This window comes from Paenibacillus sp. FSL E2-0201, assembly GCF_037963325.1.
GTDB lineage: Bacteria > Bacillota > Bacilli > Paenibacillales > Paenibacillaceae > Paenibacillus_AQ.
In genome coordinates, this window is sequence record NZ_CP150154.1 from 576,714 (window position 1) to 692,056 (window position 115,343).

Sequence of the window (115,343 nt, forward strand, 5' to 3'; positions counted from 1 at the left end):
ACGCTTCGTATGCTTCGATTTGCAGCTATGTTTTTTGCAGCAATCTTTGGATTATACGGAGTGGTACTATTTTTTCTTTTGCTTAGTAGTCATTTAATTAAGCTGAAGAGCTTTGGTGTTCCCTATCTTGGTCTGGCAGTTCCGAATAAGTCAGTCAATTGGAAAGATTTTATATTCCGTATGCCTTTGCAATTTCTAACTGGGCGGCCTACGTTGTTGAAACCAAAGGACCCTTTGCGTAAAGGGTAAAAAGTCTAGGTAAAGGAGGAAGAGAACATGAGCGCCGAGGTAAAGGACCGGATTACTGCTGTTCAAGCGACGATCATTCTAGCCAACTATACGATTGCGGCAGGGGTACTTACGCTTCCTCGGACAATTGTTGAAGCTAGTGGTGCACCAGATGTTTGGATAGCTGTTTTTTTAGGAGGAGTGGCCTCCTTTCTGTTTGGATTGATCATCGTAAAACTTAGTCAACGGTTCCCGGGCCAAACTTTCTTTCAGTATATCGGGAAGATCATCGGCAAGCCTCTCGGAACAGTTCTCTCATTAGGAGTCATTGGATATTTTCTCAGTATCGCCGGCTTTGAGATACGTTCGGTGCAAGAAGTGACCTCTTTTTTCCTACTGGAAGGTACACCTCCTTGGGCAATAGTGGCTGCTTTTATGTGGATTGCCTTCTATTTATGCAGAGGAGGCATTAATGCGATCACTAGTATGTGCAGACTTATAGTTCCGATAACCTGGACAGTGTTTTTAGGCGTTTGTCTGCTAAGTTTTGAAGTTTTCGACCTCAACAATCTTCTTTCAATACTTGGAGATGGATTAGATCCTGTGTGGAATGGCATTAAGCCAACCATCCTAACCTTTACAGCTGGTGAAGCGATGCTGTTTGTTGTTGCTTTTATGGATAAGCCCCAAAAAGCAGTAAAGGTAATTATAGCCGGAACCTGTATATCGACGATATTTTATGTCCTGGCTGTTGTAGCGACTATAGGTGCCTTTTCTATCGATGGGGTCCTCACAAGAACCTGGCCGTTTCTCGATCTTGTTCGAAGCTTTGAAGTGAACTATCTCATCTTTGAAAGGTTTGAGTCATTGTTGTTGGTGATCTGGATTATGCAGATCTTTTGTACTTTTTGTATTGCGATTTATGCGGCGGCGTTAGGGTTGTCTCAAATCATTCATAAAAACTTTAAAAGCTGTTTGTTGGCGTTACTTCCGGTTGTTTATGTAGTTTCTAGGATTCCTCCAAATGTGAATGCTCTGTTTACATTTGGAACAGGTATTGGGGATTGTATGCTTATTCTATTCGGATTGCTTCCGTTGCCACTATTAATCATTACATACTTCCGGAGGGCTGTTTCATGAAACAATGGAGGATGTGGATCGTTCTTTCTCTAGTATGTAGCCTCTTGTCCGGCTGCTGGAGCAGTTCACCTATAGAGGAATTAAACTTGGAGATTGGTGTTGCACTTGATAGTGTGGACGCGTCAGAAGATGAGGAGGCTGTTAAGTCAGGAGTTGAGAATCATTCGAAACATCCAAAAATAATAAGTACCTATCAATTTACGATTCCACAAGGGTCGGGTGGAGCCGTTATGAAGTCTTCTAGCAGTTCATCCTCCTCTTTTAAGAATTACTATAATATGAGTGAAACCAGCGATTCCATCTTTGAAGCGATGCGGCAGCTTTCACTGCGTACTAGACGCACTCCGATTGGTCATCACCTTAAGGTTATTGTGATTAGTGAGGAACTGGCGCGTTCCAATAACCTTACTAAACTCATAGATTTCTTTACACGGGATAATGATATTCGTCCAAGTGTCATGTTATTTGTCAGCAAAGGAAAAGCCAAAGATGTATTGGAAAATGCACTGCCGGGTCAGACCCCTGCATTTGTACTAGAAGGGATCTTCAATAACAGAGACCGGAATATGGGGATATGGGAGCCGGTAACACTGGCCAAAGTAGTTGGCCCGTTACAAGGAAAGAAAAGCTTCTTAGTGCAAAATGTTATCGCTATTGATCAGGAGACTAAGCTAGCAGGAGCAGGCGTATTCAAAGGGACAACGGGGAAGCTTATCGGCTTTTTGGACGAGTCGGAGCTGGAGGGGATGGCCTGGCTGACCGGAAAGGGATTAGGGGGAGTGCTTAAGACGTATGATCCGGATACTAATAATCTCATAACCTATGAAGTTAAATCCATGCATAGCAAGATCAAAGCTAATGTGAACAACGGGCAGATTTCTTTTTATGTGAAAATAAAATCTACAGGTAGATATGCCGAGGTTTTTGCCGAGAAACCGAAAAAATTACATGACGGAATTGTAAAGAAGGATAAAGCTTTGCTGCAGAAGCGTGTCCTAGAATTGGTGCAAACTACTGTAACAAAAATGCAAAAGGAACTGCATACCGAAGCTGCCGGTTTCGGCACCAGTCTGCATAATCAGCATCCAGCCGTATGGAGGAGCGTCAAGGATAACTGGGACGAAACCTTCAGCCAAATTCCGATTACCTATGAAATAAACCTGAATATTGAAGAGTACGGTGCATCAGATACAACCGCTGAATAGAGAGATTGTAAACGATTCAGAGCTACTTCGTCTGAAGTGTGACAGGTACGATATCATTTTGGTGTAACGCATCGAGTACTTCGGTTTTTAATTGTTCAGTAAAGGTATTCCATGTTTTTTTGCCGACATTGAGCTCTTCTCGCCCAATAGCATTTAGTGTCTCCAGCCAAAGGCGTTTATCGTTAATCAGCCCGAGCTGATCTTGGATCTGCTTATAGATTTCCTCATGGGCATGGAACTTCTGATTTAACGCAAAAGAGGCTGCACTAGCGGTATATCGCAATTCCTTAGCGGCCATCCTCAGCTCGTGCAATGAGTCGAAGGCTGCTTCTGATTCAGCATCTGGTCCACGAAATATAGCCTTGCAAGCTTTTTTCCTCTGCTCGTAAGCTACCTCAAGTTCGCGCATGACAACGTTGGCATCTTTTTTCGCTACCAGGGCCTCAAGCTGTTCACTTAGGAAGGCTTTCCACTTCTCATCCAGATCTTCATTGATCAGCTTAGGCAGTTCATCCGCCAGCTTTTTACGATAAGCTTTACGCTTGTCCTTTTGGTGCTCGATTACTGCCTTCAACAACTCTGTGGTCTTTGTATCGCCGTTTTCTTTAGCCTGTATGCGTTTAATTTTGAACGATTCAATGAGAACGTCTGCATCTCTGACCTTGCCTAATCTCTTTTGGGCTTTTTCAAAAAAGGGATACAGACCTAACGTATGCCCCGGATCAAGAATGGATAGCAGTGTCAACAGCTTGCGGCAGTTCACTCTTGCCCGGTGAATGTCCTCGTCATCGAATTTGCTAAGTGCATCATGGCAGTAGTCCCAAAAATCAATATACAGCAGGTTAAGTGCCTGTTCCCATTGTCTTGTCTTGGTTAACTGTCGTTCCTTCATCACTTCCACTGTCATGCGGCATCACTCCTTAACGTTGTGTATAGCATGAACCTAAGGCAACCCCCTATTCGAGCCGGGGCATGTTCGTATACTATAAGGATAGCGTTATCATAACCTCATTTCAATTCTGATTTCGCACTAGCGGGGCAGATAGGTTACAATATCACGGATAATACGAGAAAGAGGGGAATCGGTGGATACTCGTGAGTATGATGCAATGATCAATGGATCTATTAATAGAAGTAAGGAAGCCATCGGACTTCCTGCAGAAATGGGACTCTTCCAGCATTTGATCTTAAAGGATAATAGTAAAAAGGTAGAAGAAGCGGGGGCCGGGGAGCTGTTGATCCCGTTCGCCTTTGAAGAGACCCTTTGCAGGGATGTTGGAGCGGGTCTCGTTCCTCCTAGCCTGCACCTATGGAGCCATTCTGGAGGTGTTGCGCTTGGACTACGGGACAGCAAGCTTCCGTACGCTGCCCAAGCGATGACTAAGCTGGAGCAGCAAGGGATTCGTACAGCGGTAAGACATTCCGGCGGTGCTGCGGTGCCTCTGGATGATGGAATTGTTAATGTTTCGCTAGTTCTCCCCAAAGGACGCGGAAAGCTGGATTTTCATGATGACTTTAGGCTTCTGGCTTCTCTGATCACGGAGGCAGTTGCTATGAGTCATCCACAGGCTGCGGCTCAAATAAAGGCTGGTGAGATTGTTGGATCTTATTGCCCGGGGGACTTCGATTTGGCGATTAATGGGCGGAAATTTTGCGGCATTGCTCAGCGCAGACAAAATAATGCTTATTTCGTACATGCATTTGTAGTAGTTTCGGGTTCGGGACAGGAACGCGGTGAACTCATTCATAAATTCTATGAGCACGCCTCTGGAGGAGACTCGGCATTATCTTATCCGCGGGTTCGTCCAGAGACAATCGCTGGGCTTGGTGAACTAGGTGGGCCGATTACCACTGAAGTATTTGCCGCAGGGATTAGACAAGCATTAGCTGCCCGTGGAGTGTTGCTTAAATCCTCTGACAGGCTGCAGCAGGAGACAGGATATTTCTTGGACTATGAGGATCCGCGTGTTCTGGATGCTGCGCGAGTCCTGCGTGAACGTTATGCCCAAGGATAAATGGATATTGAGCATCGTAAAGAAGGACGTAACAGAATCTGGCGAGAGCCCGGCTTCTGTTACGTCCTTTTATTCATATAAATCCGGACGTCTGTCTGCAAAAATCGGGATTTGTGATCGGATTTCACGCACCTTATGTAATGCGATATCCCCCGTTAGGATTTCTTCCCCTTCAGAAGCCTCACCTAAAATATCTCCCCAAGGATCGATTATCATAGAATGCCCAGCAAAGGTATTGTTAGGATCATTTCCAGCACGGTTGCAGGCTATTACATAACATTGGTTCTCGATCGCTCGGCTGATCAGTAACGCACGCCAATGGGATAGCCTAGATAATGGCCACTCTGCACTGACAAACAAGATTTCTGCGCCTTGCGCGGTATGGGCACGAACCCATTCTGGAAATCGGATATCATAACAGATTAATCCGGCACATAAGGTACCCTCCATAGAGAAGAGTCCTTTGGCTTCTCCCGGCTGCAAATACAGATGCTCATCCATTAGCTGGAACAAATGCAGCTTACTGTATTCACCAACGAGTTCCCCAGCTCGATTAAATATAAACATCCGATTAGTTACCCCGGAGGCATTCCTACTAGCGACTGAACCAGCAACGATATTGATATTGTATTGTTTAGCTAAGCTGGAGATGAATTCTTTGGTTATTGCTCCGTCTAGATCGCCAATTTCTTCTAGCCGGGTTAGATCATAGCCGGTGGTCCAAAGCTCAGGGAGAATAAGACAGTCGGGCGATGCAGCAGCAGCTTCACTAATTTTATTTGCTACAGTAGCATAATTCATAGCAGGATTGCCAAATGCTATATCCGTCTGAATCAGGGAGATTCTCATAGGATTCCTCCTTTTTGTTCAAGACTATAGCACCTTAAGGGGATAAGCAATGTTGATTTTTAAAAAATGATTTGATATATTAGTTGACGGGTCAATGATTATCAGTTAATATAATTTTATGCAAAACAATTGTATACAATTAAATTTATAAAGGAGGTATATTTTGACGGAGCACTTTCCTGAGGAAGACCGCATATTTGAACTGCTGCAGGCATTAAACAAGGGAATCTGTCCGAAATTCGAACGATGTGCTGGGATCAGTCCCACACGGCTTCGCCTCCTGCATGAACTGTTCCAGGTAGATGAAGTCAGCCAAATTACTCTGCAAAAGGGCATGGATATAGATGCGGCCGCCGTTACTCGGCACTTAAAAGGGATGGAAGAGAGCGGTACGATCACTCGCCGCAACAACCCAGCAGATAACAGGGTTACATTGGTCTCATTAACGGATCAAGGGCGGGAAAGAATGATTCAATATAGCGAAGAGAAGAGACGATTTGTCGCTACTCTGCTTACTGGATTTAACGATCAGGAGCGAACAGTGCTCATAGATATGCTTAATCGTCTGCAATCTAATATCAATTTGTTATAACAACACCAAATACAAACTCAAAGGAGATATACACATATGAACGCTACACAAACACAAACCAATGATTTTAAAGAAATTATTACGGGTCGCCGCTCTATCCGCAAATATGATCCATCCGTTAAGATCAGCAAAGAAGAGATGACACAAATTCTTACGGAAGCGACCCTTGCACCTTCTTCAGTAAATATGCAGCCTTGGCGGTTTCTTGTTATTGAAAGTGACGAAGCTAAAGCTACTTTAGCTCCTCTTGCTCGCTTTAATGGCGTACAAGTTGAAACCTCTGCAGCTATGATTGCCATCTTCGGTGATTTGAACAATTTCGATTATGCTGAGGAGATTTATGGTACAGCTGTTGAACGTGGACTAATGCCTGCTGAAGTAAAAGAAAACCAATTGACTAGATTGTCCGCTCACTTTGCTACCTTGCCACGTGAAGTTAACAAAGACACTGTGCTTATCGACGGCGCTCTTGTTGCGATGCAGTTGATGCTGGTTGCCCGTGCACATGGTTACGATACAAACCCAATTGGTGGCTACGAGAAAGATCAAATCGCAGAAGCGTTTGGCATGGAAAAAGATCGTTATGTTCCTGTAATGTTACTTTCCATTGGTAAGGCTGTTGATGCAGGTTATGCATCGGTCCGTTTGCCTATCGATAAGATTGCTGAGTGGAAATAATAGGTTAGACCTTAGGAGGAAAATACAATGATCATTATTCATGCTGTGCTTAAAGTAAATCCGGAACGTCGCGAACAATTCTTGGCGGAGTCCAAAACACTACTCACTGCTACTCATGCTGAAGAGGGAAATCTCTCTTATGAACTGTATGAAAATGCCGGAGAAGCAAATTCATTTATTATGGTGGAGACATGGCGCGACGCTGAAGCCGTATCCAGCCACAATACAAGCCCACATTTTACCGCGTTCTCAGCTAAAGCAGCTGAATTCTTGGCTGCGCCGCTCGACGTTAAGGTATTTAGCGCAGAGCAAGTGAAATAAGTTATCTCGATTCTTAGTGAATCCTGGTTGATCTTAAACAGGGATGGTCCAAAGCCACATTGGCTGCGGGGCATCTCTGTTTTTTATGTTCCCCGTTTATAAGGAGGAGTTCAAGGGTATCTATCCTTACCTTGATACATGCCAATCACAATAAAGATAGGGGATCTTACATATGGAAATACAGAAAAATATGATCGATATCTTGAACTATTATTTATCAGGCGGTTCACTTGTCCGTATGTTTGGCAAAGCAGGAGAAGAGGCGGAGCGTTGGCTAAAGGAGATCAACTTGGAGGCAGCCAAAGCATACCGTCAGTCCATTGGCGGAGTCATCACGGAGAGTCAGCAGCTATTTCGGGTTCCTGGCTTTAGCCCAAGATTGCTGGGGCAACTTACTGAAGCATTAGGCAGATTAGATTCAGACAAGCTAAAAGTTCTGGCCCCACAAACCACATGGAATAATCGAGTAGATCCTTACGTGAACGGACCCGAATGCCTTGGAATGATATTGGAAGAAATGAAGAAGGCACAGCATTATATTCACCTGTCCGTGATGCTCTTTTTTAATGACCGTTCAGGCAATCTGGTTGCAGATGAATTATTTCATGCTCTGAAACGGGGGGTGAAGGTACGGATCATGGTCAATTACACGCTGACAGCTTTAGGATATGAGAATAATCTGGCGGTTGGTCAATTCTCTAAAATTTCTGAAAGGCTCGAGAATGCAGGAGCTAAGCTGCTGGATACCTTCAATTCGTATTATACAGCCGTAGAATGGCGTGTGAAGCGGAAGGTTCTGGAGCAGCAAGGCGTACCGGAAAGTATCCTGTTCTTACAGGATAAAGTGCAAGAGGATGTAGAGATCACAGGACTGAATGTCATTGATCATCGGAAGTTTATGGTCATTGATGGGGTGACCTCTATTATTGGCAGCCTGAATATTGGCGATCAGTACACATACGTGACACCTGTTCAGGTTTCATCTGCGGTCAGTATAGAAGGACACCTACAGGGAATTCCTAGTAAAAAAGAGGAGTGGCATGATGGATGCTTCCGGATTTGTGGCGCGGCGGCGCATACTCTGAATGTTATGTTTCATTCCCGTTGGCTGCTATTGGGCGGCGATCATTTTGACGTAGAGGATGCCTTCTACCATCCGGATGTGAATTATCATTTTGGAGAGGAAGAATGTACGCTGTTTGCAAGTTTTCCGGGCAATCCAGTTAACTTTATTCAGCAATATTACTTAGATTTAATTACCTATGCGACTGAGGAGACGGTGATTGTAAATCCTTATTTGATTGATCAAGAGTTTTGGGATCGGCTAGGGGAGCTGGGGCCAGACTGTTCCAGTCATCTGAGCATTTGCAATCCGCTGAAGGTTAATGATCATCCTACCAATTGTGCGGCGGTACGAGGCAATATGTATAAGCCGTTTATCAATGGGGTTTCCTTTTATGATTACAGCTTCACAGGTCGGTTTTCACATTGGAAAATAACCTATGACCATAGATCACAGGCTGTATTTCATGGCTCCTATAACATCAATGAGAGAAGCGCCTGCCATGATTTCGAGCTGGGAATGCTGGTGAAAGGAGAGGCTTTCGCAGAGCGGATAAAGTCTATGATTGATTATGATCTAGGCGTTTCACGAAAGATTACAAAGAAAAGTGAGTTCTTTAAGCATCCTTGGCTGCATCCTAGTACTTATCTGAACAAGGTTACTCAGAATTACACTTGATAATATCGGTTCGTTGTCATGTATAATGATCGTTATAAATGATCAAGGTGGAATAAAAGCTATGAAAATCAAAATTACAAAGAGTGGCTTGAAAAAGGATGAGGTATTTTTTCGCACAGAGTTTGGTGAGGGTAGGGGGATCTGGTGCGGTGCTCCTATGGGGCCAGATACGGAAACGGATGTGGAATTCGAGCTTTCGGAGCTGCTCATGAGATGGGTGGATATTCTACCTGTACCTGCTACTGAATTCGACATCAGATTAGAGGGAGATAAAGTTGTTTTTACCGGTGTGCTGGAGAATATTGAAGAGGACGGAACTGGATTTTTGCGATTAGGTGAAAGTCTAGTAATGTTCGAGTGTCTCGGTGAGCCTATGGCGCTTGGTGTCTTTGTAGAAGTGCAGGTCCGTGATGTGCGCATCTACCCCTTGAGTATTTGACGCTTATCAGGGACTAAGATAACATACAAAGATAACACTAGATTTAGAAGTAAGTTATGAGGAGTAGAAGTCTATGAACACCGAAATTCAGCAATTTAAGACCGAATTCTTCAAGGCGCTGGCTCATCCGATGCGTATTCGTATCCTGGAACTGCTCAGCGAAGGTGAGAAGAATGTGAATGAGCTGCAAGCGATTCTAGGATCAGAAGGCTCTGCTGTATCTCAGCAGTTAGCTGTTTTACGCGCCAAGAATGTAGTAGCCAGTGTAAAAGAAGGCACCACAGTGATTTATTCGCTACGTGATCCACTGATTAAAGATCTTCTGGTCGTAGCTAAACAAATATTTGATAACCATCTGGTGAATACCATTTCATTGCTTGAGGGTATGCGCGGAGAATAAATGAATAACATTATTTTGGCGTTGACAACAGTCGCGTCCTAGAGTAATGTTTTTCTTATATTCAAATAATCAGATATTTAAAGAAAAGAAGGTTTGATCATGACAGGGTGGGGCCGGTATAAAGGCTACAACATGAATGCTTTTCGCAAGGATTTGATTTCGGGGACAATCGTCGGTGTTATTGCCATTCCTTTGGGGATGGCATTTGCTATTGCTTCCGGTGTTAAACCGGAGTATGGCATTTACACGACGATCGTTGCCGGCATATGTATTTCATTGTTCGGAGGATCGAAATTTCAAATTGGCGGGCCGACAGGTGCTTTCATCCCTATCTTATTTGCCATTGCGATGGAGTATGGCTATGAGAACCTGCTTATCGCAGGGATGATGGCAGGGGTTATATTAGTCCTCATGGGATTATTAAAGCTGGGAGTACTGATTAAGTTTATTCCGAGGCCAGTAACGATTGGTTTCACAGCGGGAATAGCGGTCATTATCTTTACCGGACAGATTGCTAATTTCCTTGGATTAAGGGATATAGAACGGCATGAGCGCTTTGTAGATAACATGAAAGAAATAGGGCTTCATCTATCGACGGTGAATGGGTATAGTATTCTGACCGCTGTGATTTGTCTTGCCGTGGTCATCCTAGCAATTCGATTCGCTCCAAAGGTGCCTGGATCATTGGTAGGTCTTCTGTGCGCGACTGTGATTGCTGCGTTATTCTTTAGCGGCAAAGTGACTACGATTGGCTCTGCTTACGGGGACATTCCGAATACCTTACCGAGCTTTCGATTTCCGGACATTACTTGGGAACGGATTACCCTGCTAATTCGTCCGGCATTTATCATTGCAATGTTAGGCTCTATAGAGTCATTGTTATCCGCTGTTGTAGCGGATGGAATGACAGGCAGCCGCCATAATAGCAACCGTGAGCTAATCGGTCAGGGGATCGCGAATATTGCTGCTCCATTGTTCGGAGGCATACCGGCAACAGGAGCAATTGCTAGAACAGCGACGAACATCAAGAGTGGCGCTGTTTCTCCGATCTCAGGGATCGTTCACGGTGTGGTAGTGTTTCTAATTCTCCTGTTGTTCGCACCCTATGCTTCGAGTATTCCTTTAGCTGCGATGGCGCCTATCTTAATGGTAGTAGCTTGGAATATGAGTGAGCGCAAAGAGTTCCTTCATTTGCTTAAGATCAAGACCGGCGATTCCTTGGTATTATTCATCACTTTCTTGTTAACAATATTTGCAGATTTAACGTTGGCTGTAGAGGTGGGATTAATTCTTGCAGTCATTCTGTTTGTGAAACGAATGGGAGAGGTTCATTTGGTGGCCAAAGTACTGCCTGATCCGAATTCCGTTAAGGTAGAAGCACATATGGTCACGGAGAGTCATGATTGTCCGCAAATTGGTATTTACACGGTGGAGGGTCCGCTATTTTTTGGCGCAGCCTATCGATTCGATGATACTATGCCAAGTTATGGCTCAGATCAACCCAGAATTATATTAATGCGTATGGGGAAAGTACCATTCATGGATACCACAGGAGAATCCAATTTGGCAGAACTGGTGCGGCATTTACAAGCTGTTGGAGGGAAACTAATGATCTCCGGCATACAGCCGCAGCCGCTTGAGTTGCTCAAGAGAACTGGACTGTATGACACTATAGGTGAGGCGCAGTTTCATCAGCACACTGGGGAAGCGATTAATGATGCACTTAGCAGTATCGATTACAATAAGTGTATTGGATGTAGCCATGCCGCTTTTAGGGAGTGTACAGCGTTCTCCTGTATGGAAGAGGCTGGAAACCTGCGCGGTCTGAAAGGGCGTAAGAAACCTGTAATAGCACCTGAACTAAATGGTGGTCTCTGAGTTAAATAGATAAGGGTCAGCCCGGGCGTTTCTGCGTCCGGGTTTTTCTATTCAAATATAAGAATTTAAGTTTCACAGCATATATTATCCTTATATTTCTCGCATAAACGCTTATTGTCCTAATAAGGACGACAAAGGCATTTATGCTTGAGATTGGACTTGAGAATGCCAAATTTGTACAATTGGGTATAAGTTAAATGTAAACTATCTCGATAAGGAGAATATAAGCTCATGAAGGAATTGAATTATCCGAAGGTGTTTATGCTCTTGGCAGGTCTGTCTGTGGCGACATTGGCCGTATATCGTGTAGTGTCACTACAGACGGATTCGTTTTATGCATTTTTAATCTGGAATTTGTTCCTGGCTTGGATTCCGTTCCTGTTCTCTATGGCTGCTTATGAACTGGATAAAAGGAAGATAGGTGGATTGCTGCTTATACCGCTAGGCGTCGCTTGGCTGCTATTCTTTCCGAACGCGCCTTATCTCATGACGGATCTGGTGCATCTAACGATAAGAAAAAGCAGATATATCGTGGATGGCACCATTCAGAATCGGTATTGGTATGACTTGGTAACTCTCTTATTGTTCACTTGGAGCGGTTGGCTAACCGGGTTCTTCTCTTTATACCAGTTCCAGACGGTTGTTTATCGCAAAAGCAGCCTGCTGTTCTCTTGGATATTTGTACTCGCAGCATGTGTACTTGGGGGATATGGAGTTCTGCTTGGCCGAGTCTACAGGCTGAATAGCTGGGATGTACTGACGGACCGGCATCAGTTGTACCAACTGGTTATGGACAGTCTGAATCGACAATCGGTATTTTTCAGCTTGTTCATTGCGTTTGTATTGCTGGTTATCTACGCTACGATGTACTGTTTACTGAATGGTCTTGGAACCAGTGAAAGAGGAAGGGGTGCTAAGCGCATTCGTGGTTAATCCATAAATTCCGGATCAAATTGGTATTGTTTCAGATCTACCACTCCTTTTTCATTAAAAATAATCCCTTCCTCCTGCAAATAAAGCTTCTGGAGGGAGCTGGATTCATCTTCAGTCAAGGAGATCATTCCTTTGGCGTTGATGACCCGATGCCAGGGAAGCTTGTATTTTCTACTCATGGAATGAAGGATCCGAACGACCTGCCTCGCGCCTCTTGGGCTTCCTGCTGCACGTGCTATTCCTCCGTAAGTCATCACCTTACCTTCAGGTATGGATTGTATAATACGTAACACTTGTTCCGTAAATGGTGTCATAGGGAGCTCCTATTTCTTATTTTCATCAAATTATACCAGATGATCACTATAATCATAAAACATCAACAATGTCGCTGCTAAAGCGGCTTTTTTTATTTTCAAAGGATGAAGTTAACTTTCCCTCGCGTAGGAGTTGATCCCTTTTCAGTATAATTTTGGCGGATAGTATTTAGTGAGACGGGGGATAATTTCTAGGAAACCTATTGTGACAGGAGTGGCTACTGTGGAGAAACAGACGACAGAGAATAACCGCAAAGATTCTCAACAAAATAAGAAGTCTGGGCAGACTCTAAGTACGTCACTGGATGAAATGATGGACCTGTTTCGGCAAATATTCAAGGACGATGGAACCCTTAGAATCAGAGTGATAAATAATGAGGGCAGTGAAGCTCTTCGCTTCGGGTTAGTTTATGTTGACGGGATGGTTGACAGGGAAATGATCCAATACGGAGTGATTAAGCCCCTAATGAAATTTGATTTTACGGCAATGGATAGCGGGAATACAGCTGAACTGATGGAAAAAATTCGGACGATGGTTATTAACATTAGCGATGTAGTCTGCTCTACGAGTTTGGATGAGATGGTTAGCGGGGTCGTAGCTGGAAAAACATTATTTCTGATGGATGGCTTTGCGGGTGCGCTAAACATTAGTGCACAGGGGTGGGAGACGAAGGCTATCGCGGAGCCTTTGACGGAAAAAAGCGTCAAGGGTCCACGAGAAGGTTTTACAGAGTCGCTGCTTGTAAACTTGACTCTCATTCGCCGAAGGGTGCAAAGTCCGGACTTAAAGTTGATTTATGGCCAGGTCGGGGTTCGCTCCAAAACAGAAACATGTATTTGTTATATTGAAGGTTTGGCCTCACCGGATGTTGTGAAAGAGCTGCAGAACCGAATTCAGCAGGTGGACATAGATGTTGTATTGGATACGTCTATTCTTTCGGAGCTTATTCGAGATGAACCCTTTTCACCCTTTGAAATGACGGGAAGCACAGAACGTCCTGATTCTGTAGTAAGCAAAATGATGGAAGGTAGAGTTGCCTTATTAATGGAAGGCAGTCCTTATGCAATGACAGTGCCCTATTTGTTTGTGGAGAATTTTCAGGCTAGTGCTGATTATTATATTAACTATTACTTTGGTTCGTTTAACCGAATGATAAGGGTACTTGGGGCCTTTTTGTCTATTAGTATTCCTGCTTTGTACGTAGCGTTGGTTACCTATAGTCAGGAAATGCTGCCTACTATGTTGTTGCTCAGTATTTCAACGTCGAGAGTAGCCGTTCCTTTTCCAACTGTGGTGGAGGTCTTGTTCATGCTAACGATATTTGAAATTCTGCGAGAGGCAGGAGAACGAATACCGACCTACATTGGTCAGGCGATTAGCATCGTAGGTGCGCTTGTACTGGGTCAGGCGGCTGTGGAAGCGAGAATCGTCAGCGCTCCTATGATTATTGTAGTAGGTCTAACGGGAATTATGGCTTTACTTAACCCTAGATTGACGGGACCTCTAATCGTGGTAAGGTCACTTTTGCTGTTCGCAACCTTTTTCCTGGGATTGTACGGGTATTTTCTGGGTGTGATCGGACTAGTGATTCATTTGATGAGTTTACGTTCCTTTGGGGTCCAGTACATGCTTGGAATAGGCTCTATTCATCCGCAAGATATTAAGGATACAGCTATAAGGGCGCCGTGGTGGCATATGTATCTACGTCCGGCGATGATTGGGGCACGTAATCGAAAGAGAAAAGCGACAAATAAAGCAAGGAATCGATCATGAGGAAAATGAAAAGAGGATTGCTAGCTTGTATATCGCTATTATTTCTGATCAGTATCTTAGGCTGTTGGGATTACGCCGAGATTGAAGATAGGGCAGTTGTAGCAGGCATTGGTATCGATAAAGATTCTGACGGGAAGCTGTTAGCAACGGTCGAAATCGTGGATACGAAAGAGGGGATGAAATCTAGTCAAGCGGGTTATAAGATGGTTAGTCTTTCAGGTAAAACGATGTTTGATATTGTACGAAGCATGATTTCAATAACGGGAAAGAAACTATTTTGGAGCCATTCCAAGGCGATCATTCTCAGCGAGGAGGTAGCAAAGGAAGGGGCTGTAAAAGTGATTGATTGGTATAACAGAGATACAGAAACTCGGTCGGATGTTTACGTGTTTGTGTCCAAAGAGAAGACGGCTCAGGAAGTAATCAATTTAAACAGCTCAACAGAGACTATTATGTCTTATGGTCTTGCGCAGCAGATGGCGATTGAAAAAAATGTGAGTACGGCTCCGGTAGTGGAGATTTGGGACTTTATCGAAAAGCTGGAGACACCCGGGGATTGTGCTATAGCTCCTCTTGTATATATTCATGAAAAAAACGGTCAGAAGAATCCACGTGTTAGTGGAACAGCTATATTCAAAATGGACAGAATGATTGGCAAGCTAAGCGGTGATGAGACCAAGTACATGTTGTTTGTTAAAGATGATATTAAGGGAGGGGTGTTAACCGTGAATAATGAAGAGGGAACCCCCGACTTTACACTTGAGATTTTCTCTAATGAAACAAAGATAAAGCCTGTTTGGGTCAACGGTAAGCTCCAATTACAGATTCAAACGATCACACATACCGGGCTTGATGAGGTGATGACTACTGAAGGATTTACGAGTCTAAATAGTAAGAACGTTATAGAAAAGCGTGCTGCAAAGGAATTAGAGGAGAATATGCGCTCTGTAATTAAGAGGGTGCAGTCGGATTATCATACCGATATTTTTGGATTTGGGGAGAAAATCCATGAGAATATGCCTAAGACCTGGTCCGAGCTAGATAAAGATTGGGAACGGGAATTCTCTGATCTAGATGTGGTTGTAAATTCAACAATAATTATTGAGAGCAGTGCTCAAAACTCAAGATCTATCCAGATCCATCAAGAGTAGGTGATTAATTGGCTGTTATCGTTGTGCTGATCTACTTTTTTGTTGTACTGCTGGACCCTTACGGATTGTTAAAGCAAGGGATGAAACGTGATTTTTATGTGTGTAGTACACTGTGTCTGTTTTCATTCTGTATTGCTTTTGCATTGGCCATGAAATGGCAGCTTCCTAGTCCTTCGCCTTTAATTGTAAGCTGGATCAGCAAGTTATTCTAGTTACAAGCCAAGAGGAGATTTAAGCATGAAAAAAGAGATCATACCCACAGGGCATTCTATAAGTATTGTTGTTCTATTTATTATTGGGACCTCACTATTCATGGGACTGCCGGGAAAATCGGGCAACAGTAGCTGGATTGCTCTGCTTATGGCCATATCGCTAACGGTTCCCCTGCTGTTTATGTACGCCAGATTTCATGTGCTTTTTCCGGGTAAGGATCTATTTGATATATTGATCACGGTATTTGGGTCTATCTTCGGGAGAGTAGTTTCCTGTGCGTATATATGGTATGCGCTGCATATGGGGGCGCTCGTCCTAAGGAATTTTGGGGAATTTAGTAAAACGGTTGCCTTGACAGAGACGCCTATGATTGCACCCATGTTATGCATGGCACTGTTATGTATTTGGGTGGTTAAGGCAGGAATTGAGGTGATTGGGAGATGTGCTAAGCTATTTCTACTGCTTCTTTTGGCTGAGGTTTTTTTTATTGAAATCTTAGCGATCCCCAAGCTCAAGTATCACTATTTGAAGCCTTTTCTTGATACTGGATGGTCACCGGTATTTGCAGATGCATGGGGAACATTTACCTTTCCATTTGCTGAAATTGTTCTTTTTATGGGAGTATTCAGTCATTTGCCGGCAAAAGAATCAGCCAAAAAGATTCTGCTAAGCGGATTGTTGATTTCTGGTGGGGTGATTTTGCTCGTTTCTCTGCGGAATTTACTGATTCTCAATCCTGATATTGTTCAAAGCTTATACTTCCCCTCTTATGTAGCGGTTAGTCGGATTAATATAGGGGATTTTTTGACTCGAATGGAGGCATCCTCCGCAGTTGGATTTGTAATCACGATATTTATAAAGGCCAGCATATGTTTATATGTGGCTAGTGTTGGAGTTGCTAAGTTATTCAAATTGAAGAGTTACCGATCCGTTGTGCTTCAGCTGGGATTGATTGTGGTTTATTTCTCTCAATTTATCTTCAAGGATATTATGGAGATGCAACATTTTGCCTATACAATTTATCCCATATATGCACTTCCATTTCAGGTGATTATTCCACTGGTATTGTGGATTTGTGCTGAAATTATGGTTAGTAGAAATAAACATAAGCAGGTAGCTACACAGCAATAGAACTACGTTCGACCATTCCTGAACTCATGATGAGATTAGGAATTCTTTGATTTCTAAACTGTACCTAAGTTAGCTATAATGATAGATACATAGAATGGTTGTTTTAGAAGAGAGGGAACAGGTATGAACGTCAGCAACATCATTATGTCCTCTTATTGGGGTAGAGAGGTTAGACATAAATATATCACGCAAGGCTCAAAGACATTGGCTGTTATTTTTCCAGGTAAAAATTACTCGACTGAACGCCCTCTGCTAGATTATGCGGCCAAAGCAGCTCGGGAACATCATTGCGATGTCTTGCTGCTTGAGTATGGCTACCAGAGTGCGAGAGTAGGATTTAAGCGCGATGAAATGATTATTCTCATTCAGGAGTGTAAGGCGGCCATTGCATCGCTTCCTGACTACAAGAACTTTCTATTTATCAGCAAAAGTGTGGGGGCGGTCATCGCAGGGAGAATTGCAGAAGAGCTGGAAATACAGAAAAAGACGTCCCATCTATTTATAACACCATTACCTGAGGCGATTCCTCTGATTCAGCAAAGTCGCGGGACTGTAATTTATGGCGGAGGGGATCCTTTATTCAGTGAGCAGCATTCCGGTGAAATTAGTAGACTTCATCATTTAAAAGTGTATAGAATCGATGATGCTAATCATAGTCTTGAGGTAGATCAGGTCAACGAGTCACTGGCCATTCTGCTTGTTATTATTAATTTTTATCATGAATTTTTCCGCGATGCATTAAGTACATAATCTTGGGAGGATGCTGAACATGATTTTGGAAGCTGCGATGCTACAAGTGAAGCCTGGTTTGACTCCTGATTTTGAAAAGAGCTTCAAGGAGGCATCAAGCTTAATTTCTTCAATAGAAGGCTACATGGGGCATGAACTGCAACAGTGCTTGGAGGATGATCATAAGTATTTGCTTCTTGTGAAGTGGAGAACGCTTGAAGATCACACCATAGGATTCAGAGAATCGAGCCAGTATCAGGAATGGAAGGCGCTACTTCACCATTACTACGATCCATTTCCGGTAGTTGAACACTTTACCCGTATTAATCTGGACTAAATGGAGGAACTCGAGTGAAGGCGAAGCTTGTCGGGAAAGGTAGAACAGCTGAGATCTGGCAGCATGAGGATCAGAAGATTCTAAAGTTGTACCTAGAGGATGTTTCAGAGCAGAATATTAGCCGAGAATATAAGATCAGCCAGTTTGTGCACTCGCAGGGCGTCCGGACACCACAGCCATTTGAACTCATTTCTGAACAATCAAGACAAGGGATTGTATTTCAACAAATTAAAGGTCCCTCCCTGCTAAAGGTGATGGGTGAGAAGCCTTGGAAAGTTAGTATGTATGCCAGAATGATGGCTAGGCTTCACTATGATTTGCATAAGCTTGAAATTACTGAGGAGATCGGACAGCAGAAGGATATGTTGAAGTGGAATATCATGGGGGCTCCAATGCTTAGTGAAGATGAGAAGTCAATCATTCTGAGCTATCTGGAGAAGCTACCACAAGGAACTCATTTATGCCATGGTGATTTCCATCCTGACAATGTGCTTATGGACGATCAGCTCTGGGTAATCGACTGGATGACAGGAGTGGTGGGAGAACCGGCGGCCGATGCTGCTCGATCCGTAGTGATGTTCAGTATGGGAGCTATGCCCCCTGGTGCCTCTGCCTTATCGAGAATGATGATAGGTTTTATTAGAAAGAAATTAACCAAGGGATACATTCGGGAGTATCTCCGTTTATCAGGATGTACTTATGAGGACATAGACCGCTGGATTCTGCCTATCGCTGCCGCGCGTCTGGTGGAAGGACTTCCGCCACCGGAGAAGGAGCTAATAGTAAAAGAAGTTCGTAAACGTCTACAAGCCATAATCGAGGTCCCAAGCTGATCATGATAAGAAACGGAGTGTGCTCATGACTACCTATATTGCATTGCTGCGTGGCATTAATGTCGGCGGCAACAAAATCATTAAGATGCAGGATCTGAAGACAATGTTGCAATCCCTTAGCTTTCACAATGTACGGACGTATATTCAGAGCGGAAATGTAATATTTGAAAGTGATGAGGAATCGGAGAGCTTTCTTAGCGGAGTTATTGAACGTCAGATTCATGAGGTGTTTGGTTTTGAAGTCTCTGTTATAATTCGTACACTGGCTGAGATGGAGAAAGTACTCGCAAACAATCCTTTTCAGCTATCCGAGCCAGAGGCGTTCAAGAAATGGTATGTCTCCTTTTTACCGGCTGAGCCTTCAGTCGAGGCGCTTGATAAGCTGCGTATTTATGAGGATGGACCAGATAAAGTGCGTTTTGTCGGCAGAGAGATGTACATGTTATATGAGGTCAGTGTGAGCCAATCGCCGCTTTTCAAGGTTCCTTTTGACAAAATATTGGGTATGACGCTTACAGCACGTAATTGGAATACGGTGAATAAGCTCATTACTATGGGCAGGATGGAATAGTCTATTTCTGATTGCGATTTGAACAGAAAGGCGCCACAGTTGTGGGGCTTTTTTTTGCGTTCCGGGAGCTTTATTTATTCAGCAAACATTCAGCGTGCACTCATTGAGAGTTAAGGTAAGGGTGAAATAATACACCTACGGAAAGATTGAGCCGGGAACACAGAACTGCCGGTATATAGATGATCAAAGGATAGGAGTGGATGGAGATGAGTGGGGTCAAAAAAATCAGTTCGGATCTTATACTGTGGCTCATTTTATTACTTGCTGCTTTTTTGTACGGTTATGGGGTTTGGAATGACCATTATGTGAATACATACTACACCACCGCGGTGGGAAGTATGCTGCAGAATTTTCATAATTTCTTCTTCGCTTCACTGGACTCTGCGGGTTCAGTAACGGTGGATAAACCACCGGTTACCTTTTGGATTCAGACGCTTAGCGCACTCATTTTCGGGCTGCATGGCTGGAGTGTGATTCTGCCTCAAGCCCTTGGGGGCGTTGGTTCTGTATTACTAGTATATCTGCTAGTAAAGCCTACCTTCGGTAGAGCGGCAGCACGTATAGCAGCATTAGTCATGGCGACTACTCCGGTAGCAGCAGCTGTCAGCCGGACAAACAATATTGATGCATTGCTAGTGTTTACACTGCTGCTCGCGGCATGGTTTCTATTCAAAGGAACGAAGAGCAACAAGATGGGCAGTCTTCTCACCGCATTTGCATTAATCGGTGTTGGGTTTAATGAGAAGATGCTGCAGGCATACATGGTTCTACCGGCTTTTTATCTCTTCTATGTCTTGGCTGCCAAAGTGAACTGGAAGAGGAAGACGGGGGTGTTGGCGGCCTCCACAGCAATATTGCTTGTAGTCTCCTTATCCTGGGCAGTGATTGTGGATTCGATTCCCGCCAGCAAACGACCTTATATCGGCAGTAGCGGCACGAATTCAGTGTTGAATCTTGCCTTTGGTTATAATGGCGTTGCCCGATTGACGGGGGATCGCGGGACAGGCGGAGGCGGAGGCGGGATGCCTCCTATGAACGGTGGCGAGATGCCGAATATGAATGGTGAAATGCCAAACATGAATGGCGAGATGCCCGCCATGAATGGGGCAGGCGGTAATAATGGCACGGATGGTGGACGTGGAGCATTTTCGGGTCAGCAAGGCACAAATTCGCCTACGAATAGCCAGACTGGCGAGGATGATGGAGGCTCACCAGGTCAACCTCCTAGTGGATCAGACAATCAAGGTCGGCAATTCGGAGGCGACGACGGCGGCGGGCGAGGAGATCGCGGCGGCATGAGTGGCGGTGGAGGCGGGATGTTCAATACGGGTACAGCAGGCCCGCTGCGACTGTTCCAATCAGAGCTGTCAGGACAGGCTAGCTGGCTGCTACCTTTCGTATTGCTTGGTTGCATTGGATTATTTGCCAATCTGCGGAGAAGGAACTTTACCCAAGCTCATAAGGAAGTGATCTTCTGGTTAGCATGGCTGGTGCCCGTTATGGGATTTTTCAGTATCGCAGGTTTCTTCCATCAATATTATCTGGTGATGATGGCTCCGCCAATTGCTGCGCTAGTTGGTGCAGGATGGTCAAAGCTGTGGACGCTATATCGCGAGCACTCTGGTTGGCTGTCTTGGCTATTGCCCGCTGCAACACTGGTTACAGCAGGTTTCGAGTGGTACATTGTTCATCCTTATGACGATACAATTGGCAGTGGCTGGTCCATTGGTATTTTAGCTGCAGGCATAGTGGTTTCACTGGTGCTGTTAGTTCTTAAAGGCAAGAAGAAGTCCTTTATTTATGCGACAGGCATAACAGCCGTATTAGTATTGTTAATTGGGCCGCTCTACTGGGCAGCTACTCCAATTACCTATGGCTTGAACAGTCAAACCCCTGAGGCAGGCCCGAGCAGTAGTGAGGGTAAAGGGGGGATGGGCGGCAACTCAAGCAATTTTGGACGTAATAGCGCCACAAGTGCGAATGAGAGTCTGTTGTCCTATTTGGAGGAAAACAATACGGGTGAACCTTATCTTTTTGCTACCTTAGATTATGGTACAGCAGCTCCGTATATCGTTGATAAGGGTGCTTCAGTCGTAATTCTGAATGGATTTTCTAACTCAGACACCGTATATACCCAAGATAGCCTAAAGGCCTTTGTAGAGAGTGGAAAGGTAAAATACTTCCTGATCAATAGCGGTGGTATGGGTGGTGGACGCGGGGGTAACTCCGAGTTGACGACTTGGATCACGGAGAATGGTACAGAAGTTCCAACAGCTGATTGGGCAGGTAACGATGCAGGAAACAGCGGAACATTATACAAAGTCACTTTAAATTAGGCGAATGTTCATAATATGAGGCGTGTTATGAGATGAATCTAACACGCTTCATTATTCAAATTTAAGGAGGAGCTGCTCATGAGTACCAACGTGCGCTATTCCATTGTTATACCGATGTTTAACGAAGAGGCGGTTATTCAGGAGACTTATCGCCGGATCAAAAAAGTAATGGGTTTGACGGGTGAAGTGTATGAGCTGATCTTTGTGAATGACGGCAGCACAGACAATTGTGCCCAGATGATTGAGGAATACAGTTACTGGGATGAAAGTGTGAAGCTGATCGATTTATCGCGTAACTTCGGGCATCAGATCGCGATTACAGCTGGAATGGATTATGCCCTAGGGGATGCAGTCGTCATTATTGATGCCGATTTGCAAGATCCGCCGGAACTGATTCTGGACATGATTGCGGAATGGAAGCAGGGTTATGAAGTTGTATATGCCAAAAGGATCAAGCGAAATGGAGAATCCTTGTTCAAAAAGTGGACGGCCAGCCTCTTTTATAGAGTGCTTCGTTATTCAACTGACATTTCTATCCCTGTGGATACGGGGGATTTTCGTCTCATAGATCGTAAAGTATGTGAAGAGCTCAAACGTCTGCCAGAGAAGAATCGATTCGTTCGCGGCCTGGTCAGCTGGGTCGGTTTCCGTCAAAAAGCTATTGAATATGAGCGTGATGAACGTCTGGCTGGAGAGACTAAATATCCATTGAAGCGCATGATCAAGCTCTCTATGGATGGAATTACTTCCTTCTCTTATAAGCCGCTGAAGCTGGCAGGATATCTTGGCGCATTGCTATCGGCTTCTGGTTTTCTATACCTGATGTACGTGCTTTATCTGGTGATTTTTACGGACTCAGCCGTTAAGGGCTGGGCATCCATGATTGGGATTACACTAACCTTTAATGGGTTTGTACTCATTATGTTAGGGATTCTGGGTGAGTATGTCGGCCGGATTTATGATGAGACCAAGGGACGTCCGCTCTATATTGTCCAAGAGTTCTATGGGGGTAAGGAGCAGCAGAGCGTTCGCGAGCAGCAAGCCATTCATCGTTAATAACTGCAAGGGAGGGATTCATCGTGAAGATTAGAAAAGCGGTTATTCCCGCCGCGGGCTTAGGCACTCGATTCTTGCCTGCAACTAAGGCTCAGCCAAAGGAAATGCTGCCCATAGTGGATAAACCGGCGATACAATATATCGTAGAAGAAGCTGTTCGATCCGGCATTGAGAGCATCATTATCGTGACGGGCCGCAACAAAAAGTCGATTGAAGATCATTTCGATAAATCAGTGGAACTGGAACAGACGCTTTTGGAAAAAGGAAAAGAGGAGCTGCTTCGTGAAGTCCAAGCGATTAGCGAACTGGCCAGCATTCATTACATTCGGCAAAAAGAGCCGCTAGGACTAGGTCACGCTATCCTTTGTGCGGAACAGTTCGTTGGGGATGAGCCTTTCGCTGTTCTGCTCGGTGACGATATCATGGTCTCGGAGGACCCGGCGCTACTGCAAATGATGAGACTGTATGAACAAGAGGAGAAGACCATCGTCGGTGTTCAGCAGGTGCCTCGGCAGGAGGTTCATAAATACGGGATTATTTCATCTAGTGGTTCTTTACAAGGCGTTCACGAAGTAAAAGGCTTAGTAGAAAAACCCTCCCCAGAAACTGCACCTTCAGAGAATGCGATTATGGGGCGATATATTTTGGAGCCTTCGATATTTTCGGTGCTGGCTAAGCTTGAGCGTGGTGCAGGCGGCGAATATCAGCTGACAGATGCTTTGCACGAGGTATGTCGTAATGAAGGTCTGCTGGCGTTGGATTTGATCGGACAACGTTATGATATCGGCGATAAATTTGGCTATATTCAGGCTACGCTGGAGGTCGGTTTGATGCGTGAGGAGCTGCGTCCATTGCTAGTTCCGTATTTGCAGAAGCTGGCGGCTAGTCTGAGGGAAGGTGAAGAAGTGGGGGCGTTACCTTGGGGTACACGCTAGGGATTGAAGGGAACTGTTCCAAATGACCAGAACATCGTTATTCGGCGGTGAGATTAGGTTGGTTTGGGGCAGTTTTTTTGCGTGTCGCGTAGAGAGAGTGAGCGGATAAGTGTACTGTATACAATTAAAAAGTGTATCATTCGGCTACGTATCGACTTAGTTGCACTTGATACACTTATTTCTTCGTAATCCAACGGAAATACATTTTTCGACTGTCTTTAGTTGCACAAACTACACTTAAAAAAGTCATAGGGGAGCTAAAGTATGAAATAGCTGCACCAAGTGCAGTTATATTTTGTTATATAAAAAATCCGGAGGACAGATTCCTAAGAATCGTCTCCGGATCTATGTTTTAAGTCATTGGTTAAGCCTTTAGCACATCATGATCCACGTAACGTGCACCGTTCAGCTCACTTATCACATTGATCGCTACCTTCGCGCCATCACCTGCTGTAATAATGGCATGTACACTTACTCCGGCAACGGTACCTGCAGCCCAAATGCCTGGGATATTTGTTTTGCCTTCTGCATCAACAGCGACTACAGTTTTGATTCTAGGCTCTGTACCATCTTTTGTCTCCACGCCAGCTTTAGCGGCTAGATCCGTAAGGGCACCCGTTGCAAGAATGACATGCTTCGCTTCATAAATGATTCCGTCTTCGGTTTCAATGACGAATCCGTTGCCGCTGGATGTGAGGTTGATAGCTTGTTCTGAAACCAGCTCAGCGCCAAATTTAACGGCTTGCTTATGTCCGGTTTCTACGAGATCAGGACCACCTACTTCGGAAATTCCATAAAAGTTCTCGAACCATCCTCTGCGGGTCATGCCCTTATCATTGTCGATCAGCAGCGTTTTTTTGCCCGCCTTGGCGGCGAACAGGGCTGCGCTTGCACCGGCGGGGCCGGCTCCAATTACGGCGATTTCGTACATTTTTTTGACCTCCTCAAAGTTTTGCGGAGCGTGGCTCCTTAGAATGGACAACATAGCAAAACTGGCATCGTAAGCATACGCTTAAGTTTTGTGAAGCAAAACTCGCATCGTAGACATAGGCTTAAGTCTATCACCTATTATAACGGTTGTTACTCTCTCTTGGCTAATCCTTCCTCACAAGGAAGGGTCACCCTAAAGGTTGTTCCCTCACCGAGGGTGCTGCTTACACTAATCTTGCCGTGATGTGCCTCGACGATAGACTTGGTAATAGAAAGGCCGAGTCCGGATCCACCGTATTTACGTGTGCGAGAGGAATCGCTGCGGTAGAAGCGATCGAAGATATGCGGGATATGCTCCGCAGAGAGCCCGCAGCCGTTGTCCCGTACCGTTAGAACGGCCTCATGTTCTCTAGCATGTAAAGAGAGATGTATGGTGCCAGATTCGGCATCCGTATGCTGAACTGCATTGTGGAACAGATTCAGAATCACCTGCTTAATCTTATTGGGCTCATATTTACCACGGATGCCATAGGAGATATCAAAGGTAACCTTGCGCTGATCCGCCAACAAGAGCAGATGTGGCTTCATTTCGGAAATCACTTCTCCGAGGAGTAAGTCTGTCATCCGCAGTTGAGGGGCGCCATCCATTCGAGCGAGTAGAAGTAAATCCTCTACCAGCTTGTTGATTCGTTTCGATTCGCCATGCATGCTTCGCAATGAATTGTACAGCTGTTCTTTATTATCCGCGGCACCACGCAGTAAGACCTCCAGAAAGCCGTGGATCGAGGTCAGCGGCGTTCTCAGTTCGTGAGAAGCATCTGCAGCGAAGCGGCGCATCTGTTCCTTGGCTTCCCGTTCATTATGAAAGGATATTTCGAGACGCTCGAGCATACCATTGAATGAAAGAGCCAGCTTGTCGATTTCGGCCTGTCCTTGATTAATTGGAAACCGAATATCCAGATTGCCGGCATCAATGATCTGGGCGGACTCTCCCATGTTTGAAAGAGGGACCAGCGTCTTTCGAAGAGCAGGCAAGTATAGGAAGAAGCCGGCCATTAAAGCAATCACTGACAAGCCTGCGTAGATCAGCAGCTGCTGCATGATCACATCCGTCAATGGCCCCGTACTCACACTCATTTGTACCAGCAGTCTAGTATTTCCGGGTCTATAGAGATTCATGAATATCGCTAGATGCTCAGTGCCGTCTTCAGCTTGGATGAGCTTATAATTTCCTGTTGCGCTATCGGTGGTGTGAGTAAACAGAGCATCGTATTGTTCGTTTGTTAGTCTTGGTGCAGCTATATCCGAGAGGGTCATTTGCTGTAAATCCCGGAAGATACCCTCCGAGCTGTACATGGCGAGGGTCGTGTGGGCATCAAGCAGAAGCGGACGCCTATTCTCGCCAGTTCGAAGTTCGCTTGGCATTTTATTCATGCCTTCTCTTCCCAAAGGGAGATTGCTACTATGCTCGGTGTTTCCCTCATTCGGAGTTGTAACGTCCTCGTCATAGGAATTGAAAAAGTTGAAAAACATCTCACGAGGAACAGAACGTATTTGCGCTTCCATAGACTCCGCTCTATTGCTGTATATGAAATCTCTCATGAGTATATATTGTAGTACTCCGATTAGTAGTAGCAATCCTGATAGAATGAGCAGTGAAATGGCTAGCAGCTGCTTGCGCAGGGAACGTGGTGCAGGCAGCTTACGAAACCATTTAGAGATGCGCGTACTCATAGATCTACCCGGTAGCCCGCTCCCCGCAGGGTACGGATAATACGGTGCTCCTTATCCCCGAGCTTCTCGCGAAGCGAACGGATATAGACCTCAACGATATTTTCCTCACCGCCAAAATCATAGCCCCACACCTTATCAAGAATCATGGGCTTACTCAGTACAAGACCGTGATTAATAACGAGATACTGCAGTAACTCGTATTCCGTGGGGGAGAGTTCAAGCACTTCTTCCTTGAAACGAATTTCTTTTCGGCGGCTGTCAATGCGGAATGGACCGCAACGGACCTCCCCTAGCAGACCCGGAAACTGATTGCGAAGCCGCGCTTGAATTCGGGCAAGCAATTCATCGAAGCTAAAGGGCTTGACCATATAATCGTCAGCACCAATAGTGAGTCCCTTGACCCGATCGTCCACTTCATCCTTTGCAGTCAGCATAATGACGGCAATTTCCGTCTCTTCCGAGCGAAGGTAATGACATAACTCGAATCCATCCATGCCGGGCATCATGACATCTAGGATGGCTACATGTGGCTTGAATTCAGCAGCGACAGAGATAGCTGTGATCCCGTCGGGTGCGGTTCTGACTTCAAACCCTTCGTTAAGGAGACCTAGCTCCAGAAATTGTAGTATATGAGGCTCATCATCTACGAGCAGTAGTCGAACGCCTTGGGCTGCTTTCATTATAGGTACCTCCAAATCAGTGATAGATAGCTACATTATGACATATTCGGTTGAATGTTTGCTGAAGATCCGTCCCTATGCATTACGATTAAATGAGTCGTTTTTTCTTTTGTGCTGATTCAAAGGGGTTAATTTAGTTATAAGTAATATTAATGTGTTTAATAACAAACAAGGTTAAAAAATTCGGATTTTCGAAAATGTGATAAAAGGGTTTTGACGGCGGATATAGAACACTTTACAATAAGGATAATCTCCTGATTTTGGCGAAAGATTCCCATTTTAGGTTAGATCATCCGATCGTGTTATATTTCCTTCCACGTTTTATTCAACTTTGTCCATCTTCCTATCAAGGCTCATTTCTTTCAAGTGTATTTCCTATGATTTCACTTCTTTCTGGAACTTCTGTTCATTCAACCTGTGCTTGCTGAACTTCATATCACCCATAAGTCAAGGGAGGCTTTTCCATGAAGAAAAAGGAAATGGTAGCCATGCTATTGGCTGGAGGCCAAGGCAAAAGATTGAAAGGTTTAACCAAATCGCTTGCCAAGCCCGCTGTCTATTTTGGAGGGACCTATCGGATCATCGACTTCCCTCTAAGTAACTGCTCCAATTCAGGTATTGATACAGTTGGTGTGCTGACTCAATATGAGCCGCTTATCCTGCATTCTTACATCGGAGTAGGCAGTGATTGGGATTTGAACCGTAAGAACGGTGGGGTATTCGTATTGCCACCGCATGAACGCGAGAATGGAAGCAGTTGGTATCGGGGAACAGCCGATGCGATTTATCGGAATCTTAAGTTTGTGGATCAGTTCGATCCAGAGCATGTTCTTATTTTGTCCGGTGATCACATTTATAAAATGGATTATCACGCTATGCTTCAATACCACAAGGAAAGAAACGCCGATTGCACGATTTCTGTAATTGACGTTCCGCTGGAGGAAGCCAGCCGATTTGGAATTTTGAATACGGAGGACGATCTGAAGATTTACGAATTTGAGGAGAAACCCTCTCAGCCCAAAAGCACACTAGCTTCTATGGGAGTGTATATTTTCAAATGGGAGATTCTTCGTAAGCATCTACTGGAGGATGGGGAGAATGTAGGATCATCCCATGACTTCGGCAAGGATATCATTCCTTTAATGCTGGAGGACGGAAACTCCTTATTTGCCTACCCTTTTGAAGGATATTGGAGAGATGTAGGTACAGTAACCAGCTTATGGGAAGCGAATATGGATTTACTGAGCGATACCCCACCGCTTAATCTAAACGATCCCAGCTGGCGCATTTTTACACGTAATCCGAATCAACCTGCCCAATATGTCGCCCCTGGGGCGAAAGTGTCAGGCTGCATTATTAATGAAGGCTGCATTGTGCATGGCGAAGTGAATCACTCGGTCCTTTTTTATGGCGTAGAAGTGGGTGAGGGAAGTGTAATTACGGACTCTGTGATTATGCCTAAGGTTAAGATTGGCAAGAACGTACGCATTCATAAAGCGATTATAAGCGAGAATACGGTAATCGACGATTATATGGAAATAGGCATCGAACGGGAGAATGAGAATGAAATTCTGCTGATCGACAATAAAAGCAAGAAGCGAAAATCAGTTGTAGCCAAAACCATATAATCAAGCTAAAACGCCTTCGGCGTCCTTCTAAGGACGGTAAGCGTTTATGCGAGATTTATAAGGATAAAGTATATGGTGAAACTTATACTTTCTTATAAATTATAAGAGGACGGTGGATTCCGATGAAGCAACTCATGGGTGTAATTAATCTGGATCATGAACTCGATAAACTAAATGAACTCACTTATTTCCGCTGTGGCGCAGCCGTACCTTTTGCCAGTCGTTATCGGTTGATTGATTTCGTGCTTTCTAATATGATGCGTGCAGACTTAGAGAGCGTCGGTCTGTTCGTCCGCCGTAAATACCGTTCTCTAATGGACCATCTGGGTGATGGTAAATCCTGGGATATGAACCGCAAACATGGGGGCCTATTCATTTTGCCTCCGGACTGGAACGATCCAACGGATACTTCTCTCGGGGACTTACAGCATTATCATAACAATTTGGATCTTTTTAAACGGGGATCTGCTAAATATATCGTGTTTTCCGGCAGCCAGCATATCAATACGATCGACCTCCAAGACTTGTACAGCTACCATCTGGAGAAGGGCGCCGACGTTACAGTGGTGTATAAAAAGATTGAGGAACTGCAGCCAGAGCATGATCTATGCCAGCGTATTGAAGTAGACGAAGAAAATAAGGTAACCAATATCCATCATGAGAAGGACCATCCTAATTTATATCTGGATATCTTCATTATGGAGAAGAAACTGTTCTTGGAGCAGGTGGAGCATTGCATTGCGCATGGAGAGAGTTATTTTTTCCGTGATGTAATTCAGAAGAACCGACACAAATTTAATATTGCCGCATACGAATATCATGGCTATCATGCCGTAATTAATTCATTGGAGAGTTATTATAAGAACAGTTTGGAACTGCTCCAGCAGGAGAATTACTTCAGTTTGTTCAAAGAAAGTCCGGTACAGACGAAGATTAAATATGAGGCTCCAACCCGATACTTGGAGAGTGCTAATGTCAGCAATTCACTGGTGGCTAACGGCTGCATTATTGGTGGAACCGTGGAGAACAGCGTGATTTTCCGGGGGGTTCAAATACGTAAGGGCGCGAAAATCATCAACTCTGTAATTATGCAAAAGTGCGTCATTGAAGAGAATGCAGTCATTGAGAACGTGATTATGGATAAAGACGTACATTTGAGTAAGAATCGAATTCTTGTTGGAGATAGCAAACGTCCATTCGTCATCGCCAAGAGCAGCAAGATCTAACGACTGGATTAGATGAACTAAGCAGTATTAACCTATCTGATCTAATGGCACAGTCTACTGCACTTCTAAAAAAAGCATTTGTCAGGAGGACCTACTGTTGTTTAACGATAAAGAATCTTTCAAACAGGTATTCCGTGAGACCCTCATTGGTAAATTAGGTAAACCACTTGAGGAAGCCTCGAATGCCGATGTCTATAAAATACTAGGCAACATGATACGCGAGAACGCCGGGAAAAATTGGGCAGAAACCAACCAGAAATATAAGATCGATAAAGATAAGCAGGTTTACTATTTTTCAATGGAGTTCTTGATCGGTAGGCTTCTGGGGAACAATCTGCTGAATATGGGCGTACTGGAAGTAGTACGTGAAGGCTTAGCGGACCTTGGCTTCTGTTTGCAGGATATCGAGGAGGAGGAGGCGGATGCTGGGTTAGGGAATGGAGGTCTAGGTCGTCTGGCCGCTTGTTTCCTGGATTCACTCGCCTCTCTGCAATATGCAGGACATGGCTGCGGCATACGGTATAAATATGGCCTGTTCGAGCAGAAGATCGTCGATGGGTATCAGGTGGAACTGCCTGATTACTGGCTGCAGAATGATAATGTATGGGAAGTGCGCCGCGAAGACAAGCAGGTTGAAGTTAGGTTCTGGGGGGTTATTGAGACCCGCGAAGAGAACGGGCGGCTTATCTTTGAGCATAGTCAGTATGAGGCCGTTCGTGCAGTTCCATATGATGTTCCTATCATTGGGGCAGACCGCCGGCATGTGAATACACTGCGAAACTGGAGTGCGGAATCCATTACACAGCCTTCTAGAACCTTTGGTTCCTTTGCTGGGACGGATTATCATAAGTTTCTGGAGTATAAGCGTTCTGTAGAATCCATTTCGGAGTTCCTGTATCCAGATGACTCTCAATACGAAGGCAAGCTGCTTCGCCTGAAGCAGCAGTATTTCCTCTGCAGCGCGGGGCTGCAAAGTATATTGCGAACTTATGCCAAGCTTGGGCTCCCTATTGAATCGCTGCCAGACAAGGTAGCTCTCCATATTAATGATACACATCCAACGCTGGTGATTCCTGAATTGATGAGGATTCTGATGGATGTACATGGCTTAGGGTGGGATGAGGCATGGAGTATCACGACGCGTATGGTCTCTTATACCAATCACACTATTCTGAGTGAAGCGCTTGAGAAATGGCCTATTCAAATGGTTAGGGAGCTACTGCCACGTATTTTTCTAATTATTGAAGAGATCAATGCCCGTTTCTGTGGCGAGCTTATGAGTCGTTATCCGGGGGATCAGGATCGAATTGCGCAGATGGCGATTATTCATGATGATCAGGTCCGGATGGCTCATCTGGCGATTGTAGCGAGCCATAGTGTCAATGGAGTAGCGGCGCTGCATACAGAAATATTAATGAAGCGCGAGATGCGACTTTTTAATGAAATGTATCCACACCGTTTCAATAATAAGACGAACGGAATTACCCATCGGCGATGGTTACTGCATGCCAATCCGGACCTGGCTAATTTGATCAATCAATCGATAGGGACCCGTTGGGTGAGCCATCCTCAAGAAATGATTGGCTTGATTAAATATTGTGAGGATGCTTCCTTCCAGGAACAAGTAGCCAGTATTAAGCGCCAGAATAAGCTGCGTCTTGCAGAGTACATCTATAGTAAGCATTCGGTACATGTAGACCCCGATTCTATCTTTGATGTACAGGTGAAACGTCTGCATGCCTATAAACGCCAGTTGCTTAATATTTTGCATATTCTGCATTTGTATAATCAGATCAAAGATAATCCTTCGATGGATATGGTCCCGCGCACGTTTATATTCGGAGCAAAGGCAGCACCAAGCTATCATCTGGCGAAGCGGATTATCAAATTAATTAATACAGTTGCAGAGGTAGTCAACAAAGATCCGGATGTTAAAGGAAAGATTCGCATCTTTTTCCTTGAAAATTATTCGGTATCCCTAGCAGAAAAGATCATTCCTGCGGCGGATATCAGTGAGCAGATTTCTACCGCCAGCAAAGAAGCGTCAGGCACCGGGAATATGAAGTTTATGATGAATGGTGCATTGACGGTAGGTACGATGGATGGCGCTAATGTGGAAATGCATGAGATGGTGGGGGACAACAATATGTTCCTGTTCGGACTTCGTGCTGAGCAGGTCATGGATTACTACCAACATGGCGGTTATCATGCGCGTGACATTTACAATGGGGATAGTCGTGTGAAAGAAGTACTGGATCAGTTAATCAAACCAGGACCTATATGTTGTCATGCTACGGAGTTTGAGAGCATCTTCCATTCTCTTCTGGATAATAACGATGAATTCTTTGTGCTTAAAGATTTCGCTAGTTACGTTGAGACGCACGTTGAAATTGATCGGGCATATCGTAACCGACAGGAATGGCTAAAGAAGTCCATTATTAACATTGGTCATTCCGGTAAATTCTCCAGCGATAATACAATTAGTCGTTATGCGGCAGAGATTTGGAATATAAGCCCAGTTCGACTGTAGGCCATCGGAAAAAAGCTGTCTTATAAGTAGGTAACTCCTACAAATAAGACAGCTTTTTTAAAAATATAAGACATAAAGTATAAGTTTCACACCATACTTTATGTCTTATATTTCTCGCTTAAACGCTTACCGTCCTTATGAGGACGACGAAGGCGTTTAAGCTTGACCTATCAGAAAGTATATATTTGTGAGAGGATTTTTAGATAGCTTCCGATACTAATGCTGCGAACCGCTCCAGAAACCGGCGTTCTTCATCATCAAAGCGATCCTTGAGCGGACTATCGATATCCAGTACGCCAAGCAAGCGGTCATCCTTTATTAAAGGCACAACAATCTCGCTGTTAGAGGCTGCATCACAGGCAATATGACCTGGGAATGCATGTACATCTCCTACTACAAGCGTGCGTCGCTCTGCTGCTGCCGTTCCGCACACCCCGCGGGATAGTGGAATTCGAATGCATGCAGGGAGGCCTTGAAAGGGTCCGAGTACTAGCTCCTTACCGTCAAATAAATAAAATCCAGCCCAATTCGTATCCGGCATAGCGTGTTTAAGCAGTGCCGAAGCATTAGCTAGATTGGCTGTAGCACTTGGTTCGTCCTTCATCAATGCTTCGAGTTGGGTTAGAACGGCTTCAAACTGCTCGCTGCGCGTTCCATCATATGGCATAGCTTGAAACATGAAGCATCACCTTCCTGTACTTTAAAGTCAATATGAAACCATAACTGTAACTAACAACATAGTACAGCTATGTGGGGTACGTCAAGACACAACATTGTTTTGTAATATTTTGTAGTACGCTATGATCTGTATAAAGTGTTGAGCCCTTACGATGATGTTTCCAATGAACTGTCATAGGGTAATGCAAGAGTAAATACCGAAGGCTTTGTAGCCAGAAGGAGTGGAATATGCGCGCCGATGTACAGAACTTGTTCATAGGAATTCACATGCTTTATTGTGCACATGATAAAGATGTGACGATCTCGGAGATGCTGCTCGGACTGGAAGACATGGGGTATCGTGTAGGAGAACGCGAAGTGAAACAGGAATTGGAAAAGCTGACGCTGGACAACTTTCTGACTGCACATAGTGAAGGGTACAGTATCACTGGCACGGGTATTGAAGAGTTCAAGGATATTCGAGCCAAACTTCAGGTGTTGTGTAGTGAAGTCGTGAATTGACGGAATGGAATCATTAATCGGTAAGGTTATTAAAAAGCGTTTGGATCAAGTGGTGAGTGTGCCGCCTGATCCGGGCGCTTTTTACAATATAAGATGTTAAAAAATTAGAACTTTTAGCTTAAGGATATACTCTTGAATGATGTATAATTGATAAGTTGAAGGGGGGGCGGAGAATTGTATCTATGCAATGGAGTGACACCTACACTGTTTGGTAGAAGATTAAAATTATGTGCTATGACTACTGAGCATGCTTCAGCATTATTTCAGGTATGGTCTCATCCGGACGTTTCTCTCTGGCTGGGTGCACCGGCGTTATCTTCTATAGAAGAAACGAAACAGCTTATTGAACTACTATCACAGATGGCTCAGGAAGATGAGAGCTTACGTTGGAGTATTATTGGACCTGGGGAGGAAGTCATAGGTAGCTGTGGTTATAACCATTGGCAGCTTCAGGGAGCTTACCGTGGTGAAATAGGCTGTGATCTGTCACCTGCCTTTTGGGGACTTGGATATATGAAAGAAGCGCTTGAGCTTGTACTCGATTTTGGCTTCAATATTATGGGCTTGAATCGAATAGAAGCACTTTGTCATCCTGATAATATCCGTGCGGAGAAGCTGGTAAATGCGCTTGGATTTCAGAAGGAAGGCGTATTGCGTCAATATCGGCAGATTGATTCCGGCTTTCAGGATGCTGCTCTTCATGCTCTGCTGCGCGAGGAGTGGCAATTCACATAATACATAAAGAGAGGGTTTGGAACATTGAAGTCAACAGGGGATTTAGAACGCAAACTAATATTAACAGGGGTACTACTGGCTACGTTTCTGGCCGCTATTGAGGGGACTGTAACGGGGCCAGCGGGGCCGGCGATTGTTGGCGATTTTCAGGGAATGCAGTGGCTGAGCTGGATATTTACTTCATATTTATTGGCAATGGCTATTACAACACCTATTTTCGGCAAAATCAGTGATCTATTCGGACGCAAGCCTGTATTCATGTGGGGAGCGGCTGTTTTTTTATTAGGCTCATTATTATGCGGCATATCGCAAAGTATGGAACAGCTGATCCTGTTTCGCGCGATACAGGGGATCGGTGCGGGTGCACTTATTCCAATGACCTTTACGATTATCGGTGATATTTACAGCATTGAAGAAAGAGCAAAGACGCAAGGGTTGCTAAGCTCTGTTTGGGGGATTTCCTCTTTGGTAGGGCCGCTGCTTGGGGGCTATGTTGTCGATTACTTAAGCTGGCGCTGGGTATTTGTATTTAATCTGCCATTTGGTGTGTTGGCAATGATATTTATTGCGCGCTACCTGAAGGAAGAGAAGGTGCGTCGGAAGACACAAATCGACGTGGCAGGCGTTCTTCTTTTTGCAGCAGGGATGGGGGCTCTACTCTTTGGACTTTCTACGGGAGGGCAGAACCTGGCATGGACCTCTCCATTACTACTCGCAACACTGGGTGCAGCGGTTATCCTGCTAATCCTGTTTCTGTTTGTGGAGCGCCGTGCACCAGAGCCTATGCTTCCGCTGAACCTATTCTCAAATCGTAACATCGCGGTATCAACGGGTGCTAATCTGCTGGTAAGTACATTAATTATTGGACTTTCTACGTATATTCCCTTATGGGTGCAGGGCGTATCAGGAAAAAGCGCTGCGATCTCAGGCTTGCTGCTTGCTCCAATGTCCGTAGGTTGGATGTTTGGGTCAATCGCAGGTGGACGAATGATTCTGCGGGCAGGTTCTCGCCGAACTGCAATGCTTGGATTGATGATGATTGCTGCCGGAGCTATTGGTCTGGTTTTCTTGACCGGAGAGTCTTCGCAGCTAATCCTCTTATGCTTGATGCTGGTCTGTGGAGTAGGGTTCGGATACTCCTCTACGGTCTTCACGATTATCGCGCAGTCCTCGGTTGCGTATGATCAACGTGGCGCATCCACAGCGCTTAATGCATTTACAAGGTCACTGGGTCAGACCATTGGGGTGGCTATATTTGGTTCCTGGCTGAACTTGAATATTGATCAGCTGCTGCGAAAACAACCAGATTCAAACGTTACAGGTGATGACATTAATAAGTTGCTTGGCTCGCATACAGGAACTAATCTGTCTGGTGAAGTATCAAACAGTTTGCGTGGTGCACTTGAAGGGGGACTTCATTCGTTATTTATCATGATGGCAGTTTTCGCGGTGTTGTCGTTAGTAATATCTTGGGGTTTGCGCAAGGGTGTACCTTCCGTTGAGGACGCTACTTCGTCTTTGAAAAAGGCATAATTCATTCTCTAAATCACATAAAGAAGCCCGACCAGGCATTTGCCGGTCGGGCTTCTTCGTGTGAAAACAGCTTGTCTAACAAATATGAAGTGAAAAGCAGCCTAGACGCTAGTTCTACTTACGGGGAAGAGGGGAAAGCTTCTCAGCTTGCAGGCCCATCTTCTTGAGCAGAGTGATCATTTGTTCCTTCTCTTCATCATTCAGTCCACTGAATGCAAGATGAAGACGCTCTGAGTATTTCGGATACATCTCATTCATGAGACGTTCGCCTTCCGCTGTCAGTTCTGCGAAAATCACACGACGATCACTTGGACAAGGCTTGCGTTGCAAATAGCCACGTTCTTCGAGCTTGTCGATCACGTAAGTCACGTTACCGCTTTGTAGCAGCAGTTTAGCTCCAATTTGTTGAATGGGCTGTGGTCCCTTATAGTACAACACTTCCATGACGGCAAAGGCAGTAGGATTAAAACCTTCGATTTTGCTGCCGGTAACAGCATGCTCATTAATACTCTTGAATGATTTGGCAAATACCCGGTACAAATGTAGTGTTAATTGTGTATCACGTTCATAAGATTGTATCATGCTTCTCCACCCTCTATCGTTAATCATGTGAACTCGTCGCACGTCTGTAATCATATTAATTAGTGCACGGTTTACCTGTGCAACGAACTTTGAGATAACAATAGAATACGTGAAAGATTGAATGAAGAACATGTGATTTGTCACAATGAGCAACTTTTAATTATTAAAAATCAAACAATTTTTTGAAGATGTTGAAATTGAATGTTTTTTGACCTCAGTCTCTGATAGGATCTCAATTTCATCCCCCGGTTCAAGTACTATTTACGCCTCCAGACGGATGAATGATAATCTCCAATATTTTACTATTGTTTCATTGAGAAATAGTAACGGGGAGTGAAGTAAAGATGGAGGAACATCGAATTCATGATTTAAAAGAAAGTAAGCTAACCGCAAATAAGCCGTTCATGCTGCTTATCGCCGCACAGCTTGTATCGAATGTAGGAGACTGGTTACATATCCTAGCGCTACTGACAATGGTTGGGTTCAAATGGAATGCTACACCGTGGGAAATTACGGCTATATCTTTATGTATGGCTGTACCTCTGTTGTTAGGAGGCCCCTTTGCTGGTTATTTAAGTGATCGTTTCAACCGAAAGGCACTAATGATTGGTTCGGATATAGCACGTTCAGCGATTGTGATTTGCTTAGTATTTGCAGGCTCGCTGTGGCAAGTCTATGTGCTGCTACTGGCAAAGGGATGTATGGATGTGCTATTCTCACCAGCCAAAAGCGGAAAGATTAAGGAACTTGTTCCCGCGGCCCAGATGGATAAAGCGATGGCGCTTAGTTCATCTATAGAACAGATAACAAAAATTGTGGGCCCCGCTCTCGGGGGATTGTTGGTGGCAGCCTTCGGAATAGCTGCTTGTTACATGATTGACTCTGCTACTTTCATTTTATCGGCGATCATTTTGGTTGGATTACCGCGAATAGCTGCGGTGAAGAAGGAGAATGCAGAAGCAAGCACAGGGGAAACTGAGGTGCGTAAATCCTTCCGCCAAGAAATGTCCGCGGGTCTGCAGGTGATCGCAGGAATGCCTGTGGTGCTCTGTGGAATTGTTACGTTGATACTGGTACTGTTAATGCTGCAGATCGGTGACTCTCAGATTGTAACGTTATTCCGGGAAATTCCAGGTGTAAACGGTGATTTGCTGGGTTGGTGTGTAGCAGCGAGTGGCCTTGGAACCTTACTATCAGCGCTGTTTGTGAGCCGCGTAGGCAGTGGCAAGCATCCGCTCATCTTTATGGGATTAGGGGCTGTAATCATGGGAGCTGTCTTCTCGAGTGCAGGGATCGTAACTGCTCACGGTCAGGCAGGAATCTGGATGAACATTGCTTTGTTTGGGTCCTTCATGTTTGCCGGTGTGGGTGCAGGACTAGCGTTTATACCCTTTAATTCGATGCTCCAGCAACGGACACCTGCAGAATACACGGGACGTGTGTTTGGGACCATAGGCAGTCTGACAAGCGCGGCCGTCATTCTAGGACCCGTAGCCGGTGGAGCTTTAGTGACAGCATCAGGTCCAGTGTCTGCCTTTATTCTATCTGGTCTGCTTACAGGAGTGCTGGGGCTGGGGTTGTTAATGCTGCGTGGCAAAATTGAGCGCAGGGATGAGGCGGCTATCAAGAAGCTGGAGGGAGCAGCAGCGACGAATAACATGGATCTTGTAGGACAGACCTCCCTTTAATGGGAGGTTTCTTTTGTTCGCTATTGAGCAGGGCTTAAGTTATTATTGTGAAAAAAGCAGCTTGATTATTTTCAGGAAAAATATATAGTACGATTAGATAAGTTTCGATTGCCTCTGTTGACCATTCGAATATCATTCATATACGTTATAGAGAATGCAATCTATAATAGTATTTATTAGAAGTATCTAGGAGATGGAGAGTATGGAAAAAGAAGAAACAATAGTGGATACCGAGAGCTACGACGACATTGTACTCGATGTTGAGATCGATGAAGCTGGCTATGAGGCGGGAGATCCTTGCATATTCGATATTTCTTTTCAGGTGAAGCGAGGGCAGTTGCTCGGACTGATCGGACCTAATGGTGCTGGAAAGAGTACAACCATTAAGACCCTGCTTGGTTTGCTGAAGAATACCAAGGCTAAGGTGTCTTTTAGCGGAGTTAATAAATCTTACGCTTATGTACCGGAACAGCCTGTGTTTTATGGGGATTTGACGTTGTGGGAGCATTTGGATTTAGCAGCCGCTGCTTATGGACTGAAGTATGAACAGTTCGAAGAAACTGCAGAAGGGTTGCTGAAGCAGTTTGGTATGGGCCATGTACGCAATGATCTTCCAGCCGGGTTCTCAAAGGGCATGAAACAAAAAATGATGCTAATGCTTGGTTTTTTGGTACAGCCAGATGTTTATATTGTGGACGAGCCGTTTATCGGTCTAGATCCTCGCGCCACTAAAGATTTCTTGCGACTTCTGGAAGCAGAGCGGAAGCGAGGGGCAGGTGTATTAATGTCTACGCATGTACTGGATACTGCAGAGAAGATATGCGATGATTTCGTACTGATCTCTGGGGGAAGGGTTGCCGCCTCGGGAACACTCGAAGATATACGTGATTATGCTGGACTGCCGGAGGCGTCGTTGTTTGATTGCTTCGACGAACTGACATGAGTAAGCAGGGACAGCGGACGTTTGCTTTTTCTAACGCCAAACAACTATTCAGACGGCGGCTATTCTCTCATTGGCGTGAGCAATCCGCTATTATTCGTACAGCGGCTGATTGGACCGTTCTCTTATATATTCTTATTCCCGGGGGATTGCTGGGAGGGCGTTTGTATTATGGTTTCTGGAATGAGGCGCTACCGGCTTGGAGTGTGAATCTGCCGTTTATGTTCATTCCTTCATTATTAGTGCTCCTGATCTGCAATGGGGGATTGGTGCTATTATTGCAGGAAGGGGACCTATTATTTCTTAGACAACGGCAGCGATGGATTAATACGATCGTATTTCGCGGATTGCTCTACAGCCTGTTTGTAACCTCGCTTAAATTCTGTGTTGCTTTTGCACTGCTATTGCCCTTTCTGATTCGGGGATTTGAAATGACTTCATTTGAGGTATGGTCGCTCTTCGCTCTGACCTTGGCGTGCAGCTGGTGTGTTAAGCTACTTGGGCATCTTGTAAAAGTACAGAAGCAAGGTTGGCGGCGCTGGTTGTGGCTATTCCTGGCGATCTCCGTCCCAAACGCTATTTATTTCAGAGTAGCTAGCCTTTGGAATGATCGCCCGCTCTTCATATTGCTGAGTGCAGTTGTATTTACAGTCGTTGCGATTATCGCTTTCCGTTGGCGCTTATTGATGCGCGGGACATTTATGAACGATGTGCGAGAAGACTACAAGCAGCGGATGAAGATTGCAGCCATTCTGCTCCGCAATGTTCTGGATAAACCTCGTCCGACTCGCCATAAGCCGTGGATTTTCCGGAAGTCACAGCCTTTGCTTAAATCAAAGACTGCCGAGAGCCGTTTCTCTGCGGCAGCGATTAAGGCACTCGTACGGAATCCGGCCCATTTGAAGCTTTACTTAGCTTTTACAGCCGTGTCCGCCGTAGCGATTCTTATTATTCCATCGGGTTTCAAATGGCTGGGATTTGTAGTGTTAACATCACTCATGACTTTTTGGCTGTTCTCGTTCTGGTCGTTGTTTGTTGGTGATGATTATATTGGGATACTACCGTTTACGAAAGAACAAAAGGCTGAAGCGGGGATGCATGCGGTCCCTATTCTATTGCTTCCCTTTACAATGGTTTCCTCCGCACTAATCTGTCTCTCTTTGTATGGATGGTGGGGGATCATCCTGTTTGTTCCGGTTGGATACATGGTAGGACTCTTTATTAGCAGAATATTTGGTACGTTCCGTTTAGGGAAAGAATGATAGATAGACATAAAAACAGCGTGAATTGAGAAGCCTCTCAAATCACGCTGTTTTTAGTTGCATCGTTTTAGTTAAGTCTTAGATCTGCGGCATGTTTGCCTGCTGTATAACCGGTAGAGAAGGCGGCTGTTATATTGTAGCCACCGGTATAACCATGGATATCGAGCACCTCACCGCAGAAGAATAGCCCTTGCATAAGCTTAGATTCCATTCTTTTGGGATCGATCTCCTTCAGATTTACCCCGCCTCCGGTAACAAAGGCCTCGGACAGGGAACGGGTACCGTGAACATAGACGGGCATCCGTTTTAAGATACCTGCTAGAGCAAGCAATCCATTCTTGGATACATGATGGCCCGTTATATCTCCATCTAGGTCAGCTTTAGCTAATAAGAGAGGGATGAGACGTTCTGGCAGCAGCCCCTTCAACGAGTTGCGGATCGCTTTCTTCGGTTCCTGCTCCAGCTTGTCCTGCACCATAGCTTCTACTTCTTGTGCATTCAGATCAGGGAAGAGGTCGATGGACATCTCGACAGTGTCTGTGCCGGATTTACGTTGGACTTGTCTCAGAAATTGACTGCACCGCAGAGCAATTGGTCCCGATAATCCAAAATGAGTGAAAATCATATCTCCACGATGAGAGATAACCTTCTTTCCTTTAGGATTCCAAACAGTTAGTGCCACATCGCGCAGCGACAATCCTTGCAGCTCACCGGATTTAATCCACTCTTCCCGTGAAATAATCGGTACCTCTGTCGGGAACAGCTCAGTAATGGTGTGGCCTGCGGCTTCCGCCCAAGGATACCCATCTCCAGTAGAGCCGGTCTGAGGCACGGACTTCCCGCCGGTGGCGATGATGACAGCAGCAGTGGAGATCGTTTTACCCGAGCTCAGCTGAACGCCCTTAACAGCCCCTTCTGCATATATTACATGTGAGACAGGGCTGTCCGTCATAATCTGCACGCCCAGACTTCGTACTTTGTTAATTAAGGCGGAGACGACGCTGGATGCCTTATCGGAAACTGGAAACATCCGTCCGTTGTCTTCTTCCTTTAATGCAATGCCTAAGCCTTCAAAAAAGGCAATGATATCTTGATTATTAAAATGGTCGAAGGCGCTATACAAGAAACGCCCGTTTCCGGGAATATGGGAGATCAACTCATCTCTCTCCTTGACGTTCGTTACATTGCAGCGTCCACCACCAGATATCCCAAGCTTTCTTCCTAGCTTAGCTCCTTTATCAATCAGTAGTACGGATGCCCCGTGTTCTGCTGCAGCCACGCTTGCCATTAATCCTGAAGGGCCGCCACCTATGACGATCACATCGTAGTTGCTCATGAAATTTTACTCCTTTACATGTTAAGACACGGGTATTGCTCCGTGTTTTCCTAACGGAATCATACCATTCTGACTCTCATGTAACCAGTCTTCTCCTTCTGCTTAGTGATTATCGTTGTCAGGAGAGTAAACCTGTGCTTTAATCTAGACATGTAGGGGAATTTGTCCATTTTGGGGTGTGATTGTAATTATTGGCGCAATCAAGGATATATTTTTGCAAATATCGGCAGCATGCTCCTTTCTTTTTCTAATTCAATGGTGGGTAGACCAAGGGCTTGTGGCTCGAAAAAAAGGTAGTTTCCCGGATAATCAAACTTTTTTGGTTATGGCTTGTACATTAAGCCTTATTCTGTGCACTCTACTTTCGACGACTTTATTCGGTATTGCTTATTTGAATTTAGGGATGATCCCTGCTTATATCGGTATTTTATATGGAACTGTACGTTCAGGTATTTTGCTGTCCATCTTTTTGCTCGTCTGTAATATATTCATCGCAGAGCCGACAGGAATAAGTAATATGATATTAAATTCAGGAATATTATTATATCCGTTGCTGTTTGGGCTAGCTAAGCCTTTTAAGAAGGGCACAGTGGTAGAGAAGATAGGGATGTTATGGATGGTTCTTTGTCCAAATATGTTATTCATTGCACTTGTACCTATTATAGGCGGTAAAAATATATATGAGTCTAATTCTAGCGAGTCACTTTTGATTACTTTGTATCTGTTTTTCACCATCGCACTTGGTGGTATTTTTGTTTATTTTGTTGAAATGGCCTGGAGTAGGTGGCGGGCTAAGGTACATATGGAAACTAAAAGTGATAATTTTCAGTGGGAGTCTGAGAAGCTGCAGCAGATTACAAACGTAGTTCCTATAAGTATTATGTCTCTGGATGATTACGGAGTCGTGACCGAACTAAACGATTGTATGTTGGGAATGATAAGAACTCATTATCCTCATTTGAGAAGAGAGGATATCATTAACAAGCCAGTGAGGGCATTTTTTAATGGTTCGGTGGATGCTGAGGCGTATAAGCGTGTAGGGGATAACATCCGCGGAAAACGACGTTCCCATGAGCGAATGACTCATGAGTCGCGAGTTTATCAAATTTATTCAGCACCGCTAGTGAATACCAACACAGCATTATCTGGTGGGGTTGTACTCATTGCGCAGGACATTACGGATGAAGTGAAACTCCGCTCAGAGCTGGATCATGTAGAACGTCTAAGCTTAGTAGGACAGATGGCTGCTGGAATTACCCATGAGATTCGTAATCCTATGGCGGTAGTTCGTGGATTTTTGCAGCTGATGAGAGAAAAGAGTTCAGATGATCTGGATTCTTATTATCAGATCGTGTTAGAGGAGCTGGATCGGGCGAATAGTATTATTAACGATTTCTTATCGCTGGCGCAGAGCCGGATTTCAGATAAGGAGAAGGTGCTATTACACCGTATTATAGAAGAAGTCAGTCCGCTGCTGTGGGCGGATGCTAATCTTCGAGGTCAAAGTGTGGAGCTTAAGCTAAACGCATCCATTCAAGAATTGGAGTTAAATATTCGGGAAATAAAGCAGCTCATTCTTAATTTAGGACGCAACGGCATGGAGGCTATGGGACCCAAGGGGATTCTGACACTGGAAACACACAGTACTCAGGATAAAGTGGAGCTGATTGTAAGAGATAGAGGGATTGGCATGTCGGAAAGTCAACGAGAGAAGTTGTTCTCCCCCTTTTTTACAACGAAAAGGGAGGGCACGGGTCTAGGTTTATCCTTGTGTCTGAGTATTGTGGAGCGGCATAACGGTAAAATAAATGTAGAGTCTGTAGAAGGAGAGGGTACAGTGTTTACCATCTCATTCCCTTTAGTAAAGGAAGAATATAGCGGAGCCACCCTTACGGATTGAATCAGGTTACTGTAGCATCTCTTGCTTTCACAGAGTATGAATGTATAATAAAGTTAGTAAGTACTGCTGTAATGTTATCTGACAAAACAGTAATTAGTGAAGGAGAGTGCAGAGAAATGTCCATGTCTTTTAATCAATATATGAGAGATTCAATTCAGCCTATGCGTGATGACCTTACAAGCATTGGGTTTCAGGAGCTTATGACTCCAGAAGAGGTGGAAGCCACTCTTCCTACTGCAAAAGGTACGGCACTTGTAGTTGTGAATTCGGTCTGTGGTTGTGCCGCTGGACAATGTCGTCCTGGTGTAGCTGAGGCACTGCAAAATGAGATTACTCCGGATCACTTGTTCACAGTGTTTGCAGGTCAAGAGAAAGAAGCCACTGCTAAAGCACGTGAATATTTTGCTCCTTATCCACCGTCTTCCCCTTCCATCGCATTGATGAAGGATGGAGAGCTCGTTCATTTTATTGAACGTCATAGTGTTGAGAATCGTTCGGCTGCTGAAATTTCTGCTGAATTGAAAGAAGTCTTTGAACGTTTTTGCCAGTAAAAAAAGTTATTCCATTCAATCTCGCATCAGTCGGTAATTCGGCTGTTGCGGGATTTTTCAAAATATAAGAGCGATAATGGGATAGAATATACTTAGAAGCATAGTGCTTCACTTGGTATGGATATTTTGATGGATATGGAACCATTTCTGATGGAACGGGGTGTGGTTTGTGAGTTTACAGAAAGAAATTATTGCTGATCTTGGCGTGAAGCCAACGATTGATGTAGAAGCAGAGGTTCGTAAACGGGTTGATTTCTTAAAGTCGTACGTGCTGAAAGCAGGTGCCAAAGGATTATTGATCGCTATTAGCGGCGGGGTGGACAGCGCGGTAGCAGCAGGTCTATGTAAGCAGGCTACGGACGAGTTGTCAGCACAGGAAGGCACAGAGTATATTACGCTTGGCGTATTCCAGCCATATGGTGTTCAAGAGGATATCCAGCACAGTTACGATGTCGCTAAAGCTTTTAATCTGACCCATACAGTAGAGACTAATATTGAGGAAGCTGTAAATGAAATTGCGCTTGAGGTTGAACATGGTCTGAAGTCCTTGGGACAACATCGCCATATGACGCATCAAGGCAAGGGTAATGTTAAAGCGAGAACACGTATGGTTATGCAATATGCGCTCTCTTTTGAGAACAATCTGATTGTAGTAGGAACGGATCATGCTTCTGAGGCTATTACGGGTTTCTACACCAAGTGGGGGGATGGGGCAGTAGATATTACACCTCTATCCACGCTTAACAAACGTCAGGTTCGTCAATTAGCTGCTCATATCGGTGTACCTGCGGATATTGTCACTAAAGCACCTACGGCAGGCTTATGGCCGGGGCAGACGGATGAAACCGAGCTGGGGATTACTTATGATGATAATAGCGATTATCTGGAAGGCAAACAGGTTAACCCTGAGGTAGCGGAGAAACTCGAGAATTATTATCGGAGAACGGCGCATAAGCGCAATGTCATTCCTGGAATTTAAGAATAGGTTGAAATTGAAACCGCCACAGGGACTGCGTAGTTGCAGAACTCGTGGCGGTTTTTAACATATCAGAAAGAATATTTGGGGCCCCCTTGGGAGATTGGTAGACTATAAGAAGAATTAGTCGGCAAGCATCTGAGTGATAAAATTAATGGTTGCAGCAATGGCAAGCTCCAATTGTGGAGTGGTTCCAGCAAAAGGATGCACAGTGCAGAAGGTATGATTTCCCTCAGGAATCTGCACCCAGTTAATATCCGGTCGAATTATGGTGAGTTGTTCAGACCCTTGCAGGAGGTGTGCGCCATCCTGACTGCCTTGAATAAGGACTACCGGGAAGGTCGCTGTCTTCATGCGCTCATGGATGTTATAGCGTTCTTTATGGTTCTCCATATCTTCTAAAATAACAGCATCCAGCGGCATTTGTTGTCCAGTGCGTCCATTAAGGACATGGGTACGCCCAGTTTCCTTCATCTCCTGCTTCTGTTCTTCCGTCAACAAATCGAGCTTCGTAACCCCGTTCCAGGAGATGACCCCTCTAACTTCATCGGGATGGTCAAGCGTATAGACCAGACTAATTCCCCCTCCAAGACTATGCCCAAGAAGGAATAATGGCAGGCTGCCAAATTTCGGGTGCTGGCTAAGATAGGACAACAGTATTTCCATGTCCTTCAGCTCACGACGAAAAGTGTTGCGGGCGAATTTCTCAAGCTCAGTAAAATGTAGCAGATCCTCTCCAATTCCAGCATGAGAGAAATTGAAGGTGATCACTTCATGATCTTGGCTGAGAGCAGTGGCTATGTAAGGAAACATCCCCCAATCTTTGAAGCCCTTGTAACCGTGTGCAATAACGATAAGACTCTTAGGCACGCCTTGAGCAGGAAAATGCGAGCAGCGGATTACAGCGTCTTCACCAGCTGGTATTTCGAAATTACGATGCTGCATAGGGTAATCCCCTCTTTCTAATATATAAATGAAGTAAATCAGTAAGTCCATCACGAAGGCGCCTGAATGGACTTCCAAAGCATTTTCTTTTAAGATAGCAGAAAGAATCTTATAGCACTATAATTTAAAATTGAAATGAATGACCTGTATAATGATCATACCATTATTGAAGTAATATAGGATACACGTCCATAAGGAGCGTGAAATTTTGATTTACGGAATCGGACATGATGTGTTAGAAATTGAACGAATCTCAGAAGTAATACGTAGGGGACAGGGAAAAAAATTTAATCAGCGCATCCTAACGGAGCAAGAGTACCTACTTGCCGAGCAACGAGGCGGAAGGTTGGCCGAGTTCGTAGCGGGGCGCTTTGCTGCCAAGGAAGCCGTTGTGAAGGCTTTAGGCTGCGGCATCGGCAATATAGTTGGTTTTCACGATATTGAGATATTGCCTGACCCTAAAGGTAAGCCAGAAGTAATCTTATCATGTGAAGCCTGGGGTAGACTGGATCTACCTGAAGGACAGAAGTACACCATTCATCTTACGATAACACATGGCCGTGATTTGGCTTCAGCTTTTGCAGTAGTAGAGGGACTAGGTTCATGAATTGAACCATGATTATAGAAGGGCAAGGAGAATTACAATGAAACAACGAGAACGACAGGATTTACAGGAACGAGAAGAAGGACAAGAATTAAAAGAGAGACAAGAAAAACAAGACCAGTGTGAACGCAAAGATCAGATGGATTTAAAGGAAGGACAAGATAAACAAGATCAGGAGCTGCGGGAGGCCAAGCAATATTTCAGTTATCATTTGCTGGAGTGGTATCAAGGGCAGAAGCGGGATTTGCCATGGCGCAGGCATCGCAATCCTTATTATATTTGGATTTCCGAGATCATGCTGCAGCAGACAAGGGTAGATACGGTGATCCCTTATTTTAATCGTTTTATTGAACGCTTTCCGACGGTGGAGTCCCTCGCTGACGCCCCTGAGGAGGATGTACTTAAGTGCTGGGAAGGCTTGGGTTATTATTCTCGAGCACGTAATATACAGCATGCAGCCAAGCAGGTAAAAGAGCTTTATGGTGGGCAGGTGCCGAACGATCGCGAGGCGGTGTTCAGCTTAAAGGGAGTGGGACCTTACACTGCTGGGGCTATCCTCAGCATTGCGTTTAACAGGCCGGAGCCCGCGGTGGACGGTAATGTGATGCGGGTGCTGTCTCGATATTTCCTCATCGAGGATGATATCGCCAAGGGACCCACCCGCGTGAAAATGGAGCGCCTGGCGGCTGAGCTGATCCCGGAGGGAGAAGCTGCATCGTTTAATCAGGCGCTTATGGAGCTTGGGGCGCTCGTATGCACCCCGAAATCACCGAGCTGCTTAACCTGCCCGGTGATGGAGCATTGCGCTGCGCGCCTGGCGGGCTGCGAGACTTCGCTGCCCGTCAAGACCAAGGCCAAGCCGCCGCGCCCAGAGGAGCGGCTGGCGGCCTTAATCGAGGGCCGCGGTGCCCACGCGGGCCAAGTGCTCATCCGGCAGCGGCCACAAAGCGGGCTGTTAGCCCGCATGTGGGAGCTGCCGCATTGGCAGGCGCCGCCAGCAGAAGGCGGCGCTAAGAGCGCGCGCCTGCCGGAGGCCGCGGCGCTGGACCGGCTGCGCCGGTCACTGCGGCAGGCCGGGATCACCGCCCGGCCTGAGGAGCACTGGATGGCTGCTGAGCATATCTTCAGCCATATTGTGTGGACCCTGCAGGTGTATCGCTGCAGGGAGGAGGACGCCCTTCCGCTGCCGATGGCGGCAGAAGGACGAGCAGTGTATAACACGGATACGGGGCTGTTCCCAGAGATGGACAGCAGCATACCCGTAGAGAGATTCGAGGACGGTAACGCTAGTCCTGAGGACGGCGGAGCTGTACGCTGGATTAGCCGTGAGGATATGGCTAATTATGCGTTCCCTAATGTCTTCTTGAAGCTGCTGAATCTTTATTTCGATGAGCAGGAAGAGCAGGCGAAGTCGGGGAAGTAGAGATTGTTTGATGTAGAAGTATGGGATGTAAGCAAAGTATGGAATGTACTATGCTTACATCTATTTGGTTCTGTTGTTTTATGACTTCAAGAGTGATCAAAATTTGTTTTTAGGGAATTCTTCCCTGAAATCATGCCCTTTTCGCCTGTTTTTAATCATTTTAGGGAAAACCTCCCTAAAAATTCGGTGAATATCTTATTTATGCTCCAGAACCGCTGGTTTTTAGGGAGGTTTTCCCTTATTACTAGTGTTTATGGAGCATATCGCTGAATTTTAGGGAGTTATTCCCCAATTATAGTAAGACAGGGACTCTGCCCAGTAGAGCAACATAAAAAAAGGTATTCCACAGCCTATTCGGCTAGGGAATACCTTTTTTAATTAGGCTATTAAGCTATAAGCTCAAGCCAAATTTAATTCCTTATTTCGCGCTTTCGTAACGTTTGCCAACTTCTTCCCAGTTTACTACGTTCCAGAACGCTTTGATGTAATCAGGGCGTTTGTTTTGGTAGTTCAGGTAGTAAGCGTGCTCCCATACATCAAGTCCGAGGATTGGAGTAGCGCCTTCGCTGATTGGGTTGTCTTGGTTAGGTGTGCTTGTTACTGCCAGTTTGCCATCTTTAACAACTAGCCAAGCCCAGCCGCTGCCGAAACGAGTAGTTGCTGCTGCTGCGAAATCTTCTTTGAATTTTTCAAATCCGCCCAGCTCGCTATCAATAGCTGCTGCAAGAGCGCCAGTTGGTGCGCCACCGCCGTTTGGTCCGATAACTTCCCAGAAAAGGGTGTGGTTAGCGTGTCCGCCACCATTGTTACGAACAGCAGTGCGGATAGCTTCTGGTACAGCGTTCAGATCTGTAAGAAGTTCTTCGATGCTTTTGCCTTGCAATTCAGGTGCCTTTTCCAAAGCTGCGTTCAGATTAGTCACATATGTGTTATGGTGTCTGTCATGGTGAATTTCCATCGTTAGTGCGTCGATGTGTGGTTCAAGTGCGTTGTTTGCGTAAGGAAGTGCTGGTAATTGAAATGCCATGGAAAAATCCCTCCTGAGTATATTAGAATTTTGTATAGATAAAGAACTTCGGCGGTTTATCGTCAAAATTCTTTATTGTTGATATGTACTATAGGGTATCGCCCAATAGGATACTTTAATTAAACAGTATCTGGATCAATAATGCAACACTAAACAAACATAAATGTTTATAAAGTATGATTGGAATGTAAACAGAAATATCAATTGTATTTAAAATGTAAAAAGCATGAGTCTTCACCCTATAGACATAACTCTTTATAATTACCCTTATAATGAAACAATGAATCTGACTCAAAATGTAAACGCTTGATATTAAGCGCTTTCAAAAGAAAAGTGATGATATCGCGAGAAAAGTGTGCTTTAATAGATTTAAAAGCAGGTATTCCTCGGTATTTGATGCTTTTTTTTATTTTCTCAATGTTAAGGGAACCCCTTCTTTTTGTTAAATTCATAAGCCATAGACAAGGGAGATTTTAAAGAATGCACGTTCGTTCCTTTCAATTAAGCGACGTTAGCCCTGTGACTGATTTGCTGCAAACTGCATTATCGGAAGAATGTTTCGAGAACACTATCGAGCCTTTCTCCAGGCAGCTTTCATGGGATTCCGATCTCATTGTAGTTGCTGAAGATGAAGAAGAGATTGTTGGAGCACTGATTGGTACGATTGAGAAAAACCACGGTTGTTATTTCCGGATTGCTGTACATCCTGATTATCGCCGCAGAGGAGTCGGAAGAAGTCTGGTATCGGCTATGGAATCCAGGTTTCAAGCTCGTAAAGTTAGTGGTATCTTTGTAGCCGTCGATGAGCATAATTCTTTTGCATTGCCATTGTACGAAGCTATGGGATATAATGAGAATCAAATTTTTAAATCTGTCCGGAAGCTGAGCATTGTTGGGTAATTTTGATCATCCAGATGCGTAAGCGGAAACATTTACTAAATAAAGAACTATAGTTGATGATATAGTCTGTTTCATTCATACTCAAGCGTATTTTCCAGAAGTCCATTACTAATGGCTGGGAGATATGCTTTTTTATTGTTATAATATCTGCAAGTATAAACATCAATAATCGAGAATAAGAGGTGACATATTGAGCCAGGAGCCCCAAGTAGAGTTCATGCGTAATCGGAAGCAAAGACATAGATCCTCCAGATCAAAAAAGAGCTTTGGAGGTCGAGTGGTAGCGGAATTGAAGGATTGGTTGCTTACAGCGGTAATTGTTTTTGCGGTGATGTCGGTTCTTAATATTTTTGTATTTAATATATCAACGGTTAAAGGTCAGTCTATGCAGCCAACGCTTTTGGAAGGTGAGAGGCTTTTTATTAATAAGCTTTCATTGATATTTGTAAACCCGAAACACGGGGATGTCGTCATTCTTCATGATCCGAGCACGGGGCCCAGTCGTAAGGACTTTTTAGTGAAGCGAGTCATCGGTATACCTGGGGATATCATAGAAGTGAAGGATCACCAGTTATATGTGAATGGAAAAATAGTGAATGAGCCGTATATAGATACCGAAATTGAAGACCCTGATTTCGCGGCTTTAACTGTGGAGAGCGGAAGCTATTTTGTCATGGGAGATAACCGGCATGCTTCAGCAAGCAAGGACAGTCGTTATTTCGGATCTATCCCACAGGACATGATTGTAGGCAGAGCGGATTATATTTGGTGGCCGCTGTCTAAACTGAAAGGACTATAAGGAATTTATAGATTATTAGTAAAGGAGAAGGCGGAAATGAACGATACATCTCAGTCACCTTATGCTCCCCCGCCTTCCAAGTGGGCACAGCTTAAAGCGGAAATTCAGGAGGCTGCGTCATCACTCGGTATTGATGATATCGGGTTTACAACTGCGGAGCCTTTTTTATATTTAAAAAATATTCTGCAAGACCATCGTGACAAAGGTTACGAATCTGGTTTCGAGGAACCGGATTTGGATAAAAGGACGATCCCCGCACTAAGCTCTGGGGACAAGCCCTTGTCTATTATTTCGATTGCTGTGGCCTATCCCTCCAAAATGGTGGATCCTCCGAAATCTGAACCGGGTGCGCGTAGAGGCATTCTCGCCCGGGCATCATGGGGCAGGGATTATCATCATGTGCTCAGAGAGGCATTAAGTAAGCTAGAGGACTTTATTCATGAGCGTGTACCGGAGGCTGTGCTGGAAAGTATGGTGGATACCGGCGTACTGGTGGATAGAGCGGTCGCGGAAAGAGCGGGAATAGGCTTCAGTGGCAAAAACTGTTCTATCATCTCACCTAAATGGGGATCTTGGATTTATCTAGGGGAGATGGTTACGAATATTCCTTTTGCTCCGGACGAGCCTGTTGAAGAAGGCTGCGGGGATTGTACCAAGTGTATTGATGCCTGTCCGACCGGCGCGCTGGTGGGTCCGGGTCAATTGAATGCGCAGGCCTGTATTTCTTTTCTGACGCAGACTAAAGGGTTTCTGAGCGACGAATACATGACCAAGATTGGGAACCGTCTATACGGCTGTGACACCTGCCAGATTGTATGTCCTAAGAATAGGGGGAAGAACTGGAATCATCGCCCTCAGATGCAACCAGATCCTGAGATCGTGAAGCCATTGTTAATGCCGATCCTGGATCTTAGCAATCGTGAATTCAAAGAGAGATTCGGCAATAGCTCGGCTGCCTGGAGAGGCAAAAAGCCGATGCAACGAAATGCGATCATCGCCCTCGGCAATTTTAAGGAAGTGGGGGCTGTGCCAAAGCTAACAGATATTGTTCTGAAAGAGCCGCGCCCAGAGATGCGAGGCACTGCTGCTTGGGCGCTGGGACGTATCGGTGGTGAGCAGGCTCTAGCTGCTGTTGAATCGGCTTTAGAACGCGAGGAGCATGACACGGTAAGGCAAATGCTGAGCCGGGCACAGGATGTACTCCTAACTGCGAAGCAGGCACGAGAGGACAGTGAAGTTAATGAAGGAAAAAGATCATAGACAGGATGCATATTCCCAATTGCTGTACAGTTCTCGAAATGCTATGATAGATTCGCGCGCCATTTGGCGATGTAGACAATAGAGTGTAGAGGTGGGCTTTAGATGAATATCGCATTACCTATTATTACATTGGTCGTAGGTCTCATCGGTGGTTTTTTCATCGGTGTATATTATCTGCGCAGACAAATGACAACTATGCAGAATGATCCTGAAATGCTGCAAAAGGTTGCAAAACAAATGGGTTATAACCTGAATGGGAAACAAATGCAACGTGCCCAACAGATGATGAAGAATCAGAACCAGACAGGCGCCCGCCCAGGAGCAGCTAAAGGGAATAAACGTAGAAGTAAGTAACCGGGTCCGGATAGAATTTATACGGGTGCGGAAGGGGGAGACATCATGGGGAACATCAATGAATACGTGAACGGTAAAGTATCAGAGAACCGTGAGCAAATCGAGTATCACGTTGAGAAAATATTAGAATTAATCGGTGAAGATACCGGCCGCGAGGGACTGCTTGAAACACCAGCCCGCGTTACGCGGATGTACGAGGAGATATTCGGCGGTTATTCGATAGATCCCCGCGAGGCGCTCGGTGTTACTTTTGATGAGTCTCATGAAGAGCTAGTGATCGTGAAGGATATCGTTTATTACAGCCAATGTGAGCATCACATGGCTCCTTTCTTCGGTAAAGTGCATATTGGATACATTCCGAGCGGACGTATTGCTGGACTCAGCAAACTAGCTCGCCTTGTTGAAGCAGTGAGTCGGCGTTTGCAGGTGCAAGAACGTATTACGACTCAAATTGCGGATATTATGACGGAGGTATTAAGCCCTCACGGCGTTATGGTCGTTGTGGAAGGTGAACATCTTTGTATGTGTGCACGTGGAGTAAAGAAGCCGGGGAGCAAGACGGTAACCATGTCTACTAGAGGGGTCTTCCGGGAGGACGCCGCCGCTCGTGCGGAGTTTCTAAACTTGATTAAAGAATAGTATATAGAGGTGTTTATACCTCGAATTAGAAGGACCCATCATTCACTTTTTGTGAACGATGGGTCCTTTTGGGTCAGTAAATGGGAATAAACTTTATGTTCTCTACAAAGTGGAATAAGATCAATAAGGCTTCCATGCCAGTTTACTAGCGGCAGCATAACGTTCTGACACATATGGCCAGTTGACGACCTTCCACCAATCGTTAATATAATCCGCACGATTATTCTGATGCTTCAAATAGTAGGCGTGTTCCCATACATCCAAGGCTAAGAGTGGAACAACGTCCCATTGCGATAAATTTTGATGTTTTTCTGCAGTAAGAATCTCTAGTCTATGGCTGCGCGGGCTCCAGACGAGAATGGCCCATCCGCCACCTTCTACTTTATTCGCGGCCTCGGTGAACTGTTTCTTAAAGCTGTCATAACTTCCAAAGCTTTGATCTATAGCTTCTAGTAAAGCTCCTGTTGGGCGTCCGCCTCCTTGTGGAGACATCACGTTCCAAAAGATCGTGTGGAGATAATGGCCTGCACCATTAAAGGCTAACTCTCGCTCCCAATGCTTAACGAGATCGAAGTCCCCGTTCTTACGGGAATCCGCTAGTTTAACTTCTGCCTTGTTTAATCCGTCTACATAACTTTGATGGTGCTTATCGTGATGAATTCTCATCGTCTTTTCGTCAATATAAGGTTCTAGTGCATTATAGGCGTAAGGCAAGGGAGGTAGTGTATGGCCGCCAATGGGTACCGCGTCGTTTTTATCGCGGATATCAGGCACAGTGTCAGTAAAAGTAGTGAATCCATCATTCCGCAGGGTATTGTCTGTATCGATGTTTACGACATAATCCTCTGTGTAATCGCGCATGACTTGTGAAAGCTTTCCGGGCGAGCTGAGTGTCTGCAGTACGGCTAGGAAGTATTCTGATTCGCGAATAATATGCAGAATCACAGTAGTTGCAAGGGGGACGGCTTTGACCGCTGCGCTACTCTCCATGATGGCAAAGAGCTGCCGAACGAATTCTTGGGATTGAATGCAGGAGATATGTAGCAGTTTCTCAGTTTCTGCAGTGAGTTCCGCCTGTGGGGGTGGAGAAGCAGAGAGTGCGGCATTCAATAGCTGCTGTGCCGCCTGCTCAGTTGCACCGAAAACAACGGCCCATTCATCGAGGAGTTTCACATAAGGCTCCTCCAATTTAGGCACGATCGCTTTGATGACTTCAGTATGCTCTTTCTCTTGTGTCTTCCAAAATACGATTTCTTCCAAAATACGTACTGGCAGCATCGGCCCGTATACATATAGCATGCCAAGAAAACCTCCCGTGATATGTCTTCATCAGTCCATTATATGATCGGTCTTGGAAGGTTATGAAGAACATACATCTCGAGTGCTGTCGCTCCTCGGGCTTCTTCTATTCTGGAGACGAAAACAGCCTCTTCCTTGGGGGACACTTCTTTCTGTCCCTGGAAGAGGCTGTTCGATTGGTTATTATCGTTTAGTTAATTACTTGCCATCGCTGGCTGATCACCCTTAGTACTTTTAGCTAGATGAACATTCCCTAAGAAAGCGGAGACCCGCCGTAAATACTCACGGGGATGCTCGCGGAACAATAGCTCGTGATGACTACCTTCAATGATCCAAGAATCAGAGAAAGGATTGTTCTGGTTCGCTGCCAGTTCTTCGGCAATAGGATAAGGAGCTTTATCGTCTTTGGTTCCATGCATGAACAGGATAGGGAAAGGATAGTCTTTGGATTTAACCTTTGCATAAGGAATTTGATCTAATCCTGTACCGTTCAGTACCGGGAACAGCATTTCCATGATCGCCAGAGAAGGCTGGCGCGGTAGGTCGATATTCTGCTTAATATTATGATACAGCGTGTCTGGTTCTAGCAAAAAGGTACTGTCCAGAATCATCGCGTCGATATCCTCAGATACTAATCCTGCTTGCAGTGCTGTGCCAGCACCCATAGAGAAGCCCCAAACAACGAGCTCTTGTGCCCCGCGTTCCTTAGCGAAATCAATGGCGCCTAGAAGCTGCTGAGATTCTTTTTTGCCACCGGTTGCAATATCCTTGTTCCCTTGGGCAGCAAAGCCGTAATCAAACATTACGACATTGAAATTCAGACTGTGTGCATAGTGAGCGAGATCGTACATGGGTACCCAAGACTCTTCGCGGTTGGCACCATAGCCATGACTGAATATGATAGTTTTAGTGGCGTCCTTGGCTGGGATATACCAACCGCTCATCATGCGACTGCCGTCCTTAGCCGGAAAGGTAACATCCTCGTAGGCGAGACCCTTGGCAATCATAGGATTGGAGTACAGAGGAGCAACCGTTGGATTGGACAGCACCCAGGCGATGTAGCCATGAAGTGAGACAAAACAAAATACTAAAAAGAAAAATATAGATAATAACAATGCAACGATAATATGCTTAACACGTATCATCCGCAGCGAAAGTCGTGATGAACTGCCCTGTTTAGGTAGTTTAGGACGACGGGAGACTGACGTGCCGGTTTGGCTGGTTGTCAGATCCATAAGGTCCCCTCCTAAGTATGATGTGAGTACTAGTGCCTAGGATAATTTGTCGAAAATGATTCTAAAGCATCAGTAATATATTAATATGTTTATCGTATGTTTAAGCCCTTACAAAGTCAATGAATTGGACCCTTTTGTAATATAACTGTAAAGTGCGGGCCAGTCTTTTCCGGCTCAGTGAATATACTGGACTTTCCGTAGAGTTTTGCACTAAGATAGAATTAATAATAATGTAACCGCGTTTCATTTGATGAAACACGAGGGGGGATTACTGTGGAGGACCGAAAGCTAACGGTACGCGCGGTAGAACGTGCGCTCGACATATTACTTTGTTTTACGCAGGATAGTGATTTAGGGTTGACGGAGATCGCATCAAAGATTGATTTACATAAGAGTACAGTCCACAGATTGCTGGCAACACTCGAGGAAAAGGGGTTTCTCATTCGCAATCCGGCGACAGAAAAATATAGACTGGGTATACGAATTTGGGAGTTGTCCACACATCTGCCTGCTTTTGACGAGTCGGCAGCGGTATTACTACCATCTATGGAACGGCTGAGAGATCGACTCGGTGAGACGGTCAGTCTTTACTTACGGGATGGTATTGAACGCGTGCGTATTCAGGCGGTACAGAGCCAGCAGGCAATTCGTCGAGTCGCACAGATCGGTGCGAGGCTGCCATTATCTGTAGGAGCGTCGAGTAAAGTGCTGGCAGCGTATGCGCCACCTGAGGTGTTGAGAGAACTGCTGGAGAGCTCGGAGTGGCCGGATTACGTTGAGAAGGAAGTATATAAAGAGCAGCTTAATGAGATCATCCGGCTGGGGTATGCTACGAGTTTCGAAGAACGTGAGTCTGGTGCGGCCGCTGTGGCGGTACCTGTCACAGGCCGTAGTGGAAATGTGATAGCGGCGTTATCGCTGTCAGGGCCGGTCAGCCGTCTGTCTAGGGATACGTTAGTGGAGTATGCTGCCATCTTGAAGGAAGCAGCAAGTGAAATGGGTATGATGATTCCATAAGAAAAATATGCATGTATTATGAAGTAGAGCAGCGATCACTCCGTTACTGGAGGATCGCTGTTTGTTTTTTGGAAGGGCAGCTTGCTTTAGCTAATAACGGGTAAATGAAGACTAAGCGACTCAGTGCTACTTTTGGCAATCCTTGAGTAATTATGTTTGGATATATGGCAAAGCCTAACGTCAAAATGCCAGAGCCGGAATGTCTGTGACCCGTGCGGTTACTCACCCCTCCGCCGCTAAGTCACTTTGAAAGCAAGCTTCCAAAGTGACTCCGCTCGACTTGCATTATTAAGCATGAAACCTACAACGCCGGAGCCTTTCAGACTCAGAAGATCCTAATCACCCCCTTAGCCCACCAGACTCAGGAAAGGGCCTCACACAACAAAGAGGCCCCAGCAGCCAACAATCGGCTACTGGGGCACCCAAAAAAAGGACTGTCTCATGGTCATTCCTGACCATGAGACAGTCCTTTATTAAATCTATTCTACCGACACAGCCGAAGAATCTGTGGCATCTGCCAGCATTTGACGAAGCACAGTTTGTAGAATACCACCATTGCGATAGTAATCAATATCAACCGTACTGTCGAGACGTGCTGTGACAGGGAAATCGAACTGAGTACCGTCTTCACGGGTAGCGGTAACAGTTAGATCTTGGCTTGGCGTCACCTCGTTATCGAGACCGGTAATGTTGAAGGTCTCGCGTCCGGTCAGTCCCAAGCTGCTCCAGCCGTGTCCTTCCTGGAATTGCAGTGGAAGCACACCCATACCAACCAGATTGCTGCGGTGAATCCGCTCAAAGCTCTCAGCGATAACAGCTTTAACACCCAACAGAAGCGTGCCCTTGGCAGCCCAGTCACGTGAGCTTCCTGTGCCGTATTCTTTACCGGCGATAACGATGAGATTCTGTCCAGCGTCCTGATACAGCATGGAAGCGTCATAGATGGACATGACTTCATCGCTTGGCAGGAAGGTTGTAACTCCGCCTTCTGTACCTGGAGCTACTGCGTTACGAATCCGAATATTAGCGAATGTACCACGCATCATGACTTCATGATTTCCGCGGCGTGAGCCGTAGGAGTTGAAGTCTGCACGTTCTACACCATGATCGCGTAAATATTCGCCGGCAGGACCAGAGGTAGAGATATTACCTGCAGGTGAGATATGGTCGGTCGTTACGGAATCAGCAAGCAACGCCAGAACGCGTGCATCCTTGATATCCTTGATGTCTCCCAGACCGTCTGCCAGATGCTCAAAGAATGGCGGGTTCTGAATATACGTGGAGTTGTCATCCCACTCATACAGCTCGCCTTGCGGAACAGGGATCGAATTCCAGCGTTCGTTAGCAGTGAATACATTCTCGTATTTACGGCGGAACATCTCTGGGCTAAGGGAAAGACCAATCGCTTCACGAATTTCAGCAGTCGTAGGCCAAATATCTTTCAGGAATACTGGCTCACCTTGTGGATCAAATCCGAGCGGTTCAGTCTGCAAATCGATATTTACAGTACCAGCCAGTGCATAAGCAACTACGAGCGGTGGTGAAGCCAAGTAGTTGGCTTTGACCTGAGCATGTACACGGCCTTCAAAGTTACGGTTACCGGAGATTACAGCAGCCACGGTCATATCGTTATCAGTAATGGCTTGGCTAACCTCTTCAGGCAGTGGACCGGAGTTACCGATACAAGTAGCACAGCCATATCCCGCCAAGTAGAAGCCCAGTGCTTCAAGTGGCTTCAGCAGGTCTGCTTTTTCCAAATATTCAGTAACTACCAATGATCCTGGAGTCAAGCTGCTCTTAACGTATGCTGGTTTGGTCAGTCCACGTTCCACCGCTTTTTTCGCCAAAAGACCTGCTCCAAGCATAACGCTAGGGTTAGAAGTATTCGTACAGCTTGTAATCGCTGCGATCACGACCGCACCTGTGCTTAGCTTACTTTTGGTGCCATTTTTATGTTCTATTTCTACAACTTGGGCGATTTTCTCATCGCTGAGGCCATAACCGCCTTTGTCTACAGGTGTACGGATAATACCTTCGAAATTTTCTTTCATGTGGGTAAGCTCGATCCGGTCTTGCGGACGTTTTGGTCCAGCCAAGCTTGGAACGACAGAAGCTAGGTCAAGTTCAATTACATCGCTGAACTCAGGATCTGGTGTATCCGAAGTGCGGAACATCCCTTGTGCTTTGTAGTAAGATTCAACGAGCTCTACCAGATCATCCGGACGACCTGTGCTGCGCAGATAAGCAAGCGTCTCTTCATCTACAGGGAAGAAACCGATCGTTGCTCCGTATTCTGGCGCCATGTTAGCAACTGTTGCCCGGTCAGCAAGACTGATGTTAGCAAGACCAGGACCGTAGAATTCGACGAATTTGCCGACTACGCCTTTTTTACGCAACATTTCAGTAACTGTCAGTGCCAAGTCTGTTGCTGTAGCCCCTTCGATAAGGCTGCCTGTTAGCTTGAAGCCCACTACATCTGGTGTAACAAAATAGAGCGGTTGTCCGAGCATACCTGCTTCAGCTTCAATACCGCCAACACCCCAGCCTACAACACCAAGTCCGTTGATCATCGTAGTGTGGGAGTCCGTTCCAACAAGGGAATCTGGATAAACGACAGTTTCACCATCGATAGTTTTAGTAGTGGCTACGGAAGCCAAATACTCCAAATTCACCTGGTGCACGATACCGGTAGCTGGAGGAACTGCACGGAAGTTATTGAAAGCGGTCTGTGCCCAGCGAAGGAAACGGTAGCGTTCCTCGTTACGCTCAAACTCCACGTTCATATTGTATTCCAAAGCATCTGCCGTACCGAAAGCATCAACCATAACAGAGTGGTCAATTACAAGGTCAACGGGAACGAGCGGGTTGATCTGTTTAGGATCTCCTCCGGCTTTCTTTACGGTATCACGCATAGCTGCCAGATCTACGACTACCGGTACACCGGTAAAGTCCTGAAGTACGATACGAGCAGGGATAAACGGAATTTCTTTATTGCGGTCAATGTCACCTGACCAATCAGCCAATTGTTTCACGTGTTCTTCTGTAATTGCCCGTCCGTCAAACTGACGAACAGCTGCTTCAAGTAATACTTTGATTGAAAAAGGAAGGGAAGAGATAGAGCCCAATCCTTGTTCCTCAAGGGAGTTAAGATCATAATAGCGATAAGATTTGCCACCTGATTCTAGGGTACGGGCCAACGAGAAATGATCCTTGCTTGGCATATGTGCGCCTCCTTGTTTCATCTATTGAAACTCAATTTCACATTGCATGTTATTTAATTATAACGGTTACAAAGAGGGGAGTAAAGTTTTTTTTCCTATATATAAAGCCCTAATATCGCATCTCTAAAACCATTTAGAGTTACCCCAAAAACGAGAGCTATAAGCAAAGCGTATGCCTTGCCATGTAAATTGAAGCGATCTGTATAGCGGCCTGTTTCCTTTCATATACATAGAGCAGCAGTTAAAAGGGAATGAAGGGGTGCGAGTATAATGGAGCAACAATGGAAGCAAAGTCTATATGTATATGTAGATCAAGTGAATAAGGCCAGGGTGGAACCTAAGTCCTCATCGCAAACCGTTTCCGTGTCCGTTAAGGATCCACGCTTTTTGGTGGAGCAAGGGGAACGTTCACGCCGAATCGCTGAATGGTATAACGCTCGTGGGATCACTCCGCTACGGGGGGAAACAGGTGTAAAGACTTTACGGACCGTCCGGCAGACTCCGACTGAGGTGGTAGCAGAGGTTACGCTGCATAGTGCACTTTATTATGAAAAAGGAGGCGTTAACCACCGCGAGGATAGGGTTGAGCTGGAGCGGTTGACCTTTGTACGAGACGGAGGGGGCTGGGAAATCGCTGCTATAGAACGAACCATTCCCGAAAGAAATACGGTTCATAGAGCAGAGGTAGAGTTATCTGGCAGATTGTCCAAGTGGGGTGAAGCTTTACCAGCTCCGTTGCCATCACAGCCTCTTCTGAACCGGAATATTCTGGGGGAGATCCCGGGCTCAAGAGAGGTTCGCTACAACCGTGAAGAAGCGGTGGCTTATGCCGACCGTTGGTGGAAAGACGGTAATCCAGAGTTCGAAACATTTGAGGTGGATTGTACGAATTATGTCTCCCAATGCCTCTTTGCAGGGGGAGCACCTATCAACTATACTGGTAAAAGAGAAACGGGTTGGTGGTACAAAGGCTACCAAGGGAAACAAGAATGGTGGAGTTATAGCTGGGCTGTATCAGACAGTCTGCAGCGCTATTTGAGCGTTAGCCGGAGCAATGGCTTGCGTGCGGAAGTGATGGAGCGGCCGGAGCAATTGATGCTTGGCGATATCATTCAATATGACTGGGATGGCAACGGGCAATATCAGCACAGCACGATCGTCACAGCCTTTGATGCTGGTGGCATGCCGCTTGTGAATGCACGTACAGTTAGCAGCCGTCATCGCTTCTGGGACTATCGTGATTCCTACGCTTGGACGGATCAAACGAAATACCGTTTTTTTCATATTAACGACTATTTATAAGACAGAAAGAGGTAATAAAGGTATGGGGAATGCAAAACTAACCGTAGGGCTAGTGTACGGGGGCAAATCCGGAGAACATGAGGTATCGCTACAGACGGCTTTTGCCGTGATGAACTCATTTGATTACGATAAATATGAGATTATCCCTTTTTACATTTCAAAACAGGGTTTATGGAAAGTCGGAGAGACATTATCGGCACCTTATAGTGAGGTAGAGCAGCTCAAGCTTTCAGATGCAACTGAAGATATGGGCACAGCCCTGAATGTAGTATTTAGTGGACTGTCCGGTGCTGAAAAAACGGTGGACGTCATGTTCCCGCTGCTGCATGGCACGTATGGTGAGGACGGAACGATTCAAGGGTTGTTCGAAATGGCGAATATTCCTTACATCGGGGCTGGTGTTCTTGCCTCTTCGGCAGGTATGGATAAGGTTGTCATGAAGAAGCTGTTCGCTGATGCCGGTCTGGACCAGTGTGAATATTGTTATTTTAACATCAGCGCTTGGAAAAGAAAAAGTCATGAGTTGATTGTGGGTGTAGAGGATAAACTGGGGTATCCAGTATTCGTTAAGCCTGCAAATTTGGGCTCAAGTGTAGGTATTTCTAAGGCTTCTGATAAGGAAAGTCTTATAAAAGCTATAGATTTTGCCTTCCGTTATGACACCAAAGTCATTATTGAGGAATTCGTGGATGCTCGTGAGGTAGAGGTCGGGGTGCTCGGAAATGATGAGCCAGAGGCCTCTGTCCCGGGTGAAATCGTTTCTTCTGGAGAATATTATGACTACGCAGCTAAGTATACGGACGGCAAATCGCAAATGATGATTCCTGCGCCAGTAGATTCTGAAGTTGCCGATCGTCTGCGGGAGTCCGCGATAACCGCTTTTAGAGCCATTGAGGGTAGTGGTATTACTCGGGCGGACTTCTTCCTGCGGAGATCGGATGGTAAAATTCTAATAAACGAAGTGAACACTATGCCTGGCTTCACACCTTACAGCATGTATCCGCTATTGTGGCGTGAGACAGGTGTATCTTATAGAGCTCTGTTAGACCGTATGATTGAGTTAGCTTTAGAGCGCTATAATTTCAAACAAGGTCTTAAGTATGACAACGAGTAATTGAAGCTGCTAGCGGGTTCATCCCGACTGGAAAGGGGCGAAGAAATATGGGTTTTCAAACTGAATTCAATTCCGTCTGTAAGTTCAAGAATGAACAAGAGCTCTATGAGTTGCTGGAGTACGGTCGTACCAAAATGGTGAAGCAGGGCTTTCGCGTGTATCCGACGGGTCAGAAGGTGATTGCCTACACACCTGAGAATGTAGCTGTAGCGATTGTCAAAATCTCTGCCTCGATTGCAGAGATTAATTTTCAGGGGCATGAGGTTACAGCGGTCGAAATGGAACTCGTGCGTAAATTGAATGAAGAAGAGTCCAAAGTGCAGACTGCACTAGCAGATGAAATGTTTTTTGGAGCGCAGGGATGATTGTCCGTTTTGGATATGTAGCGATGTCCACCGTTATCAAAGACTGCTCACCATCCAAGACTATGACGATGGCCTCCTTCAAGAAGCTGGATGACCGTGAAGCGGCACTTCGGCGCTTGGAGAACCTCGCTCGGATGAATCTGCACAATACGCTGCGACTAATGAAGCATAATGTGGGTTCGGACATCTTTGTGTACCGTCTCACTTCCAAGTTAATTCCTCTGGCGACGCATCCTGATTTACAGGATTGGAATCCGTTTGCTGCGCTCGCAGAGGAATTCGCGGAAGTGGGGCAATATGTGAAAAAACATGGGATGCGGGTGTCCTTTCATCCAGATCACTTTACAGTGCTTAGTACACCCCGTCCTGAGGTGCTGATAAGTTCCATCCGGGATTTGCAGCACCATACGGACATGCTAAATGCCATGGGACTTCCTGCCATGGCGAAGAATAATATTCATATTGGCGGAGCCTATGGGGACAAGCCGGTGGCAGCCAAGCGGTTCGAGAAGCATTTCTGCGAGCTGCCAGCAGCGCTGCAGGAGCGTATTACGCTGGAGAATGATGATAAGACCTTCACAGCCCCGGAGACACTAGCGGTTTGTCAGAATGTAGGTCTGCCGATGGTGCTGGATATTCACCATCAATGGGTGAATAATGAAGGAGAGCTCCCTTGGGAGCTATGGCCTGACATTCAACAGACATGGCGGAGCGAGCTTTCACTGAAGGATGTTCCAGCGGGAGAGCTTTTGCCGCCTAAGATTCATGTCTCTAGTCCGCGCAGTCCGTCTGACCCACGCAGTCATGCAGACGGCGTAGAACCTGCGCCATTAGTAGCCTTTTTAAAGCGTATTGCCGCAGATACTCCTGCTGTCGATGTTATGATTGAGGCGAAACTAAAAGATGGTGCGTTATTTGGATTGATGGAAACAATGAAGGAGCTGGCTGATGCCGGTAACGGAATTTCCGTATTAAATGGGGCAAGTGTGAATATCGAACCTTAAACAATGAAAATAAGGCGATAGGTCCCGAATACGGGTCCTATCATGACTTGATATGTAACTTGAAATAGGGTACGTTGAATGAAACTTTATTACGAATAACATTCAAGGGATCATACAACCAATTGGGTATCCCTTATGGCGGAACTTTGAGAACGTTTTGGCGTATTGCACGGTATTGTGAATAGGATTGCTTTAAATTTCATGCCAATGGCGATTATGTTCAAGGAAGCGGAGTGAAGATATGAGTCCTTTAAAACCAGAGGGTAAGAACGAACGTGAACCCTATGTAGTATCGAGCAAGGGACATACGGCGGTAGCTATTAATGCTGCTGCCAAAGCAGGAGAATGGATAAAGAGCAGACAGGGCCTGGTGAAGGAACTTAATACGAAGACATCGGCACAGGATCTGGTTACGGAAGTAGATAAAGGCGTTGAACAGATGATCCGCAGGTTGATTCTGACGCATTTTCCAGATCATGCGATCCTCGGTGAAGAAGGTGTATCCCCGGGTGCAGCAGCAGCAACCGCTGCATTGGAAGAAGCCCGTGAGCATGAATATCTGTGGATTGTAGATCCTGTAGATGGTACGACTAATTTTGTACACGGATTTCCTTTTTACTGTGTTTCTATTGCTTTGGTGATTCGTGGAGAATTGACGGTTGGTGTAATTTACGATCCGATTCGTGATGAGATGTTCGTAGCTGAAAAAGGTAAGGGAGCCTATATGCATGGTGTTCCTACCGCAGTTTCTACGGAGAACGTTTTTGGAGACAGCTTGATTGCTATGGGCTTTCCACCGGACCGTGAATTTGCACAACCTGTGAATATGGCGGGACTGCAGAGCGTTCTTCCACAGATTCGTGGTATTCGTGCAGGAGGTTCGGCTGCTCTACATTTGGCTTATGTAGCAGCGGGCCGAGTAGATGGCTACTGGGAAGTAGGCTTAAGCCCTTGGGATTGTGCTGCAGGAGTGCTGCTAGTCCTTGAATCAGGGGGCAGAATCACGGATACGCTTGGTCGTCCATACGATATTGGCACTCGTCATTTAGTAGCAAGTAATGGTCATATTCACGAATATTTGGTTTCGTCACTGAAGAATGCTGAAGCAACAGGATATAAGCTTTAGGGAGGACGATGCATCATGAGCGAGAAGGATGATCTGGAACGCAAGCTAAGTGAAATGTTGGTAGATGGTGAGATGGAACAGGGTGACCGTACTGCTAAAGAAATCCGTGAAATCTCTCCGAAGTATGAAATTCGTATCCAGACCACAATGGATCCTATTGTGGAGGAGACGCTTCGTTATCGTAAGATTGGACATGAACTGGACGATCGTTATGATAAATATTTGGAGCGCGCCGGGAAGAATTTGAATTCACAAGAGAATTCAGATAAAGAATAATATAAAGGTTCCCAGTTGTGAATAGAATAGTGATTTGCAGGGCGGTTTCCCGAATATGGGAGGCCGCTCTTTTGCGTTGCTATCAGGGATGGTAGAATGAGAATTAGAACATTTTGGGAGGGATACGATGCTAAGCAAGTGGAGAAGAATTTTAGCAGCTGGCACAAGCGGTATGCTTTTGTTATCTGTGCTAATTGGTGTAGGTGCCGGATCGGCAAATGCGGCTGACACGTCTGCAACACAAAACGCAAGTCAGGATGTCTTTCGCATCGTAGCTCTTGGCGATTCGATTACTGCCGGATACGAGCCGGGAATGACGGATGTGAATACTAAGCCTTACGGCTATGCGGAGCGGCTACTGGAGCAGGGGTGGTATCATGGCAGAAGCGAGCTTACCAATTATGGTATTCTTGGACTGACCACTGCTGGACTACTTAATTACACAGGAGCCATCAAGGACGGCTCAGCGATTACCGCTGAAGGTATTCAGTCAGGTCTGCCAGATCCACGGATAGACCAGTTCGCCAAGTTAACCCCGCAGATCGCATCAGAGCTCAAGGAAGCCGATCTGATTACGATTACAATTGGGGGGAATGATGTAAGCCGTCTTTTCTTACAGGTTAAGGAACTGACAGATACAGATTTCGAATCTCAGCTGGAGCAGAAGCTAGCGGATTATAATACGAATGTGAAGGCGACTCTTGAGAATATTCGTGCGATAAATCCTCAAGCAACAATTATACTGGCTGACCAATATCAGCCTGCTCCTAAGATTGCTCTTGGTGCAATGTACACCAAATTGATGACCGCAGCAGCCCAATTTACGGATTCGGCAGATCGTGTGGCCGCAAGCGTAAATCAACCAGGAGCAAAGGTATTAGTAGCTCATGTGGCGGCAAAGTTTGCCGGCTCAGAAGGCTCACTCACACATATTATTGGGGCAGGACAAGCGGATTTTCACCCTACGCAGCTCGGATACGAGACCATTGCAAAAGTATTTGCTGAATTACAATGGGGGGAATACCGCATTCCTACTGTAGCAGCAATGGCTACGGATACTGTACCGATGTCGATTGTAGTAAAGGGTGTAGAGTTAAATACACCGAATAAACCTATCCTTAAGAATGGTCAGAACTTCTTGGCGCTTAAAGATATTCTGAATGCCGTAGGCGCTAACGGAAAGTGGGATAATAAGACCTCTAGCGCAACTATCGAATATGGTGGACGGACTGTCGTAATCACGATTGGCAGTAAATTCATTAAGGTGAATGGACAGAATGTAGCCATTGATACCCCTGCTTTTCTGCAAAAGGTAGGTAAAGAAGATAAAACTTATCTTCCCCTTGCCGCATTGGCGACCGGACTTGGATTCGATGTGAATTATAGTAGCAAACTGCGAACTGCTTTCATTAATCCATAAATCTGCATACTATATTATAAGTACTTAAATTAAGCCCGTAAGGCAAAGGTGGATGGAATATTGTCTAGTTCAAAATTCAGTGCTGAATATATCATCACTATGGATGATATTGTACGGGAAGGTCATCCCGTACTTCGTACCGTAGCTGGGCCAGTGGAGCTTCCTTTGCAGGAGGAGGATCGTGAGACTCTGCAGTGTATGCTTCAGTTTCTAAAGAACAGTCAGGACCCGGAAATTTCCGAAGAATACAATTTACGCTCTGGTGTAGGCCTGTCGGCGAATCAAATCGGACTTACGAAGCGTATGTTCGTGATGTATTCTACGGACGAGAGAGGAAAGATCGTAGAGCATGCTTGGGTTAACCCTAAAATCATCAGTCACTCACTAACCATGGTGTACTTACCGGAGAGTGAGGGATGTCTGTCCGTTGATCGACCAGTGCATGGATTTGTACCGAGATACGAATCTGTGAAGGTTAAGGGATATAATCTTGAGGGTAAGGAAGTGGTCCTTAAATTTAAGGGCTACCAAGCCATCATCATCCAGCATGAGATTGATCATCTCGATGGGATCATGTTCTATGATCGAATTAACAAGGAGAATCCATTCAAGCTTCCTCAGGGAGTGGAGATCCGTAACTTGTACGAGTAAGTAGGAGAATAATTTTGATTTAAAAAAGTGTGCGGTCTTACGGCTTATAGCTGAGGAACGCACGCTTTTTTGTCATCTGCAGGATTGTATGATTTCAATTATTTTACAAATTAATCCACGGAAGGTAACATTATAGCGAATAGATAAGAATTAAATTTAAGATCAGAAGGAGGTTATTGAATGGCTTGGGGGAGAATGCCAATAAGAGGCGTGGTCAACGAATATAATGATGAGGTTAAAAAGATTGATGAGCAGATTTTGACTCTGATTCAGGAACGTAAAGCTATAACAGGCAAAAAACGGTTTTCCCCAGAGAGTGAGCTTCTTGAGGAGTGGTCAACCAGATTCGAGATGGACACTTCTCAGATTGTACAGTATATACACAGTCTGAATGAGGCTGTACCCAGACGGAAATATTGGGAAGAGCCCGGCTTGCTACTTGGTGTACTTCCAATTGTGAAGCGGATAGTCTTCGAAGATTGCGAATATACACTTACACATGCTATGCAGTATGAAACGCTTAGTATAGTTACTGTGGAGATTAAGTATTTAAAAGAAACGGTGGAGCACATTCATCTTAGAGCCGCTTTAACATTGGAGATTATCAGTGAGGCAGTCTATGAAATCCAGCCGCATGGAGGTCACGGAGGGGGCGCTCATACACAAATGCAGTTTTTGGTCTCACCGCCGCTGCCAACAGATCTGGACACGGTCCAATTTTCCTTAATACCTGGAGTTGACCGAATGTTTGGACCTGCTATGACGGAAATTATATTGGACAAGCAAGTCGATTTCGAATAGTACCTATGCAAAAAACCTACCACCAGAATTTGGTGGTAGGTTTCTGTATGTTTTGTGGCCGTAAATTACTTCTTATTTCTCAGACGCCATAGCGGCGAATGACGCTTCAGCTGCAATCAGTGTAGCATCGATATCCGCATCGGTATGTGCTGTCGTTAGGAACCAAGCTTCATATTTCGAAGGGGCAAGGTTAATCCCACGGTTCAACATGTGACGGAAGAAGCTGGCGAACAATTCGCCATCTGTATCTTGTGCCTCATCGTAATTCGTAACCGGATGCTTACAGAAATGAGTGGAGAATGAACCACGGATGCGGTTGATTGTCAGTGGAATGCCATGACGGTCAGCAGATTCCTGAAGTCCATCGACAAGACGGATCGCAAGCCGCTCCATCTCATCGTATACGCCTTCTGCGCTCAGCACCTCCAGACAGGCGATCCCTGCGGAGATTGAAGCAGGATTACCCGCCATTGTTCCCGCTTGGTATGCCGGTCCTAGCGGTGCTACTTGTTCCATCACATGCTTACGACCGCCGTACGCGCCGATTGGTAGGCCGCCGCCGATGATTTTGCCGAGTGCTGTCAGGTCAGGAGTAATGTCTTCATGGTTATCCAGTCCTGCATAGGTCTGAGTGGAACCATAGTGGAAGCGGAAGGCAGTAATAACTTCGTCATAAATAACGAGTGAGCCGTTATCATGAGCCAGCTTGCAGAGCCCTTCGAGGAATCCAGGCTTCGGCATAACCATACCGAAATTACCGACGATCGGTTCAACCATTACAGCGGCGACATCCTCGCCCCATTTCTCCAGTGCCTCTTGCAGGCTATCTAGATCATTAAAAGGAACAGTGATTACTTCCTGTGCAATACTGCTTGGAACGCCGGCACTATCTGGAATACCAAGCGTAGAAGGCCCGGATCCTGCTGCAACAAGCACTAGATCAGAGTGGCCGTGATAACAGCCAGCGAATTTTACGATTTTGCTGCGCTTTGTATAAGCACGAGCGACACGAATGGTAGTCATAACCGCTTCTGTGCCGGAATTGACAAACCGGACTTTATCCATAGATGGAATAGCTTCTTTAAGCATTTTAGCAAGCTTAATTTCGAGCTCTGTTGGGGTTCCGTAAAGAACACCATTCTCAGCTGCAGTGGTAATTGCCTTCGTTATATGTGGGTGAGCATGGCCGGTAATGATCGGTCCATAGGCTTGAAGATAGTCGATATATTCATTGCCATCTACATCCCAGAAGTGAGATCCACTGGCACGCTTCATAAATACAGGTGCTCCGCCTCCAACAGCTTTAAAAGAGCGGGAAGGGCTATTTACACCTCCAACGATATGTTGAAGGGCTTCGTGATAAAGTTGCTCAGATGTGGAACGATTCATAATGTGATCATCCTTTCGATTGTTGGTGCTCATGGCAACGGGCGAACAACGGTGTTTCCGCTGTCCGCCCGTATTATACCATTGCCTGTAGTGTCTACTTGTGAACGTTGCTTGTCAGATCTTTATTGGGTTCCGCTAGTGTTACTACTTGAAGTAGTCCCTGGTGAAGTTGAAGGTGTAGGCGTTGGCTCAGGGCCATTTAAGGTATCCTGAACAAATTCCTTTAATTTCTTCTCACTGCGAATGCCTATAACCTGCGATCCGTCACTTGTAGTTTCCTCTTTGAGCAGATCCATTGGCGGAATTTGCTCACTACCGCCCATGGTACTATCATACCCGACGGTTGCAAGCTTCCACATATCATTTACTGTCAAATTGGTTTCGATATAAGGCGTAACTTGAGACAGGATATTCGGTAGCTTGATTATGGATGTGGTCTTGATCAGCTTGTCAGCCACAACCTTGAGAAATGCACGCTGGCGCTCGGTCCGAGTGAAGTCGGAGGTAGCGTCATGTCGGAAACGTACATATTGCAGAGCTTTATTACCGTCGAGATGCTGATATCCTTTTTTAAGATCAATGTCATACTCGGGACCATCTGCAATGGTCTTGTACACCATATCTTTCTCGACTTCATAATCTACACCACCAACGGCATCTACTAGCTTGATGAATCCTTGGAAGTCCGTGTAGACATAATATTGAATCGGGATGCCGAGCAGATCGCTTACAGTCTGCATCGCCGTGTTAGGTCCATAAATGATAGCTGAATTAATTCGTTTTTCACCGTGATCTGGAATCGGAACGTAAGTGTCTCTAAGAATTGAGAATACGCTGATTTTCTTCTTCACGGGATCAAGTGAGGCGACGAGCATTGTATCGGAACGAGGAATTTCCCCCTTCTTGACACCGCGGGCATCCACGCCCATTAGTAGTATATTAACAGGCTCTGTACCTTCCCACTTTGGAGGTTCTGGAGTGTCAACATCAACGGTTTCAGCATTCTTGAATGGTGAATTCTCGGTGTTCGACATGCTGCCAAGCTCATTGACAATGGAAGTGAAGTAATAAATGGTTCCACCGATAATAAGTAGGAGTATAATGGCCAGGGTCCAAAGCAGCGGTTTCTTTTTTGACTTATTAGTCTTTGCGTGCCTTTTCTTTCTAGGTGGCATTTCTCGTTCTTCCTTTCGCATTCACATTCTCTACATTATAATTTCTTTTGGGGATACGCGCAATTCATGCTCAATCCTCCAATATTAAGAAGGAGTGGATATAACTTGAACGTAGTAGCTATTGGACAAAAAGTACCGAATTTCACCCTTCCGTCCTCCAGTGGGCAAGAGGTTAATTTAAATGAGTACCTGGGCCGAAAGGTCATTTTATATTTTTATCCTAAAAATATGACACCAGCCTGTACGCAGGAGGCCTGCGAATTCCGTGACGCTCATGATCAGATTACTGCGCTTGGTGCGGTTGTTTTAGGCATCAGTCCAGATCCCTTGGCCTCGCATATAAGGTTTACGGAGAAGAATAGTCTACCCTTTCCACTGTTGTCTGATGAGGATCATAAGGTAAGTGAAATGTTCGGTGTATGGCAGCTCAAGAAGCTCTATGGAAGAGAATTCATGGGCATTGTACGTTCAACTTTTTTGATTGATGAGCAGGGGATCTTAGTCGAAGAATGGCGGAAAGTACGAGTGAAAGGGCATGTAGCATCTACCATAGCAGGGATTTCCAAATCATAAAGTTTGTTAATAACTTTTTGTAAAAGTCTGTTACATTTTTAACAGCTATCATAAGGTGTTGTCATGATATAGTTTCCTCATAATTGCTTCAAATTTGGAGCAAGACGAGGTGGTGTAGTGATAATGCTGCGTATTGGCCTTGATATCGGATCAACTACTGCTAAATTGGTTGTCATAGAACGTAATACTGTTGTTTATCAGGACTATGTTAGACATTATAGCGATATAAAAAAAGCAGCTCTCTCTCTTCTGTCTGATGTACAGATCAGATTTCCAGAGAGAGAAGCAACCCTTACTGTAAGCGGTTCCTCTGGCTTATCTTTATCCAAGCTGGGAGGGGTTCCGTTCGTTCAGGAGGTGATTGCCTGTACGAAGGCGATTGGCGAGCTAATTCCAGAATGTGATACGGCGATTGAACTCGGTGGCGAAGATGCCAAGATCATTTACCTTCGAGGTGGCATTGAGCAGCGTATGAATACGGCTTGCGCGGGTGGTACGGGAGCCTTTATCGATCAGATGGCATCGCTGCTGCAGACTGACCCGGCGGGCTTAAACGCATTGGCGGAAAAGCATGAGCGAATCTATCCCATAGCTTCACGCTGCGGGGTCTTTGCCAAAAGCGATGTACAGCCGCTACTGAACGAAGGGGCTCGTCGAGAGGATGTTGCGGCCTCGATCTTTCAGAGTATCGTCAATCAGACGATCAGTGGCCTCGCCTGTGGACGCCCGATTCGTGGACGGGTGGCTTTCCTTGGCGGCCCGCTAACCTTCTTGCCAGCCCTGCGTCAGCGTTTCGCGGAGACCCTTGAGCTTGCGCAATCGGATATTTTTTTCCCTGACCGGTCGCAGTATTTCGTAGCAATTGGCTCTGCTCTTTCCGAAGCGAATCGGACAGCTTTGCCGCTCTCAGGTTGGCTCGCGCGAATAGCTGCCGTGGATTTTTCAGCGGATCGGGCTATGGATGCAGAATTACCGCCGCTTTTTGAGAATCCTGATGAGCTTGCTGCGTTCCGTCTACGCCACGGTAAAGCCTCTGCTGCCCGATCAGACTTGGCGGTGTATCGCGGCCCTTGCTATTTGGGGATCGATGCTGGTTCAACAACAACCAAACTTGTATTGACCGGCTCCGCTGACGAAATTCTATATACCTTTTATGGAAGTAATAAAGGGAACCCCTTGTATTCTGTCAGTGAGGCACTGAAAGAAATGTATCGGATTCTGCCTAAAGGCTGTTATATTGCAGGCTCTTATGTGACAGGTTACGGAGAGGGTTTAATCAAAGCCGCTTTATGGACGGACGGTGGTGAAGTGGAGACGGTTGCTCATTACAAGGCCGCTTCTAAGTTCATGCCGGAGGTAGACTTTATTTTGGATATCGGCGGACAGGACATGAAATGCATCAAGATCCGCGGCGGCGCGATCGACAGTCTGATGCTCAATGAAGCCTGTTCGGCAGGCTGCGGCTCTTTTCTTGAGAGCTTTGCTTCTGCGCTAGGCTTAGGCATCGAGGCGTTCGCCAAGTCAGCTCTGGAAGCGACCAAACCGGTTAATTTGGGTTCGCGCTGTACAGTATTCATGAATTCTAAAGTGAAGCAGGTTCAGAAGGAAGGTGCTTCACTGGCGGATCTTTCGGCAGGTCTTGCCTATTCTGTGATTAAGAATGCATTGCAAAAAGTAATTAAAATTCGCAATCCTGAGGATCTCGGGCGAAATATTATTGTTCAGGGCGGCACCTTCTATAACGAAGCTGTATTGCGTGCTTTTGAGCGCCTAACGGGGAGAACCGTAGTTAGACCGGATATTGCTGGAGTGATGGGTGCGTACGGGTGTGCGCTGATTGCTCGTGAGCAAGCAGGGGCTGACGGAAAAAGTACGTTGCTTGGACCGGAGGAAATTGCAAACTTTAAGTACGAGGTATCTTCAGGCCGTTGTGGTCGCTGTGGGAATAACTGCGCTTTAACGATCAGTCGGTTCCCGGATAAGAGCTTCTACGTTACAGGTAATCGCTGCGAGCGTGGTGCAGGAGGCCGGAAAGAGAAGAATGTACTGCCAAATTTGATGCAATATAAGTATGAGCGCTTTTTCGACTATGAGGCATTACCGGAGGCAGACGCAGCACGGGGCACAGTCGGCATCCCACGTACGATGAATATGTTCGAGAATTACCCATTCTGGCACACATTTTTCACCAAACTTGGCTATCGGGTGCTTCTCTCTCCTAAATCAAGCAAGAAGCTTTATGAAAGTGGGATGGATACGATTCCTTCAGAATCGATCTGTTATCCAGCAAAGATGGCGCACGGACATGTGCAGAGCTTGATTGGTAAAAATGTCGATTTTATCTTTTATCCTGCGGTGGTGTATGAGAAGAAGGAGGATGAAGCAGCGGATAATCATTTTAATTGTCCGGTGGTCGCCTCTTATCCTGAGGTTATTCGCAACAATATGGATGGGCTTAGGGAGAAGGGTATTACGCTGGTCAGCCCGTTTCTGACCTTTGACGATAGAACTGCACTGACCAAGGGACTCGTGAAGACATTTACTGGGATTCCGAAAGAAGAGATTACGTCTGCTGTACAGGCAGGACTTGCAGAAGCTGATCGCGCTAAAAGTGATGTGCGTACCAAGGGTGAAGAGACACTTGCGTATCTCGCCAGCACTGGGAACAAGGGAATACTTCTCTGTGGTCATCCTTATCATGCGGATCCTGAAATTAATCACGGTATAGCGGATATGATTACCGGTATGGGACTCGCCGTGCTGACAGAAGATTCCGTCTGCCATTTGGACCGAAGTGAAGGGGAAGTGGCGGTTGTTAATCAGTGGACCTATCATGCTCGGATGTACCGCGCAGCCCGGCTTGCAGCAGTCCGAACCGATCTGGAGCTTGTTCAATTGACTTCCTTCGGTTGCGGGATTGATGCGATTACATGTGATGCCGTACAAGATATTATGGAAAGGCATAACAAAGTATATACGCTGATCAAAATCGATGAGATTAGCAATCTTGGCGCAGCTCGCATTCGACTACGTTCACTTCTGGCAGCGATGCGCGAGCGTGAAAAAGGCAAGGTGCTGCCACAGAAGGCACCTAAAGTACAGGCTAATGTAGCCTTTACGAAGGAAATGAAAGAAACGTATACGATCCTTGCGCCGCAAATGTCGCCCATTCATTTTGAATTGTTTGAGCAGGTTTTCCGGGATGCGGGATATCGTCTCAAGATCCTTGAGACTACTGGACCTGAAGAGACAGAAGAAGGTCTAAGATACGTCAACAATGATGCATGTTATCCCGCAATCGTAACAATAGGGCAAATTCTGTCAGCATTGAAGAGCGGGGACTATGATCCAAATCGTACCGCTGTAATCATGTCACAGACGGGCGGAGGCTGCCGCGCGACCAATTATATTTCTTTGCTCCGCAAAGCTTTAAAAGATTCAGACCTTGAACAAATTCCTGTGATTTCACTCAATGCTTCTGGAATGGAGAACCAGCCGGGATTCCGTATCAGTCTTAAGCTGGCAAATCGGTTGATAGCCGCAGCTTGCTATGGTGATCTTATGATGCGACTGCTAAATCACTTTAGACCGTATGAGGTTGTTCCAGGGAGTGCTGAACGTTTATTCCGCAAGGGGATGGAGCGCTGTAAGGTCAGCTTAGTCACCTTCTCGTTCCGAGAATACAAACGTCTGATTCGTGAAATCGTTGCAGACTTCTGTAAGCTGCCCGTTACAGGTGTTACTAAACCAAGAGTGGGTATTGTTGGTGAAATCCTGATTAAATTTCACCCGGATGCCAACAACCGCATCATTGAGATGATTGAGGCGGAGGGTGGAGAAGCGGTAATGCCGGACTTCTTGGACTTTATCTTTTACTGTGTGTACAATCCAATCTACAAAGCCGAGCAGTTCGGGAAAAGTAAACGGTTGGGATATATTAATCCGATGTTAATCTCCTATCTGGAGATTTATCGTAAGCCGATGAAGCATGCGCTTGAGGATGCGGGACTGGCTAAAGGACGAGAGAATATTTATGGTCTTGCTGAGAAGGCCAGCCGACTGGTATCTGTAGGAAATCAGATGGGTGAGGGATGGTTCCTGACCGCGGAAATGATGGATTTGATGGATAATGGCGTGAATAATATTGCTTGTATTCAGCCGTTTGCCTGCTTGCCCAACCATATTACTGGGCGCGGGATGATTAAGGGGCTTAAGGAGCTATATCCAGGTGCAAATATCATTGCCATTGATTATGATGCTGGAGTTAGCGTGGTTAACCAAGCGAATCGGATCAAGCTGATGATGTCGATTGCCAGCAGTCAGGAGGGGCAGGCTGTATCGGATTTAGAACAATCACTTAAACCGTTGCAGCAGAACCTGCTTGAAGGTTCATACAGTTTGTCCTGAGTATAAAAAGTCAAGGATATAGACGAACCGTATATAAAAAGCGGACCAAGAATTCACTTGGTCCGCTTTTTTGTATTGTAACAGCTTGACCTTATCTTTGCGTTCTTTCTGCAAGATAATAATGGTTTTTCAGAAAGTTACAGTAAATCGTTGACTGAAATTTAGTTAAGGCGTAAAATAGTACGCATACGAACTATTTGATACTTTAACTAATTATTTTATGGAGGTGGAGATTTGGAGGACAAGGAGCAACAATTAGATGATATATTCTCCTCTTTTCGCCGCATTAGTCATGCTTTTCAGCAGTTGCTTTGGAAAGATGCCGAAGAGCTGAATATTACGCCTACCCAGTTAATGGTTCTACGCAAAATATCCGAACATCCTGATATTGGAATCACTGATCTTGCGGAGTTATTGCATTTAGGGAATAGTGCAGCAAGCGGAGTTGTGGACCGGATGGTGAAAGCTGAGTTGATTACAAGACATCGTTCCGAGGTGGATCGACGTATATACAAATTGGCGATTACTGAGAAAGGGAATGAGATCAGAGAGAGAAGTAAACAATCACTTAGAAAGTATTTGCTTCCACTGTCAAATGTGCCTGCTGAGGATGCAGGAGAGTTACTTAGGATTCATAGCGAAATCATTCAGATATTAGAGCAAGGGAGAGACAACAAGAATTTATGAGTACTACTACTGCTAACGCTGCAGCAGCAACAAAGCATATTCGTAGAGGCCCAATCATTGCGGCGCTATTAATAGGTGCATTTGTAGCGCTGTTGAACCAAACGCTTCTTAATGTTGCGCTGCCAAGCATAATGGACGATCTAAAAATCGCCACCACTACGGCACAGTGGCTAACAACTGGATTTATGCTCGTAAACGGGGTGCTTATTCCGATCAGTGCATTTCTGGTGGAAAAGTTTACGACCCGCCAGTTATTCATTACCGCGATGTCACTTTTTTCTATAGGTACACTTGTGTGCGCAATTGGAACAGGCTTTGAAATGATCATGGTCGGCAGAGTCATTCAAGCTGTTGGTGCCGGGATTTTGATGCCGCTAATGAACATTGTATTCCTCCGGATCTTCCCAATTGAAGAGCGGGGCAAAGCGATGGGCCTGATGGCAGTCGCTATGATTTTTGCACCAGCTGTGGGTCCGACCTTATCGGGCTGGGTAGTTCAGAACTATTCCTGGCGTGTGCTGTTCTTTATTATTCTTCCACTTGCTGTATTATCGACCCTGCTAGGGATGAAGACGATGCAGAACGTAGGAGAAACAACCTCTCCAAAGCTGGATAAGCCTGGTGTCATACTATCTACGCTTGGTTTTGGGGGGTTATTGTACGGCTTTAGTGATGCTGGAACCGACGGTTGGGGAAGCACGACGGTTATTGTCTGCCTCATTTTAGGTGTGGTTGCTCTGGCTTTATTCGTATGGAGAGAGCTTACTACAGATACTCCACTGCTTGAATTCCGGATTTTCAGATACAATATGTATTCACTAACCACATTAATCAATATCATTATTACAATGGCATTATACGCAGGTATGATTCTGCTGCCGATTTATTTACAGACGATCCGTGGGTTTACGCCGATGGAGTCCGGACTTATGCTGCTGCCGGGGGCTATACTAATGGGAATTATGTCTCCGATCACAGGGATTATATTTGATAAAATAGGTGCGAAATGGCTGTCTGTAATAGGTCTTCTCATTACTGTCGTTACTACTTGGGAATTTAGTAGGCTTACGGACAGTACAACGTATACCCATATGATTATTAATTACACGGTACGGATGTTAGGAATGTCGATGTTATCTATGCCAATTGTAACTGCGGGACTTAACCAGCTTCCACAGCGTTTAAGCTCACATGGTACGGCCATGTCTAATACGTTGCGGACGGTTGGGGGGGGCATTAGGGATGGCGTTGTTCGTCAGTCTAATGACTAATAAGACCAAGAGCACAATTACGGATACCCTAATGAGCGGAGCTGTCTCGCAAAGTGATAAGGCTGCGATGCTTAAGCTCACACAAGAGGCAACAATTAGCGGGGTTACACATGCCTTTGCCGTTGCTACATGGATCACTGTGATTGCTTTGGTATTAGCCTTCTTTATCAAGAAGACTTCACCTGAGCCCGACTTCCTGAAGACGGAAGAAGAGAAGATACAGCAGGTAAATCAATAAACACTGAGCCCAAAAGAAAAAGGAGTGTCCATGAACCGTAAAGGTTCCCTTGGATGCTCCTTTTTGTGCTGGTTATTAGTTCGTTGTAGGAGCGCTGGCTGCGCCTCTCCACCGTTTCAGATGAGGCAGCTGTTCGGAGAGTAATTTACGGGCAACAGCCTCGTCCATTCCTTCTTGAACCAAGTAGCCTGTACAAATATCAGACATTTCTTGCAGCGTAACGTCAGGCTGTTTGAATGCACCATCCTCGTAGCAGTAAACACAATAATCTTCGATTTTTTGACCATTCTTGTTCGTTCCAAGTAAATCCTCCGTAGGCATAGGCATCCCACAGCTCTGACAAAATTTCGGCTCATCTTGCACTTGCCCTGCTTGTTCTTGTTCCATATACAGCACTCCTTTAAAAGTTTGCGAAGCTTATGAGCACTCGCTTTAAGTACATTATAGAACTGGGAATCTGACCACATACCGTCAGGTTTAAAGTAAGGCTGTATATTTTTTGGCAACCCCAAGAGCCAACTCCCCGAGCTTATGACGAATATGCTTCGGCTCTAAAACTTCTAAAGACGTTCCGAAGCTGAGCAAGAAGGAATAGAGCCATCCGTCCTCGGGATAATGGATAGTTACGTTATATCCACCGTGTCCGTCCGGCTGAAGCTCTGTGGAGTCAAAGCGATCTTCCGCGAGATGTTTACCTTCAGATGTAAAATGCAGAAGGATTGGCGACATTGCTGCTGCTGAAGTTACTCTCTGATAGTCAGTGCTCCAGGGTAGCTCACGCATATCCATATCTTTTCTTATGAATTCCTGATTCTCTTTAACAAGCCCCTTCATACGCAGGAGCTTAAATAATCTGAAATCCTGACGCTGCAGGCAATACCCATACAAGTACCACGCTTGTCCTTTTAAGACTAAAGTATAAGGCTCGACAGAACGCTGGCTGGCTTGCCCTTCGGCATTCACATAATCAAAGTCTACCGTCATGTTTTCTTCCAACGCTTCTTTCAGAATCGCAATTTTTTCTTCTAGGACAGACTGAAGTCCCCAAGGAGATAAATCGATGATAAGCTGGGTCGTCTTACTTCGGAAAGCGGCGGACTGTGAGGGCGGGATTACACTACTGATCTTCTCCATGAGCAGAGTATGTTCAGTTCCGCCATAAGAGGAGACGCTTTGCAGCGCCGTGAAAATATCAGCCAGCTCGCGGTCAGTCAATACATTGCGGTCTAACCGGTAGCCTTCCATAAGACCAATGCCACCACCTGCTCCCTGATAGGTAACGATAGGGATTCCAGCTCCATTAATACTTTCAATATCACGGTAAATGGTGCGTACGGACACTTCGAACATGTCGGCGAGCTCCTTTGCCTGAATAAGACGTCGGTTCATAAGCAGAATGACGATAGAGAGCAATCGATCGATTTTCAAAAGGTAGAGCCCTCCTTTTCGGATAATTCGTTATGTAATGATGTACTACATCTTAGCAAATCCTTGGGAATAAAGCATTGTTATAATATAATAATTAGATTATCATCTAATTAGATATTTATTTAAATAGATAAAGTGAGGTTTACAATGATGGGTAACCAATCAGCTATTGCGATTTTCAAAGGTCAAAAGGGATATTCGCGTCTATTCACAGCCGGATTAATCAATGGAATCGGTGATCGTTTTACTAGTGTTGCCGTGCTGGCGTTGGTTCTGCAGTTAACAGGATCAGGGATGGCGGTGGGGATATCGCTAGGTGTGCGGCTGCTTCCTTATTTGTTTCTGGCACCGCTTGGGGGTGTACTTGGCAGTAAATTTCCTCGTCAATACATCATGATCACTACAGACATATTAAGGGTTCCTGTTGCACTAGCTTTTTTGTGGGTGGATGGAGTGGATAAGCTATGGCTGCTATATTCGGCGAATTTTTTACTGGCGGCGGGAGAGGCGATCTACAGTCCTGTTCGTAAATCTACAATCCCTTTGATGGTGACCAAAGGTTCTTTGCTAACGGTTAACGGACTGGAGCAGCTTATGAGTGGCTGTGTACTTATTTTGGGTGCATTCAGTGGGGGTGTGGTTTCGATGTGGTTCGGGCCAGAGGCAGCATTCGTGATGAATGCTTTATCTTTTCTGGTCGCAGCGATCTTAATTTACGGCATCCATTTTCCGCAGAATACTAGTAGGGGAAATGATGATAAGAAAGAGCTAGATTATCCTAATGGATTTATAGCTAAAGCGGAGCGCTCGCAGAAGATAAGTCGAATGCGTGCGCTCGGGATTGTAATCGGTGGGAGTATCACGTTACAGGTTATTTTCGGGTATGAGTTGCTTGTTCCGATGCTGAATGGCCTAGATAATGTGCTGATTAGTATATATGCAGTTCAGGAATTTCACGCCGGAGATATGGGTGTGGGGGCTTTTTATGCGGCGCTGGGTATCGGGCTTAGTCTCAGTTTTTTTGCCGGACGATATGTAAAAAGAGGGCTGCTGATTGTCGCGATTGGCGGGCTCATGATTGAAGGATTACTGCTGATGAGCATCAGTAGTAGCAATCATTTCATGATCGCGTTTATATTATATATCCTGTTATCTTTTGCCGGAGGGACGGGGAATGCCTGCCTGGATACACTGGTTATGCGAGAAACGCCGTCCACTATGCAGCCATTAATGTTTGGACTGCTGTCAGCAGTAGGAAATACACTGATTGGATTATCTATGCTGCTCGCAGGGTGGTTATTAGAATGGGTGGAACCTCGGACGCTGGGCTTTGCTGGAGGAGCAGGGTTTTCTGGAATTGCTATATTGCTGGCAGGGTACGCATGGATACGCAGTAAAAAGAGCGGTGAATTCACCGCTCCTTGGAAGGTTTTTTAATCTGAGCTTGAATCCTAGTGGCAGCTTTGCTAGGGAAGAGGCGGGCATGAATGCTTTTACGGTAGCGATAAATAATCACAAGAGCTGCTATTATTGCACCACCAGTTATAATCCAAAGCGCATAGGTCTCGAACAAATGGAAGATGCCCATCCACTGTGGACCAAATACCTTTCCGATGCTAAGGAATATCAATACCCAGAATACGGCTCCACTATAAGCATATAGGGCGAATTTACGGAAGGGAAGCGCGATAATACCAGCAAAGTAGCCGGTAAAGTGCCGTACGCCTGGAATAAAATAACCGATAAAAATAAGAAAGCTGCCGTATCTCTCAAACCATTTCTGTGTTTTCTCTAGCTTAGTAGGGGAGAATAGAAACCATTTGCCATATCGCTGGATAAAGGGCATACCGGCTTTTAATCCGACAAAATAGGTAAGGGTCATCCCAACAGTAGTGCCTGCAAAAGCAACGACAATTAGCGTAAAGAAATCAAGCCTTCCGGTATAGGAAAGGAAACCGGCAAACGCCATAGTGGTTTCTCCTGGAAAGGGTAAGGCAACGAATTCGAGAAGTAATCCAAAGAATAATACGCTATATCCATATTTGGTGAATAATTCTTGTATAAAGCTCAGCATTTCCATTAGATTGTCACTCTCCAAGAGGCAGTTGCCTTATTCTATTTTACAGCTTGTCTTCATACAATCTACCAAATGGCTTTTTAGCCAATAGAATGCTGGAGGTAGAGAAGATGAAAGGTAATAAAAGCACACACAGCCGCCGAAAGTTGAAAAGCGGATTGCTCGTTATGGTTGTAATATTCATCGTAATGCTTGGATGGAGCATAGGGAAAAACTTGAATTCATGGGAGATCCGATCCTTGCAGCCCGCTAGCGCAGAGTCTATATCTGTTAAGAATAAGCTTACCGCAGCGGCGATGCAAGAACTGCCCTCGGCAACAGAACCACTCGCTTCTGCATCTCCGAAAGTTGATTCCTCTTCAAGTGCAGCTCTTACTGTGACTCCAAGCCCGCAACCAAGTGGGGTAGTGAAAATAGCCAAAGCTTCAACGACGAATTCTGCAATGACGGCTGTGAAAAAAGCTGAAAAGATGGTCTATATTACATTTGACGACGGACCTAGCGAGAACACCTTCAATGTTCTTGAAATTTTACGACAGGAAGATGTGAAGGCAACCTTTTTCGTGCTTGGTAATCAAGCGAAAAGTCACCCAGAACTTATCGATTCCATATGGGAACAAGGTCATGCTATTGGCAATCATACCTATAATCATAATTACCATGATTTATATAGTGGATTCACTGAATTTTGGAGTCAAATTAAACAGACTGAACAAATTGTTCAGGGGATTACAGGGGTTCGTCCGCAGCTCATTCGCGCCCCAGGAGGAACCTATGATCATTTTGATCATACCTACTTCAATTTATTGAAGCAAGCAGGTTATAGGGTGATGGATTGGACGGTGGATAGCGGCGATTCTAAACGAAAAGGTGTACCAGCCTCAGAAATTTTGAAGGAATCAACAATGGATATGAAGTCTTCGCAAGTTATTCTGCTGCTGCATGATGGGGGCGGTCACCAAGAGAGCGTCAAGGCGCTGCCTGACATTATTGCTCGTTATAAAGCGGCTGGATACGGCTTTGGCCTGTTGGATGATACGGTGGAGCCCGTACAATTCAGAGTCTCTTCAAAGGCCAGTAATTTGGGGAGATCAAAGCCATCAGAAGCTTGGATCGCATCAAACATCACGCCGAATGCAGAGCTGTTTTCACCGGGAAAGCCACTGGTTCTGGAGGTTGGAAAGCTGGAGACGAAGCTGAAACAAGGAGAATATTCCGTGCGAAATGGACAGTATGAGGTTCCGCTTCGTGCTGTAATTGAGCGGCTTGGAGGAAAAGTTACCTGGGATGGGAACAGTCGAAGTGGAGAAATAGATTGGAACGGGAAAGAGATCATTGCCGATGTGAAGAACAAGCAGTTGATTCTAAACCTTCCAGATAACGTACAACAGACCATTAACGCGAGGGTGGAAATGATTGGTGGATCGATCTGGGTATCGCTACGAGACCTGCTGGAGATAGCAGGTCAACCTCCGATTAATATAAGTGTGACTGAATTGGAACGCCGAGTAAAAACACTCTGAAAGAAGCGTGGAGGCTGTCTAGTAAAAAGAAAAAACCAATGTCTGGGCACCCTTTTTCATGGGAAGAATAGATAGTAATAAGTTCCTGATCTGGGAACAAGTCTATGACCAAAGGATGGGTGTTCCATTGTCCTCTTCATCATTAATTGATCAACAGAAGAAAGATGCCGGAAGTGTCAAAAGCTTCTCTTATCCCCGTAGCCGTAGTGCTTTGGTTGAATGGTTAAGGATGCTAACTGTGGCTGGAATTATAGGTGCTTTATATGCTTGGCGCGGAGGATCGTCCTTGCTGTTTCTCCTGATTGTTATTGGAGTTATTATGCTGGGTGGACTTATGCTTCAGCTCTCCGGTCCGCGGGCTATAAAGATAATTCGTACGATTGCTCCTGCAAGGCCGATGGCCGGAAATACACTTCAAGTGAAAGTGGAGCTGAGTTTTTCTTCTCGTTTGCCTCTTCCTTGGATGACTATAGCTGATTATTGGGGCGACAGCCATCATCAAAAGCTGCTATTTCCTGGATTCAAACGTTCTTTTGTATACACATACACCATTGAAAATATATCCCGCGGTAATCATCATTTGCTGGGCTGTAGAATAACTTGGGGGGACTTCCCAGGTTGGTTCACGGGGAGATCTGAACCGGGTGGGGGACAGAGCTTTAAGGTGCTGCCAGCTCCTTTATCCTTTGGTGGAACTGTGCCGGATAGCGGTTTTATGACAGGAGATACCATGTATTCCAGACGTGGAAGAAGCATCAGTGATGAGGCTTTGGAATCAAGAGATTATGAGCCCGGAGATCCGCTTAGCCGAATTCATTGGAAGAATAGCGCACGATTGGGAGCGCTGCAGAGCAAAGTTCCGGAGCGGGAAAAGGCAAAAATGACCTGTATCGTGTTGGCCAATGACCCGCTCAGCTATGAGGTTCCTACAGAGGCTCTTAAACCCCGTGGAAGCCGAGATGAATCGCCTCCGGCATTTGAGAAAGCGGTGTCTACAGCGATGGGGCTGATGCTCTCCGCTGAGCGTTCGGGCGCTTATGTTCAGTTGTTCAGCGGCGGTTGGCCGGAAGGTATGGCTAGGCATGAGGGACTGGGTAAAATCCCAGGGAGAGTGCTGGATGTTCTGACTGAAATTACTTCAGATGGAACTAGAAACCTGTCGAAGTTATTAGAGGATGCTTCCAAAGGTTGGATTCCGGGGATGAGTGTAGCCATCATTACAGGACGATTAGAAGAAGAATCGGCCAAGGTGATTGCCAAGTTCTTGATGCAGGGTGTGAAGGTTGAACTTTATTATGCCTGGGACCAGTCGGCACCGATGAATGGAGAAGCTAAAGGAGTGGAGATTAGACAGTCTGTGAGGGGGACTGTCGGGGATAGTTTGGCTCGGCTCGGAGCACGAATGTTTTGTCTGGATGATGCTATGCCAGCATTCAGGTTCAGGGAGGTAGAGTTCCATGAATCATCCGGAAAACCAACGCTACGGTAACGGAATACCAGGTGATACGGAACTGTCTATAAATAGCTTTCATTTCAATGTGGGGCAAATGGAGAACAGTTATGCCGGTAAGCAGAGAAAGGTACCTCTGTACTATCGTTTGCTGTTCTCTTTGGCTATTATGGGGCTATTTATTGAATGGTTACTCCCTTTATATAGGTCTGCTTTATTAGAAGATACCTCGAAGATGCTGCAAGTTCTAATGGTATTAGCGGCAGTACTGCTGCTATGGGGAATACTTCAGATTCCTGGGTGGCTACTGCTTAGTATCCAATTTCTTATCATTGCTTCAGCGTGGCTTTACTTATGCAGTGGAGGCGAAGGCATAGGATGGCTAGGGATTTATGCGGACGAAATTCCGAATGATCTCATGCTGCTTCTCTCTGGACATGTCTCTCAGCTAAGTGAAATTAGCAGGCTTTTAATATTGATTGTAGGTTGGGGGCTTTTGGTATCCTCAGTACAGCAGCTTGCACTCTTCCGAGGGAGTACGGCACTATTCACAGCGGTTACAATTATTTACTTGCTGGTCTTGGATATCGGCTTTGATGTGAATACCACGATGGATATTGTGATCTCGATGGGTTTAATTTTTTGGATGCATGCGATGAGTGGTTTGCTGCGTCTTCGAGAGCGTGAGGGGCCAACTTCATTGCCTTATGCACGTTGGGGAGCACTGACTTTGGCGGCAGCAATCGTCGTGATGACAACAGCATGGTTCGGTGGGCAATTATTGGGGGCGAGACCAACCAGCGAGCTTACGCTGCAATCGACATTTCAGAAGCTGCAGAATTGGGCTTCAGGGCATTTGCCAGAGGATAAGGCGTCTAATTCTTCAGGAACCACAGGGTATAGTACGAATGACGGTGAACTCGGGGCCCCGTTATCCCGCAGTACTGAACCTGTCTTTACGGCTATTACTAGCGAGCGTACTTACTGGAGAGGTGAAAGTATTGCTTACTATGATGGTCGCCGATGGATTAGGGGAGGCGAAGAGTTTATGCCGCTTAATCTGTCCGGCATTTCAAAGAAGCATTCATCGGAGCTAAGCATCGAAAAGAGGAAACGAACACTTCAACAGCGGATACAATTTGCCACCCCTTCTTCAGGAGGAATTCCTTTATTCAATGCGGGGATAATAACAGATGTTGAGTCGGTTGGACTCTTGGGCGGCAGTAAACTGGGATATATTCTGTCTAATATGGACAGAGATAGTTTTCGTCTGCCTGATTCGATAGGCTCTGCACGAATCACAGAATATACAGTGGAATCCTTACTTCCTGAGAGTGATCCGGTGCTGCTTCGTAGTTTAAGCAGTGACGATCCACAGGAAATCAAGGGCAAGTATTTGCAATTGCCAGATTTGTTACCCGTACGCGTTAGAGATCTGGCGGAGAAGCTTACAGATTCATCAGGTAACCGCTATGACTCCGTAACGGCCATTAAGGATTACTTACAACATGGATATTCCTATACGTTGAATACAACGGTTCCACCATCCGGATCTGATTTTGTCGATCAATTTTTATTTGAGACGAAACAAGGCTACTGTGTACATTTTGCAACAACAATGACCGTTTTGCTGCGCAGTGCTGGAATTCCTGCTCGTTATGTCCAAGGCTATGGACCAGGTACCTTGCAGGACGACACCATGCCGGCGAAGTATTTGGTCACCCAGGGCGATGCCCATGCTTGGGTGGAGGTCTATTTCGCCGGCGCCGGTTGGGTCCCGTTCGACCCAACGCCTGGCCCCGCACTTGCCGCCGGCTTCGCCGCGCCGGCGCTGCCTGCGGCAGCCTCGCTCGCGCCGCAAGCTGCGCGAAGCACGGGCCTGCCCGCCCTGCCGCTGGCGGGCGGGAACTCTCCAGCGCCGCTCGCTGCTGCGGCGCTGCTTCCCGTCGCCGCCGCTTGGCGCTGGCGGCGTAGCCTGGCTCTGCTGCTGGCAGCGCGCAGCGCCAGCAGCATGAGCCGCGAGAGGCAGCTGCGCGCTGCCTCTCTAGCTTGGCACGGGCTGGCGGAGCGGTTTGGACCGCCGCCGCCCGGTGTTACTGGCAGGGAGTATGTGGACTCCCTGCAGATTTACGATGCCGGACTAAGCGAAGCCGTCCGGCAGTTCGTACGCCAGTGGGAGACCCTGGCGTACGCGCCCGCGCCTTCAGCGTTCGTCGCGGCCTATCCCGCGAACGAAATCTCTACAATCTCTGCAATGTCTCCAATGCCTGCAGTCTCTGTAACTTCTGCGGCTCCAGCATCTTCCGCAGAGAACAGCGGGTGTACTACTCCTGATGCATCCGCATTTATACGCGAATGCCTGATCATCACCTTTCGGTTAACTTAATCGTTCAAAACAGTTGGTGCTGCTATACAATTCCTTCCATGGAAAGGAATGTTCTTCATGAAGTTTAGCTTGCTCCTATTATGAGAAGTGTGTTCTCCTTTCCTTGACGATGAGAATTAACCATGAGTATAATGAATCCAATAATCAAGGGAGGCTCGTAATGAATAAGCCAAATGAAATTATCGTCGTTCTCGATTTCGGGGGACAATACAACCAACTTATCGCGCGCAGAATTCGGGATCTAGGAGTATACAGCGAACTTTTGCCGTACAATACGCCAGTAGACAAGATCAAAGCACTTGCACCTAAAGGGATTGTCTTCTCTGGCGGTCCTAGCAGTGTATATGCTGAAGATGCTCCACATGTGGACCCAGCAATCTATGATTTAGGAGTACCAATTTTCGGTATTTGCTATGGTATGCAACTAATGGCTCACCAGCTTGACGGTAAAGTGGAACGCTCCGCTAAACGTGAATACGGTAAAGCTGACATTGACTTTGAAGAAGGTACTGCATTAGTGGCTGGGCTAGAGAGCCGCCAAACGGTATGGATGAGCCATGGTGACCATGTGGTTGAACTTCCAACAGGATTCAAGCTGGATGCAGGAACTGAAAGTGCTCCAATCGCGGCAATGAGTAATGATGAACGTAAATTGTTCGCCGTTCAATTCCATCCAGAAGTTCGCCACTCAGTTCATGGTAATGAGATGATTTCGAACTTCTTGTATCAAATTTGCGGTTGCGACGGCAAATGGACAATGGAATCGTTTATTGACGAAGCCATCCAAGATATCCGTAACCAAGTTGGAGACAAGAAAGTACTCTGCGCACTTAGCGGTGGCGTAGATTCTTCCGTAGTTGCAATGCTTATTCACCGTGCTATCGGTGACCAATTGACTTGTATGTTTATTGATCATGGTCTTTTGCGTAAAGGTGAAGCCGAAAGCGTTATGGAGACCTTCGTAGGCAAATTCGATATTCATGTCGTGAAAATCGATGCACGCGAACGCTTCATGAGCAAGCTTGCAGGTGTTGAAGATCCTGAACAAAAACGTAAAATCATCGGTAATGAGTTTATCTACTGCTTCGACGAAGAGTCTGCTAAGCTCGGAGATTTCGCATTCCTTGCACAAGGTACACTGTATACAGATATCGTTGAGAGCGGAACAGCTACGGCACAAACGATTAAATCCCACCACAATGTGGGCGGTTTGCCGGAAGACATGAAATTCAGCTTGATCGAGCCACTAAATACCTTGTTTAAGGATGAGGTTCGTAAACTAGGTGAAGAGCTGGGAATGCCACGTGCTATCGTTTGGCGCCAACCTTTCCCTGGTCCAGGTCTTGCAATTCGTGTCTTGGGTGAAGTAACAGAGGACAAGCTTACTATCGTTCGCGACTCTGACTACATTCTGCAAGAGGAAATTGCTAAAGCGGGATTAGACCGTGAAATTTGGCAATACTTCACTGCCCTGCCTAACATGAAGAGCGTGGGTGTTATGGGGGATGCTCGTACTTATTCCTATACAGTAGGCGTGCGTGCAGTAACTTCCATCGATGGTATGACTGCTGACTGGGCACGTATTCCTTGGGATATTCTTGAGAAAATCTCCGTACGTATCGTCAACGAAGTGGAGAACGTAAACCGCGTAGTGTATGACATTACTTCGAAACCACCTGCAACAATCGAGTGGGAATAGGACCGGTTCAACCATAGATTTCAGAAAAGCTCTCTTTTATTTGCGTTATTTAGCAAATAAAGGAGAGCTTTTTTTATTTATCAAGTAAAAGGTTGTTCTGGTGGCTCCATTTTTCACAAATCTGTAATGAATACGTTTTATTGAAAGGGCTTGCATCAGTCGAAAAGTTATGATAAATTGAACTTGTCTAAAAAATAGACAAGGTAAAAAAACGTATATTTTTCTACTAAAGGAGCAAATGATAATGATGACTACTACCAAAGAGACACCTCATATTAAACCGAACGGAGTAGAAATTGCTGAATCGATTCTGTTACCTGGAGACCCTTTAAGAGCTAAGTTTATTGCAGAAACCTTTTTAGAAGATTACCAGTGCTTTAACGAAGTAAGAGGAATGTTAGGATATACCGGTACTTACAAAGGCAAGAAGATCTCTGTAATGGGTACAGGAATGGGTCCAGCGAGCATGGGGATTTATTCTTGGGAATTAATTAATGTATTTGGAGTTAAGAATTTAATCAGAATCGGTACCTGTGGTGCAATGCAAGAAAACATTGAGCTATACGATGTTATTTTCGGTATGGGAGCTGCAACGGATTCCAATTACGGCCATCAATTTAATTTACCTGGACAATATCCACTAACGGCTTCTTTTGAACTCTTGGAGAAAGCTAAGAAAATTGCAGATGATAAAGGCCAAAAAGTTCATATTGGCAATATTTTATCCAGTGAAATATTTTATAATGCGGATCAGACAGCTAATAAAAAGTGGCAAGATGTAGGGATTTTGGGCGTTGAAATGGAATCTGTAGCCCTCTATTGGAACGCTATCCAAGCACGTGTAAATGCGCTATGCATTCTAACAGTGAGTGATCATCTTATTACGGGAGCAAAGACCACTCCGGAGGAACGTCAAACTGCCTTTACTAAAATGATGGAGATCGCATTAGAATTAGCGTAAATGACCTCCTTCTATGTGAAAGTAAAGGACAGAAAAGCTTCCTTCACTCACCATAGTTGTGAAGTGAAGGAAGCTTTCCATAGCTACGCAGATTGCAACTAATGTAAACGATATCATTCAACCTTTGTTTTTACAGCATGAGATATTGGAGGTATATTATGAATCATTCAGTGGGAAATAAACCGATCGTTAATTTAAGTAAAGTTGTTCCGGTTATATTGCTTTTAATGATTTTTTCAATTGTAATCGATAACTCTTTTAAGATCATCTCTCCAGATTTGGTAGAATATTTTGGGGTTTCAGCAAGTACGGTAAGCTGGCAAGTAACGCTTGCGGGCTTAGTGATTGGAATTGGTGCAGTTGTTTATTCATCTTTATCAGACTCAATCAGTATACGTAATTTATTAACGGTGGGTATTTTATTAATCTGTGTAGGATCTTTACTTGGTTATATTACACATACGAATTATTGGTTAATCGTTTTTTCGAGAATTATCCAAGCTGCCGGTTTAGGGGCAACGGAAACTCTGTATTTAGTATTCATTACTAAGTATGCAACCGAAGCAGAGCAGAAAAAGTATATGGGATTTAGTACAAGTAGCTTTCAGATCGCAACAGTTATTGGAACATTGACGGGTGGGTTTGTTGCTACTTATCTAGCCTGGCAGAACTTGTTTCTGATTCCTCTACTAAGTCTGTTGCTGTTACCGTTTATTCTTAAATATTTGCCCAAAGAAGAAACCAAGAAAAATAACGTAGATTTTCTAGGGCTCATCATCATCGCAGTGATAGCCACTTCAATCATGCTGTATATGTCTTCTTTCAATTGGATACTTTTTATACTCTTCGTGGTATCGGTCATTGTATTCTTACTCTACATCAGTAAAAATAAGAATGCTTTTATTACGATTGATTTCTTTAAAAACAAACAATTTCTATTTGCGTTAATGGTGGCCTTTATTCTTAACTCTCTATACGCTGCCTATGCACTGAACACATTGTCGTTCTTGTTAACCTCTGTCTATGATATCCATTTGGATACGGTTTCCTTACTGTTCATACCAGCATGTTTACTAGCGGCGGGTGTCGGGGCTTTATCAGGTAAAATAGGAAAATCGTTGAATTCTAAGCAATGTGTCTACTTAGCCATTAGTTTGATTATTGTCAGCTTACTACTAGGTGTCTTCTTTATCGAATTGTCCATTGCTGTATTTGTTGTATCTCTTATTATATTTTCTTGCAGCTTTGCACTTCTATATGCACCGCTTATCGATATTAGTCTTAGAGATGTGCCAACTGAAAAGTCGGGGACTGCATTAGGATTTTATAATCTATGTATCAATATCGCGATGTCCGTGGGATTCACTTATTCAGCCTTATTAATCGACAAGAAGGATTTGCAATTCGGATTTTTACGTTTTGTAACAGAAGAACCAACAGCATTGAATTATAGTAGTATCGTCGTCATTCTTGCAGCCATTGCAGGAATAGCAATCATTTTATTTGGGATTTTATTGGGTCGGAAATCAAAGGGGCATACTCAAATTACTAGATAAGGGATGAGAGTAGAATGAAGAAATTTAAACGTGTACATTTGATCGTCATGGATTCAGTAGGTATTGGAGAAGGAAAAGATGCGGATCAATTTAACGATGCTGGTTCCCATACTCTATTACACATTGCAGAACATATGAATGGATTAAATCTACCTAACCTAGCCAAATTGGGACTGTCCAATATTGAAGAAATCCTGGGTGTTCCGAAAGCAGAGAAACCACTTGCTTATTATACTAAATTACAAGAAAAGTCTGTCGGGAAAGATACAATGACAGGGCATTGGGAGATCATGGGTTTAAATATTGATCAACCCTTTAATGTGTATCCAAATGGATTCCCTGATGAACTGATTAAACAGATCGAGGATATAACTGGTCGAAAAGTAGTAGCGAATAAGCCTGCAAGTGGAACGGCTATTCTTGATGAATATGGCGAGCATCAAATGAAAACAGGGGATCTGATCGTTTATACCTCTGCTGACCCGGTTTTACAAATTGCTGCTCATGAAGAAATCATCCCATTAGAAGAGTTATATGATATCTGTGAAAAGGTTCGGGAAATCACGAAAGACCCTGCCTATTTAATTGGTCGTATTATCGCGAGACCTTATGTAGGTGAGCCTGGGAACTTTACGAGAACCTCCAATCGTCATGACTACGCCTTAAAACCATTTCAGAAAACCGTCATGAATAGCTTGCAAGACGGAGGCTATGATGTCATCGCTATTGGTAAAATCAATGATATTTTCGATGGTGAGGGAGTTACAGAATCCATTCGTACGAAAGATAATATGGATGGTATGGATAAACTGCTTGATGTCATTAAAAAAGATTTTACTGGAATGAGCTTCTTAAATTTAGTTGATTTCGATGCTTTATACGGTCATCGTCGTGACCCAGAAGGGTATGGAAGAGCATTAGAGGAATTCGATAAGCGACTAGACGAAGTACTAGATTCCATCCGTGAAGATGATTTGCTAATTATTACGGCTGATCATGGGAATGATCCAACCTTCCCTGGAACAGACCATACGCGTGAATTTATTCCTGTGCTAGTCTATTCCAAGCAGTTAAGCGACAGCGGTGCGCTACCTGAGCATGATACATTTGCTGATATTGGTGCGACGATAGCAGATAATTTTGATGTTCATATGCCAGACCACGGTGAGTCTTTCTTGCAATTTCTTAACTAATTGATATCACAGATAAACCTCCAAGAATCTTTTTTGGAGGTTTATACGTTGTTAATGAAGTAGAAGAGGGCATTCCTTGTCGCCTGAAAAATGATGTGTCATAATGAGGAGAAAAGGACACCTGATGAATGAATACACACAAACTAGATAATTTGAAACGGCCGCTTTATATCAATGTATATGATGAGCTTCTTCTTCAAATTTCGAAAGGAGAATACCTCGCAGGCAGCCAGCTTCCTTCAGAACCTGATTTAGCAAGAAAACTAGGGGTTAGTCGTGCGACTTTACGACAAGCTTTAGTTCTTTTACAAGATGATGGATTAGTAAGAAATGTACGCGGTAAGGGAAACTTTGTACTTGAATCCTCTTATAAACAAGAGGATATTCAATTAGAGAGACTAAGCAACCCTATGCATAAATGCCATATAAGTATTTTTGACCAAATCGATTTGCATTATCGGATAGACCCGCAAACGGAACATACCAAACATGTATTAAGAAGAGATTCATCTACCGTTGTAGCTTTAGAGCGTTTGTATAGAACGGAAGGCGAATTACTGGCTTATGCATTTACTTTTATACCTATGGAAACGGTAGAAAGTTTATCCTTGGATCTTGATAATAAAGAGAAAATGCTGAACTTTTTAGAGAACCAGGCCTATGTAGATGCTAACCATGGAAACATTGAAATAAAATTTACGCATACCGTTAATTTGGCGGATTCGAAGGAAAAATTAATAGGTCAGAACGAGTGCTTTTTACTACTAGAAACCCTTTACGACAAAACAGAACCAGATTATCCGTTAATGTATAATAAATTTTACATTCCGCAGCAGTTCTCGAATATTAAACTGAATATTACTAAGAGCTAATCAAGAGAAAAGTCGAAATCCTGTATTTCAGGATTTCGACTTTTTACGTAACTAGGCTGCAAAAACCAAATATCAACGAAATAATGATTGTGTAATTAATTCTATTTTTCATAACCTGGGAAAGGCTAGGTTTTTCTAAAAGTGCTCAAAATTCAGGTTGTCGATTGTAAGACCTGCGATAATATAGATTCCATAAATTTTGCTTGATGTGGTTGGTCGAATTGGTGTAGTACATCGATTGATGATTGAGCAAGTTTTGTTCCTTCTTCTTTTAATTGGAACATTGTTCAAGCTGTTATAGGTATCGGTATTGCTCGAATCGTGTTGTTATATCCGTACCTTAAGACTAAAAACATTTGGACATCGTTTATAGTGCATGTAATGAATGACTGGACACCCTTTGGTTTAGCATTTATTAGCTCAATGCATCATTAATTAGGACTAACAAAATCGCTTAAGATAAACCTCATAAATCACCTGCAACTCCTTATAACATAAGGGGTTGTAGTTTTTTTTATTTAAAATCATGTGATCGACACTATATAGCTGTTCTAAATGAATGTGATAAAATGGAAAAAAATATCATAGGGAGAAATTCGTATGGGATTCTCATTTCTCGGCACACTAATCGCATTAATCATACTTGCCCCTAGTTTTCTAATGATTAAGTTTCCGCCTGAAAATGTTCCAGCTGGTGTGCGAGATGCTGGACCAGTCTTTACCATTTTGGAGAGAGTAGGGCAATTGGGTTGTATCAGCATTCTTGTGATCTCAAAGGATAACTTTCAACAGGTAGACTTCGGCATTATAGCAGCTTTAATTGTTATGTTGATCGCTGCTTATTATGGTCTTTGGATTCGATATCTCGTTAAGGGGCGGCAGTTCAAAATATTATGGGACCCTTTAGGATTTATTCCGATCCCGATGGCAGTTCTCCCTGTATGTGCATTTGGATTAGCAGCGATTTGGGGGAGATCCATCTGGCTAAGTGTTGCAGTCGTTTGTTTAGCGATAGGACATTTAGCTAATTCTTGGCATAGTTATAAGCACACTGAAAATCAGTAACTAGAATTATAGGTAAATATAACCATATAAAACGTGATTGGATAGTTAATAAGCTGCACAACTAGAAGGGATTTGAGACTGGATAAAACCTTGGAAATGTATGATTTACGAACAATGGAAAAAATAAAGTCGAAAATGTTCGCTTTTTATCATTGACAACTTATATGATGTCCACCTAAAATGATAGAGCACAACAACATAATTCTTTCGTATATTTCCGGGAATTGGCCTGGAAGTTTCTACGAGGTCACCGTAATGACCTGGCTACGATTAAGAAGAGCAGAGCAATCCGCATCGTCCTGAATTTAGGACTATGGTCACGGGTGCTACTCTTTTTTTCGAGCCGGTGTCTATCAGATACCGGCTTTTTGTTGCTGTCAGACACAACATACCTTAGGGGGAGAACAATTTGAATCGGTTTTTCAAGTTGAAAGAGAACGGCACCACAGTTCGTACAGAAATCATGGCGGGCTTGACCACGTTCATGGCAATGGCTTACATCTTGTCGGTTAATCCGAGTACTTTAACAGCATTTGGCCGTATTGATATGGGCTGGTACTCTGTATTTCTAGCGACGGCGCTGGCAGCAGGTATTTTCACCATCGCAATGGGCGTGTTCATAAACTTTCCAGTGGCATTGGCACCGGGTATGGGACTTAACGCATATTTTGCTTCCGTAATTTTATCATCTGCCACATCAGAGCATCCATTCACTTGGCAAATGGGTCTGACAGCCGTATTTATTTCCGGTTTGATCTTTATCTTGCTAACGGTAACTCGAGTACGGCAGATCTTACTAACAGCAATTCCTGACAGCTTGAAGCACGCAATTACAGTAGGTATCGGGATGTTCATCACGATCCTTGGTCTAAAGAACAGTGGACTGATGACGATTGGTGTTGAAGCGGGTAAAGACATTCCTGCTAACACTTTCACCGACGTTCTTTCCTTTGAAACAATCATTCATATGGGTAGCCTAGAGAATTCCAATGTCCAATTGGTCATTATCGGACTTCTTCTAATCTCCATCTTGATGGTACTGAACGTTAAAGGTGCGATTTTGTTCGGTATCTTGGGAACAACTGTCGCTGGTATGTTGATGGGCGTAGTTGATTTCAGCGCATTGTCCAGTCCGGCAACACCTTGGGTTCCTGACTTCACACAATTGAACTTCTTCCAGTTTGACTGGGATGGTATCCTGCACACAGGTATCGTTTCGGCAATCGCAACTTTCACCTTTGTAGAGTTGTTTGATACATTTGGTACGCTTGTAGGTACGGCTCAACGCGCAGGTATTATGGATAACCCTGAAGAAGGTAATAGACGTGTAGGTAATGCAATGTTTGTTGATGCAGTTGCTGTAGCAGGTGGTGCCGCACTGGGTACTTCTACTACTACTGCATTTGTAGAAAGCGCAGCAGGTGTTGCTGAGGGTGGACGTACAGGTCTGACAGCCGTAACAACGGGTGTATGTTTCTTGCTTGCATTGTTCCTTGCACCAGTAGTTGCTCTTATCCCTGGATCTGCTACAGCTGCAGCACTGATCGTCGTAGGTGTGCTGATGGCACAATCCATCCGTCAAATTGATTTTCAAGATATGGTTGTTGCGATTCCAGCGTTCCTAACGCTTGTTATCATGCCATTCACTTATAATATTGCTAACGGTATTTCCTTTGGTATCGTAACTTATGTAATCCTTGCTTCTGTTGCTAACCTAGCAGGTAAGAAGAAATACGATATTCACTGGATGATGTGGGTGCTTGCGATCCTAATTATTCTCCGTTATGTATTCCTAGGTAGTGAAGGCTAGCATAAATATATAGCATTTCTGATATTCATCTAGAGCTCCTTCATTATTGAAGGGGCTGTTTTTTTTATTCTTTATTTGTTTTTTTACGGAAAAGGGTAGTCATTGTTCATGCCTTTTCATCATCTAAGATATAGATTATATTGTTGAAGAGGTGATGCATGTTGGCTAGTAGGTTAAATGGAGCATATTTATATATTAAAAAAAATCCATGGCCACTCTTGTTATTCTTATTAGGAGCGGTAATTCGTATTCTTTACATAGGTTCTATACCTCCAGGTTTAAATCAGGATGAGGCTTCAATAGGGTATGACGCTTATTCAATTCTTCATTATGGGATAGACCGGAACGGTGTTCATCTGCCGGTCCATTTGATTGCTTGGGGAAGCGGGCAAAATGCGCTCTACGCGTACTTATCCATGCCTTTTATTTGGTTGTTTGGGTTAACACCTATGTCTGTGAGGGCTGTCAGTCTAATTATGGGACTGCTTGGCATGATTGTGTTCTATCTTGTGGCTAAACAGTTATTTACTTTCAGAGCAGCAGGTAATGCAGCGATGTTCTTTATCGCGATTAATCCTTGGCATATTATGATGTCTAGATGGGCTCTAGAGTCCAATTTGTTTCCTACTCTGATCCTGTTTTCCGTTTATTTTTTATTGAAAACACTCAAAAACCCTAGATGGTCCTATGCCTATACTATTCTATTAGGGCTCTCACTTTATGCTTATGGAACGGCGTATTTTTTTGTTCCGGTGTTTGCTTTAGCCACTGCGATTCTTCTATTCTATATAAGAGCCCTGAAACTTCGGGCGATTCTATGGAACGGAATATTGTTTATAATTATAGCTCTGCCTATATTGCTATTTGTGATGATTAATCGCTTGAAGCTGCAGAGTATAGAAACTCCGTTGTTTACGATCCCTAGATTGACTACACCACGTATGGAGCAGGTATCATCCGTATTCAGCGGAGACTTATTTCATACCGCAGCAGGTCATTTTCGAGAATTTATTAAGCTTATGATTAGTGGAAATGATGGTCTGCTATGGAATTCGATCTCACCTTACGGATATGCGTATCCCATTGCGCTTCCTTTTGTCCTTATTGGTCTTGTTGTAATGCTAAAAGCACTACCCAAGCGCGAACATGAAGGACGGGGACAGGCTATCATTCTGATCTGGTTATTAGTTTCTGTGCTGATGGCTTGCGTGACGAATGTGAATATTAACCGTATTAACGTTATTTTTTACCCAATCATTTTACTGCTTGTTGCAGGATTTATGTGGGTAAGACAGAAGATTAAAGGGCTTGGGGTTGTTTCTATAGCAGGGTTCTGCTTGTGCTTTGTGTTATTTTGCAGCGCATACTTTAATGATTTTCCGGACAGAGTCGGACCAGCCTTCTATAATTCAATCGGCGAGGCCATACAGTATGCGTCGGAAGAGAGTGAAGGAAAGGTTTATATTACAGATAAGGTTAATATGCCCTATATTTATGCACTTTTTTATGAGAAAATCAATCCGAATGATTTCTTGGCAACGGTCAAGTATACTAATCCGGGAGCAGCCTTTCAGAAAGTATATACTTTTGGAAGATATGTGTTCGTGTTAGGGAGTCCGATGATAGTTCCGGGAGAGAATGCTGCTTATATTTATTGGAACGGTGATACTATTCCTGCTCTGAGTGAGAACTACAAGATTAAGAGATTTGCTAATTATACGGTAGTGATCACGGGCGGCGATTTATAGAGCAGTAAAGTCTGGACTAAGAATATAGGACGAGGTGAGGTTGGAACGATGATCAAGAGTACACGTACGGCCGCAATGACTGTATTGATGCTGTTATTGTTTTTGCTTCCTGTAACAAGCATTTATGCAGAGGGGAATCTATTGCAGAACCCTGGCTTTGAGGAGGGGGGAGAGGATGCTCCTTCTAACTGGACTAAGGATATGTGGATTTCAGGAGACAACTCCGGCATACTTTCCATCCAATCGGACGAGGTTCATTCCGGTAGTAAAGCAGCAGTCATTGAGAATATCGAACCCAATCATTTGAAATGGGTGCAGACGATTAAAGCAACACCGGATAGTTATTATAAAATCTCTGGATGGATCAAAGTAGTAAGTACCGCAGGCGAGGGAATGGGTGCCAATATACTTGCTGTTGGAGTAGGTGGGGGTTATCCCAGCGTAACGGATACGGCAGGGGAGTGGCAGTATCTTGAATACATAGGTCAGACAGGACCTAAGCAGAAGGAATTCGGCATAGGTGCAAGTTTGGGAGGCTACTCTAGCTTAATTCAAGGTAAGGCTTATTTTGATGATTTGTCTGTAGAGAAATTAGACGCTGCTCCCGAAGGAGCCAACGTCATTTCACTAGATAGTGCAGCTGTTAGCCAGGATGCTGGTGATAAAAAAGCAGACACCCCACATAAAGTATCTCCAACTAAGATGCTGCTGATTTCAGCGCTTTTCAGTGTGTTTTTTGCAGTGCTTTATACCAAGGTATTCCGCAGTGAGAAGCTTATGAAGCAACCTGAGAATGTCTATTCCAAATGGCTGAGCATTGCCATCGGGATTGCCTTTATACTAAGGGTTTGGATCGGTCTTACTGCTCAAGGCTACCAGAATGATATGAATACCTTTATAGCTTGGGGCCAGCGTATGGTTGATTTAGGTCCAGGTAAGTTTTATGAAGAAGGGTATTTTGCTGATTATCCACCTGGTTATTTGTACATTTTGTCCCTGCTTAGTCTTATTCGCGGTGTATTTGGCTTTGCGCATGGCTCGGGCGGAGAGAATTTGCTGTTCAAACTACCGGCGATTATTTCTGATTTGGTGCTGGGTTACTTCATATATCAAATGTCTCGCAAAAAACTTGGCACGGGGATCGCTTTTGGCTTAACGCTATTATTCCTATTTAATCCGGCGGTGCTTGTTAATTCAGCGGCGTGGGGACAAGCAGATTCGTTCTTTTTGATTTTCCTGTTGCTCAGTATTCATGGGGCTGCGAACAAAAAGTTTGTTCAATCCGCGATTATGTTTGCATTAGCAACTTTAATTAAACCACAAGCGTTAATCTTTACACCGGTATTGATGTTTGCTTTCTATCATCACCGCGCTTGGAAGCAGCTTGGATTTGGAGCTTTGTACGGATTAGGGATATTCGGATTGCTCGCGGCACCATTTTTCTGGAATAACGGTGGTTTAGTTGGCCTTATTAATCTGTATAAGAGTACTTTATCTTCCTATCCTTATTCTTCAGTGAATGCATTTAATTTATATGCACTGACTGACCCCATGTGGTCATCCCTTGACCTAACCTGGCTGGGCATCACTTACCGTGTATGGGGCTTCATATTTATTTTAGTGGCAGTGGCTGTAGCAGCGTTTTTCTCCTTTAAAAAGGATCGCTTAGATCTATCCAAATCCTATTTTATCGGTATGGCGCTCATTGTAGTGGTCTTTGTGCTTGGCACCAAAATGCATGAACGTTATATGTTCCCTGCTGTTATTCTCTGTATGTTCACTTATATAGCAAGTCGGGATCGCCGTTTTCTATCCTTATTCCTTGGATTCAGCTTAACGCAGTATATCAATGTAGCTTATACGTTGACCCATCTAAATGCAGGTGTAAACCCAGGTGCAGATGGAATCGTACTGGTCACGTCTATAGCTAACCTAACCTTACTTCTATACATGCTCTACATCGGTTACGATGTGTATGTTCGCGGGGGAGTACAACCTCTTCCAGCACCACCAACTCTTGAAGAAAAATACGAAGAAGATCTTAAAATCGTCAAGCAAATAAAACCGCAACAGAGAGGAGGGAGATTGAACGATGAAGTTTAAGCGTATAGATTGGATATGTATACTTGCTATTACTGCCGTTTACGCGGCGATTGCTTTATACAATCTTGGATCTACTAAATCTCCGGAAACATTGTGGGAGCCTGCTGCTAGCGGTGAAAGCTTCTATGTAGATCTAGGGCAGAGTAAACAATTAGAACGTGTGAATATATTCGGTGGCGTAGGTACCGGTAAGTTTAAGTTTGAGTTCAGTGAAACTCCTGATGTCTGGAGCAATCCTCTAGATGTAAATGAGGACGTTGGCAATGTCTTCATCTGGAAAAGCCAACCTTTGAACGTTGCAGCAAGATACGTGAAGTTTACCGTCACCTCTCCGGGCTTCACTTTAAATGAAATGGCATTTTATGAGCAGGGGGGAGAAAGAGTCCCTCTTCCCATTGCCGGTGTAACTCCGGATGCTAATGCAGTCGCTAAAAGAGGAGAGCCTGCCAATCTTTTTGATGAGCAGTCAATCATCCCAGAATATTCTAACTTTATGAACAGCACTTATTTTGACGAGATCTACCATGCGCGGACAGCTTATGAATATACACATGGGATTGTGCCTTACGAAAACACGCATCCACCACTCGGCAAACTGTTGATCGCAGTAGGGATGGAATTGTTCGGAGTCAATCCATTCGGTTGGCGTATTATTGGAACATTGTTCGGGATTGCCATGCTGCCTCTCATTTATGTGATGGCACTGCGTCTGTTTAAAAAGAGTAAATACGCAGCACTTGCGGCAGGATTGTTCGCACTGGACTTCATGCATTTCACGCAAACAAGAATCTCTACGATCGATGTATACGGAGTATTCTTCATCATGCTGATGTTTTATTTCATGCAGCGGTATTACACTATGAATTTCTTCAGGCAACCTTTAAGAAAAACTTTGATTCCGTTATTCTGGTCAGGTTTATTCTTCGGAATTGGTGTCGCCTCCAAGTGGATTGTACTGTACGGAGGAGCCGGACTGGCCATTATGCTAGCTATCTCGCTTTTCGAGCGTTACAGAGAGTACCAAGCTTCGGGGCGGTTGCTCGCGGAAGGGAAGATCAAAGACAAGGAACTGTTAGGTACCTGTCGTGAAGCTGTAAATTCGTTCTGGAAGAATACCATCATTACTTTAGCTAGTTGTGTTGCATTCTTCGTAATCATTCCGGTCATTATTTATAGTTTATCTTTTGTTCCGGGTTTATCTGCATCTGCAGAGGGCTTTACTATTAAAGGTTTGATTGATTCTCAAAAGAATATGTACAACTACCACAGTCAGCTTGTAGCTACACATCCTTTTGCATCCTCCTGGTGGCAATGGCCGTTTATGAAGAGACCTGTCTGGTTCTTCAGTGGCAGTGAAGGATTGCCGGAAGGTCAGGTCAGCAGTATAGTGACTATGGGGAATCCGCTTATCTGGTGGACGGGTATTTTTGCAATGCTAGCAACGCTGTGGATTACGCTGAAACGCAAAGATAAAAACCTGTACATGATCTGGATCGCCTTTTTCTCACAATATGTTCCGTGGATGCTTGTCCCGAGAGAAACCTTTATCTACCATTATTTTGCTATGGTACCTTTTATGATTCTTGGTATTGTATATATAATGAAGTTACTAGATAGTAAATTTCCTGAGGCTCGTTACGTTCGTTATGCTTATGTGGCTGTTGCGTTACTGCTCTTTGTCGCGTTCTACCCAGTCCTATCAGGGATGCAGGTTAGCGGTGATTACGTGAAGAACATGCTGCGTTGGTTCCCTTCTTGGGTTTTCTAAGCTTTAAAAAAGAATCTATAACAATAAGTTTATGCTTACAGCGTTATTAGGAAGAATAGGAAGATGTAACGCTCCATAAAGCTTGTAGGAGGAATAAAGGTGAAAGCCAGATATAGTGTAATTGTACCCATGTTCAATGAGGAGCAAGTAATTAGCGTTACTTACGAACGTTTGAAAAAAGTAATGGACGAATGCGGCGATACTTATGAGCTAGTCTTCGTTAATGACGGAAGTCGTGATCGTTCAGCCCAGATGATTCGGGAGATCAGTGATCGAGATGAATGCGTCAAGCTAATTGACTTCTCGCGTAATTTCGGACATCAGGTAGCGATTACAGCTGGCATGGACTATGCAGAAGGTCAAGCGGTCGTTGTTATTGACGCTGACCTTCAAGATCCGCCTGAGGTCATTTTGCAAATGATCGAGAAGTGGAAAGAGGGCTATGATGTTGTGTATGCGAAGCGGCTGAAGCGCCGTGGGGAGACGATGTTCAAGAAGGTAACGGCGAAGCTGTTTTATCGGCTGCTCAGCAGCATGACAAGTGTGGACATTCCTACGGATACAGGCGATTTCCGTCTTATTGATCGTAAAGTATGTGATGTCTTACGGGGGCTCAAGGAAAAAAATCGGTATGTCAGAGGGTTGGTAAGCTGGGTCGGCTTTAAGCAGACGATGGTGGAGTATGAGCGGGAAGAACGTTATGCAGGTGAAACCAAGTATCCGCTCAAGAAAATGATTCGTTTTGCGCTAGATGGTATCACTTCCTTTTCCCATAAACCACTTAAGATTGCTACGTATGTTGGATTTTTCCTATCCTTTTCTAGCTTTCTCTATTTATTCTTCGTCTTATTTCAAAGAATCTTCTTCACATCATGGACGGTTCCAGGTTGGGCTTCCATTGTAGGCGTCAATTTGCTCTTTAATGGTATCGTTCTAATGCTGTTAGGTGTAATCGGAGAGTATATTGGACGGATTTATGACGAGTCTAAGGATAGACCGCTATATATTGTAAGTGAGACCAAAGGATATCCTAACGAGGAACAAGTGGATCGCCGGAAGGACTACAATAATGTCAGATAAGAACTTACGCGCTGCATTTATACAGTTTCTTAAATTTAATGCCGTAGGTTTGGTGAATACCCTAATTGATTTCGTAATCTTCACATTACTGAACTCACTTGGAATGGTATATGCGTTGGCACAGGTGATTTCTTATAGTGCAGGGACAGCGAACAGCTTTATTTTGAATAAAAAAGTTACCTTCAAGGATCACAATCGTGGCAGTAAAGAGGGCTTTGATAAGGCTCAGTTGCTGAAGTTTATCATACTGAATCTGGTAGTGCTCGGAATATCGCTGTTGCTAATGCATCTGTTGACTGACAAACTAGGCGTTCAAGTGTTGATCTCTAAGGTATTAGTAACGTTTGTGACGGTGATCATTAACTTCTTCGGAAGTCGTAAATGGGTATTCTAAAGTGCAGTAGAACCAATCCACGGAGGTGAAAATCATGCGTAAATTCTCGTATGTGCTCATACTGGCTGGGATCCTTATCATGCTTTATCCAAAAGCTAACGAATGGTATAACGACTGGCAGCAGGAGAAGCTATTAGAAACGGCTGAACTGAGCACCATCGAAAGCACTCCACCACCTGATCTGAAGAGTAGATATGCCGAGGTCACTCAGCTACTAGCAGAGGAATCCGTTCTAGATGCACAGGCACAGCCTCAAGAAACAGAAAAGCCAGAACCGGAGATTGAAGTGGGCGGCAAAGTTATCGCATTAATAGAGATTGCTAAGATTGATCTGAAGCTGCCAGTATTAGAAGGAGCAACAAAAGCAAATATGAAGCATGCTGCGGCCCATATGAAAGAAACGGCCCCGCTTGGAGAAATCGGGAACGCCGCAATAGCTGCTCATAGAGCTAGAACTACGGGCAGATTGTTTAACAGATTGAATGAAGTTGTGGTTGGGGATGTAATCACGGTAAAAACGAGCGATCAGGTATATAATTACGAGGTTTATGATATTTCTGTTGTACTTCCCAGTGATGTGTCTGTTCTTGACGGGAATAACAAGGATAAGATTCTTACTCTAATTACGTGTGATCCACTAGTAGATCCTACACATCGTTTGATTGTTCATGCTAAGCTTACCTAATAGTTGATGAGAAATGACAAGAGAACTGAAATACAGAGAGATAACTATAAAATAATAGTAAAACTAGCAATTTTGTTCTTGTTTACGAGGATAAATATGGTAGTATAAGACTATAAAAGCTAAACACGATAAACGGCAAACCTATCGAAAGGTAGGGACGCAAAGCTAAAGGGCCTTCCCGTAAGGATGGCAGCCAGTTACCGAATGAAGAGGCTTTTTTTGTTTTTATGAAATATATAAGAATCTAAGATTCATATTTCTACTTGGACTTATTCTGTTAATTTGTCTAGTGAAATTAGAACAGATAGAGCTTATACGATAACGGCAAACCTATCGAAAGGTAGGGACGCAAAGCTAAAGGGCCTTCCCGAAAGGATGGCAGCCAGCTACCGAAAGGAGTTTTATCCGTGAAAAAGGTTTATTTTATGATGGTGGCGCTGTTCGTGCTGATTACTTCGGTTCCAGTAAGCACAGCTCAAGCTGCAAGCGCAGATTCAAACTGGTTGAATACATCCAAATTGGCTCAAGGTGTAATCGGTATTAACTACGATATTCCAAAAGATAAAAGAGTTAAGCTGATGATCACAAAAGATAACAGTAGCTATACATACAATTTATATGCTTCTGGACAAGCTGAGGACTTCCCTTTGCAACAAGGGAATGGGACTTATAAAGTTTCTGTTCTTGAGAATACAACAGGTAATAAATATAAGGCTCTCTATTCTGAAGTAGTAGATTTAACTATGAACGACTCAAATTCCGTATATTTGGGCTCCGTACAGAATGTGAAATGGAGTTCTTCTGATAAAGCAATCGTTAAGGCTAAAGAGCTTACAAAAGGTAAAACAACAGATGAAGAAAAAGTTAAGGCAATTTATAACTATGTAGTTGCTAATGTACAATATGATTATTCTCTTGCTAATAACGTAACAACAGATTACATTCCGAACATTAACAACACTTTGAATACTAAAAAAGGAATCTGCTATGACTATGCTTCTCTTTTTGCCGCAATGCTGCGTAGTGTAGATGTGCCTGCTAAATTGGTGATGGGGAATACTAGCTACGTTACGCAATACCATGCATGGAATGAAGTATTGATGGATGGGAAATGGGTTACTATTGATACCACGGTAGATGCATCGGCAGCGAAGAGTAAGAAGAATACGGATTTTATTAAGGCTTCAAGTAAGTATACTGCAGCAAAATACTATTAATTTGAAACGCTAGAATCATAACTCTATTAAATAAACAACCAGCTTAATAATTGGTCAAGCCCCCATTTTATAGACACTGAAAAAAGACCCTAGGCAATAAGCTGTTTCCGGTACTCTACCGGAGGCAGCTTATTTAACCTTCGTTGTGGCCGATGTTGGTTATAAAATCGAATGTAATCTTCAATTTTCCTTTGTGCCTCATCCATATTTCGGATATCATAAGGATAGAGTCCTTCCGTTTTGAGATGCGAGAAGAAGCTCTCCATAGAGGCGTTGTCATAACAATTGCCTCGGCGAGACATGCTGATTCGGGCCCCAACCTTTGGCAGCATGTCGTGGTATGCATGAGACGTGTATTGGAATCCCTGATCGCTGTGAACGATCAGTCCAGTCACGTCTTTTTGCTGACTCCACGCCTGCTCAAAGGTCCGGAGAACCAGTTCGTTGTCGTTCCTAGCGCTCATTTGATAAGCGATAATTTCGTTATTGAATAAATCTTTAATCGCAGAAAGATAGAGCCACTTTTCGCCTACACGATATTGCGTAATGTCTGTCACCCATTTTTGGTTGGGAGCATCCGCTTTGAAATCCCGTTTCAAAATATTTTTCGCCACACGGTCTCCTTCAGAAGTAGCATAATTACAACGATGTTTTCGGCGGATCCTCGAACGAATGCCTAAATCCTGCATAATTCTGAGTACCTTCTTATGATTCATCCAAACCCCGTGGTCTTGTAGCAAGAACAATTGAATTTGGCGATAACCGTAGACTCCTTCATACCTTTCATAGACCTTCTGAATGAGCGCCTTTGCTTCCTGATCCCGATCTGTTCCTTTGCGCTTCATGAAAGCGTAGTATCCACTTCTAGAGACCCTAAAGAGTTTACACAGGTTGCTAACGGCATACTCTTTTGCAGCGTTCTCAATGACTCTATATTTGTGCGTTTCACCTCCTGCATCCAGATTTCCAAACACTTTTTTAGCATTTCATTTTCCCGTTTGAGCTTTTGAACATACCTATCTTGATCGATATATTCAATACGACGCCCCCGTTGATCTAGTAGCCCAAATTCCCCTAGCTCTCGGTATTTCTTCATCCATCTCTTTACCCGTCCTTGATCTTGTATCTCAAAATGCTCCGTAATTTTCCGATAAGTCCATCTTTCCTCCACATGTAAACGAATGGCCTCTTTTTTAATCTCATCTGAGTAATTTTTAAACTTCTGTCCTTTAATCGCCATAAAAATGCACCCCCTAGAATTTCATCGGATAAACCAGGGGTTTTTTCCAATGTCTATTCTAAGGGGTGCACTTCATAATTAAGCTGGTTGTTTATTTTTCTATTAGGGGTTGCTTTTCTATCGGTAGATAGGTTATTATAGTTAAGCGTTGTTAGACAGCGTACAGGCAATGTTTGAGAGAGTTATATAAACGGCTTTCGAAAAATAAAGCTTGCATTACTGAGAACAACATGATATATTATAAGAGTTGCTGCTGAGACATTAAACGGCGCCAACGAGAACTTGATCTTTGAAAACTGAACAACGAGTGAGTAGGAAATCACGAAAGTGAAATCCAAAATTAGAGAATTAATTTTCTCGTCAGATGTTTCAAAATGAGCATATCGCTCTTTTCAATACTAATTGGAGAGTTTGATCCTGGCTCAGGACGAACGCTGGCGGCGTGCCTAATACATGCAAGTCGAGCGGAGTCATTTTGAAAGCTTGCTTTCAAAATGACTTAGCGGCGGACGGGTGAGTAACACGTAGGCAACCTGCCCCTTAGACTGGGATAACTACCGGAAACGGTAGCTAATACCGGATAATTTCTTTTTTCTCCTGAAGAAAGAATGAAAGACGGAGCAATCTGTCACTGAGGGATGGGCCTGCGGCGCATTAGCTAGTTGGTGGGGTAACGGCCCACCAAGGCGACGATGCGTAGCCGACCTGAGAGGGTGAACGGCCACACTGGGACTGAGACACGGCCCAGACTCCTACGGGAGGCAGCAGTAGGGAATCTTCCGCAATGGACGAAAGTCTGACGGAGCAACGCCGCGTGAGTGATGAAGGTTTTCGGATCGTAAAGCTCTGTTGCCAGGGAAGAACGTCCGGTAGAGTAACTGCTATCGGAGTGACGGTACCTGAGAAGAAAGCCCCGGCTAACTACGTGCCAGCAGCCGCGGTAATACGTAGGGGGCAAGCGTTGTCCGGAATTATTGGGCGTAAAGCGCGCGCAGGCGGTCATTTAAGTCTGGTGTTTAAACCTTGGGCTCAACCTAAGGTCGCACTGGAAACTGGGTGACTTGAGTACAGAAGAGGAAAGTGGAATTCCACGTGTAGCGGTGAAATGCGTAGATATGTGGAGGAACACCAGTGGCGAAGGCGACTTTCTGGGCTGTAACTGACGCTGAGGCGCGAAAGCGTGGGGAGCAAACAGGATTAGATACCCTGGTAGTCCACGCCGTAAACGATGAGTGCTAGGTGTTAGGGGTTTCGATACCCTTGGTGCCGAAGTTAACACAGTAAGCACTCCGCCTGGGGAGTACGGTCGCAAGACTGAAACTCAAAGGAATTGACGGGGACCCGCACAAGCAGTGGAGTATGTGGTTTAATTCGAAGCAACGCGAAGAACCTTACCAGGTCTTGACATCCCTCTGAATCTGCTAGAGATAGCAGCGGCCTTCGGGACAGAGGAGACAGGTGGTGCATGGTTGTCGTCAGCTCGTGTCGTGAGATGTTGGGTTAAGTCCCGCAACGAGCGCAACCCTTAACTTTAGTTGCCAGCAAGTAATGTTGGGCACTCTAGAGTGACTGCCGGTGACAAACCGGAGGAAGGTGGGGATGACGTCAAATCATCATGCCCCTTATGACCTGGGCTACACACGTACTACAATGGCCGGTACAACGGGAAGCGAAGCCGCGAGGTGGAGCCAATCCCATCAAAGCCGGTCTCAGTTCGGATTGCAGGCTGCAACTCGCCTGCATGAAGTCGGAATTGCTAGTAATCGCGGATCAGCATGCCGCGGTGAATACGTTCCCGGGTCTTGTACACACCGCCCGTCACACCACGAGAGTTTACAACACCCGAAGTCGGTGGGGTAACCCGCAAGGGAGCCAGCCGCCGAAGGTGGGGTAGATGATTGGGGTGAAGTCGTAACAAGGTAGCCGTATCGGAAGGTGCGGCTGGATCACCTCCTTTCTATGGAGAATCGTCTTCTGCAATGAAGACATTCAAATCGGAAGTTAAACTTCCACAATCTCAGGTTTAGGCCTGTTACTCACTCGTTGCTCAGTTTTGAGAGTTTAAGCTCTCAAGTAAGACTTGATCCTTGAAAACTGGATACCGAAACGAATTTGCGTTTTAGAACATCTTTTAGCAACTTGTGCAAACAAGTAAATGTTATTAGTGAGATGATTCCAAGAGAGATATCGTATGATATTTTCCTGCGGAAAAATCAAGGTTAAGCTAATAAGAGCACACGGAGGATGCCTAGGCGCCAGGAGCCGACGAAGGACGTGGCGAACAACGAAACTGCCTCGGGGAGCTGTAAGCAAGCTTTGATCCGGGGGTGTCCGAATGGGGAAACCCAGCTGTGGTAATTCGCAGTTACTCATACCTGAATACATAGGGTATGTAGAGGCAGACCAGGGGAACTGAAACATCTAAGTACCCTGAGGAAGAGAAAACAATAGTGATTCCGTCAGTAGCGGCGAGCGAACGCGGAACAGCCTAAACCTAAGAGCTTGCTCTTAGGGGTTGTGGGACGTCTCACATGGAGTTACAAAGGAATATGGTAGGCGAAGAGGTCTGGAAAGGCCCGCGATAGAGGTAAAAGCCCTGTAACCTAAACTGTGTTCTCTCCGAGACGGATCCCGAGTAGTGCGGGGCACGTGAAACCCCGTATGAATCCAGCAGGACCATCTGCTAAGGCTAAATACTACCTGGCGACCGATAGTGAAACAGTACCGTGAGGGAAAGGTGAAAAGCACCCCGGAAGGGGAGTGAAATAGAACCTGAAACCGTGTGCTTACAAAAAGTCAGAGCCCTATTAATGGGTGATGGCGTGCCTTTTGTAGAATGAACCGGCGAGTTACGTTTAACATGCAAGGTTAAGTCGAGAAGACGGAGCCGCAGCGAAAGCGAGTCTGAATAGGGCGACTCAGTATGTGGACGTAGACCCGAAACCGTGTGATCTACCCCTGTCCAGGGTGAAGGTGCGGTAACACGCACTGGAGGCCCGAACCCACGCACGTTGAAAAGTGCGGGGATGAGGTGGGGGTAGCGGAGAAATTCCAATCGAACTCGGAGATAGCTGGTTCTCCCCGAAATAGCTTTAGGGCTAGCCTCGGTATAAGAGTAGTGGAGGTAGAGCACTGATTGGGTGCGGGGTCCGCAAGGATTACCAAGCTCAGTCAAACTCCGAATGCCATATACTTATTGCCGGGAGTCAGACAGTGAGTGCTAAGATCCATTGTCAAAAGGGAAACAGCCCAGACCATCAGCTAAGGTCCCCAAGTGTGTGTTAAGTGGGAAAGGATGTGGAGTTGCACAGACAACCAGGATGTTGGCTTAGAAGCAGCCACCATTGAAAGAGTGCGTAATAGCTCACTGGTCGAGTGACTCTGCGCCGAAAATGTAACGGGGCTAAACACACCACCGAAGCTATGGCTAGATACGTATGTATCTGGGGTAGGGGAGCGTTGTATGTGGGTTGAAGGTGTACCGTAAGGAGCGCTGGACAGCATACAAGTGAGAATGCCGGTATGAGTAACGAAAAGATCAGTGAGAATCTGATCCGCCGAAAGCCCAAGGTTTCCTGAGGAAGGCTCGTCCGCTCAGGGTAAGTCGGGACCTAAGGCGAGGCCGAAAGGCGTAGTCGAAGGACAACAGTTTGAAATTACTGTACCACCGTAATCCGCTATGAGCGATGGGGTGACGCAGGAGGGTAGTGACGCGGACTGATGGATATGTCCGTCTAAGCAGTGAGGCTGATGTGTAGGCAAATCCGCACATCATTAAGGCTGGGCTGTGATGGGGAGCGAAAATTGTAGTAGCGAAGGTCATGATCTCACACTGCCAAGAAAAGCCTCTAGCCAGGAGAAGGTGCCCGTACCGCAAACCGACACAGGTAGGCGAGAAGAGAATTCTAAGGCGCGCGGAAGAACTCTCGTTAAGGAACTCGGCAAAATGACCCCGTAACTTCGGGAGAAGGGGTGCCCCGGTAGTGTGAATAGCACGAGGGGGCCGCAGTGAAAAGGCCCAAGCGACTGTTTAGCAAAAACACAGGTCTGTGCGAAGCCGCAAGGCGAAGTATACGGGCTGACGCCTGCCCGGTGCTGGAAGGTTAAGGGGAGTGGTTAGGGGTAACCCGAAGCTATGAACCGAAGCCCCAGTAAACGGCGGCCGTAACTATAACGGTCCTAAGGTAGCGAAATTCCTTGTCAGGTAAATTCTGACCCGCACGAATGGCGTAACGACTTGGGCGCTGTCTCAACGAGAGATCCGGTGAAATTTTAATACCTGTGAAGATGCAGGTTACCCGCGACAAGACGGAAAGACCCCATGGAGCTTTACTGCAGCTTGATATTGAATTTGGGTACGATCTGTACAGGATAGGTGGGAGCCGTAGAAATCGGAGCGCAAGCTTCGGTGGAGGCGCCGTTGGGATACCACCCTGATCGTATCTAGGTTCTAACCTAGTGCCCTAATCGGGTACGGGGACCGTGTCAGGCGGGCAGTTTGACTGGGGCGGTCGCCTCCTAAAGAGTAACGGAGGCGTTCCAAGGTTCCCTCAGAATGGTTGGAAATCATTCGAAGAGTGCAAAGGCATAAGGGAGCTTGACTGCGAGACCTACAAGTCGAGCAGGGACGAAAGTCGGACTTAGTGATCCGGTGGTACCGCATGGAAGGGCCATCGCTCAACGGATAAAAGCTACCCTGGGGATAACAGGCTTATCTCCCCCAAGAGTCCACATCGACGGGGAGGTTTGGCACCTCGATGTCGGCTCATCGCATCCTGGGGCTGAAGTAGGTCCCAAGGGTTGGGCTGTTCGCCCATTAAAGCGGTACGCGAGCTGGGTTCAGAACGTCGTGAGACAGTTCGGTCCCTATCTGTCGTGGGCGCAGGAAATTTGAGAGGAGCTGTCCTTAGTACGAGAGGACCGGGATGGACGTACCGCTGGTGCACCAGTTGTTTCGCCAGAAGCATGGCTGGGTAGCTACGTACGGACGGGATAAGCGCTGAAAGCATCTAAGCGTGAAGCCCCCCTCAAGATGAGATTTCCCAATTAGTAAGACCCCTTGAAGACGACGAGGTAGATAGGTTGGAGGTGGAAGTGCAGTAATGCATGGAGCTGACCAATACTAATCGGTCGAGGGCTTATCCTATACTTAAAATGCAAATTCAATTCGGATTCAGTTTTCAGGCATCAAGCCTGTAACACGCTTAGAAATTTATTCTCACTTCTGGTGATGAACGAAATTTCACGCGGCAGCGTCTGTTTCACAGACGCATGTTTGGTGGCGATAGCGGAGGGGTTCCACGCGTACCCATCCCGAACACGACCGTTAAGCCCTCCAGCGCCGATGGTACTTGGACCGAAGGGTCCTGGGAGAGTAGGACGTTGCCAAGCACACGAAGCCATTGTTGATTTATCAACAATGGCTTTTTTGTTCCCTTTATCGCTTAATTTAAATAATGTGGATAAGTCATGGGTAAATAACGAAAAAATAAAAGTTACTAACATGTGGATGAAATAATAAAATATATTCAAAAATGAAAGTAGTCCCCAATTTATGTGGATAGAGCAGTGGTATATGTGGATACTTCAAGTAAATGCAAGGATATTTTGCATGGTAGGAGGATAAACAATGGACAACAGTAGCAATCTTGTGTGGATAGAAGATTTTTCTGTACATGCGAGCGACACGGATTATCGTTCGCAGGGTAAGTTATCCTTTATTCTGGATATCATGCAATGTGCGGCAGACTTCGCGGTGGGTAATTTGGGGATAAGTGTGGAAGAAATTCTGAATGCAGGAATGGGCTGGATGATGATTACGTTAGATCTTGATTTTAAGCGTATTCCTCGCCCAAATGATGTGCTTAGCGTACATACCTGGAGTAAAGGTACTAAAGGGGCTTTATGGCAACGGGATTACCGCATTTTCGATGCAGATCATATAGAGATTGCCACAGCGCGTTCTATATGGGCTTTAGTAGATATTGAGAAGAGAAAGATACTCAGACCGAACGCTCTTCCAGTTCAGGTTAAGCACTATAATGGCGATTCAGTAGGCGATATGCCTGTTAAGGTAACGATCCCTACTGATATTACTATGGAAGAAGCTTATCGGTATCAGGTAAGATATAGTGGGCTGGATAGCAACGGACATTTGAATAATGCCCGATACGGAGATTTATGTTGTGATGCACTCAGTTTAGCGGAATGGGATAATGCAGAGTTCACACGCTTCCGGATTACTTATCTACAAGAAGCAAAGTTTGGGGATGAACTGACTGTTTTACGTTCGGCAGTAACAGATGATGGTATATATGTACGTGGTCAGAATAGTGATACTATATTTTTTGAAGCTTGTTTAGAGTTAAAAGATATTAAGTAAGTAAATAGTAAATCTGGAATATTATTATAAAAAAGCGATTTCTCCGAGCATCAATCGGGGCAATCGCTTTTTTATTTGTCTTTGGTTGATGCTTTTAACATATCTGGAATATTTTTTAGAGCCTGTCACAATTAAAGGGATCACATTCGTTATATAGTTGTAGTCAATAACAAGGAGGTGATTCTTTGGAACGTCGCAGCCCCGGGGTCCAAGTGAATCAAACAATAATTGAAGAGGCTATTGATCAGGTTCTTACGGGTAACCGCGAAGCCTATAGAACTATAATACAAGCCTATGAAAGAAGGATTTATACTTATTGCTACTATATATTGAAGAGTCATGAAGAAGCAGAGGATGCTGTGCAAGATATATTTGTAAAAGTGTATCAGGAACTCAGACGTTATGAGAAACGAGTCTCTTTTAATGCATGGCTGTATAAAGTGGCTTATCATCATTGCTTGGATCAGGTTCGCAAACGCAAGAGATGGAACAGACTGATTAAGCTTTATACAGCACTGCAAACAAAGACTTATTATGAACTTAACGATGAATCTCCGGTAGAGCAGCTATTTAGCAATCTCTCAACAGAAGAAAGTAACATGCTAATCCTTAAAGTGGTAGAGCAATATAGCTTTGAAGAAATGGGCCAGATCATGGGTTGTAGCCCGTCAATGCTGCGTAAGAGGTATGAACGGTTACGAAAGAAGCTTGTTTCAGAAAAAATCTACGAGGGAGGGATACATCTTGATGAAGTGGCAAAATCGAACTGATGAGCAGAGGTTGCAGCAGATTGCTGAGACTGTCCGAAGTCATGAAATGCCGATAACAAGCTATAGTGAACAAATAATGAATCGAATTGAGAAGATGGAAGTTCAGGGAAATCAACAAAAGAACACAAACGGCAATTTGTTTAAGAAAACGTTGATTGCGGCCTGCACAGTTGCGGTAGTTGGAACGTTGATTATTGGAACTGGTTTAGTATCTCCCGCCTGGGCAGACAAGCTGAGCCAGGTTCCTATTCTAGGAAATATTTTTAGTGATTTAGATGATTCGGGACTGAAGAATGCTGTTGAAAAAGGACTTACAACTAATCCAGACGTTAGTATTACTCATGATGGAGTAACCTTGAAAATTAGTGATGTAATGTATGATGGTACACGTCTGGTTTTGGGGTTCGAAAGAGAAGGTATTCAAAATGATCTCGTAATGGCTAAGATAACGAACTTTTGGAATAATGATTTTGATCAATCTGAAAAAGGGTTGCTTGGAATGCCTGTAGTTAAACTCCCTAATGGGAAAGAAGTGATATTTGGTTCTTCAAGAACAGGTGATATCTACGGGCAATCGAACACACTTTTACTAGAGCTTAATGAGGTTCAAAACACCGAGGAATTTGGGGAAGAATTTGAGGTAAGTGTAAGTGTACCTGTAGCCCAAGTCGAAGAGCCATTTGTATTTCAAGTACCCGTGAAAAAAGTAACTGAGGACGCTATAAGGCTTACTCCAGATCAAACGAAGAGCAGAGGAGCGTTTAGTTATACCGTTAAGAATCTAGATATTACGCCTGCAACGACTAGAATAGTTATTAATAGTACGGGGGAAGTTCCTGTATCACCAGAACAAACAGGGGAGTATAGTCCAACGGAGGTGTTCTATCAGATCGAAGATGATCAAGGGAACATCATTGAACCGTACAATCGGGGATACAATTTATATCCGGCTATACCACTTCTTATAGTAGATAAAATATATGCTGCATTCTCTGAAACACCGAAATACGTAACCATCAAGCCGTATACCTGTACGTTTGATAAGGATTTGAACCTTTTGAAAGATGCTGATGGACAAAGAATAAAAACGTTCTATGAAGAGCTTGAGCTAACAATTCAGATTCAATAAGGACTAGTAACTGTTAATCCAATAAACTAAGCAAAGTCCGTGTCTGCATATCAGATGCGGACTTTTTTATATAAATTCTAATGGAATGTAGATTTCGCTCACAGATTTTTCATTATCCGGACCTATGTACCCTTCTCCATAAAATTCTAATTCAAAAGGAATGGATATTCTGTATTCTGTTTTTGGCAGCCAGATTCCGTAAATATATTTATAAGTAGAAGGGATATCACAAGAACGGCCTCTGTGGATGAATTTCAAATATCGGGCGGGTGGTAATACATGAATGGGTAGTGCCCTTTTGCTGTCTGTATAAATTTCCGATTTAGATGAAGTATCCGCATGGCTTATGTGATTCTGTGCTATGGAAGGTGATGACTTTAGCTCGCAGGCACACATAATCGAAAATCCGTTATCCTCATAATCGTTTGGCCAGAAGCCAAGCTGATAATATTTTTCGGGAAGTATGCGCTTATGTATGGTAGTTACCTTGCTAAAAAGCAGCGACCAAGTATTAGAGATGACGGAGTAATTATCGTTTATCTTTACTAACGGTCCCTGAAGAATGATTTCTCCCAAATCAACGAGTTGGGGGGAGATAATATAATCCATAGGTGCTAGATGTAGATCATGTTCGTAGAGTCTAGGTAGTAAAGGGAGCTGTGATTTAGTACGCCTTTTACGGAGGAGGGTAGGAGTCGTATGCAACAATCTTTTGAAAGCGCGGGTAAAGGTCTCATAATTATTGAAGTCATAATTTAGCGAGATGTCATGAAGAGAGCGCTCTGGCATTCTTAGAATATCCAATGCTGCTTCAGTGATTCTGCGTCTAGATATATAATCTCCTGGTGCTATTCCAGTGACCGCTTGAAATAGACGGGTGAAATGATAAAGTGAGTAACCCATTTCTTTGGAGAGGACAGCTACAGGAAGAACCGTTGTTAATCGATCCTCTATGAGGTCTAATGCTTGAATCATTAACTGACGGTTGTTCATGAGTTGTCCTCCAATAACTTTTTATAGAGGTGGTGTTCAAAACTACCACTTCAATTATTCAGCCATCCAGTCCCCCCAATTAG

The 115,343-nt window shown here is 44.9% G+C and carries 98 protein-coding genes, 3 rRNA genes, 2 pseudogenes and 3 riboswitches (2 of these 106 cut by a window edge); of the genes and pseudogenes, 80 read left to right on the forward strand and 23 right to left on the reverse strand.

Annotated elements, in window-relative coordinates; genetic code table 11:
- The 3 genes in view from NSU15_RS02630 to NSU15_RS02640 are tightly spaced (at most 27 nt apart) and all read left to right on the forward strand, a layout consistent with a single transcriptional unit that may run on beyond the window.
- On the forward strand, nt 1-249 hold the final stretch of the coding sequence (locus NSU15_RS02630) for a spore germination protein (protein WP_339289017.1). The gene continues 1,497 nt to the left of window position 1, outside the view; 249 of the gene's 1,746 nt are visible here — the last part of the coding sequence; its start codon lies beyond the left edge, outside the window; it ends in the stop codon at nt 247-249.
- A 27-nt stretch (nt 250-276) separates the two neighbouring features.
- A complete protein-coding gene (locus NSU15_RS02635) occupies nt 277-1,368 on the forward strand; it encodes a GerAB/ArcD/ProY family transporter (protein ID WP_339289018.1) in 1,092 nt (363 codons plus the stop codon).
- Complete coding sequence (locus tag NSU15_RS02640) at nt 1,365-2,573, forward strand: Ger(x)C family spore germination protein (RefSeq protein ID WP_339289019.1); 1,209 nt, start codon at nt 1,365-1,367, stop codon at nt 2,571-2,573. The genes NSU15_RS02635 and NSU15_RS02640 overlap by 4 nt, the downstream gene beginning before the upstream one ends.
- 22 nt (nt 2,574-2,595) lie before the next feature.
- Here NSU15_RS02640 and NSU15_RS02645 read toward each other — a convergent pair whose 3' ends face one another.
- Nucleotides 2,596-3,480 carry a CHAD domain-containing protein gene (locus tag NSU15_RS02645; protein WP_339289021.1) on the reverse strand — a complete coding sequence of 295 codons (885 nt, stop codon included), beginning with the start codon at nt 3,478-3,480 and terminating at the stop codon, nt 2,596-2,598.
- A gap of 178 nt (nt 3,481-3,658) precedes the next feature.
- Between NSU15_RS02645 and NSU15_RS02650 the strand changes: the two genes are divergently transcribed.
- Nucleotides 3,659-4,588, forward strand: a complete 930-nt coding sequence (locus tag NSU15_RS02650; RefSeq protein WP_339289023.1) for a hypothetical protein — start codon at nt 3,659-3,661, stop codon at nt 4,586-4,588.
- Between the two features lie 69 nt (nt 4,589-4,657).
- Here the strand turns inward: NSU15_RS02650 and NSU15_RS02655 are convergent, their stop codons facing one another.
- Entirely contained in the window at nt 4,658-5,437 is a 780-nt protein-coding gene (locus tag NSU15_RS02655; RefSeq protein ID WP_339289025.1) for a carbon-nitrogen family hydrolase, read from the reverse strand.
- Nucleotides 5,438-5,600: 163 nt separating this feature from the next.
- On the opposite strand from NSU15_RS02655, the gene NSU15_RS02660 reads away from it, so the two are divergent.
- The 8 genes from NSU15_RS02660 to NSU15_RS02695 all read left to right on the forward strand — a co-directional run bounded on the left by NSU15_RS02660 (nt 5,601) and on the right by NSU15_RS02695 (nt 12,419).
- Complete coding sequence (locus NSU15_RS02660; protein WP_042123853.1) at nt 5,601-6,029, forward strand: MarR family winged helix-turn-helix transcriptional regulator; 429 nt, start codon at nt 5,601-5,603, stop codon at nt 6,027-6,029.
- Nucleotides 6,030-6,065: 36 nt separating this feature from the next.
- A complete protein-coding gene (locus tag NSU15_RS02665) occupies nt 6,066-6,707 on the forward strand; it encodes a nitroreductase family protein (RefSeq protein ID WP_042123855.1) in 642 nt (213 codons plus the stop codon).
- A gap of 27 nt (nt 6,708-6,734) precedes the next feature.
- Nucleotides 6,735-7,028, forward strand: a complete 294-nt coding sequence (locus NSU15_RS02670) for a putative quinol monooxygenase (RefSeq protein WP_042123857.1) — start codon at nt 6,735-6,737, stop codon at nt 7,026-7,028.
- Nucleotides 7,029-7,200: 172 nt separating this feature from the next.
- Nucleotides 7,201-8,769: a phospholipase D-like domain-containing protein gene (locus NSU15_RS02675; protein WP_339289028.1), complete on the forward strand. Its 1,569-nt coding sequence runs from the start codon at nt 7,201-7,203 to the stop codon at nt 8,767-8,769.
- Between the two features lie 61 nt (nt 8,770-8,830).
- Entirely contained in the window at nt 8,831-9,208 is a 378-nt protein-coding gene (locus NSU15_RS02680) for a hypothetical protein (protein ID WP_042123859.1), read from the forward strand.
- 73 nt (nt 9,209-9,281) lie between these two features.
- The gene (locus tag NSU15_RS02685; RefSeq protein ID WP_042123860.1) at nt 9,282-9,608 is read left to right on the forward strand and encodes a metalloregulator ArsR/SmtB family transcription factor; all 327 of its coding nucleotides are present in this window, start codon (nt 9,282-9,284) and stop codon (nt 9,606-9,608) included.
- 99 nt (nt 9,609-9,707) lie between these two features.
- The gene (locus tag NSU15_RS02690; RefSeq protein ID WP_339289030.1) at nt 9,708-11,486 is read left to right on the forward strand and encodes a SulP family inorganic anion transporter; all 1,779 of its coding nucleotides are present in this window, start codon (nt 9,708-9,710) and stop codon (nt 11,484-11,486) included.
- 231 nt (nt 11,487-11,717) lie between these two features.
- Nucleotides 11,718-12,419 (forward strand): DUF1361 domain-containing protein, encoded by a 702-nt coding sequence (locus tag NSU15_RS02695; protein ID WP_339289031.1) that lies wholly within the window; start codon nt 11,718-11,720, stop codon nt 12,417-12,419.
- Here the strand turns inward: NSU15_RS02695 and NSU15_RS02700 are convergent.
- Nucleotides 12,416-12,733 (reverse strand): MGMT family protein, encoded by a 318-nt coding sequence (locus NSU15_RS02700; RefSeq protein ID WP_339289033.1) that lies wholly within the window; start codon nt 12,731-12,733, stop codon nt 12,416-12,418. The genes NSU15_RS02695 and NSU15_RS02700 overlap by 4 nt on opposite strands.
- A gap of 223 nt (nt 12,734-12,956) precedes the next feature.
- Here NSU15_RS02700 and NSU15_RS02705 point away from each other — a divergent pair, with 223 nt between their 5' ends.
- The 11 genes from NSU15_RS02705 (at nt 12,957) to galU (ending at nt 23,799) form a co-directional block, all read left to right on the forward strand.
- Nucleotides 12,957-14,507, forward strand: coding sequence for a spore germination protein (locus NSU15_RS02705; protein WP_156114710.1), 1,551 nt, complete (start codon nt 12,957-12,959; stop codon nt 14,505-14,507).
- Between the two features lie 5 nt (nt 14,508-14,512).
- The gene (locus NSU15_RS02710) at nt 14,513-15,658 is read left to right on the forward strand and encodes a Ger(x)C family spore germination protein (RefSeq protein ID WP_339289036.1); all 1,146 of its coding nucleotides are present in this window, start codon (nt 14,513-14,515) and stop codon (nt 15,656-15,658) included.
- A gap of 8 nt (nt 15,659-15,666) precedes the next feature.
- Nucleotides 15,667-15,870, forward strand: a complete 204-nt coding sequence (locus NSU15_RS02715; protein WP_042123872.1) for a hypothetical protein — start codon at nt 15,667-15,669, stop codon at nt 15,868-15,870.
- A gap of 25 nt (nt 15,871-15,895) precedes the next feature.
- Nucleotides 15,896-17,002 carry an endospore germination permease gene (locus NSU15_RS02720; RefSeq protein ID WP_339289038.1) on the forward strand — a complete coding sequence of 369 codons (1,107 nt, stop codon included), beginning with the start codon at nt 15,896-15,898 and terminating at the stop codon, nt 17,000-17,002.
- A 123-nt stretch (nt 17,003-17,125) separates the two neighbouring features.
- Nucleotides 17,126-17,752: a hypothetical protein gene (locus tag NSU15_RS02725; RefSeq protein WP_042123874.1), complete on the forward strand. Its 627-nt coding sequence runs from the start codon at nt 17,126-17,128 to the stop codon at nt 17,750-17,752.
- A gap of 19 nt (nt 17,753-17,771) precedes the next feature.
- A complete protein-coding gene (locus NSU15_RS02730) occupies nt 17,772-18,068 on the forward strand; it encodes an antibiotic biosynthesis monooxygenase (RefSeq protein WP_339289040.1) in 297 nt (98 codons plus the stop codon).
- Between the two features lie 14 nt (nt 18,069-18,082).
- Nucleotides 18,083-18,901 carry an aminoglycoside phosphotransferase family protein gene (locus NSU15_RS02735; protein WP_339289042.1) on the forward strand — a complete coding sequence of 273 codons (819 nt, stop codon included), beginning with the start codon at nt 18,083-18,085 and terminating at the stop codon, nt 18,899-18,901.
- 25 nt (nt 18,902-18,926) lie between these two features.
- Nucleotides 18,927-19,472, forward strand: coding sequence for a DUF1697 domain-containing protein (locus NSU15_RS02740; protein WP_339289044.1), 546 nt, complete (start codon nt 18,927-18,929; stop codon nt 19,470-19,472).
- Nucleotides 19,473-19,678: 206 nt separating this feature from the next.
- Nucleotides 19,679-21,808 (forward strand): glycosyltransferase family 39 protein, encoded by a 2,130-nt coding sequence (locus NSU15_RS02745; RefSeq protein ID WP_339289046.1) that lies wholly within the window; start codon nt 19,679-19,681, stop codon nt 21,806-21,808.
- Nucleotides 21,809-21,886: 78 nt separating this feature from the next.
- Nucleotides 21,887-22,864: a glycosyltransferase family 2 protein gene (locus NSU15_RS02750; RefSeq protein ID WP_339289047.1), complete on the forward strand. Its 978-nt coding sequence runs from the start codon at nt 21,887-21,889 to the stop codon at nt 22,862-22,864.
- 20 nt (nt 22,865-22,884) lie between these two features.
- A complete protein-coding gene (gene galU, locus NSU15_RS02755) occupies nt 22,885-23,799 on the forward strand; it encodes a UTP--glucose-1-phosphate uridylyltransferase GalU (RefSeq protein WP_339291221.1) in 915 nt (304 codons plus the stop codon).
- A gap of 364 nt (nt 23,800-24,163) precedes the next feature.
- Here galU and NSU15_RS02760 read toward each other — a convergent pair whose 3' ends face one another.
- The 3 genes from NSU15_RS02760 to NSU15_RS02770 form a co-directional block, all read right to left on the reverse strand.
- On the reverse strand, nt 24,164-24,730 hold the full coding sequence (locus tag NSU15_RS02760) for an FAD-dependent oxidoreductase (protein WP_042123891.1): 567 nt from the start codon (nt 24,728-24,730) through the stop codon (nt 24,164-24,166).
- A gap of 149 nt (nt 24,731-24,879) precedes the next feature.
- Nucleotides 24,880-26,463, reverse strand: coding sequence for a HAMP domain-containing sensor histidine kinase (locus NSU15_RS02765; protein WP_339289049.1), 1,584 nt, complete (start codon nt 26,461-26,463; stop codon nt 24,880-24,882).
- Nucleotides 26,460-27,143 (reverse strand): response regulator transcription factor, encoded by a 684-nt coding sequence (locus NSU15_RS02770; protein ID WP_042123896.1) that lies wholly within the window; start codon nt 27,141-27,143, stop codon nt 26,460-26,462. Before NSU15_RS02770 ends, NSU15_RS02765 begins: the two co-directional genes overlap by 4 nt.
- A gap of 464 nt (nt 27,144-27,607) precedes the next feature.
- On the opposite strand from NSU15_RS02770, the gene NSU15_RS02775 reads away from it, so the two are divergent.
- From NSU15_RS02775 to NSU15_RS02785, 3 genes are all read left to right on the forward strand, one after another.
- Entirely contained in the window at nt 27,608-28,771 is a 1,164-nt protein-coding gene (locus tag NSU15_RS02775) for a glucose-1-phosphate adenylyltransferase (RefSeq protein ID WP_042123898.1), read from the forward strand.
- A gap of 122 nt (nt 28,772-28,893) precedes the next feature.
- Nucleotides 28,894-29,997: a glucose-1-phosphate adenylyltransferase subunit GlgD gene (gene glgD / locus NSU15_RS02780; RefSeq protein WP_042123900.1), complete on the forward strand. Its 1,104-nt coding sequence runs from the start codon at nt 28,894-28,896 to the stop codon at nt 29,995-29,997.
- Between the two features lie 97 nt (nt 29,998-30,094).
- Nucleotides 30,095-32,527 (forward strand): glycogen/starch/alpha-glucan phosphorylase, encoded by a 2,433-nt coding sequence (locus tag NSU15_RS02785; protein WP_339289052.1) that lies wholly within the window; start codon nt 30,095-30,097, stop codon nt 32,525-32,527.
- A 199-nt stretch (nt 32,528-32,726) separates the two neighbouring features.
- Here NSU15_RS02785 and NSU15_RS02790 read toward each other — a convergent pair whose 3' ends face one another.
- On the reverse strand, nt 32,727-33,206 hold the full coding sequence (locus tag NSU15_RS02790) for a GAF domain-containing protein (RefSeq protein WP_042123904.1): 480 nt from the start codon (nt 33,204-33,206) through the stop codon (nt 32,727-32,729).
- Nucleotides 33,207-33,433: 227 nt separating this feature from the next.
- On the opposite strand from NSU15_RS02790, the gene NSU15_RS02795 reads away from it, so the two are divergent.
- The 3 genes from NSU15_RS02795 to NSU15_RS02805 all read left to right on the forward strand — a co-directional run bounded on the left by NSU15_RS02795 (nt 33,434) and on the right by NSU15_RS02805 (nt 35,974).
- Nucleotides 33,434-33,706, forward strand: a complete 273-nt coding sequence (locus NSU15_RS02795; protein WP_042123906.1) for a hypothetical protein — start codon at nt 33,434-33,436, stop codon at nt 33,704-33,706.
- 174 nt (nt 33,707-33,880) lie between these two features.
- Nucleotides 33,881-34,441: a GNAT family protein gene (locus NSU15_RS02800; protein ID WP_042123909.1), complete on the forward strand. Its 561-nt coding sequence runs from the start codon at nt 33,881-33,883 to the stop codon at nt 34,439-34,441.
- A 24-nt stretch (nt 34,442-34,465) separates the two neighbouring features.
- Nucleotides 34,466-35,974 carry an MDR family MFS transporter gene (locus NSU15_RS02805; RefSeq protein ID WP_339289055.1) on the forward strand — a complete coding sequence of 503 codons (1,509 nt, stop codon included), beginning with the start codon at nt 34,466-34,468 and terminating at the stop codon, nt 35,972-35,974.
- Between the two features lie 114 nt (nt 35,975-36,088).
- Here NSU15_RS02805 and NSU15_RS02810 read toward each other — a convergent pair whose 3' ends face one another.
- Nucleotides 36,089-36,556: a MarR family transcriptional regulator gene (locus tag NSU15_RS02810; protein WP_042123913.1), complete on the reverse strand. Its 468-nt coding sequence runs from the start codon at nt 36,554-36,556 to the stop codon at nt 36,089-36,091.
- A gap of 344 nt (nt 36,557-36,900) precedes the next feature.
- Between NSU15_RS02810 and NSU15_RS02815 the strand changes: the two genes are divergently transcribed.
- The 3 genes from NSU15_RS02815 to NSU15_RS02825 all read left to right on the forward strand — a co-directional run bounded on the left by NSU15_RS02815 (nt 36,901) and on the right by NSU15_RS02825 (nt 40,446).
- Nucleotides 36,901-38,244, forward strand: a complete 1,344-nt coding sequence (locus NSU15_RS02815) for an MFS transporter (protein WP_339289057.1) — start codon at nt 36,901-36,903, stop codon at nt 38,242-38,244.
- 202 nt (nt 38,245-38,446) lie between these two features.
- The gene (locus NSU15_RS02820) at nt 38,447-39,187 is read left to right on the forward strand and encodes an ABC transporter ATP-binding protein (RefSeq protein WP_339289058.1); all 741 of its coding nucleotides are present in this window, start codon (nt 38,447-38,449) and stop codon (nt 39,185-39,187) included.
- Complete coding sequence (locus tag NSU15_RS02825) at nt 39,184-40,446, forward strand: ABC transporter permease (protein WP_339289060.1); 1,263 nt, start codon at nt 39,184-39,186, stop codon at nt 40,444-40,446. Before NSU15_RS02820 ends, NSU15_RS02825 begins: the two co-directional genes overlap by 4 nt.
- Nucleotides 40,447-40,513: 67 nt before the next feature.
- On the opposite strand, the gene NSU15_RS02830 is transcribed toward NSU15_RS02825, so the two are convergent.
- Entirely contained in the window at nt 40,514-41,782 is a 1,269-nt protein-coding gene (locus NSU15_RS02830; RefSeq protein WP_339289062.1) for an NAD(P)/FAD-dependent oxidoreductase, read from the reverse strand.
- Nucleotides 41,783-41,960: 178 nt separating this feature from the next.
- Between NSU15_RS02830 and NSU15_RS02835 the strand changes: the two genes are divergently transcribed.
- The 3 genes from NSU15_RS02835 to nadE all read left to right on the forward strand — a co-directional run bounded on the left by NSU15_RS02835 (nt 41,961) and on the right by nadE (nt 45,212).
- Nucleotides 41,961-43,682, forward strand: coding sequence for an ATP-binding protein (locus tag NSU15_RS02835; protein ID WP_339289064.1), 1,722 nt, complete (start codon nt 41,961-41,963; stop codon nt 43,680-43,682).
- Nucleotides 43,683-43,798: 116 nt separating this feature from the next.
- Nucleotides 43,799-44,233 carry a BrxA/BrxB family bacilliredoxin gene (locus NSU15_RS02840; RefSeq protein ID WP_042123923.1) on the forward strand — a complete coding sequence of 145 codons (435 nt, stop codon included), beginning with the start codon at nt 43,799-43,801 and terminating at the stop codon, nt 44,231-44,233.
- Nucleotides 44,234-44,402: 169 nt separating this feature from the next.
- Complete coding sequence (nadE, locus tag NSU15_RS02845) at nt 44,403-45,212, forward strand: ammonia-dependent NAD(+) synthetase (RefSeq protein WP_042123925.1); 810 nt, start codon at nt 44,403-44,405, stop codon at nt 45,210-45,212.
- A gap of 120 nt (nt 45,213-45,332) precedes the next feature.
- On the opposite strand, the gene NSU15_RS02850 is transcribed toward nadE, so the two are convergent.
- Entirely contained in the window at nt 45,333-46,154 is an 822-nt protein-coding gene (locus tag NSU15_RS02850; RefSeq protein WP_339289066.1) for an alpha/beta fold hydrolase, read from the reverse strand.
- A gap of 208 nt (nt 46,155-46,362) precedes the next feature.
- Between NSU15_RS02850 and acpS the strand changes: the two genes are divergently transcribed.
- On the forward strand, nt 46,363-46,761 hold the full coding sequence (gene acpS / locus NSU15_RS02855) for a holo-ACP synthase (protein WP_339289067.1): 399 nt from the start codon (nt 46,363-46,365) through the stop codon (nt 46,759-46,761).
- Between the two features lie 136 nt (nt 46,762-46,897).
- A complete protein-coding gene (gene mutY / locus NSU15_RS02860) occupies nt 46,898-48,181 on the forward strand; it encodes an A/G-specific adenine glycosylase (protein ID WP_339291222.1) in 1,284 nt (427 codons plus the stop codon).
- A 418-nt stretch (nt 48,182-48,599) separates the two neighbouring features.
- Here the strand turns inward: mutY and NSU15_RS02865 are convergent, their stop codons facing one another.
- Nucleotides 48,600-49,208, reverse strand: coding sequence for a superoxide dismutase (locus NSU15_RS02865; protein WP_042123931.1), 609 nt, complete (start codon nt 49,206-49,208; stop codon nt 48,600-48,602).
- 480 nt (nt 49,209-49,688) lie between these two features.
- Here NSU15_RS02865 and NSU15_RS02870 point away from each other — a divergent pair, with 480 nt between their 5' ends.
- The 5 genes and pseudogenes from NSU15_RS02870 (at nt 49,689) to folE (ending at nt 53,160) form a co-directional block, all read left to right on the forward strand.
- Nucleotides 49,689-50,108 carry a GNAT family N-acetyltransferase gene (locus tag NSU15_RS02870; protein ID WP_042123932.1) on the forward strand — a complete coding sequence of 140 codons (420 nt, stop codon included), beginning with the start codon at nt 49,689-49,691 and terminating at the stop codon, nt 50,106-50,108.
- Nucleotides 50,109-50,298: 190 nt separating this feature from the next.
- Nucleotides 50,299-50,907 carry a signal peptidase I gene (gene lepB / locus NSU15_RS02875; protein WP_042123934.1) on the forward strand — a complete coding sequence of 203 codons (609 nt, stop codon included), beginning with the start codon at nt 50,299-50,301 and terminating at the stop codon, nt 50,905-50,907.
- Nucleotides 50,908-50,943: 36 nt separating this feature from the next.
- Nucleotides 50,944-52,098: pseudogene (gene queG / locus NSU15_RS02880) on the forward strand (tRNA epoxyqueuosine(34) reductase QueG); the annotation flags it as partial.
- Nucleotides 52,099-52,269: 171 nt separating this feature from the next.
- Nucleotides 52,270-52,521 carry a YneF family protein gene (locus tag NSU15_RS02885; RefSeq protein WP_042123938.1) on the forward strand — a complete coding sequence of 84 codons (252 nt, stop codon included), beginning with the start codon at nt 52,270-52,272 and terminating at the stop codon, nt 52,519-52,521.
- A 45-nt stretch (nt 52,522-52,566) separates the two neighbouring features.
- Nucleotides 52,567-53,160, forward strand: a complete 594-nt coding sequence (gene folE / locus NSU15_RS02890) for a GTP cyclohydrolase I FolE (protein ID WP_076285879.1) — start codon at nt 52,567-52,569, stop codon at nt 53,158-53,160.
- 120 nt (nt 53,161-53,280) lie between these two features.
- Here the strand turns inward: folE and NSU15_RS02895 are convergent, their stop codons facing one another.
- Both NSU15_RS02895 and NSU15_RS02900 read right to left on the reverse strand, forming a co-directional pair.
- Nucleotides 53,281-54,459: a Fe-Mn family superoxide dismutase gene (locus NSU15_RS02895; RefSeq protein ID WP_339289068.1), complete on the reverse strand. Its 1,179-nt coding sequence runs from the start codon at nt 54,457-54,459 to the stop codon at nt 53,281-53,283.
- A 194-nt stretch (nt 54,460-54,653) separates the two neighbouring features.
- Nucleotides 54,654-55,694, reverse strand: a complete 1,041-nt coding sequence (locus NSU15_RS02900; protein WP_339289070.1) for an alpha/beta hydrolase — start codon at nt 55,692-55,694, stop codon at nt 54,654-54,656.
- 273 nt (nt 55,695-55,967) lie between these two features.
- Between NSU15_RS02900 and NSU15_RS02905 the strand changes: the two genes are divergently transcribed.
- Nucleotides 55,968-56,711, forward strand: a complete 744-nt coding sequence (locus tag NSU15_RS02905; RefSeq protein WP_042123945.1) for an IclR family transcriptional regulator — start codon at nt 55,968-55,970, stop codon at nt 56,709-56,711.
- Nucleotides 56,712-57,190: 479 nt separating this feature from the next.
- On the opposite strand, the gene acnA is transcribed toward NSU15_RS02905, so the two are convergent.
- Complete coding sequence (gene acnA, locus NSU15_RS02910; RefSeq protein WP_339289071.1) at nt 57,191-59,932, reverse strand: aconitate hydratase AcnA; 2,742 nt, start codon at nt 59,930-59,932, stop codon at nt 57,191-57,193.
- 267 nt (nt 59,933-60,199) lie between these two features.
- Here acnA and NSU15_RS02915 point away from each other — a divergent pair, with 267 nt between their 5' ends.
- From NSU15_RS02915 to NSU15_RS02955, 9 genes are all read left to right on the forward strand, one after another.
- Nucleotides 60,200-61,234, forward strand: a complete 1,035-nt coding sequence (locus NSU15_RS02915) for an amidase domain-containing protein (RefSeq protein WP_042123949.1) — start codon at nt 60,200-60,202, stop codon at nt 61,232-61,234.
- Between the two features lie 22 nt (nt 61,235-61,256).
- Nucleotides 61,257-62,348, forward strand: coding sequence for a D-alanine--D-alanine ligase (locus NSU15_RS02920; protein ID WP_339289072.1), 1,092 nt, complete (start codon nt 61,257-61,259; stop codon nt 62,346-62,348).
- A 47-nt stretch (nt 62,349-62,395) separates the two neighbouring features.
- The gene (locus NSU15_RS02925; RefSeq protein ID WP_042123954.1) at nt 62,396-62,713 is read left to right on the forward strand and encodes a hypothetical protein; all 318 of its coding nucleotides are present in this window, start codon (nt 62,396-62,398) and stop codon (nt 62,711-62,713) included.
- Nucleotides 62,710-63,717: a UV DNA damage repair endonuclease UvsE gene (gene uvsE, locus NSU15_RS02930; protein WP_042123956.1), complete on the forward strand. Its 1,008-nt coding sequence runs from the start codon at nt 62,710-62,712 to the stop codon at nt 63,715-63,717. The genes NSU15_RS02925 and uvsE overlap by 4 nt, the downstream gene beginning before the upstream one ends.
- A 241-nt stretch (nt 63,718-63,958) precedes the next feature.
- Nucleotides 63,959-64,843, forward strand: coding sequence for an inositol monophosphatase family protein (locus NSU15_RS02935; RefSeq protein WP_042123958.1), 885 nt, complete (start codon nt 63,959-63,961; stop codon nt 64,841-64,843).
- A 15-nt stretch (nt 64,844-64,858) separates the two neighbouring features.
- Nucleotides 64,859-65,119: a hypothetical protein gene (locus tag NSU15_RS02940; protein WP_042123959.1), complete on the forward strand. Its 261-nt coding sequence runs from the start codon at nt 64,859-64,861 to the stop codon at nt 65,117-65,119.
- Between the two features lie 127 nt (nt 65,120-65,246).
- Nucleotides 65,247-66,539, forward strand: a complete 1,293-nt coding sequence (locus tag NSU15_RS02945) for a stalk domain-containing protein (RefSeq protein ID WP_042123961.1) — start codon at nt 65,247-65,249, stop codon at nt 66,537-66,539.
- Between the two features lie 99 nt (nt 66,540-66,638).
- Nucleotides 66,639-67,190 (forward strand): peptide deformylase, encoded by a 552-nt coding sequence (def, locus tag NSU15_RS02950; protein WP_339291225.1) that lies wholly within the window; start codon nt 66,639-66,641, stop codon nt 67,188-67,190.
- Between the two features lie 180 nt (nt 67,191-67,370).
- Nucleotides 67,371-67,991, forward strand: coding sequence for a hypothetical protein (locus tag NSU15_RS02955; RefSeq protein ID WP_339289075.1), 621 nt, complete (start codon nt 67,371-67,373; stop codon nt 67,989-67,991).
- Between the two features lie 72 nt (nt 67,992-68,063).
- On the opposite strand, the gene NSU15_RS02960 is transcribed toward NSU15_RS02955, so the two are convergent.
- Both NSU15_RS02960 and NSU15_RS02965 read right to left on the reverse strand, forming a co-directional pair.
- On the reverse strand, nt 68,064-69,380 hold the full coding sequence (locus tag NSU15_RS02960; RefSeq protein WP_042123965.1) for a glutamate-1-semialdehyde 2,1-aminomutase: 1,317 nt from the start codon (nt 69,378-69,380) through the stop codon (nt 68,064-68,066).
- A 122-nt stretch (nt 69,381-69,502) separates the two neighbouring features.
- Entirely contained in the window at nt 69,503-70,555 is a 1,053-nt protein-coding gene (locus NSU15_RS02965) for an LCP family protein (RefSeq protein WP_042123967.1), read from the reverse strand.
- A gap of 105 nt (nt 70,556-70,660) precedes the next feature.
- Between NSU15_RS02965 and bcp the strand changes: the two genes are divergently transcribed.
- From bcp to NSU15_RS02985, 4 genes and pseudogenes are all read left to right on the forward strand, one after another.
- Nucleotides 70,661-71,128, forward strand: coding sequence for a thioredoxin-dependent thiol peroxidase (bcp, locus tag NSU15_RS02970; protein WP_339289077.1), 468 nt, complete (start codon nt 70,661-70,663; stop codon nt 71,126-71,128).
- A gap of 123 nt (nt 71,129-71,251) precedes the next feature.
- Complete coding sequence (locus NSU15_RS02975) at nt 71,252-75,535, forward strand: acyl-CoA dehydratase activase-related protein (protein ID WP_339289079.1); 4,284 nt, start codon at nt 71,252-71,254, stop codon at nt 75,533-75,535.
- 234 nt (nt 75,536-75,769) lie between these two features.
- Entirely contained in the window at nt 75,770-76,222 is a 453-nt protein-coding gene (locus tag NSU15_RS02980; RefSeq protein ID WP_042123971.1) for a MarR family transcriptional regulator, read from the forward strand.
- Nucleotides 76,219-77,731: pseudogene (locus NSU15_RS02985) on the forward strand (DHA2 family efflux MFS transporter permease subunit). The gene NSU15_RS02980 and the pseudogene NSU15_RS02985 overlap by 4 nt, the downstream one beginning before the upstream one ends.
- A gap of 75 nt (nt 77,732-77,806) precedes the next feature.
- Here the strand turns inward: NSU15_RS02985 and NSU15_RS02990 are convergent.
- Entirely contained in the window at nt 77,807-78,118 is a 312-nt protein-coding gene (locus NSU15_RS02990) for a zinc ribbon domain-containing protein (protein ID WP_042123974.1), read from the reverse strand.
- Nucleotides 78,119-78,208: 90 nt separating this feature from the next.
- Entirely contained in the window at nt 78,209-79,159 is a 951-nt protein-coding gene (locus NSU15_RS02995; protein ID WP_339289080.1) for a YafY family protein, read from the reverse strand.
- A gap of 147 nt (nt 79,160-79,306) precedes the next feature.
- Here NSU15_RS02995 and NSU15_RS03000 point away from each other — a divergent pair, with 147 nt between their 5' ends.
- Nucleotides 79,307-80,596 (forward strand): MFS transporter, encoded by a 1,290-nt coding sequence (locus NSU15_RS03000; protein ID WP_339289082.1) that lies wholly within the window; start codon nt 79,307-79,309, stop codon nt 80,594-80,596.
- On the opposite strand, the gene NSU15_RS03005 is transcribed toward NSU15_RS03000, so the two are convergent.
- Entirely contained in the window at nt 80,571-81,239 is a 669-nt protein-coding gene (locus NSU15_RS03005; protein WP_076116850.1) for a DedA family protein, read from the reverse strand. The genes NSU15_RS03000 and NSU15_RS03005 overlap by 26 nt on opposite strands.
- 107 nt (nt 81,240-81,346) lie before the next feature.
- On the opposite strand from NSU15_RS03005, the gene NSU15_RS03010 reads away from it, so the two are divergent.
- The 17 genes from NSU15_RS03010 to NSU15_RS03090 all read left to right on the forward strand — a co-directional run bounded on the left by NSU15_RS03010 (nt 81,347) and on the right by NSU15_RS03090 (nt 104,746).
- Nucleotides 81,347-82,759 (forward strand): polysaccharide deacetylase, encoded by a 1,413-nt coding sequence (locus NSU15_RS03010; RefSeq protein WP_339289084.1) that lies wholly within the window; start codon nt 81,347-81,349, stop codon nt 82,757-82,759.
- Between the two features lie 58 nt (nt 82,760-82,817).
- Nucleotides 82,818-84,248, forward strand: a complete 1,431-nt coding sequence (locus NSU15_RS03015; protein WP_339289086.1) for a DUF58 domain-containing protein — start codon at nt 82,818-82,820, stop codon at nt 84,246-84,248.
- Nucleotides 84,217-86,595 carry a transglutaminaseTgpA domain-containing protein gene (locus tag NSU15_RS03020; RefSeq protein WP_339289088.1) on the forward strand — a complete coding sequence of 793 codons (2,379 nt, stop codon included), beginning with the start codon at nt 84,217-84,219 and terminating at the stop codon, nt 86,593-86,595. Before NSU15_RS03015 ends, NSU15_RS03020 begins: the two co-directional genes overlap by 32 nt.
- Nucleotides 86,596-86,755: 160 nt before the next feature.
- Nucleotides 86,756-88,294: a glutamine-hydrolyzing GMP synthase gene (gene guaA, locus NSU15_RS03025; protein WP_042123987.1), complete on the forward strand. Its 1,539-nt coding sequence runs from the start codon at nt 86,756-86,758 to the stop codon at nt 88,292-88,294.
- 244 nt (nt 88,295-88,538) lie between these two features.
- Nucleotides 88,539-89,255, forward strand: coding sequence for a purine-nucleoside phosphorylase (gene deoD / locus NSU15_RS03030; protein ID WP_042123989.1), 717 nt, complete (start codon nt 88,539-88,541; stop codon nt 89,253-89,255).
- A 158-nt stretch (nt 89,256-89,413) separates the two neighbouring features.
- On the forward strand, nt 89,414-90,811 hold the full coding sequence (locus NSU15_RS03035) for an MFS transporter (RefSeq protein ID WP_339289090.1): 1,398 nt from the start codon (nt 89,414-89,416) through the stop codon (nt 90,809-90,811).
- Between the two features lie 14 nt (nt 90,812-90,825).
- Nucleotides 90,826-92,004 carry a phosphopentomutase gene (deoB, locus tag NSU15_RS03040; RefSeq protein ID WP_339289091.1) on the forward strand — a complete coding sequence of 393 codons (1,179 nt, stop codon included), beginning with the start codon at nt 90,826-90,828 and terminating at the stop codon, nt 92,002-92,004.
- A gap of 128 nt (nt 92,005-92,132) precedes the next feature.
- A complete protein-coding gene (locus tag NSU15_RS03045; RefSeq protein WP_339289092.1) occupies nt 92,133-92,876 on the forward strand; it encodes a GntR family transcriptional regulator in 744 nt (247 codons plus the stop codon).
- A 600-nt stretch (nt 92,877-93,476) separates the two neighbouring features.
- Nucleotides 93,477-93,941 carry a hypothetical protein gene (locus NSU15_RS03050; RefSeq protein ID WP_042123997.1) on the forward strand — a complete coding sequence of 155 codons (465 nt, stop codon included), beginning with the start codon at nt 93,477-93,479 and terminating at the stop codon, nt 93,939-93,941.
- Nucleotides 93,942-94,128: 187 nt separating this feature from the next.
- Nucleotides 94,129-94,228, forward strand: a riboswitch (purine riboswitch).
- 122 nt (nt 94,229-94,350) lie between these two features.
- Nucleotides 94,351-95,751, forward strand: coding sequence for an NCS2 family permease (locus tag NSU15_RS03055; RefSeq protein WP_042123999.1), 1,401 nt, complete (start codon nt 94,351-94,353; stop codon nt 95,749-95,751).
- 158 nt (nt 95,752-95,909) lie between these two features.
- Entirely contained in the window at nt 95,910-97,499 is a 1,590-nt protein-coding gene (locus tag NSU15_RS03060) for a glycosyltransferase family 39 protein (protein WP_339289094.1), read from the forward strand.
- Nucleotides 97,500-97,547: 48 nt separating this feature from the next.
- Nucleotides 97,548-99,602, forward strand: coding sequence for a glycosyltransferase 87 family protein (locus NSU15_RS03065; RefSeq protein WP_339289096.1), 2,055 nt, complete (start codon nt 97,548-97,550; stop codon nt 99,600-99,602).
- Nucleotides 99,592-101,370: a phospholipid carrier-dependent glycosyltransferase gene (locus NSU15_RS03070; RefSeq protein WP_339289098.1), complete on the forward strand. Its 1,779-nt coding sequence runs from the start codon at nt 99,592-99,594 to the stop codon at nt 101,368-101,370. Before NSU15_RS03065 ends, NSU15_RS03070 begins: the two co-directional genes overlap by 11 nt.
- Nucleotides 101,371-101,469: 99 nt before the next feature.
- Nucleotides 101,470-102,450 carry a glycosyltransferase family 2 protein gene (locus NSU15_RS03075; RefSeq protein ID WP_076116865.1) on the forward strand — a complete coding sequence of 327 codons (981 nt, stop codon included), beginning with the start codon at nt 101,470-101,472 and terminating at the stop codon, nt 102,448-102,450.
- Nucleotides 102,440-102,844, forward strand: a complete 405-nt coding sequence (locus NSU15_RS03080) for a GtrA family protein (protein WP_076116867.1) — start codon at nt 102,440-102,442, stop codon at nt 102,842-102,844. The genes NSU15_RS03075 and NSU15_RS03080 overlap by 11 nt, the downstream gene beginning before the upstream one ends.
- A gap of 34 nt (nt 102,845-102,878) precedes the next feature.
- Nucleotides 102,879-103,529, forward strand: a complete 651-nt coding sequence (locus tag NSU15_RS03085) for a class D sortase (RefSeq protein ID WP_042124008.1) — start codon at nt 102,879-102,881, stop codon at nt 103,527-103,529.
- Nucleotides 103,530-103,653: 124 nt separating this feature from the next.
- Nucleotides 103,654-103,734, forward strand: a riboswitch (cyclic di-GMP riboswitch).
- Between the two features lie 108 nt (nt 103,735-103,842).
- Nucleotides 103,843-103,923: riboswitch (cyclic di-GMP riboswitch) on the forward strand.
- 13 nt (nt 103,924-103,936) lie between these two features.
- On the forward strand, nt 103,937-104,746 hold the full coding sequence (locus NSU15_RS03090) for a transglutaminase-like domain-containing protein (protein WP_081389696.1): 810 nt from the start codon (nt 103,937-103,939) through the stop codon (nt 104,744-104,746).
- An 89-nt stretch (nt 104,747-104,835) separates the two neighbouring features.
- Here the strand turns inward: NSU15_RS03090 and NSU15_RS03095 are convergent, their stop codons facing one another.
- Both NSU15_RS03095 and NSU15_RS03100 read right to left on the reverse strand, forming a co-directional pair.
- A complete protein-coding gene (locus NSU15_RS03095) occupies nt 104,836-105,672 on the reverse strand; it encodes an IS3 family transposase (protein ID WP_339291227.1) in 837 nt (278 codons plus the stop codon).
- Nucleotides 105,588-105,986, reverse strand: coding sequence for a helix-turn-helix domain-containing protein (locus NSU15_RS03100; RefSeq protein ID WP_042123336.1), 399 nt, complete (start codon nt 105,984-105,986; stop codon nt 105,588-105,590). The genes NSU15_RS03095 and NSU15_RS03100 overlap by 85 nt, the downstream gene beginning before the upstream one ends.
- 399 nt (nt 105,987-106,385) lie before the next feature.
- Here NSU15_RS03100 and NSU15_RS03105 point away from each other — a divergent pair.
- The 6 genes from NSU15_RS03105 to NSU15_RS03130 all read left to right on the forward strand — a co-directional run bounded on the left by NSU15_RS03105 (nt 106,386) and on the right by NSU15_RS03130 (nt 114,267).
- A 16S ribosomal RNA gene (locus NSU15_RS03105) occupies nt 106,386-107,943 on the forward strand.
- 260 nt (nt 107,944-108,203) lie between these two features.
- Nucleotides 108,204-111,132: ribosomal RNA gene (locus tag NSU15_RS03110) — 23S ribosomal RNA — on the forward strand.
- 128 nt (nt 111,133-111,260) lie between these two features.
- Nucleotides 111,261-111,377: ribosomal RNA gene (gene rrf / locus NSU15_RS03115) — 5S ribosomal RNA — on the forward strand.
- The 16S, 23S and 5S rRNA genes sit together here, the layout of an rRNA operon.
- Nucleotides 111,378-111,615: 238 nt before the next feature.
- Complete coding sequence (locus NSU15_RS03120; RefSeq protein WP_339289102.1) at nt 111,616-112,368, forward strand: acyl-ACP thioesterase domain-containing protein; 753 nt, start codon at nt 111,616-111,618, stop codon at nt 112,366-112,368.
- A 185-nt stretch (nt 112,369-112,553) separates the two neighbouring features.
- Nucleotides 112,554-113,138 (forward strand): RNA polymerase sigma factor, encoded by a 585-nt coding sequence (locus NSU15_RS03125; RefSeq protein ID WP_339289104.1) that lies wholly within the window; start codon nt 112,554-112,556, stop codon nt 113,136-113,138.
- On the forward strand, nt 113,116-114,267 hold the full coding sequence (locus NSU15_RS03130; protein WP_339291229.1) for a DUF4179 domain-containing protein: 1,152 nt from the start codon (nt 113,116-113,118) through the stop codon (nt 114,265-114,267). Before NSU15_RS03125 ends, NSU15_RS03130 begins: the two co-directional genes overlap by 23 nt.
- A 66-nt stretch (nt 114,268-114,333) precedes the next feature.
- Here the strand turns inward: NSU15_RS03130 and NSU15_RS03135 are convergent, their stop codons facing one another.
- Both NSU15_RS03135 and tsaA read right to left on the reverse strand, forming a co-directional pair.
- Nucleotides 114,334-115,260 carry an AraC family transcriptional regulator gene (locus tag NSU15_RS03135; protein WP_339289106.1) on the reverse strand — a complete coding sequence of 309 codons (927 nt, stop codon included), beginning with the start codon at nt 115,258-115,260 and terminating at the stop codon, nt 114,334-114,336.
- A gap of 54 nt (nt 115,261-115,314) precedes the next feature.
- A protein-coding gene (gene tsaA, locus NSU15_RS03140) for a tRNA (N6-threonylcarbamoyladenosine(37)-N6)-methyltransferase TrmO (RefSeq protein ID WP_339289107.1) crosses the window boundary here: on the reverse strand, nt 115,315-115,343 show its 3' end. Its footprint extends 415 nt past the window's final position; the window shows 29 of its 444 coding nt (coding positions 416-444); its start codon lies off the right edge, out of view; its stop codon occupies nt 115,315-115,317.

What these genes read in the sequence shown, in the direction of transcription:
- NSU15_RS02635 (WP_339289018.1), top strand. Translation starts at nt 277, where the DNA reads ATGAGCGCCGAGGTAAAGGACCGGATTACTGCTGTTCAAGCGACGATC.
- NSU15_RS02640 (WP_339289019.1), top strand. Translation starts at nt 1,365, where the DNA reads ATGAAACAATGGAGGATGTGGATCGTTCTTTCTCTAGTATGTAGCCTC.
- NSU15_RS02645 (WP_339289021.1), bottom strand. Translation starts at nt 3,480, where the DNA reads ATGACAGTGGAAGTGATGAAGGAACGACAGTTAACCAAGACAAGACAA.
- NSU15_RS02655 (WP_339289025.1), bottom strand. Translation starts at nt 5,437, where the DNA reads ATGAGAATCTCCCTGATTCAGACGGATATAGCATTTGGCAATCCTGCT.
- NSU15_RS02665 (WP_042123855.1), top strand. Translation starts at nt 6,066, where the DNA reads ATGAACGCTACACAAACACAAACCAATGATTTTAAAGAAATTATTACG.
- NSU15_RS02670 (WP_042123857.1), top strand. Translation starts at nt 6,735, where the DNA reads ATGATCATTATTCATGCTGTGCTTAAAGTAAATCCGGAACGTCGCGAA.
- NSU15_RS02675 (WP_339289028.1), top strand. Translation starts at nt 7,201, where the DNA reads ATGGAAATACAGAAAAATATGATCGATATCTTGAACTATTATTTATCA.
- NSU15_RS02680 (WP_042123859.1), top strand. Translation starts at nt 8,831, where the DNA reads ATGAAAATCAAAATTACAAAGAGTGGCTTGAAAAAGGATGAGGTATTT.
- NSU15_RS02685 (WP_042123860.1), top strand. Translation starts at nt 9,282, where the DNA reads ATGAACACCGAAATTCAGCAATTTAAGACCGAATTCTTCAAGGCGCTG.
- NSU15_RS02690 (WP_339289030.1), top strand. Translation starts at nt 9,708, where the DNA reads ATGACAGGGTGGGGCCGGTATAAAGGCTACAACATGAATGCTTTTCGC.
- NSU15_RS02695 (WP_339289031.1), top strand. Translation starts at nt 11,718, where the DNA reads ATGAAGGAATTGAATTATCCGAAGGTGTTTATGCTCTTGGCAGGTCTG.
- NSU15_RS02700 (WP_339289033.1), bottom strand. Translation starts at nt 12,733, where the DNA reads ATGACACCATTTACGGAACAAGTGTTACGTATTATACAATCCATACCT.
- NSU15_RS02710 (WP_339289036.1), top strand. Translation starts at nt 14,513, where the DNA reads ATGAAAAGAGGATTGCTAGCTTGTATATCGCTATTATTTCTGATCAGT.
- NSU15_RS02720 (WP_339289038.1), top strand. Translation starts at nt 15,896, where the DNA reads ATGAAAAAAGAGATCATACCCACAGGGCATTCTATAAGTATTGTTGTT.
- NSU15_RS02725 (WP_042123874.1), top strand. Translation starts at nt 17,126, where the DNA reads ATGAACGTCAGCAACATCATTATGTCCTCTTATTGGGGTAGAGAGGTT.
- NSU15_RS02730 (WP_339289040.1), top strand. Translation starts at nt 17,772, where the DNA reads ATGATTTTGGAAGCTGCGATGCTACAAGTGAAGCCTGGTTTGACTCCT.
- NSU15_RS02740 (WP_339289044.1), top strand. Translation starts at nt 18,927, where the DNA reads ATGACTACCTATATTGCATTGCTGCGTGGCATTAATGTCGGCGGCAAC.
- NSU15_RS02745 (WP_339289046.1), top strand. Translation starts at nt 19,679, where the DNA reads ATGAGTGGGGTCAAAAAAATCAGTTCGGATCTTATACTGTGGCTCATT.
- NSU15_RS02750 (WP_339289047.1), top strand. Translation starts at nt 21,887, where the DNA reads ATGAGTACCAACGTGCGCTATTCCATTGTTATACCGATGTTTAACGAA.
- NSU15_RS02760 (WP_042123891.1), bottom strand. Translation starts at nt 24,730, where the DNA reads ATGTACGAAATCGCCGTAATTGGAGCCGGCCCCGCCGGTGCAAGCGCA.
- NSU15_RS02765 (WP_339289049.1), bottom strand. Translation starts at nt 26,463, where the DNA reads ATGAGTACGCGCATCTCTAAATGGTTTCGTAAGCTGCCTGCACCACGT.
- NSU15_RS02770 (WP_042123896.1), bottom strand. Translation starts at nt 27,143, where the DNA reads ATGAAAGCAGCCCAAGGCGTTCGACTACTGCTCGTAGATGATGAGCCT.
- NSU15_RS02775 (WP_042123898.1), top strand. Translation starts at nt 27,608, where the DNA reads ATGAAGAAAAAGGAAATGGTAGCCATGCTATTGGCTGGAGGCCAAGGC.
- glgD (WP_042123900.1), top strand. Translation starts at nt 28,894, where the DNA reads ATGAAGCAACTCATGGGTGTAATTAATCTGGATCATGAACTCGATAAA.
- NSU15_RS02790 (WP_042123904.1), bottom strand. Translation starts at nt 33,206, where the DNA reads ATGTTTCAAGCTATGCCATATGATGGAACGCGCAGCGAGCAGTTTGAA.
- NSU15_RS02795 (WP_042123906.1), top strand. Translation starts at nt 33,434, where the DNA reads ATGCGCGCCGATGTACAGAACTTGTTCATAGGAATTCACATGCTTTAT.
- NSU15_RS02810 (WP_042123913.1), bottom strand. Translation starts at nt 36,556, where the DNA reads ATGATACAATCTTATGAACGTGATACACAATTAACACTACATTTGTAC.
- NSU15_RS02815 (WP_339289057.1), top strand. Translation starts at nt 36,901, where the DNA reads ATGGAGGAACATCGAATTCATGATTTAAAAGAAAGTAAGCTAACCGCA.
- NSU15_RS02820 (WP_339289058.1), top strand. Translation starts at nt 38,447, where the DNA reads ATGGAAAAAGAAGAAACAATAGTGGATACCGAGAGCTACGACGACATT.
- NSU15_RS02825 (WP_339289060.1), top strand. Translation starts at nt 39,184, where the DNA reads ATGAGTAAGCAGGGACAGCGGACGTTTGCTTTTTCTAACGCCAAACAA.
- NSU15_RS02830 (WP_339289062.1), bottom strand. Translation starts at nt 41,782, where the DNA reads ATGAGCAACTACGATGTGATCGTCATAGGTGGCGGCCCTTCAGGATTA.
- NSU15_RS02840 (WP_042123923.1), top strand. Translation starts at nt 43,799, where the DNA reads ATGTCCATGTCTTTTAATCAATATATGAGAGATTCAATTCAGCCTATG.
- NSU15_RS02850 (WP_339289066.1), bottom strand. Translation starts at nt 46,154, where the DNA reads ATGCAGCATCGTAATTTCGAAATACCAGCTGGTGAAGACGCTGTAATC.
- mutY (WP_339291222.1), top strand. Translation starts at nt 46,898, where the DNA reads ATGGATTTAAAGGAAGGACAAGATAAACAAGATCAGGAGCTGCGGGAG.
- NSU15_RS02865 (WP_042123931.1), bottom strand. Translation starts at nt 49,208, where the DNA reads ATGGCATTTCAATTACCAGCACTTCCTTACGCAAACAACGCACTTGAA.
- NSU15_RS02870 (WP_042123932.1), top strand. Translation starts at nt 49,689, where the DNA reads ATGCACGTTCGTTCCTTTCAATTAAGCGACGTTAGCCCTGTGACTGAT.
- NSU15_RS02885 (WP_042123938.1), top strand. Translation starts at nt 52,270, where the DNA reads ATGAATATCGCATTACCTATTATTACATTGGTCGTAGGTCTCATCGGT.
- folE (WP_076285879.1), top strand. Translation starts at nt 52,567, where the DNA reads ATGGGGAACATCAATGAATACGTGAACGGTAAAGTATCAGAGAACCGT.
- NSU15_RS02895 (WP_339289068.1), bottom strand. Translation starts at nt 54,459, where the DNA reads ATGCTATATGTATACGGGCCGATGCTGCCAGTACGTATTTTGGAAGAA.
- NSU15_RS02900 (WP_339289070.1), bottom strand. Translation starts at nt 55,694, where the DNA reads ATGGATCTGACAACCAGCCAAACCGGCACGTCAGTCTCCCGTCGTCCT.
- acnA (WP_339289071.1), bottom strand. Translation starts at nt 59,932, where the DNA reads ATGCCAAGCAAGGATCATTTCTCGTTGGCCCGTACCCTAGAATCAGGT.
- NSU15_RS02920 (WP_339289072.1), top strand. Translation starts at nt 61,257, where the DNA reads ATGGGGAATGCAAAACTAACCGTAGGGCTAGTGTACGGGGGCAAATCC.
- NSU15_RS02925 (WP_042123954.1), top strand. Translation starts at nt 62,396, where the DNA reads ATGGGTTTTCAAACTGAATTCAATTCCGTCTGTAAGTTCAAGAATGAA.
- uvsE (WP_042123956.1), top strand. Translation starts at nt 62,710, where the DNA reads ATGATTGTCCGTTTTGGATATGTAGCGATGTCCACCGTTATCAAAGAC.
- NSU15_RS02935 (WP_042123958.1), top strand. Translation starts at nt 63,959, where the DNA reads ATGAGTCCTTTAAAACCAGAGGGTAAGAACGAACGTGAACCCTATGTA.
- NSU15_RS02940 (WP_042123959.1), top strand. Translation starts at nt 64,859, where the DNA reads ATGAGCGAGAAGGATGATCTGGAACGCAAGCTAAGTGAAATGTTGGTA.
- NSU15_RS02945 (WP_042123961.1), top strand. Translation starts at nt 65,247, where the DNA reads ATGCTAAGCAAGTGGAGAAGAATTTTAGCAGCTGGCACAAGCGGTATG.
- def (WP_339291225.1), top strand. Translation starts at nt 66,639, where the DNA reads ATGGATGATATTGTACGGGAAGGTCATCCCGTACTTCGTACCGTAGCT.
- NSU15_RS02955 (WP_339289075.1), top strand. Translation starts at nt 67,371, where the DNA reads ATGGCTTGGGGGAGAATGCCAATAAGAGGCGTGGTCAACGAATATAAT.
- NSU15_RS02960 (WP_042123965.1), bottom strand. Translation starts at nt 69,380, where the DNA reads ATGAATCGTTCCACATCTGAGCAACTTTATCACGAAGCCCTTCAACAT.
- NSU15_RS02965 (WP_042123967.1), bottom strand. Translation starts at nt 70,555, where the DNA reads ATGCCACCTAGAAAGAAAAGGCACGCAAAGACTAATAAGTCAAAAAAG.
- NSU15_RS02975 (WP_339289079.1), top strand. Translation starts at nt 71,252, where the DNA reads ATGCTGCGTATTGGCCTTGATATCGGATCAACTACTGCTAAATTGGTT.
- NSU15_RS02990 (WP_042123974.1), bottom strand. Translation starts at nt 78,118, where the DNA reads ATGGAACAAGAACAAGCAGGGCAAGTGCAAGATGAGCCGAAATTTTGT.
- NSU15_RS03000 (WP_339289082.1), top strand. Translation starts at nt 79,307, where the DNA reads ATGATGGGTAACCAATCAGCTATTGCGATTTTCAAAGGTCAAAAGGGA.
- NSU15_RS03005 (WP_076116850.1), bottom strand. Translation starts at nt 81,239, where the DNA reads ATGGAAATGCTGAGCTTTATACAAGAATTATTCACCAAATATGGATAT.
- NSU15_RS03010 (WP_339289084.1), top strand. Translation starts at nt 81,347, where the DNA reads ATGAAAGGTAATAAAAGCACACACAGCCGCCGAAAGTTGAAAAGCGGA.
- NSU15_RS03015 (WP_339289086.1), top strand. Translation starts at nt 82,818, where the DNA reads ATGGGAAGAATAGATAGTAATAAGTTCCTGATCTGGGAACAAGTCTAT.
- NSU15_RS03020 (WP_339289088.1), top strand. Translation starts at nt 84,217, where the DNA reads ATGAATCATCCGGAAAACCAACGCTACGGTAACGGAATACCAGGTGAT.
- guaA (WP_042123987.1), top strand. Translation starts at nt 86,756, where the DNA reads ATGAATAAGCCAAATGAAATTATCGTCGTTCTCGATTTCGGGGGACAA.
- deoD (WP_042123989.1), top strand. Translation starts at nt 88,539, where the DNA reads ATGATGACTACTACCAAAGAGACACCTCATATTAAACCGAACGGAGTA.
- NSU15_RS03035 (WP_339289090.1), top strand. Translation starts at nt 89,414, where the DNA reads ATGAATCATTCAGTGGGAAATAAACCGATCGTTAATTTAAGTAAAGTT.
- deoB (WP_339289091.1), top strand. Translation starts at nt 90,826, where the DNA reads ATGAAGAAATTTAAACGTGTACATTTGATCGTCATGGATTCAGTAGGT.
- NSU15_RS03045 (WP_339289092.1), top strand. Translation starts at nt 92,133, where the DNA reads ATGAATACACACAAACTAGATAATTTGAAACGGCCGCTTTATATCAAT.
- NSU15_RS03050 (WP_042123997.1), top strand. Translation starts at nt 93,477, where the DNA reads ATGGGATTCTCATTTCTCGGCACACTAATCGCATTAATCATACTTGCC.
- NSU15_RS03060 (WP_339289094.1), top strand. Translation starts at nt 95,910, where the DNA reads ATGTTGGCTAGTAGGTTAAATGGAGCATATTTATATATTAAAAAAAAT.
- NSU15_RS03065 (WP_339289096.1), top strand. Translation starts at nt 97,548, where the DNA reads ATGATCAAGAGTACACGTACGGCCGCAATGACTGTATTGATGCTGTTA.
- NSU15_RS03070 (WP_339289098.1), top strand. Translation starts at nt 99,592, where the DNA reads ATGAAGTTTAAGCGTATAGATTGGATATGTATACTTGCTATTACTGCC.
- NSU15_RS03080 (WP_076116867.1), top strand. Translation starts at nt 102,440, where the DNA reads ATGTCAGATAAGAACTTACGCGCTGCATTTATACAGTTTCTTAAATTT.
- NSU15_RS03085 (WP_042124008.1), top strand. Translation starts at nt 102,879, where the DNA reads ATGCGTAAATTCTCGTATGTGCTCATACTGGCTGGGATCCTTATCATG.
- NSU15_RS03100 (WP_042123336.1), bottom strand. Translation starts at nt 105,986, where the DNA reads ATGGCGATTAAAGGACAGAAGTTTAAAAATTACTCAGATGAGATTAAA.
- NSU15_RS03120 (WP_339289102.1), top strand. Translation starts at nt 111,616, where the DNA reads ATGGACAACAGTAGCAATCTTGTGTGGATAGAAGATTTTTCTGTACAT.
- NSU15_RS03130 (WP_339291229.1), top strand. Translation starts at nt 113,116, where the DNA reads ATGAAGTGGCAAAATCGAACTGATGAGCAGAGGTTGCAGCAGATTGCT.
- NSU15_RS03135 (WP_339289106.1), bottom strand. Translation starts at nt 115,260, where the DNA reads ATGAACAACCGTCAGTTAATGATTCAAGCATTAGACCTCATAGAGGAT.